This window comes from Lysobacter sp. P5_C4 (genome assembly GCF_054049695.1).
Genome location: NZ_JBFULX010000002.1, coordinates 56,741 through 169,999 on the forward strand (window position 1 = coordinate 56,741; position 113,259 = coordinate 169,999).

102 protein-coding genes, 1 tRNA gene and 1 pseudogene (2 of these 104 only partly in view) are annotated in these 113,259 nt (G+C 67.9%); 52 read left to right on the forward strand and 52 right to left on the reverse strand.

Features of this window, described 5'->3' with window-relative positions:
- Positions 1-526: the 5' portion of a BON domain-containing protein gene (locus ACXJJ8_RS04760; RefSeq protein ID WP_499027250.1), read on the reverse strand. Its footprint begins 29 nt before the window's first position; 526 of the gene's 555 nt are visible here — the first part of the coding sequence; it begins with the start codon at positions 524-526; its stop codon lies beyond the left edge, outside the window.
- 130 nt (positions 527-656) lie between these two features.
- On the opposite strand from ACXJJ8_RS04760, the gene ACXJJ8_RS04765 reads away from it, so the two are divergent.
- The 3 genes from ACXJJ8_RS04765 (at position 657) to ACXJJ8_RS04775 (ending at position 4,990) form a co-directional block, all read left to right on the forward strand.
- Positions 657-1,664 (forward strand): SDR family oxidoreductase, encoded by a 1,008-nt coding sequence (locus ACXJJ8_RS04765; RefSeq protein ID WP_499027251.1) that lies wholly within the window; start codon positions 657-659, stop codon positions 1,662-1,664.
- A 125-nt stretch (positions 1,665-1,789) separates the two neighbouring features.
- On the forward strand, positions 1,790-2,854 hold the full coding sequence (locus ACXJJ8_RS04770) for a glycosyltransferase family 4 protein (protein ID WP_499027252.1): 1,065 nt from the start codon (positions 1,790-1,792) through the stop codon (positions 2,852-2,854).
- A gap of 6 nt (positions 2,855-2,860) precedes the next feature.
- Positions 2,861-4,990, forward strand: a complete 2,130-nt coding sequence (locus ACXJJ8_RS04775) for an amylo-alpha-1,6-glucosidase (RefSeq protein ID WP_499027253.1) — start codon at positions 2,861-2,863, stop codon at positions 4,988-4,990.
- On the opposite strand, the gene ACXJJ8_RS04780 is transcribed toward ACXJJ8_RS04775, so the two are convergent.
- From ACXJJ8_RS04780 to glnA, 4 genes and pseudogenes are all read right to left on the reverse strand, one after another.
- Positions 4,979-5,686, reverse strand: a complete 708-nt coding sequence (locus ACXJJ8_RS04780) for a hypothetical protein (RefSeq protein ID WP_499027254.1) — start codon at positions 5,684-5,686, stop codon at positions 4,979-4,981. The genes ACXJJ8_RS04775 and ACXJJ8_RS04780 overlap by 12 nt on opposite strands.
- On the reverse strand, positions 5,683-6,381 hold the full coding sequence (locus tag ACXJJ8_RS04785; protein WP_499027255.1) for an RHS repeat-associated core domain-containing protein: 699 nt from the start codon (positions 6,379-6,381) through the stop codon (positions 5,683-5,685). Before ACXJJ8_RS04785 ends, ACXJJ8_RS04780 begins: the two co-directional genes overlap by 4 nt.
- An 89-nt stretch (positions 6,382-6,470) precedes the next feature.
- Positions 6,471-7,561 (reverse strand): annotated as a pseudogene (locus ACXJJ8_RS04790) (ammonium transporter).
- A 21-nt stretch (positions 7,562-7,582) separates the two neighbouring features.
- Positions 7,583-8,992 carry a type I glutamate--ammonia ligase gene (gene glnA, locus ACXJJ8_RS04795; RefSeq protein WP_499027256.1) on the reverse strand — a complete coding sequence of 470 codons (1,410 nt, stop codon included), beginning with the start codon at positions 8,990-8,992 and terminating at the stop codon, positions 7,583-7,585.
- A gap of 265 nt (positions 8,993-9,257) precedes the next feature.
- Here glnA and ACXJJ8_RS04800 point away from each other — a divergent pair, with 265 nt between their 5' ends.
- Positions 9,258-10,088, forward strand: coding sequence for an undecaprenyl-diphosphate phosphatase (locus ACXJJ8_RS04800; protein WP_499027257.1), 831 nt, complete (start codon positions 9,258-9,260; stop codon positions 10,086-10,088).
- A gap of 4 nt (positions 10,089-10,092) precedes the next feature.
- Here ACXJJ8_RS04800 and ACXJJ8_RS04805 read toward each other — a convergent pair whose 3' ends face one another.
- The 12 genes from ACXJJ8_RS04805 to ACXJJ8_RS04860 all read right to left on the reverse strand — a co-directional run bounded on the left by ACXJJ8_RS04805 (position 10,093) and on the right by ACXJJ8_RS04860 (position 22,339).
- Positions 10,093-10,854 carry an SDR family oxidoreductase gene (locus tag ACXJJ8_RS04805; RefSeq protein WP_499027258.1) on the reverse strand — a complete coding sequence of 254 codons (762 nt, stop codon included), beginning with the start codon at positions 10,852-10,854 and terminating at the stop codon, positions 10,093-10,095.
- The gene (locus ACXJJ8_RS04810) at positions 10,851-11,468 is read right to left on the reverse strand and encodes a YbhB/YbcL family Raf kinase inhibitor-like protein (protein ID WP_499027259.1); all 618 of its coding nucleotides are present in this window, start codon (positions 11,466-11,468) and stop codon (positions 10,851-10,853) included. Before ACXJJ8_RS04810 ends, ACXJJ8_RS04805 begins: the two co-directional genes overlap by 4 nt.
- 32 nt (positions 11,469-11,500) lie before the next feature.
- Positions 11,501-12,520: a YheT family hydrolase gene (locus tag ACXJJ8_RS04815; protein WP_499027260.1), complete on the reverse strand. Its 1,020-nt coding sequence runs from the start codon at positions 12,518-12,520 to the stop codon at positions 11,501-11,503.
- 59 nt (positions 12,521-12,579) lie between these two features.
- Entirely contained in the window at positions 12,580-13,344 is a 765-nt protein-coding gene (locus tag ACXJJ8_RS04820; RefSeq protein ID WP_499027261.1) for a lysophospholipid acyltransferase family protein, read from the reverse strand.
- Positions 13,341-13,805, reverse strand: a complete 465-nt coding sequence (locus tag ACXJJ8_RS04825) for a hotdog fold thioesterase (RefSeq protein WP_499027262.1) — start codon at positions 13,803-13,805, stop codon at positions 13,341-13,343. The genes ACXJJ8_RS04820 and ACXJJ8_RS04825 overlap by 4 nt, the downstream gene beginning before the upstream one ends.
- 13 nt (positions 13,806-13,818) lie before the next feature.
- Positions 13,819-14,433, reverse strand: coding sequence for a YkvA family protein (locus ACXJJ8_RS04830; RefSeq protein ID WP_499027263.1), 615 nt, complete (start codon positions 14,431-14,433; stop codon positions 13,819-13,821).
- Positions 14,434-14,518: 85 nt separating this feature from the next.
- Positions 14,519-16,441: a phospholipase D family protein gene (locus ACXJJ8_RS04835; RefSeq protein WP_499027264.1), complete on the reverse strand. Its 1,923-nt coding sequence runs from the start codon at positions 16,439-16,441 to the stop codon at positions 14,519-14,521.
- Entirely contained in the window at positions 16,438-17,016 is a 579-nt protein-coding gene (locus ACXJJ8_RS04840; RefSeq protein WP_499027265.1) for a YceI family protein, read from the reverse strand. Before ACXJJ8_RS04840 ends, ACXJJ8_RS04835 begins: the two co-directional genes overlap by 4 nt.
- A gap of 10 nt (positions 17,017-17,026) precedes the next feature.
- Positions 17,027-17,503 (reverse strand): SixA phosphatase family protein, encoded by a 477-nt coding sequence (locus ACXJJ8_RS04845; RefSeq protein ID WP_499027266.1) that lies wholly within the window; start codon positions 17,501-17,503, stop codon positions 17,027-17,029.
- 59 nt (positions 17,504-17,562) lie between these two features.
- Complete coding sequence (locus tag ACXJJ8_RS04850; protein WP_499027267.1) at positions 17,563-18,192, reverse strand: nucleotide-binding protein; 630 nt, start codon at positions 18,190-18,192, stop codon at positions 17,563-17,565.
- 33 nt (positions 18,193-18,225) lie between these two features.
- A complete protein-coding gene (locus ACXJJ8_RS04855) occupies positions 18,226-21,135 on the reverse strand; it encodes a hybrid sensor histidine kinase/response regulator (protein WP_499027268.1) in 2,910 nt (969 codons plus the stop codon).
- 10 nt (positions 21,136-21,145) lie between these two features.
- Entirely contained in the window at positions 21,146-22,339 is a 1,194-nt protein-coding gene (locus ACXJJ8_RS04860) for an EAL domain-containing response regulator (protein ID WP_499027269.1), read from the reverse strand.
- Between the two features lie 127 nt (positions 22,340-22,466).
- On the opposite strand from ACXJJ8_RS04860, the gene ACXJJ8_RS04865 reads away from it, so the two are divergent.
- On the forward strand, positions 22,467-26,135 hold the full coding sequence (locus tag ACXJJ8_RS04865; protein ID WP_499027270.1) for an indolepyruvate ferredoxin oxidoreductase family protein: 3,669 nt from the start codon (positions 22,467-22,469) through the stop codon (positions 26,133-26,135).
- Between the two features lie 57 nt (positions 26,136-26,192).
- On the opposite strand, the gene ACXJJ8_RS04870 is transcribed toward ACXJJ8_RS04865, so the two are convergent.
- Entirely contained in the window at positions 26,193-28,118 is a 1,926-nt protein-coding gene (locus tag ACXJJ8_RS04870; RefSeq protein WP_499027271.1) for a M61 family metallopeptidase, read from the reverse strand.
- 186 nt (positions 28,119-28,304) lie between these two features.
- Between ACXJJ8_RS04870 and ACXJJ8_RS04875 the strand changes: the two genes are divergently transcribed.
- Positions 28,305-28,667, forward strand: a complete 363-nt coding sequence (locus ACXJJ8_RS04875; protein ID WP_499027272.1) for an I78 family peptidase inhibitor — start codon at positions 28,305-28,307, stop codon at positions 28,665-28,667.
- A gap of 6 nt (positions 28,668-28,673) precedes the next feature.
- Here ACXJJ8_RS04875 and ACXJJ8_RS04880 read toward each other — a convergent pair whose 3' ends face one another.
- The 3 genes from ACXJJ8_RS04880 to ACXJJ8_RS04890 form a co-directional block, all read right to left on the reverse strand.
- A complete protein-coding gene (locus ACXJJ8_RS04880) occupies positions 28,674-28,838 on the reverse strand; it encodes a hypothetical protein (protein WP_499027273.1) in 165 nt (54 codons plus the stop codon).
- A 58-nt stretch (positions 28,839-28,896) separates the two neighbouring features.
- The gene (locus tag ACXJJ8_RS04885) at positions 28,897-31,293 is read right to left on the reverse strand and encodes a S9 family peptidase (RefSeq protein WP_499027274.1); all 2,397 of its coding nucleotides are present in this window, start codon (positions 31,291-31,293) and stop codon (positions 28,897-28,899) included.
- Positions 31,294-31,400: 107 nt separating this feature from the next.
- On the reverse strand, positions 31,401-32,930 hold the full coding sequence (locus tag ACXJJ8_RS04890; RefSeq protein WP_499027275.1) for an FAD-dependent oxidoreductase: 1,530 nt from the start codon (positions 32,928-32,930) through the stop codon (positions 31,401-31,403).
- Between the two features lie 182 nt (positions 32,931-33,112).
- Here ACXJJ8_RS04890 and ACXJJ8_RS04895 point away from each other — a divergent pair, with 182 nt between their 5' ends.
- The 4 genes from ACXJJ8_RS04895 to ACXJJ8_RS04910 all read left to right on the forward strand — a co-directional run bounded on the left by ACXJJ8_RS04895 (position 33,113) and on the right by ACXJJ8_RS04910 (position 39,158).
- Positions 33,113-34,504 (forward strand): cytochrome ubiquinol oxidase subunit I, encoded by a 1,392-nt coding sequence (locus ACXJJ8_RS04895; RefSeq protein ID WP_499027276.1) that lies wholly within the window; start codon positions 33,113-33,115, stop codon positions 34,502-34,504.
- Positions 34,504-35,511 carry a cytochrome d ubiquinol oxidase subunit II gene (cydB, locus tag ACXJJ8_RS04900; RefSeq protein ID WP_499027277.1) on the forward strand — a complete coding sequence of 336 codons (1,008 nt, stop codon included), beginning with the start codon at positions 34,504-34,506 and terminating at the stop codon, positions 35,509-35,511. The genes ACXJJ8_RS04895 and cydB overlap by 1 nt, the downstream gene beginning before the upstream one ends.
- Before the next feature lie 85 nt (positions 35,512-35,596).
- Positions 35,597-35,866 (forward strand): YcgL domain-containing protein, encoded by a 270-nt coding sequence (locus tag ACXJJ8_RS04905; protein WP_499027278.1) that lies wholly within the window; start codon positions 35,597-35,599, stop codon positions 35,864-35,866.
- Positions 35,859-39,158, forward strand: coding sequence for an ankyrin repeat domain-containing protein (locus tag ACXJJ8_RS04910; RefSeq protein ID WP_499027279.1), 3,300 nt, complete (start codon positions 35,859-35,861; stop codon positions 39,156-39,158). Before ACXJJ8_RS04905 ends, ACXJJ8_RS04910 begins: the two co-directional genes overlap by 8 nt.
- Here ACXJJ8_RS04910 and ACXJJ8_RS04915 read toward each other — a convergent pair.
- Positions 39,155-41,005 carry a monovalent cation:proton antiporter-2 (CPA2) family protein gene (locus ACXJJ8_RS04915; RefSeq protein ID WP_499027280.1) on the reverse strand — a complete coding sequence of 617 codons (1,851 nt, stop codon included), beginning with the start codon at positions 41,003-41,005 and terminating at the stop codon, positions 39,155-39,157. The genes ACXJJ8_RS04910 and ACXJJ8_RS04915 overlap by 4 nt on opposite strands.
- A gap of 106 nt (positions 41,006-41,111) precedes the next feature.
- Between ACXJJ8_RS04915 and ACXJJ8_RS04920 the strand changes: the two genes are divergently transcribed.
- The gene (locus ACXJJ8_RS04920) at positions 41,112-42,035 is read left to right on the forward strand and encodes an energy transducer TonB (RefSeq protein ID WP_499027281.1); all 924 of its coding nucleotides are present in this window, start codon (positions 41,112-41,114) and stop codon (positions 42,033-42,035) included.
- A 48-nt stretch (positions 42,036-42,083) separates the two neighbouring features.
- Here the strand turns inward: ACXJJ8_RS04920 and rho are convergent, their stop codons facing one another.
- Both rho and trxA read right to left on the reverse strand, forming a co-directional pair.
- Positions 42,084-43,754, reverse strand: a complete 1,671-nt coding sequence (gene rho, locus ACXJJ8_RS04925) for a transcription termination factor Rho (RefSeq protein ID WP_499027282.1) — start codon at positions 43,752-43,754, stop codon at positions 42,084-42,086.
- A 213-nt stretch (positions 43,755-43,967) separates the two neighbouring features.
- The gene (gene trxA / locus ACXJJ8_RS04930; RefSeq protein ID WP_498959269.1) at positions 43,968-44,294 is read right to left on the reverse strand and encodes a thioredoxin TrxA; all 327 of its coding nucleotides are present in this window, start codon (positions 44,292-44,294) and stop codon (positions 43,968-43,970) included.
- Positions 44,295-44,496: 202 nt separating this feature from the next.
- Between trxA and rhlB the strand changes: the two genes are divergently transcribed.
- The 5 genes from rhlB to ung all read left to right on the forward strand — a co-directional run bounded on the left by rhlB (position 44,497) and on the right by ung (position 49,502).
- Entirely contained in the window at positions 44,497-46,209 is a 1,713-nt protein-coding gene (gene rhlB, locus ACXJJ8_RS04935; RefSeq protein WP_499027283.1) for an ATP-dependent RNA helicase RhlB, read from the forward strand.
- A gap of 72 nt (positions 46,210-46,281) precedes the next feature.
- A complete protein-coding gene (gene ftsE, locus ACXJJ8_RS04940) occupies positions 46,282-46,971 on the forward strand; it encodes a cell division ATP-binding protein FtsE (protein ID WP_499027284.1) in 690 nt (229 codons plus the stop codon).
- Positions 46,964-47,953, forward strand: coding sequence for a permease-like cell division protein FtsX (ftsX, locus tag ACXJJ8_RS04945; protein ID WP_499027285.1), 990 nt, complete (start codon positions 46,964-46,966; stop codon positions 47,951-47,953). The genes ftsE and ftsX overlap by 8 nt, the downstream gene beginning before the upstream one ends.
- Positions 47,950-48,801 (forward strand): response regulator, encoded by an 852-nt coding sequence (locus ACXJJ8_RS04950; RefSeq protein WP_499027286.1) that lies wholly within the window; start codon positions 47,950-47,952, stop codon positions 48,799-48,801. Before ftsX ends, ACXJJ8_RS04950 begins: the two co-directional genes overlap by 4 nt.
- Entirely contained in the window at positions 48,798-49,502 is a 705-nt protein-coding gene (ung, locus tag ACXJJ8_RS04955) for a uracil-DNA glycosylase (protein ID WP_499027287.1), read from the forward strand. Before ACXJJ8_RS04950 ends, ung begins: the two co-directional genes overlap by 4 nt.
- Here ung and folE (ACXJJ8_RS04960) read toward each other — a convergent pair.
- Positions 49,499-50,113, reverse strand: coding sequence for a GTP cyclohydrolase I (folE, locus tag ACXJJ8_RS04960; RefSeq protein ID WP_499027288.1), 615 nt, complete (start codon positions 50,111-50,113; stop codon positions 49,499-49,501). The genes ung and folE (ACXJJ8_RS04960) overlap by 4 nt on opposite strands.
- Before the next feature lie 113 nt (positions 50,114-50,226).
- Between folE (ACXJJ8_RS04960) and ACXJJ8_RS04965 the strand changes: the two genes are divergently transcribed.
- From ACXJJ8_RS04965 to ACXJJ8_RS04985, 5 genes are read left to right on the forward strand one after another with little or no spacing between them, the layout of a single operon-like run.
- Entirely contained in the window at positions 50,227-51,735 is a 1,509-nt protein-coding gene (locus ACXJJ8_RS04965; protein WP_499027289.1) for an FAD-dependent oxidoreductase, read from the forward strand.
- A 31-nt stretch (positions 51,736-51,766) separates the two neighbouring features.
- Positions 51,767-52,816 carry a two-component system sensor histidine kinase NtrB gene (locus ACXJJ8_RS04970; RefSeq protein ID WP_499027290.1) on the forward strand — a complete coding sequence of 350 codons (1,050 nt, stop codon included), beginning with the start codon at positions 51,767-51,769 and terminating at the stop codon, positions 52,814-52,816.
- Positions 52,806-54,221 (forward strand): nitrogen regulation protein NR(I), encoded by a 1,416-nt coding sequence (gene ntrC / locus ACXJJ8_RS04975; RefSeq protein WP_499027291.1) that lies wholly within the window; start codon positions 52,806-52,808, stop codon positions 54,219-54,221. Before ACXJJ8_RS04970 ends, ntrC begins: the two co-directional genes overlap by 11 nt.
- 16 nt (positions 54,222-54,237) lie before the next feature.
- Positions 54,238-54,789, forward strand: coding sequence for a superoxide dismutase family protein (locus ACXJJ8_RS04980; protein WP_499027292.1), 552 nt, complete (start codon positions 54,238-54,240; stop codon positions 54,787-54,789).
- Positions 54,786-55,283 carry a GNAT family N-acetyltransferase gene (locus tag ACXJJ8_RS04985; protein WP_499027293.1) on the forward strand — a complete coding sequence of 166 codons (498 nt, stop codon included), beginning with the start codon at positions 54,786-54,788 and terminating at the stop codon, positions 55,281-55,283. The genes ACXJJ8_RS04980 and ACXJJ8_RS04985 overlap by 4 nt, the downstream gene beginning before the upstream one ends.
- Before the next feature lie 4 nt (positions 55,284-55,287).
- Here ACXJJ8_RS04985 and ACXJJ8_RS04990 read toward each other — a convergent pair whose 3' ends face one another.
- Positions 55,288-56,175 (reverse strand): hypothetical protein, encoded by an 888-nt coding sequence (locus ACXJJ8_RS04990; protein WP_499027294.1) that lies wholly within the window; start codon positions 56,173-56,175, stop codon positions 55,288-55,290.
- Positions 56,176-56,281: 106 nt separating this feature from the next.
- Between ACXJJ8_RS04990 and ACXJJ8_RS04995 the strand changes: the two genes are divergently transcribed.
- Complete coding sequence (locus ACXJJ8_RS04995) at positions 56,282-57,559, forward strand: acetyl-CoA C-acetyltransferase (protein ID WP_499027295.1); 1,278 nt, start codon at positions 56,282-56,284, stop codon at positions 57,557-57,559.
- Positions 57,560-57,578: 19 nt separating this feature from the next.
- On the opposite strand, the gene ACXJJ8_RS05000 is transcribed toward ACXJJ8_RS04995, so the two are convergent.
- Positions 57,579-58,853: a TCR/Tet family MFS transporter gene (locus ACXJJ8_RS05000; protein ID WP_499027296.1), complete on the reverse strand. Its 1,275-nt coding sequence runs from the start codon at positions 58,851-58,853 to the stop codon at positions 57,579-57,581.
- Positions 58,854-58,999: 146 nt separating this feature from the next.
- Here ACXJJ8_RS05000 and ACXJJ8_RS05005 point away from each other — a divergent pair, with 146 nt between their 5' ends.
- From ACXJJ8_RS05005 to ACXJJ8_RS05015, 3 genes are read left to right on the forward strand one after another with little or no spacing between them, the layout of a single operon-like run.
- On the forward strand, positions 59,000-60,703 hold the full coding sequence (locus ACXJJ8_RS05005) for a toll/interleukin-1 receptor domain-containing protein (protein WP_499027297.1): 1,704 nt from the start codon (positions 59,000-59,002) through the stop codon (positions 60,701-60,703).
- A complete protein-coding gene (locus ACXJJ8_RS05010) occupies positions 60,700-61,131 on the forward strand; it encodes a hypothetical protein (protein WP_499027298.1) in 432 nt (143 codons plus the stop codon). The genes ACXJJ8_RS05005 and ACXJJ8_RS05010 overlap by 4 nt, the downstream gene beginning before the upstream one ends.
- Positions 61,132-61,153: 22 nt before the next feature.
- Positions 61,154-61,573, forward strand: coding sequence for a hypothetical protein (locus tag ACXJJ8_RS05015; RefSeq protein ID WP_499027299.1), 420 nt, complete (start codon positions 61,154-61,156; stop codon positions 61,571-61,573).
- A 3-nt stretch (positions 61,574-61,576) separates the two neighbouring features.
- Here ACXJJ8_RS05015 and ACXJJ8_RS05020 read toward each other — a convergent pair whose 3' ends face one another.
- The 7 genes from ACXJJ8_RS05020 to recC all read right to left on the reverse strand — a co-directional run bounded on the left by ACXJJ8_RS05020 (position 61,577) and on the right by recC (position 73,032).
- Positions 61,577-62,587 (reverse strand): NAD(P)/FAD-dependent oxidoreductase, encoded by a 1,011-nt coding sequence (locus ACXJJ8_RS05020; protein ID WP_499027300.1) that lies wholly within the window; start codon positions 62,585-62,587, stop codon positions 61,577-61,579.
- Entirely contained in the window at positions 62,523-63,119 is a 597-nt protein-coding gene (gene folE, locus ACXJJ8_RS05025; protein ID WP_499027301.1) for a GTP cyclohydrolase I FolE, read from the reverse strand. The genes ACXJJ8_RS05020 and folE (ACXJJ8_RS05025) overlap by 65 nt, the downstream gene beginning before the upstream one ends.
- A 43-nt stretch (positions 63,120-63,162) precedes the next feature.
- Positions 63,163-63,633, reverse strand: coding sequence for a hypothetical protein (locus ACXJJ8_RS05030; RefSeq protein WP_499027302.1), 471 nt, complete (start codon positions 63,631-63,633; stop codon positions 63,163-63,165).
- 172 nt (positions 63,634-63,805) lie between these two features.
- Positions 63,806-64,267, reverse strand: coding sequence for a glycine zipper domain-containing protein (locus ACXJJ8_RS05035; RefSeq protein ID WP_499027303.1), 462 nt, complete (start codon positions 64,265-64,267; stop codon positions 63,806-63,808).
- A gap of 163 nt (positions 64,268-64,430) precedes the next feature.
- The gene (gene recD, locus ACXJJ8_RS05040) at positions 64,431-66,185 is read right to left on the reverse strand and encodes an exodeoxyribonuclease V subunit alpha (RefSeq protein ID WP_499027304.1); all 1,755 of its coding nucleotides are present in this window, start codon (positions 66,183-66,185) and stop codon (positions 64,431-64,433) included.
- Entirely contained in the window at positions 66,182-69,685 is a 3,504-nt protein-coding gene (locus tag ACXJJ8_RS05045; RefSeq protein WP_499027305.1) for a UvrD-helicase domain-containing protein, read from the reverse strand. Before ACXJJ8_RS05045 ends, recD begins: the two co-directional genes overlap by 4 nt.
- Positions 69,682-73,032: an exodeoxyribonuclease V subunit gamma gene (gene recC / locus ACXJJ8_RS05050; RefSeq protein WP_499027306.1), complete on the reverse strand. Its 3,351-nt coding sequence runs from the start codon at positions 73,030-73,032 to the stop codon at positions 69,682-69,684. Before recC ends, ACXJJ8_RS05045 begins: the two co-directional genes overlap by 4 nt.
- A gap of 8 nt (positions 73,033-73,040) precedes the next feature.
- Between recC and ACXJJ8_RS05055 the strand changes: the two genes are divergently transcribed.
- The 7 genes from ACXJJ8_RS05055 to ACXJJ8_RS05085 are packed head-to-tail and all read left to right on the forward strand — an operon-like array spanning position 73,041 to position 77,443.
- On the forward strand, positions 73,041-73,235 hold the full coding sequence (locus ACXJJ8_RS05055; protein ID WP_499027307.1) for a hypothetical protein: 195 nt from the start codon (positions 73,041-73,043) through the stop codon (positions 73,233-73,235).
- Between the two features lie 29 nt (positions 73,236-73,264).
- A complete protein-coding gene (locus tag ACXJJ8_RS05060; RefSeq protein ID WP_499028576.1) occupies positions 73,265-74,026 on the forward strand; it encodes an ABC transporter ATP-binding protein in 762 nt (253 codons plus the stop codon).
- A complete protein-coding gene (locus ACXJJ8_RS05065) occupies positions 74,026-74,778 on the forward strand; it encodes an MlaE family lipid ABC transporter permease subunit (RefSeq protein WP_499027308.1) in 753 nt (250 codons plus the stop codon). The genes ACXJJ8_RS05060 and ACXJJ8_RS05065 overlap by 1 nt, the downstream gene beginning before the upstream one ends.
- A complete protein-coding gene (gene mlaD / locus ACXJJ8_RS05070; RefSeq protein ID WP_499027309.1) occupies positions 74,778-75,302 on the forward strand; it encodes an outer membrane lipid asymmetry maintenance protein MlaD in 525 nt (174 codons plus the stop codon). Before ACXJJ8_RS05065 ends, mlaD begins: the two co-directional genes overlap by 1 nt.
- A complete protein-coding gene (locus ACXJJ8_RS05075) occupies positions 75,299-76,006 on the forward strand; it encodes an MlaC/ttg2D family ABC transporter substrate-binding protein (protein WP_499027310.1) in 708 nt (235 codons plus the stop codon). The genes mlaD and ACXJJ8_RS05075 overlap by 4 nt, the downstream gene beginning before the upstream one ends.
- 4 nt (positions 76,007-76,010) lie before the next feature.
- Positions 76,011-76,322: an STAS domain-containing protein gene (locus ACXJJ8_RS05080; protein WP_499027311.1), complete on the forward strand. Its 312-nt coding sequence runs from the start codon at positions 76,011-76,013 to the stop codon at positions 76,320-76,322.
- Between the two features lie 59 nt (positions 76,323-76,381).
- Positions 76,382-77,443, forward strand: a complete 1,062-nt coding sequence (locus ACXJJ8_RS05085) for an MlaA family lipoprotein (protein ID WP_499027313.1) — start codon at positions 76,382-76,384, stop codon at positions 77,441-77,443.
- Here ACXJJ8_RS05085 and ACXJJ8_RS05090 read toward each other — a convergent pair.
- Both ACXJJ8_RS05090 and ACXJJ8_RS05095 read right to left on the reverse strand, forming a co-directional pair.
- Entirely contained in the window at positions 77,421-78,686 is a 1,266-nt protein-coding gene (locus tag ACXJJ8_RS05090) for a DNA recombination protein RmuC (protein WP_499027315.1), read from the reverse strand. The genes ACXJJ8_RS05085 and ACXJJ8_RS05090 overlap by 23 nt on opposite strands.
- 63 nt (positions 78,687-78,749) lie before the next feature.
- Positions 78,750-79,922, reverse strand: a complete 1,173-nt coding sequence (locus tag ACXJJ8_RS05095; RefSeq protein WP_499027317.1) for a class I SAM-dependent rRNA methyltransferase — start codon at positions 79,920-79,922, stop codon at positions 78,750-78,752.
- 59 nt (positions 79,923-79,981) lie between these two features.
- Between ACXJJ8_RS05095 and ACXJJ8_RS05100 the strand changes: the two genes are divergently transcribed.
- Entirely contained in the window at positions 79,982-80,659 is a 678-nt protein-coding gene (locus ACXJJ8_RS05100; RefSeq protein ID WP_499027319.1) for a rhomboid family intramembrane serine protease, read from the forward strand.
- Here the strand turns inward: ACXJJ8_RS05100 and ACXJJ8_RS05105 are convergent.
- A complete protein-coding gene (locus ACXJJ8_RS05105; protein WP_499027322.1) occupies positions 80,599-81,822 on the reverse strand; it encodes a hypothetical protein in 1,224 nt (407 codons plus the stop codon). The genes ACXJJ8_RS05100 and ACXJJ8_RS05105 overlap by 61 nt on opposite strands.
- A 235-nt stretch (positions 81,823-82,057) precedes the next feature.
- Between ACXJJ8_RS05105 and phhA the strand changes: the two genes are divergently transcribed.
- Positions 82,058-82,969 (forward strand): phenylalanine 4-monooxygenase, encoded by a 912-nt coding sequence (phhA, locus tag ACXJJ8_RS05110; protein ID WP_499027323.1) that lies wholly within the window; start codon positions 82,058-82,060, stop codon positions 82,967-82,969.
- On the opposite strand, the gene ACXJJ8_RS05115 is transcribed toward phhA, so the two are convergent.
- From ACXJJ8_RS05115 to bioB, 8 genes are all read right to left on the reverse strand, one after another.
- A complete protein-coding gene (locus ACXJJ8_RS05115) occupies positions 82,966-83,646 on the reverse strand; it encodes a helix-turn-helix transcriptional regulator (protein WP_499027326.1) in 681 nt (226 codons plus the stop codon). The two genes, phhA and ACXJJ8_RS05115, sit on opposite strands and share 4 nt — an antisense overlap.
- A gap of 15 nt (positions 83,647-83,661) precedes the next feature.
- Positions 83,662-84,450: an NIPSNAP family protein gene (locus tag ACXJJ8_RS05120; protein ID WP_499027328.1), complete on the reverse strand. Its 789-nt coding sequence runs from the start codon at positions 84,448-84,450 to the stop codon at positions 83,662-83,664.
- An 81-nt stretch (positions 84,451-84,531) separates the two neighbouring features.
- Positions 84,532-85,395 (reverse strand): hypothetical protein, encoded by an 864-nt coding sequence (locus ACXJJ8_RS05125; protein ID WP_499027329.1) that lies wholly within the window; start codon positions 85,393-85,395, stop codon positions 84,532-84,534.
- A gap of 64 nt (positions 85,396-85,459) precedes the next feature.
- On the reverse strand, positions 85,460-86,359 hold the full coding sequence (gene bioC, locus ACXJJ8_RS05130) for a malonyl-ACP O-methyltransferase BioC (protein ID WP_499027331.1): 900 nt from the start codon (positions 86,357-86,359) through the stop codon (positions 85,460-85,462).
- On the reverse strand, positions 86,356-87,117 hold the full coding sequence (gene bioH, locus ACXJJ8_RS05135) for a pimeloyl-ACP methyl ester esterase BioH (RefSeq protein WP_499028578.1): 762 nt from the start codon (positions 87,115-87,117) through the stop codon (positions 86,356-86,358). Before bioH ends, bioC begins: the two co-directional genes overlap by 4 nt.
- A 2-nt stretch (positions 87,118-87,119) precedes the next feature.
- On the reverse strand, positions 87,120-88,112 hold the full coding sequence (locus ACXJJ8_RS05140) for a multidrug resistance efflux transporter family protein (RefSeq protein ID WP_499027333.1): 993 nt from the start codon (positions 88,110-88,112) through the stop codon (positions 87,120-87,122).
- Positions 88,109-89,326, reverse strand: coding sequence for an 8-amino-7-oxononanoate synthase (gene bioF / locus ACXJJ8_RS05145; protein WP_499027336.1), 1,218 nt, complete (start codon positions 89,324-89,326; stop codon positions 88,109-88,111). Before bioF ends, ACXJJ8_RS05140 begins: the two co-directional genes overlap by 4 nt.
- Positions 89,327-89,329: 3 nt before the next feature.
- Positions 89,330-90,355 (reverse strand): biotin synthase BioB, encoded by a 1,026-nt coding sequence (gene bioB / locus ACXJJ8_RS05150; RefSeq protein WP_499027339.1) that lies wholly within the window; start codon positions 90,353-90,355, stop codon positions 89,330-89,332.
- A 49-nt stretch (positions 90,356-90,404) separates the two neighbouring features.
- On the opposite strand from bioB, the gene ACXJJ8_RS05155 reads away from it, so the two are divergent.
- Complete coding sequence (locus tag ACXJJ8_RS05155; protein ID WP_499027340.1) at positions 90,405-91,154, forward strand: ComF family protein; 750 nt, start codon at positions 90,405-90,407, stop codon at positions 91,152-91,154.
- A 5-nt stretch (positions 91,155-91,159) separates the two neighbouring features.
- Here ACXJJ8_RS05155 and ubiA read toward each other — a convergent pair whose 3' ends face one another.
- Positions 91,160-92,074, reverse strand: a complete 915-nt coding sequence (gene ubiA / locus ACXJJ8_RS05160; protein WP_499027342.1) for a 4-hydroxybenzoate octaprenyltransferase — start codon at positions 92,072-92,074, stop codon at positions 91,160-91,162.
- Between the two features lie 63 nt (positions 92,075-92,137).
- Here ubiA and ACXJJ8_RS05165 point away from each other — a divergent pair.
- The 4 genes from ACXJJ8_RS05165 to zapE all read left to right on the forward strand — a co-directional run bounded on the left by ACXJJ8_RS05165 (position 92,138) and on the right by zapE (position 94,731).
- Positions 92,138-92,214, forward strand: a tRNA-Arg gene (locus ACXJJ8_RS05165).
- A 114-nt stretch (positions 92,215-92,328) separates the two neighbouring features.
- Positions 92,329-92,844 (forward strand): c-type cytochrome, encoded by a 516-nt coding sequence (locus tag ACXJJ8_RS05170; protein WP_499027344.1) that lies wholly within the window; start codon positions 92,329-92,331, stop codon positions 92,842-92,844.
- Between the two features lie 109 nt (positions 92,845-92,953).
- Positions 92,954-93,637, forward strand: a complete 684-nt coding sequence (locus ACXJJ8_RS05175) for an alpha/beta hydrolase (RefSeq protein ID WP_499027346.1) — start codon at positions 92,954-92,956, stop codon at positions 93,635-93,637.
- Complete coding sequence (gene zapE, locus ACXJJ8_RS05180) at positions 93,634-94,731, forward strand: cell division protein ZapE (protein WP_499027348.1); 1,098 nt, start codon at positions 93,634-93,636, stop codon at positions 94,729-94,731. Before ACXJJ8_RS05175 ends, zapE begins: the two co-directional genes overlap by 4 nt.
- Here the strand turns inward: zapE and ACXJJ8_RS05185 are convergent.
- The gene (locus tag ACXJJ8_RS05185) at positions 94,728-96,068 is read right to left on the reverse strand and encodes an APC family permease (RefSeq protein WP_499027350.1); all 1,341 of its coding nucleotides are present in this window, start codon (positions 96,066-96,068) and stop codon (positions 94,728-94,730) included. The genes zapE and ACXJJ8_RS05185 overlap by 4 nt on opposite strands.
- 76 nt (positions 96,069-96,144) lie before the next feature.
- On the opposite strand from ACXJJ8_RS05185, the gene queF reads away from it, so the two are divergent.
- From queF to ACXJJ8_RS05205, 4 genes are all read left to right on the forward strand, one after another.
- On the forward strand, positions 96,145-96,960 hold the full coding sequence (gene queF / locus ACXJJ8_RS05190; protein WP_499027352.1) for an NADPH-dependent 7-cyano-7-deazaguanine reductase QueF: 816 nt from the start codon (positions 96,145-96,147) through the stop codon (positions 96,958-96,960).
- A 96-nt stretch (positions 96,961-97,056) separates the two neighbouring features.
- Positions 97,057-97,389: a LysM peptidoglycan-binding domain-containing protein gene (locus ACXJJ8_RS05195; protein ID WP_499027354.1), complete on the forward strand. Its 333-nt coding sequence runs from the start codon at positions 97,057-97,059 to the stop codon at positions 97,387-97,389.
- A 41-nt stretch (positions 97,390-97,430) separates the two neighbouring features.
- Positions 97,431-97,937 carry a hypothetical protein gene (locus tag ACXJJ8_RS05200; RefSeq protein WP_499027356.1) on the forward strand — a complete coding sequence of 169 codons (507 nt, stop codon included), beginning with the start codon at positions 97,431-97,433 and terminating at the stop codon, positions 97,935-97,937.
- Positions 97,938-98,084: 147 nt separating this feature from the next.
- On the forward strand, positions 98,085-100,313 hold the full coding sequence (locus ACXJJ8_RS05205; RefSeq protein ID WP_499027358.1) for an NADP-dependent isocitrate dehydrogenase: 2,229 nt from the start codon (positions 98,085-98,087) through the stop codon (positions 100,311-100,313).
- A 40-nt stretch (positions 100,314-100,353) separates the two neighbouring features.
- Here the strand turns inward: ACXJJ8_RS05205 and ACXJJ8_RS05210 are convergent, their stop codons facing one another.
- Positions 100,354-100,590 carry a hypothetical protein gene (locus ACXJJ8_RS05210; protein ID WP_499027360.1) on the reverse strand — a complete coding sequence of 79 codons (237 nt, stop codon included), beginning with the start codon at positions 100,588-100,590 and terminating at the stop codon, positions 100,354-100,356.
- A 106-nt stretch (positions 100,591-100,696) separates the two neighbouring features.
- Between ACXJJ8_RS05210 and ACXJJ8_RS05215 the strand changes: the two genes are divergently transcribed.
- The 4 genes from ACXJJ8_RS05215 to ACXJJ8_RS05230 all read left to right on the forward strand — a co-directional run bounded on the left by ACXJJ8_RS05215 (position 100,697) and on the right by ACXJJ8_RS05230 (position 104,382).
- Positions 100,697-101,596, forward strand: coding sequence for a LysR substrate-binding domain-containing protein (locus tag ACXJJ8_RS05215; RefSeq protein ID WP_499027362.1), 900 nt, complete (start codon positions 100,697-100,699; stop codon positions 101,594-101,596).
- 46 nt (positions 101,597-101,642) lie between these two features.
- Positions 101,643-102,578: a class I SAM-dependent methyltransferase gene (locus ACXJJ8_RS05220; RefSeq protein WP_499027364.1), complete on the forward strand. Its 936-nt coding sequence runs from the start codon at positions 101,643-101,645 to the stop codon at positions 102,576-102,578.
- Positions 102,579-102,603: 25 nt separating this feature from the next.
- Entirely contained in the window at positions 102,604-103,143 is a 540-nt protein-coding gene (locus ACXJJ8_RS05225) for a pseudouridine synthase (protein WP_499027366.1), read from the forward strand.
- A gap of 123 nt (positions 103,144-103,266) precedes the next feature.
- Positions 103,267-104,382 (forward strand): hybrid sensor histidine kinase/response regulator, encoded by a 1,116-nt coding sequence (locus ACXJJ8_RS05230; protein ID WP_499027368.1) that lies wholly within the window; start codon positions 103,267-103,269, stop codon positions 104,380-104,382.
- A gap of 20 nt (positions 104,383-104,402) precedes the next feature.
- Here ACXJJ8_RS05230 and ACXJJ8_RS05235 read toward each other — a convergent pair whose 3' ends face one another.
- Positions 104,403-104,765, reverse strand: a complete 363-nt coding sequence (locus ACXJJ8_RS05235) for a hypothetical protein (protein ID WP_499027370.1) — start codon at positions 104,763-104,765, stop codon at positions 104,403-104,405.
- A gap of 85 nt (positions 104,766-104,850) precedes the next feature.
- The gene (gene hrpB, locus ACXJJ8_RS05240; protein ID WP_499027372.1) at positions 104,851-107,343 is read right to left on the reverse strand and encodes an ATP-dependent helicase HrpB; all 2,493 of its coding nucleotides are present in this window, start codon (positions 107,341-107,343) and stop codon (positions 104,851-104,853) included.
- A gap of 37 nt (positions 107,344-107,380) precedes the next feature.
- Between hrpB and ACXJJ8_RS05245 the strand changes: the two genes are divergently transcribed.
- The gene (locus tag ACXJJ8_RS05245; RefSeq protein ID WP_499027374.1) at positions 107,381-108,172 is read left to right on the forward strand and encodes a TatD family hydrolase; all 792 of its coding nucleotides are present in this window, start codon (positions 107,381-107,383) and stop codon (positions 108,170-108,172) included.
- Here ACXJJ8_RS05245 and ACXJJ8_RS05250 read toward each other — a convergent pair.
- Together ACXJJ8_RS05250 and ACXJJ8_RS05255 are read right to left on the reverse strand one after the other, a co-directional pair.
- Entirely contained in the window at positions 108,169-108,975 is an 807-nt protein-coding gene (locus ACXJJ8_RS05250; RefSeq protein WP_499027376.1) for an ABC transporter permease, read from the reverse strand. The two genes, ACXJJ8_RS05245 and ACXJJ8_RS05250, sit on opposite strands and share 4 nt — an antisense overlap.
- A complete protein-coding gene (locus ACXJJ8_RS05255) occupies positions 108,972-109,937 on the reverse strand; it encodes an ABC transporter ATP-binding protein (protein ID WP_499027378.1) in 966 nt (321 codons plus the stop codon). Before ACXJJ8_RS05255 ends, ACXJJ8_RS05250 begins: the two co-directional genes overlap by 4 nt.
- 124 nt (positions 109,938-110,061) lie before the next feature.
- On the opposite strand from ACXJJ8_RS05255, the gene ACXJJ8_RS05260 reads away from it, so the two are divergent.
- From ACXJJ8_RS05260 to ACXJJ8_RS05275, 4 genes are all read left to right on the forward strand, one after another.
- Positions 110,062-110,829 (forward strand): ferredoxin--NADP reductase, encoded by a 768-nt coding sequence (locus tag ACXJJ8_RS05260; RefSeq protein WP_499027380.1) that lies wholly within the window; start codon positions 110,062-110,064, stop codon positions 110,827-110,829.
- Positions 110,830-110,903: 74 nt separating this feature from the next.
- Positions 110,904-112,472, forward strand: a complete 1,569-nt coding sequence (locus ACXJJ8_RS05265) for an alpha/beta hydrolase (protein WP_499027382.1) — start codon at positions 110,904-110,906, stop codon at positions 112,470-112,472.
- Positions 112,472-113,227: an ABC transporter ATP-binding protein gene (locus ACXJJ8_RS05270; protein ID WP_499027384.1), complete on the forward strand. Its 756-nt coding sequence runs from the start codon at positions 112,472-112,474 to the stop codon at positions 113,225-113,227. Before ACXJJ8_RS05265 ends, ACXJJ8_RS05270 begins: the two co-directional genes overlap by 1 nt.
- Positions 113,224-113,259, forward strand: the 5' portion of a protein-coding gene (locus ACXJJ8_RS05275; RefSeq protein WP_499027386.1) for an ABC transporter permease. The gene runs 1,143 nt beyond the window's last position; 36 of the gene's 1,179 nt are visible here — the first part of the coding sequence; its start codon is at positions 113,224-113,226; its stop codon lies off the right edge, out of view. Before ACXJJ8_RS05270 ends, ACXJJ8_RS05275 begins: the two co-directional genes overlap by 4 nt.

Genomic DNA, 113,259 nt, shown 5'->3' on the forward strand with positions numbered 1-113,259 from the left:
CGATGTCGCTTTCGGAGATGTCGACGCGATCGGAACTGGAAAAACCACTGCCTTGTTGATCGTGGCCCGAACGCATCGCTTGTCCCGGCTTGCCCAGCGCATCGGTCGACTCGCCGATCGTGATGCGATTCTGGACGTCCTTGACCCCGGCGATGTTCCAGGCGATCTCTTCGGCATCATGTTTCATCCCGCGCGCGGGAACCCAGCCGTTGAGCGTGACGACCCCGTCGGTCACCGCGGCGATGACCGCGGTCGCGTTGATCGTGTCGGCGCCGGTGAGATTCTCGTGCAGGATTTCGCCGATGCGTTCGTCCGTGCGCCAGTTGTGGCTCGGCCCGACGCCGCGATGGCCGCCGTCGGCCGGCGCGAAGTCGCGATTGGTCACGGAGGGCAGGCCGTCGTGGATGTCGCGATCGCGACGGTCGATGCGCACGTCGGCATCCTGCGGCCGGTGGGCCATGCGCGGATCGCGATGTTCGACGGAACGGTGCTGCGGGTGTTGATCGCCCTGATGATCGCGCGGCATGACTGACTCCTGGGGCTTCATGAACGCGGTGAAGCTAGCGCGGCAGTCGGCTGGGCGGCGTGACGGACGATCATGCCGGTTCGACGCCCGCATCGATAACGTCGTGGCATTCCACGACACGAGGTGCGACATGGCGAAGCAGCAGTCCGGCAAGGCCGCCGGCGAAGACACCGCACGCAAGCATCGTGCCGTCCAGGCCGAACAAGATTCGAAGGACGCGCAGAAGTCGACGGCGAAGAAGTCTACGGCAAAGAAGTCCGCGAAGCAGGCCACGCAGGCAGGTCTGCGCAAGGAGCCGACCGAACTTCCGGCGCAGCACATCGCCAAGCCCGGCAACGAGCACGAGCTGGAACTCCAGCCGCGTTTCCTCGCGCCGGATTACGTCGGCAGCCACAAGTTGGAGGGGATGTCGGCGATCGTGACCGGCGGCGACTCCGGCATCGGTCGCTCGGTTGCGGTGTTGTTCGCACGCGAAGGGGCGGACGTCGCGATCGTCTATCTGTCCGAACACGCCGATGCGCGCCTCACGCAGGAACACGTCGAAGCCGAAGGCCGCAAATGCGTGCTGATTCCCGGGGACGTGAAATCCGTGAAGTTCTGCGAGCAGGCCGTCGAAAAGACCCTCAAGGCTTTCGGCAGACTCGACATCCTCGTGAACAACGCCGCCTTCCAGTTGCATAGCGAACGCATCGAAGACATCACCGAGGAACGCTTGCAGGAAACGCTGCAAACCAACATCGGCGGCTATTTCCACATGGCGCGCGCCGCGCTGCCGCACATGGCCGAAGGGGGGTCGATCATCAACTGCGGCTCCGAAACCGCGTTGTTCGGCAGCAAGCAATTGCTCGACTACTCGGCGACCAAGGGCGCGATCCATGCCTTCACCAAGTCGCTCGCTTCCAACCTGCTGGAACGCGGCATTCGCGTGAACGCAGTCGCGCCCGGCCCGGTGTGGACGCCGTTGAATCCTGCGGACAGCCCAGCGGAAAAGGTGGCCGAGTTCGGCAAGGACAGCGATATGAAGCGACCCGCGCAACCGGAGGAGATCTCGCCCGCGTTCGTGTTCCTGGCATCGCCCGTGACCGCCTCCTATGTCAACGGCGTGATCCTGCCGGTGATGGGCGGGCCACGCGGTTAAGCGGCTGTTGCGCGTTGCCTGAATGGGCGCGGCGTCCGGGAAACCGTTTGCACGCACGCCTCGTTTACGGCTGCGTCGCTACCTTTGCGCAACGGCCGCCACCACGCGGCCATCGGGAATGCAATTTGAAAATCGCGCAGATCGCCCCGCTCTATGAAGCAGTTCCGCCGAAACTCTACGGCGGCACGGAACGCGTGGTGGCCTGGCTCACCGATGCCCTGGTGGACGCCGGCCACGAGGTCACCTTGTTCGCATCGGCCGAAGCGCAGACCCGTGCCGAGCTGGTGTCGGTGCGCGACCAGGCGATCCGGCTGGATCCGGCCGAACACAAATCCGACCTTGCCGCGCATATGGGCATGCTGCAGGAAGTGCGGCGGCGCATGGATGAGTTCGACGTGCTGCATTTCCACGTCGACATGATCCACTTCCCGTTTTTCGAAGATTGCGCATCCCATACCCTGACGACCTTGCATGGCCGCCTGGATCTCAAGGATCTGCCGGTGGTCTATCGCCGCTGGCCGCAATTCCCGCTGGCCTCGATCTCCAACGACCAGCGGCGTCCGCTGCGCAACGCGAGCTGGATGGGCACCGTGCATCACGGCTTGCCGGCGTCGCTGCTGCCGTTCAACGCGAATCCGCGCGGCAAGTATCTCGCCTTCCTCGGCCGCATTTCGCCTGAGAAGCGCGTGGATCGTGCGATCGCCATCGCGCGTCGCGTCGGGATGCCGCTCAAGATCGCGGCGAAGGTGGACGGCCAGGACAAGGCGTATTACGAGCGCGAGATCGCGCCGCTGTTGCACGGCGCGTCGGATGTCACGTTCGTCGGCGAGATCGGCGATGCGCAGAAGCCGGAGTTCCTCGGCAATGCGGCGGCGCTGTTGTTCCCGATCGATTGGCCCGAGCCCTTCGGCATCGTGATGATCGAAGCGATGGCGTGCGGTACGCCCGTCGTTGCGTGGCGATGCGGATCGGTGCCGGAGGTGATCGATGAAGGGCAGACCGGTCGCATCGTCGACAACGAGGACGACGCGGTCGCTGCCACGCGCGAAGTGATGGGCTACGACCGCGCTGCGGTGCGCGCGGTCTTCGAGCGGCGCTTCACCTCGGAAGTCATGGCGGAGCGCTACGTGCGGCTCTATGCGCAACTCGCACGCGGCCGGTCGCAGGACCTCGGCTTGCGCCTGGCCTGACCGCACATGGATCCGGCGGCGACCGCCGCGCTGTATTCGACCCATGTGCTGAAGGACGGCGACAGCTTCCTCGTCGCCAACGGCTACGGGGATGTCGAGGAAGGCAGCACGGGGTTGTTTCGCGACGACACGCGGCTGCTTTCGATGTTCCGCCTGCGTTTGGGGGACACGCAACCTGCGTTGTTGAGCGCCGCGGTCACCGCGGACAACGTGTTCTTCCTCGCGCACATGACCAATCGCCAGTTGCCGCCGCTGGGGGAAACCGCGGCGGCGGCGCATGGCCTGATCCATCTGCTGCGCGCGCGTTTCCTGTACGAGGAACGGCTGTTCGAACGCATCACGCTGATGAACTACGGCACGAGTGCGTTCGTCGCGCCGCTGCGCATCGAGGTCGCCGCGGATTTCCGCGACATGTTCGAAGTGCGCGGGCAGGTGCGGCCGGCGCGCGGCAAGTTGCTGGATCCCGAAGCCTCGCTCGGGCCGCGCGGGGTCATGTTCAGCTACGAGGGGCTCGACAAGGTCTTGCGCAAGTCGGCGATCGCGTTCTCGCAGCCGGCGACGAGCGTGGCCGGCACGACCTTCGAATTTCTCCTCCAGTTGGTCCCCGGCGTCGAGCAATCGCTGTTCGTCGAAGTGGGCAGCGAACCGGGCGGTCCCCTGCCCTCGCGCGAACGCCATCGCGATGCAGCGGCGAAAGCGCGCAAGCGCATGCGGAAGCGTGGACGCCGCGGCGCGCACGTGCGTAGCAGCGGGCCGTTGTTCGATGCGTGGATGCAACGCTCGCGCGCTGATCTGGCGCTGCTCACGAGCGAGCTGGAAACCGGGCCCTATCCGTACGCCGGCATCCCGTGGTTCTCGACGCCGTTCGGCCGCGATGCAGTCATTACCGCGCTGCAAACCTTGTGGCTCGATCCGGGCATCGCACGTGGCGTGCTCGGCTTCCTTGCCGCGCACCAGGCGCAGGAAGAGTCCTCGTTCCTGGATTCGGCGCCGGGCAAGATCATGCACGAGACGCGGCGTGGCGAGATGTCGGCGCTGCGCGAGCTGCCCTTCGGGCGCTATTACGGCGGGGTGGATACGACGCCGCTGTTCGTGATGCTCGCGGGTGCTTACGCGCGACGCACGGGCGATGCGAGTTTCGTCGATACCCTGTGGCCGGCGTTGCTCGCGGCGACCGGTTGGATCGAACGCGTGTGCGATGCCAACCCCGATGGCTTCCTGGACTATGCGCGCGGCGAATCCACGGGCTTGTCCAACCAGGGTTGGAAGGACAGCGAAGACTCGGTGTTCCATGCGGACGGGCGCTTCCCGAAGGGTCCCGTCGCGCTCGTCGAGGTGCAGGGTTACGCGTACGCGGCGTTTCGCGCGATGGCCGAGCTCGCGGAATTGCGGCGCGACGAAGCCGGCATGCAAGTTTGGGCCGGGCGGGCGGCGCGCATGAAGGCGTCCGTCGAAGCGAAATTCTGGATGGAAGACGAGCGCTTCTACGGCATCGCGGTGGATGGCGAAGGCGCGTTGTGCGCCGTTCGTTCGAGCAATCCGGGCCACTTGTTGTATTGCGGGCTGCCGAATGCATCGCGCGCGGCGGCAGTTGCGCAACGATTGATGGAACAGGACTTCCACACCGGCTGGGGTTTGCGCACGCTCGCCTCGGGCCAGGCGCGCTACAACCCGATGAGCTACCACAACGGTTCGATCTGGCCGCACGACACCGCGTTGTGCGCCGCAGGCATCGCGCGCTACGGCCATCGCGACGCGGCGGTGCAATTGCTGCGCAGTGCATTCGAAGCCGCGGTGAACTTCGACATGCGCCTGCCGGAATTGTTCTGCGGCTTCCGCCGCGTGCAAGGCGCGCCGCCGATCGCTTATCCCGTCGCGTGCATGCCGCAAGCGTGGGCCGCCGGCGCGCCCTTCATGCTTGTGCAGGCGTGCCTGGGCGTGGAGATCGATGGGTTGCGCGGCGAGATCCACGTCGATCGGCCCCGCTTGCCCGATGGCATCGACGAGGTGCGGTTGCACGAAGTCGCGCTCGGCGGCGATCGCGTGGACTTGTTGTTCCGACGCGTGGGCGAGCGCGTGGGGATGTTCGTGGAAGGGAAGAGTGCGGGAACGCCGCCGGTGCGGTTACGGAGTTGAGGCCCAAGACTTTTGGAACTCCGAAAAGCGCGTGCGCACGCTGTACCAATCGATCCATCGCTTCGTGGGAATGTCGAACCACGTTTCAATGTCATCCGGCGTGCCCTGCTCGAGGACGTTCCGCACGCGCTCGGCGAACGGACCGACGTCGGCATATCGAACTGGGAAGCCTTCGAGAGTGGTGGTGAAGGCAAGGCTCGCTTTCGGTATTGAAAGGTTTCGACGAAGAGTGGCCAACTCTTGCTGAATCACTGGATCCCCCAGCGCGCCCCGGCGAAATGCACGCTCGTACCGCTTGTAGGCGCGTCGCTCGACGTGCGTGGCGGCGTACAGGTTTCGTCGACAAGCCATGTCAGTTGCAACGAGCGCGAAGAGGCAAGGTTCTGTATGCCACATGAGGCCGGAGGACAACCCGACAATCATCCCATTCGCATCATCGAGAACGAACGCATTTGATTTTAGTGGTCGCCGAACCTCGTACGGTCCATCGATCAATTCGCCTCGCCAAAGATCCGCGTCTCCAGTGGCATGCACCAGGATCGTTCCACGCAGGTCCCCGTCGCTGACACGCAGGATCATTCCTTCTTGCAGGACCAGTCCAAGCGCCGCGATATCTCGGATCGAGCCGTAGGCGTTGAATCTGAACCCATCGGTATCGAGACTGTTGAAGTCGACGTAGATGCGCGGGGGAATCATGGCGGCTTTGCCGGGTTTCGCTGGATCTCGAACAGCCTGGAAGCCGTTTCCGGCGCCAGGCCCGTGACGGTTGCGTGGTTGGGCGACTTGCCCGACGTGCTGATCACGTCTCCGCCAGATTGGCGCACGTCGCCGACCGTTGTCACGCCAACTTGATTATTGCCAAGACTCGCGCAAAGTTCGCACACAGTCTTGCCTGCTGCACTTTCGGTCGAGAAGCCCCGGACCCCGTCAGGGTGGTTACCCGTCCCCTTTGCGATGCCGTCTGCACTGTTGGCGCCGTTCTTGGTGTTCGTACCACCGCGCACGACCAGGGCCCCATCCGGCAACCGCCCCGCCGCACGACTCGCCTGGATCCCGAGCCCCACCCCACCGGGAACTCCCGGCGTAACGATCGCCGCGACATCCGCGCCGATGCCCAGGCCATCGACGAGCGCGGCGCCGTAGTTTCCGACGCGGACGTTGTCGTAAAGGCTCTTCGCACCGAACGCCACGCTCGGTACGCCGAGAAAGAGGTCTTCGGCCCAACGCCCGTCGGGGTCGCGGTGGCGATACGGGTTGACGTTCGCGTACGCGTAACGGTTGAAGCCCGCGCCTGAGTCGGCGTGGGCCTCGACTGGATCGGTGGAAAGGAAGCGCGCATCGGCCGGCCACGCGGCGATGAGCAGCAGGAACAACGCAAGCAGGCGCGCCATGCACGGCATCCAGTCGGGGATGCCGCGATGGTCGTCAGCCGCGGGGATTCATCGAAGCAGAACCGGCTGCGTGCCGTATGCGATTGCGATCAGATTTCGTACGCCGATTCGCCGTGGGCACTGATGTCGAGGCCTTCGCGCTCGCTGTCGTGGTCCACGCGCAGGCCGCGCAGGCGTTTCGCGACGTGGAATGCCAGGAAAGCGACGAACCCGGACCACGCGAGCGTGATGCCGACACCCGCGCATTGCACGGCGACTTGATGCGCGATATCGAAGTCCGCCGCGCCAGTGCCGCCGAGCATCGGCGCAGTGAACACGCCCGTCAACACCGCGCCGACGATGCCGCACACGCCGTGGATGCCGAAGACGTCGAGCGAATCATCCGCACGCAGAGACCGTTTGAGCGCGTTGACGCCCCAGAACCCCTTGCGAAGGCGAGTGCGGCCACGCCGTTGGCTTCCAGCGCCGAGCCCGCGTTGAATCCGAACCAGCCCACCCAGAGCAACGACGCGCCGACATACGTCAGTGGGAGATTGTGCGGCGACAGGCGTTCGCGACCGAACCCGATGCGCGGCCCGAGCATGTACGCACCGACCAGGCCCGCCACGCCGGCATTGATGTGCACGACGGTGCCACCCGCGAAATCCAGCGCACCGAGCTTGAAGAGCCATCCATTGCCGGCCCACACCATGTGCGCGAGCGGAAGGTAGGCGAAGGTGAACCACAACGCGGCGAACAACAGCACCGCCGCGAACTTCGCGCGTTCGGCGATCGCACCGACCACCAGCGCGCAACTGATCGCCGCGAATGCGCCCTGGAACGCGACGTACGCGAGTTCGGGAAGGACGACGCCTTGCGTGAACGTGGCGACGGTCGACGAAGGCCCGACACCCGCGAGCATCGCCTTCCCGAATCCGCCGATCCACGCGTTGCCGCCGTCGAAGGCGAGCGAGTAGCCGTACGCGACCCATAACACCAATGCGAGCGAGGCGACGACGAGGACCTGCATCAACACCGAAAGGATGTTCTTCGCGCGGACCAGGCCACCGTAGAACAGCGCGAGGCCGGGGACGATCATCAGCATCACGAGCGCGGTGGAGACGAGCATCCACGCGACGTCGCCCTTCTCGATCATGCGCCTGCTCCGAAGCGAGCCCACCCCGGTGCCCGGCCGGCGCAATGCCGGCCGGGGATACGACGGTTACAGCGTGTAGTACATCTGATACTCGAGCGGATGCGTCGCACCGCGGAAGCGGGTGACTTCCTGCATCTTCAGCGTGATGTAGCCGTCGATGAAGTCGTCGGTGAACACGCCGCCGGCCTTGAGGAAGTCGCGGTCCTTGTCGAGCGCATCGAGCGCCTGGTCCAGCGAATGGCAGACGGTGGGGATGTTCTTCTCTTCTTCCGGCGGCAGGTCGTACAGGTCCTTGTCGCTCGGCGCGCCCGGATCGATCTGGTTCTTGATGCCGTCCAGGCCCGCCATCATCAGCGCGGCGAAGATCAGGTAACCGGAGTTCATCGGATCGGGGAAGCGGATCTCGATGCGGCGCGCCTTCGGGTTCGCCACGTACGGGATGCGGCACGAGGCCGAACGATTGCGCGCCGAGTAGGCGAGCATCACCGGCGCTTCGTAACCCGGCACCAGGCGCTTGTAGGAGTTGGTCGTCGAGTTGGCGAACGCATTGATCGCGCGCGCGTGCTTGAAGATGCCGCCGATGTACCACAGCGCCATCTGCGACAGGCCGCCGTAACCGTCGCCCGAGAACAGGTTCACGCCGCCCTTGGCGAGTGACTGGTGCACGTGCATGCCGCTGCCGTTGTCGCCGACGATCGGCTTGGGCATGAAGGTGACGGTCTTGCCGTTGCGGTGCGCGACGTTCTTGATGACGTACTTCATCGTCAGCAGTTCGTCGGCCTTCTTCACCAGCGAGTTGAACTTGGTGCCGATCTCGCACTGGCCCGCGTTCGCCACTTCGTGGTGGTGCACTTCCACTTCCATGCCGACCTGTTCGAGCGTCTTGCACATCTCGGCGCGCAGGTCATGCAGCGAGTCGAGCGGCGCGACGGGGAAGTAGCCGCCCTTCACCATCGGGCGGTAACCGGTGTTGCCGCCTTCGTATTCGCGTCCCGAGTTCCAGGCGGCTTCTTCCGAGTCGATGTGGAAGAAGGTGTGGCCCATGTCGTTCGCGTAACGGACGCTGTCGAAGATGAAGAATTCCGGCTCGGGGCCGAAGAAGGCCTGGTCGGCGATGCCGCTGGACTTGAGGAAGGCTTCGGCGCGCTTGGCGACGCCGCGCGGATCGCGGCCGTAGGCCTGCATCGTCGCCGGGTCGAGGATGTCGCACGTCAGCACGAGCGTCGGGTCGGCGGTGAAGGGGTCGAGGAATGCGGTGGTCGAATCGGGCAGCAGCACCATGTCCGATTCGTTGATGCCCTTCCAGCCGGAGATCGACGAGCCGTCGAACATCTTGCCGTCCTCGAACAGCGAGGCGTCGACGATCGACTTCGGGAACGTCACGTGGTGTTGCACACCGCGCATGTCGCAGAAGCGCAGGTCGACGAATTCGACCTTGTGGTCCTTGATGAGCTTTTCGACGTGTTCGAGGGACATGGCGGTTTCCTGGGGACGGGGTGCATGGCCGGCGCGCTGCCGGGACCTCCTAGGGAGAGCAAGGGGCGTGCCAAGGTCTGTGGATCTGCAACCTGTTGAATTTGCGCAGGTTCCTGCTGATCGCACGGAATGCGTGCCCTCGAATGGTGCAGCTTCGTCCACCTCTTGCACCAAGACCACGCGAAAGCGGCCGTGACGCCGCGCCGCACGCACGATGCCCTACGATGCGCCCTCCCGCCCCCGCCGACCCGACGACGCCTTCCCCATGACCGACTTCCTCGCCGCGCTGCTGCTCGGCATCATCGAAGGCATCACCGAGTTCCTCCCGATTTCCTCGACCGGCCACCTGCTCATCGCCGAGCGCTGGCTGGGCCACCGCAGCGACCTGTTCAACATCGCGATCCAGGCCGGCGCGATCCTCGCCGTGGTGCTGATCTATCGCGAGCGGCTGTGGCAACTCGCCGACAGCTTCCTGCATCCGGGCAAGGCGCAACTCGTGCACGGGCAGCCACCGCGCGATTACGCGATCAAGCTCGCCGTGGCATTCCTGGTGACGGCCGTGCTCGGCATCGTGGTCAAGAAGCTCGGATTCGAATTGCCGGAAGAGGTCGCGCCGGTCGCGTGGGCGCTGGTCATCGGCGCGGTGTGGATGGTCGTCGCCGAACAGTTGGCAGCCAGGCGCGCGCAGAAGCTCGGCGAAATCGCCACGATTACCTGGACGGTGGCGATCCTCGTCGGTGTCGCGCAGGTCGTCGCCGGCGTGTTCCCGGGCACGTCGCGTTCGGCTGCAACCATTTTCGTCGCGCTGCTCTTCGGCACGACGAATCGCAAGGCGGCGACCGAGTTCGCCTTCCTGGTCGGCATCCCGACGATGTTCGCGGCCACGGGCTACGAATTGCTCGACGTCGCGAAGTCCGGCGGCCTGGCCGGCGAAGACTGGGGTTCGCTCGCGGTGGCGTTCGTCGCCTCCGCGCTGACTGCCTTCGCCGCAGTGAAGTGGTTGCTGCGCTACATCCAGACGCACACGTTCACGGTGTTCGCGGTCTATCGCTTCATCGTCGGTGTCGCGTTGCTGTTGCTGGTGCCCGCACGCTGATCGCTCAGAGCGTGCGCGTCTGCCCGCCGTCGACGTCGACGATCGCGCCCTGCATGTAACTGGCGGCATCCGAGGCGAGGAACGCGACGACCGCCGCGATTTCCTGCGGTGTACCGAAGCGCGCGACGCGCAGCTCACGCGCGAGTTCCTTCGACGCCGCCTCGGGTGCGATGCCGCGTTCTGCCGCGAGGCGATCGATGCGCACCTGCGTGCGCTCGGTGGCGATGCTGCTCGGGTTGATCGCGTTGACACGCACGCCATCGCGCACGCCGCGGTCGGCCAGCGCCTTGGTCAGGTTGAGCAGGGCCGCGTTGACGCTGCCGCCGATCGTGAATTCCGCGTTGCCCGTGCGCCCGCCGATGCCGGCGATGTTCACGATGCAGCCGCGCGATGCGACCAGATGCGGCCACGCCGCGCGACACAGGCGCACCGCGCCGAAGAACTTCAGCGCGAAGCCGTCGGCCCACGCCGCGTCGTCGAATGCGAGGAAGTCGCCGCGTGGCGTCGCGCCTGCGTTGTTGACGATCAGGTCGATGCGGCCGAAGCGCGCGAGGGCCGCGTCGACCAGTGCCGTTGCCGCGTCCGGTTGCGAAAGATCGCAAGCATGCGGGAGCCCGGGCACGGGCAGCGCGTCGACAAGGGCCGCCAGCGCTTCGTGCGAACGCGCGGCAGCGACGATGCCGTATCCGGCTTCGGCCAGCGCCAGCGCAATGGCCGCACCGATGCCGCGGCTCGCGCCGGTGACCACCGCGACGCGCGCACTCACCCGGCGTCGACCTTCGGGTTCAACGAATACGTGCCGTAGATCGCCGCTTCGGTGATCTCGTGCGGTTGCAGCGCATGGAAGACATCGGCTGCGGTGAACTTCGCCGGCAAATCGAGCTTCGGCACGCGCAAGGCGAAGAGGCGAAAGAAATAGCGATGCGTGCGCAGGTCGTTGAAAGGCGGATACGGGCCGTCGTAGCCGGCGTAATCCCCCTGCATGTCGGCATTGCCCGCGAACCAGCCGGTGTAATCGTTCAACCCCTGGCGCGCACCCGCGGGGCCCGCGGGCGCCTGCTTGCCGTGCGCGGTGATGCCGTCGCTGCAACTGCCCGCCTCGATGGCGCTGACGCTCGCGGGGATGTCGACCATCACCCAATGCACGAAATCGGTGCGCGGTTGATCGACGGGGATTTCCATGTCGTCCCGGCCGACGGTGTTCGGATCGGTCGGCGCATCGGTGTCGATGCACATCAGCACGAAGGATTGCGTGTCGGCCGGCGCCTCCGACCAGGCCAGGTGCGGGTTGCGATTGCCACCGAATCCCTCGGGCGTGCCCATCGCGAATTGCGCGGGAATGCGGCCGCGGTGCGCGAAACTCTCGCTGCTCAGGCGCATGTCGACGGACTCCTTCTTGTCAGGCGGTGCGATTATGCCAAGGCAGGCGATGGTGCTACGGCGGGTTCGATCGCGTTGTCGAGCCGTTCGGCCACCCAGCGCTCGGCGAAACCATCGCCACGCCAGTTCTCCAGGAAGCCGCAATGGCCGCCGTGTTGCGCGATCTCGAGGGTCGCGGTGTGCGGCAGGTGCAAAGCATGGAAGGCGGCAACCGGAATGACCGGGTCGTCGGCCGCCATCAGGATGCTTGCGGGCACGCGCAGGTTCGCGAGCCGCTCGCCGGCGATGGAATAGCCTTCGAAGTAGTTGTCGAGCGAACCGAACTGCGTGTGGCGCTCGACCATCCACTGCGTCAGCGGGCGCATGCGCAGGCCGAGCACCTTGTCGTCGAAGTCGTGTTGCTGCGGGAACAACTTGCGCTTGCGCGCCAGCGACCCGCGCCACTTGCGTTCGAAGTACCACATGTACAGCGGCAGGCCGTGCTCCATCGCCTCCATCGTGCTCGCCGGATCCAGCACGGGGCACACGGCCGCCACGTGCGCGAGGGGGATGCCGGACTCCGCCGCGCGCAACGCGACGCGCAAGGCGAAGTTGCCGCCAAGCGAATACCCCGCGATGACCATCGGGCGCGTCGCGTAGCGTCGCGACACCTCGGCGGCCGCGGCGACGACTTCGTCGATGCGGTTGGAATGGAACAGGCCTTCGTTGAGGTGGTGCGTGTCGCCGTGGTCGCGGAAGTTCAGGCGGAAGATTTCGAAACCACGCGCGAGCAGGCGCGCCGCGGTGAGTTGCATGTAGCTCGAATCGGCGCTGCCTTCCCACCCGTGCAGCAGCAGCGCCAGGCCACGCGCTGCATGCCCGGGGATCGCCGAATGCAGGCCCTGGAGCCGAACGCCGTCGCCTGCATCGATGATGTGCGCGTTGGTGACCGCGCCCATCGCGGCCAGCGCGAGGCGCCCGCGACGGCGGCGCACGGCGCTCGACCCCAACACCGACTGGAGGTGCGGGCTGCGCAGCATGGCGGGCGGCGCGTAGTCGCTGGCGTGCGGCATGGGGCGCAGGCTAGCGCGATGCGTGTGGAGGTCGCGCTCTATTACGTGGGACACCCGGTTCAGGGCGCCTCCATCGCGTTCACGATGCGCTCGCGCGCCAGTTCGGCGATGCGGCGGCGGCCGCCGACATCGTTGGCGTCGATCGGATCCAGGAACCAGATTTCCGCCACGCGCGCCGGCTCGCCGAGCAGGCGCAGGAAGTTGGCGGCGAAGCTTTCGCCGGGACCGAACGCGACCACCGCTTGCGCACTCGCCCCGCGCCCGTAACGCAGCGCGACCGGTTGCACGCGTACGCCGGCTTCCACCGCGGCCAGGAAGATGCGCGCGTGGAACGGGCCAATGGCATGGCCATCGCGCGTGCGCCCTTCGGGAAACACGCCCACCGAGCGCCCCGCGCGCAGGCGCGCGAGCATCTCGTGCAACACGCCACCCATCGATTCGCTGTTGCCGCGCTCGTGGTAGATCGTCTCCCCGCGTGTTGCCAGGAAACCCACCACCGGCCAGCGGCTGATCTCGCGCTTGGCCACAAAGCCCATCATGCGCTGGCTGTGCAACGCGGTGATGTCGATCCAGCTGACGTGGTTGGCCACGAACAGCGTGGCGCCCGCCAGGGGCACGCCGCGACGCTCCAGGCGGAAACCGAACACACGCATCAGGCCGCTTTGCCACATGCGGATCAGGCGATGGTCCAGCGGTTCGCCGCGCACGCGGAGCTTCCGCAAGGGCGTTGCGATCAGCAGCATGGTCAGTGGCAGATCCACCAGCACGTGCCACAGCAACAGGGGGGTGCGCAGCGCGAAGCGCAGAGTGTGCGAAGCGTTCACTGCGTGGGTTTCGCCCCGGGCAACGGGATCACCGCGAGCGTGAGGCGCGAGATGCACACCAACTTGCCACGATCGTCCTCGATGCGGATTTCCCACACCTGCGTCTGCCGGCCGACATGCACGGGGCGCGCGGTGCCCGTGACCAGGCCCTCGCGCACGCCGCGCAAGTGGTTGGCGTTGATTTCGATGCCGACGCAGCCCTCGCCTTCGCGCACGCTGAGCATGCCGGCCGAGCTGCCGATGGTTTCGGCGAGCAACACCGACGCACCACCATGCAGCAGGCCGTAGGGCTGCTTCGTGCGTGCGTCCACCGGCATGGTGGCCCGTAGGAAATCGGGACCGATTTCGGTGAACACGATGCCGAGCGGCTCCATCGCGGTGCCGCGGGACATCGCATTCAGGGCGGACAGGTGGTCGCCCGGCCGGAAAACCGAATCCCGCGACGGCGCGACATCGGCCATGCGGGCGCGACGATCAGCCGAACTTGAAGACGCCCGGACGCCAGCCGCGCGTGTACGACTGGCGCGTGGACGCGTAGCCGCTGCTGCTGCCGTAACCGGTGCCGAAATCGCGGTCGCGCCGCACGTGCATGCGGTCGACGAGTTCGTCGCGGCGCGATTCCAGCCAATCGGTACGGCCGAGCTGGGCCGGTTCCAGGCCGCGTCGCTTGGCTTCGTGCTCGCGGTAGTCGCAGAAATCGTCGTAGGCCTCGAGCTCGTGCTTGAGCTCGCGCACGCACAGTTCGATCATCACCGCATCGTCGAGGAAACCCAGCACTTCGACGTTGTCGGGGATGATGTCCTTCGGATCGCAGAAGTACACCAGGGCCGACAGCACGCGGTCGCGGTCTTCTTCCGGCAGGTGCCAGCCTTCGTCGCGCACCATGGCGATCATGTCGTCCAGGCGCAGCAGGCGTTCCTTGATGAAATCGGGGATGTGGACCTTCGCAGCGTCCGCGAGCAGCGTGCCGGAGCAGGCGATGATGTCGTCGGCCGTGCGGTCCTTGGCAGCTTCCTTCGCCTGCACCATCGCCTTCTGGAAGTGTTCGAGGTCGCGGTCGTTGAGTTCGAAGTTCAGCGAAATCGACATGGCGGCAATCCAGTCCGTAACGATGGGGGGTGAAGACGGGCAGACTAGCAGAGTCCTGCCCCGTACCGGAACAATCGCCCGCTGCCTACAGGATCGGTGCCAGGCCCGCGCCGAAGGCCGTGAAGATGCGGGTCGTCAGGCCTTTCAGGCCCAGGCTGACCTCGGGGAAATCGCCGACGGGCGTATAGCAACGTCGGAAATTCGGATCGTCGCGCGGCAGGGGCGCCGGGCATTCGGGGCCGGGCGCGAAGTCGTAGCTCGTCGCGTAGCGCCACGGCCACAGGTCGAAGATCGGTAGCTCCTCGGTGACCTTGGCCATGGAGTAATCGATGCCGGGGAGCACCGGCGATTTGTCGCGCGGTGCGATGACCCAGGCGTTCTCCGGCCGCATGTCGCCGCGGATGCTGTCGGCCAGCGCGCGTGCGAACGCCGGATCCTCGATCACCACCATGCTCTCGGTGTTGTACGTATCGCCGCGCGGGTCGAAGTTGTGCGTGCCGACCACGGCGATCCGCTCGTCGACGACGATCGACTTCGCATGCAGGCCGATGCGAACGCCGGCCCGCTGCAGCGGCACCGGCCCATTGGCGCCGCCGCCGCCGCTGCCGAAATAGCGCGTGGCCACGCCTTCGCCCTGCTGTTGCGGCGGTTGTTTCTTCCGCCGCTTCTCTTCCTCCGCGCCGGCGAGCAGCTCCGCGCGCTTGGCGGCTTCCTCCGCGCCTGCGGCGATCGCCTCCAGGTCGATGGGCGAGGTGCCGGGAAACGGCTTGTACTCGTGGATGTGGAAGCCGAACTCGCGCAGATAGCGCCGTTTGTACTTGTAGGACAGCGCGTAGACGATGAATGCGTCGGTGGACGCCAGGCTGTTCGTCGAGATCGTCACCCGCGGCGCGGACGCACGCGCATGCATGCCGCGGAACATCTCCTGCGCTTCCTTCGACAACACCAGGTACGGGGTCTGCAGCAGCACTTCGGACTGCGCCGATTCGACGATGCCGCGCAGGCGCTGGCCGGCGTTCTCGGCCGTGTCGTCGTCGCCCYGGTGCTTCTCCGGCACGTCGGCGATGAAGTGCACGACGCCGACCGACATCGCGGCACCGGCCAGCGTCCCGATGCGCGTCGCGTCGGCGGCGTCGTTGGACAGCTGCGTCACCCGTTCGGGTGCGTTGAAGGCCGCGTGTTCCAGCGGCGGCGCGCCCTCGCGCAGGAGCAGGTGGCCGACATCGTCGAGTCGCTCCGCCGGCACGCTCACCGGCGAGGTCCAGAAGGCTTCGAAGTTCGCATGCATCTGCCCCGCCACCGGGCCTGCGACGAGTACGTCGCGATCGCGGAAGTCGTAATCGGCGTTCCAGTCGTAGTAGTCGTCCTGGTAATTGCGCCCGCCGGTGATGCCCACCGCATCGTCGATCAGCAGCAGCTTGCTGTGCATGCGCTGGTTGAGCCGGTCCCAGCAGCACAGCGAGGCCATCAGGTATTTCGGATAGCTCATGCGCGAATCGTTGAACATCGGGTTGTAGACGCGCAGGTCGAAGTTCGCGTGCACCGAGGACAACGCGGCGAGCGTCGAGGCCTTCTTCAACGCGGACAGCTGGTCGACGAGCACGCGCACGCGCACGCCGCGGCGCGCGGCGGCCACCAACTCGTCGAGCACCAGGTGGCCGGCGTCGTCCTCGTCGAAGATGTAGGTCTGCAGGGCGATCGAACGGCGCGCGGCGCGGATGAGGTTCACGCGGGCCAAGAGCGCCTGCGGTCCGCTGTCGAGCAGCAGCGCGTAGTGGCGCGGCGCTTCGGGGGTCGATTCGGCGAGCGCGCGATCGCCGAGTTCGCGCAACGCCGAGGGCGATGCGCAGGCATCGGCGGGGCGCGGGCAGACGACGACGCGGTCCCGCGCATCGAACGCGATGCCCTGCGCGCGATCGGCCTTGCCGGTGGGCATCGTCGTGCAACCGCTCGCCAGCGCGAGCGCGCCGACGAGGGCCAGCAGGCGCGCCAGGCGTGCGGACGTCATTGTGCCCCGAGGTCGCGCAGCCGGACACGCAACGAGAAGCGCACTTCATCGCGCATCGCCATGTTCCAGCCGTCGAGGTCGTAGTCGCTGCGGCGCACCGCGCCCTGCGCGACGATGGCGCAGCCGCGCCCCGGGTCGTGGCACCCCTGCGGTGCGAGGACGAAACGCTCGCGCCGCTCGACGCCATGCATGCGCAAGCGCCCGCGCAGTTCGCCACCGGTCTGCAGCAACCCCAGAGGATAGGGATCGGACAGGAACGTCACGTCGGGGAAGCGTTCGGCGTCGAAGAAGCGCGGGCCGCGCGCGAAACGCCCGTAACGCGGGTGGTCGAGGATTTCGAGCGTGCGCGTGGACAGCTTCAGCCGCACCTGGCGCCGGCCATCGGGCAATTGCACGACGTCGCCTTCGCTGTCGGGAAAGGTGCCGAACAGGGTCTGCCCCCAGCGGGTCTGCAGCGTGAATTCGAACTTCGATGCCGCGGGCTCGACCACCGAAATCACGCCCACGGGCGCAGCCGCGGCCGCCATGCCGATGCCGACTCCCGCCAGCAACAGCGTGGCGATCCAGGCGCGCATCTTCAGCCCGTCACGGCCACCAGAACGCGGACAGGCGCGCCGCACCCGGTTCGAGGGCGGCGTCCTTCGGCAGGGTGAGCACGGCGATGCCCGCCGGCGGCATGCCGCGATAGTCGCCGGACTGGCCGCTGTGCATCAGCGCGGCGAGTTGTTCGAAGCCCGGGTTGTGGCCGACGAGCAGGAGGCGGTCGACGTCCTTGTGGCCGTCGGCGAGTTCCATCAACGCGCCGGGCGTGGCTTCGTAGATCGACGGTTCGAGGCGTTGGTCGACATAGCCGACCGCGGCGAGGACCGCTTCGAGGGTTTCGCGCGTGCGCCGCGACGGCGAACACAACACGCGATCCGGCACGAGGCCGTTCTCACCCAGCCAGCGGCCGGCGGCCTCGGCTTCGGCGAGGCCTTCGGGCGACAACGGACGATCGAGGTCGGCCTGGCCCGTGCTGGCGGGTTCGGCGTGGGCGTGGCGCAGCAGGATGAGTTCTCGCATAGGGCGTCGAGCTTAGCCGACGGCCGGGGCGAGTTGGGGTGAAGTTTTCGTCCGATGCATCACGAACGCTTGATCCACTTCAACAAGGGGTCCCAATCCGCCTGGTGTTCGCGCACTTGCTGGGAGTGGTAATCGAAGAGGCTGCGGCCGAGCCCGGCCATCAGTACGTAGGCCTGCGTGTCGCGCAGTTCCGCCACCAGTGGGTACGGCCACTGGCGCAATGCGTCCATGAACTGCTGGCTCGCGTTGGTCCACGGGCGCAGGCGGTTGCCGACCAGGCCGACCGGCAGCTTGCCCTTGCGGATGCGCGGGTGCTTGGCCAGCGTGTCGAGGAAGGGCACGGTGGCTTCGATGTCGATCATCGAAGGCAGTACCGGCACCACGACGGCGTCGGCGACATCGAGGAAGTGCGCGAGTTCGGCGCCGTGCGCGCCGGCCGCGGCATCCACCACGACGCGCTGCGCATCGCCCGGCAGGTGCTTGTCCCAATCGCGTCGCGTGCCGTCGAGCGGCAACACCGCGTGTTCCATCTGCGCGCGTTTTTCCGCCCAGTGGCGCGACGAACCCTGGCGATCGGCGTCGACCAGCACCGTGCGTTTCCCGTCGACCGCGAAATGCGCGGCGAGGTTGGTCGACAGCGTGGTCTTGCCCACGCCGCCCTTCGAACTGGCCACGAGCACCGTCTTCATCCCGACCCCCGGCTGCAACTGGAATGGCTGAGCCTACACGGCGCGGGGCCAGCGTGCTTCGGTCCACAGGGCCAGGCGGTGGACGGCGGTGGCCACGTCGGCCGCCAACGCGGGGACGTCGGCGGCGGCCTGCGCCCGGCCCGCGGTTTCCAGCGCCTCCGCGGCGTGCCCGAGTTCGCCGGCGCCGATGCTGCGCGCGGCGCCCTTGATCTTGTGCGCCTCGCGGGTCACGCCAGGAAGATCGCCGGCCACGCGCGCGGCCTGCAGCGTGGCCAGGTCGGCGTGGGTGCTGGCGAGGAAGTCGTCGAGCAGCGCGCGCGTTTCCACGGCATCGCCGTGGACCAGGCCGGCGAGTACCTGGGCGTCGATCGGCGGCGGCCGCTCGGCCTGCGGGAGCATCGCGGCGAGGTCGACGGCCGGGGCGGGCGCCGCACGCGTGTGCGGCAACCAGCGCGCGAGCATCGTGACCAGCGACGGGATGCCGACCGGCTTGGCGAGGTAATCGTCCATGCCGGCCGCCAGGCAACGCTCGGCCTCGCCCTTCAGTGCCGATGCGGTGAGCGCGATGACCGGCGTGCGCGCGCGATGTTCGCGCGCTTCCTCGTCGCGGATCGCACGCGCCAGTTGATAGCCGTCGAGCTTCGGCATGTGCACGTCGGTCAGCACGAGCGCATAACGCCCCGTTCGCCATCGCGCCAGACCGTGCTCGCCGTCGTCGGCCGATTCGCTCGCATACCCGGCGAGTGCGAGCTGGCGGGCGATGACCGCGCGATTGGTCGGATGATCGTCGACCAGCAGCACCAGGCTGTGTTCGGCCTGCGCCTGCGCAAGCGTCGGCAGCTTGCGGGGCGCGAGCGTCGTCGCCACCGGCTGCGCCGCTTCGCTCGGCACCTCCGCCTCGGGTGCATGCGGCAGCACCAGATCGAATTGCATCGTGGTGCCCTGCCCCGGCGCGCTGTCCATCACGACCTTGCCGCCCATCAACTCGGCGAGGCGGCGGGAGATGGCCAGCCCCAGTCCGGTGCCGCCGAAGCGGCGCGTCGTGTCCGCATCGACCTGCGAAAAGGGCTGGAACAGACGCGCCTGCTGTTCCGACGAAACACCGATGCCCGTGTCGGTGACGCGGATGCGCAGTCGATCGCCGCCCAGCACGCCCGCGCCCGGTGCGGACTCGCGCCACTCCAGTGCGGCGTCCACGCGCCCGTGGTCGGTGAACTTGATCGCGTTGGACAGGAAGTTGCCAAGGATCTGCCGCACGCGCAACGCGTCGGCGCGATAAGCGGGCGCGACGCGATCGTCGATCGCGCACGACAGGGCGAGCCCCTTGCTGGACGCCGATCCGGTGAAATTCGCGACCGTCATCCGGACCACGCGCCGCAGGTCGACGGGCGAGGGTGACAGTTCCAGCCGCCCCGCTTCGATCTTCGAGAAATCCAGGATGTCGCCGATGATCTGCAACAGCGATTCGGCCGAGGACTGGATGACGTTGAGCGCACGGCGCTGGTCGGCATCCAGCGTCGTGTGCGCAAGGATCTCGACCATGCCCGTGACGCCCACCATCGGCGTGCGGATTTCATGGCTCATCGCGGCAAGGAACGCACTCTTGGCAAGATTCGCCTCCTGCGCGCGCGCTTCGCTTTCGCGCAGCGCTTCTTCCAGGCGCTTGCGTTCGGTGAGGTCGGTCGCCACCGCGATCAACCCGCCGGGGCGGCCCACCTCATCCTTGAAGGAGGCCAGTGCGAGCACGACCGGCACCAGACGACCGTCGCGATGCACCAGCACGGCCTCGTGCGGCGGGCGATCGAGTTCGGCGAGCAGGTACATCGCGCGCCAATCCGCGGGCACGTCGGTGCCGCGCTGGCGGCCGAGCGCGGCGACGATGCGTTCGACTTCCGAAGGCGGCACCAACATCGGCGAGTCGTCGGGCTGCGGCGCGGTGCCGTAGCGCGGCACGCGGCCGATGATTTCGCCCGCCTCCCAGCCGAGCAGGCGTTCGGCGAAGGGATTGAACATGATCCAGCGGCCATGCCCGTCCATCGCGAGGATCGCGACCTGCGCGGCGTTGAGCAGCGAACGCTGGAATTCGCCGCGGCGTTCCAGCTCCGCGCGCACGCCTTCGTTCACGGCGAGCTGGCCGGTGAGATCGGATTCGTAGCGCATGACATCGCGGCGCATGTCGACGAAGGCATCCATCACGTCGCCGAGTTCGCCGCGCGGCCGGAACGCGGGCGCCGTCTCGTCGGGCTGATGTTTGCGCATGTCGCGCGCCAGCGCGGTCAGCGACTCCACGCCTTTGTACACGTTGCGCAGGATGTGGCGCGCCAGCAACCCGGCCAGCAGCAGCGCGACCAGCGACAGCCCGATGCGCAACCGGCTCGCGCGCCGCCCGCGCTCGATTTCGGCGCGCACCATGCGCTCGGAATTCAACATCGCCAGGTTCGACAAGGCTTCCATGCGCGTGGTCACCGGATCGATGGCCGGATACAACTCGGTGTCGGCGAATCGGGCCAGCGCCTGCATGTCCCGCCGCACGAGAATGGCCCGCAAGGTATCCATCGCCGCGCGCGCGCGCGTGCGGGCGTGGCGGACCTGATCGAACAGGACCTGCTGCTCCCCGCTGCGCGGCATGCCCTGCAACGCGACCCAGCTGCGATCGATCTTGTCCTGTGCCGCATCGAGCGTCGCGACGCCCTTCTCCCAGGTCATCAGGTTGTTGCGCACGCGGAAGGTCGTGTCGACCACGTCGAGCCCGTAGCCATCCGACACGGCCTTGAGTGCGCGCAAGCGTTGCAGCGAGTTGTCGCGCATCTGCTCCAGCGACGCGCGCGTGTCCGACTGCAGCATCTCGTCGATGATGAGCACCGTTGCGCCCGCGAGCAGCAGCAGGCCGAACAGGCCCCACAACTGGTGGCGCATCCCCAGCGAGAACGAGCGCAAACGCATGGGCGCGCCCTCAGTCGGGGGCGCGCCAGCGCGACACGCAATCGATCAGCTCGTCGGCCACCACCGGCGCGCCAACCAGATAGCCCTGCGCGATGCCGCACCCGAGTTCGGCGAGCATCTGCCAGTCTTCGACCGTCTCGACGCCTTCGGCCACCGTTTCCAGTTGCAGTTTGCGCGCCAGGTCCAGGCTCGCTTCGACGACCGCGCGCTTGCGCGGTTGCGAATGCGCGCCGAACACGAAGCCCTGGTCGATCTTCAATTCGGTGAACGGCACCTGCGAGAGTTGCGAGAGCGAGGAATAGCCGGTGCCGAAGTCGTCGATCGACAGCCCGAAGCCTTTCAGCCGCAGGCGCGCGAGCACGCCCAGGCCGCGTGCGGCATCGGCCATCAACAGGCTTTCGGTGATTTCCAGGATCACCTCGCTCGGCGACAGGCCGTGGTCTTCGACGATCTGCTGGTAGCGGTCGGCGGCCGATTGATCGTGCAGCGTCGCCGGCGAGACGTTGACGGATAGATTCAGGCGCAGGCCGTCGTCCTGCCAGCGCCGTTTCCAGCGGCAGGCCTGGTCGAGGATCGCGTCGGTGAGGTCGGCGGCCAGTCCGTCGGATTCGAGCAGGCCGACGAAATGATGTGGGCGGATCACTTGCCCGTCGCCGCGCTCCCATCGCGCGAGCGCTTCGACACCGACGATCTTGCCGTTCGCGAATTCCGCCTGCGGCTGGAACCACGGCACGATCTCGCCCTGGTTGAGTCCGCGGCGCAGGTCGGCCAGGTCGATGAAGACCGATTCGTCGGCCGGGTTGGATTGCAGGCGCTCTTCGTAACGCGTGAGCACCGCTTCGAGTTTCTCGACGCTCAGCGGCTTCTCGATGCTCCCGAGCACGTGCAGCCCGTAGGCGCGCGCCATCATCTGCACGGTGTTCAGCAGCGCCGGATCCAGCGCGCTCACCAGCGCGACGCCGCGCGCCAGCCGCCGCTGCGCGACGTGGCCGATGAATTCGATGCCGTCCATGCCGGGCATGTCCAGGTCGACGAGCACGACGTCGGGCGGCGGGTTTCCATCTTCGAGCAGGGCAAGCGCGGCGCTGCCGTCGGCCGCTTCCTCGACGTGGCCGATGCCCAGTTCAGCCAGCAACCGCAGCGCCAGCCGCCGCTGGAACCCGTGGTCTTCCACCACCATGACCCGCAGCGCGGCCAAGCTCATCGGGACGTCCCCCGGAAGGTGCACGCATCCTGCGTGCGCCCCCGTATCGAACGCGGCGGAGGGGCGTGGGCGGCCGCAGGAACCGCCGCTGCTACAATCCCGCGTCTTTTTCCCCGGCTTTTCCGCGATGACCAGCACCGCCGAGCTCTCGTCCCCCGCGTCGGCCAACACCGCGCTGACCAACAGCGTCCTCGATGGCGATTACACGCTCGAGGACAAATACACGCGCGAATCGGGGCGCATCTATCTGTCCGGCGTGCAGGCGCTGGTGCGCCTGCCGTTGATGCAGAAACTGCGCGACGCCGCAGCCGGTTTGAACACCGCCGGTTTCGTGAGCGGCTATCGCGGTTCGCCGCTCGGCGGCTTCGACCTGGAACTGTGGCGCGCGCGCAAACACCTGGAAGCCAAGCAGGTGAAGTTCATCCCGGGCCTCAACGAGGACCTCGGCGCGACGATGGTGTGGGGCACGCAGCAAACGAATCTGTTCCCCGGCGCGAAGGTCGAGGGCGTGTTCGGCATGTGGTACGGCAAGGGCCCGGGCGTCGACCGCACGGGCGACGTGTTCAAGCACGCCAACGCCGCGGGCACCGCGCCGAAGGGTGGCGTGCTCGCGCTCGCGGCGGACGATCACGCGTGCCGTTCCTCGACGTTGCCGCATGGCTCGGAACAGGAGTTCGTCAGCGCGATGATGCCGGTGCTCAATCCGGCGGGCGTGCAGGACATCCTCGACCTCGGCCTGATCGGCTGGGCGATGTCGCGTTACACGGGCCGCTGGGTCGGCTTCAAGACGATCGCCGAAACGGTGGAGTCCTCGGCGTCGGTCGACGTCGATCCCCTCGCGTTGCAGATCCTGATGCCCGAGGATTTCGACATCCCGCGCGGCGGCCTGAACATCCGTTGGCCCGATCCGCCGATGGACCAGGAGATGCGCCTGCACCAGTACGCGGTGAAGGCCGCGCAGGCCTTCGCGCGCGCGAACCGGATCGATCGCATCGTGATCGATTCGCCGAACGCGCGCCTGGGCATCATCACCACCGGCAAGTCCTATCTCGACGTGCTGCAGGCGCTGGAATACCTCGACCTCGACGCGCGCGCCTGCGCCGACCTCGGCATCCGCGTCTACAAGGTCGCGATGACCTGGCCGCTGGAACCCGTGGGCCTGCGCACGTTCGCGCGCGGTTTGCAGGACATCCTCGTCGTCGAGGAAAAGCACGCCTTCATCGAAAGCCAGATGAAGGAGTCGATGTACAACTGGACGGGCGAGCGCCCGTCGGTCGTCGGCAAGTACGACGAAGCCGGCGAATGGATCCTGCCCTCGACGGGCGAACTCACGCCGGCGCGCATCGCGCGCGTGATCGCCAGCCGCATCCGGAAATTCCACGACAGCGAACACATCCGCGACGTCATGCGCTGGATGGAGGACAAGGAATCCGAACTCGCATTGCCGCGCGCTGCGTTCCCGCGCGTGCCGCACTACTGCTCGGGTTGCCCGCACAACACGTCCACCGTGGTGCCCGAAGGCTCGCGCGCGCTCGGCGGCATCGGCTGCCATTACATGGTGACTTGGATGGACCGTCGCACCGACACCTTCACGCACATGGGCGGCGAAGGCGTGACGTGGGCAGGCCAGGCGGCGTTCACAGAAACGCCGCACGTGTTCCAGAACCTCGGCGACGGGACGTATTTCCACTCGGGCTCGCTCGCAATCCGCCAATCGATCGCGGCGAAGGTCAACATCACCTACAAGATTCTCTACAACGATGCGGTCGCGATGACCGGCGGCCAGCCCGTCGACGGCTCGCTGAGCGTGCCGCAGATCGCGCACCAGGTGCGCAGCGAAGGCGTGCAGGCGATCGTCGTGCTCTCCGACGACATCGCCAAGTGGAGCGATCCGGCGATCTTCCCGGTCGGTGTCGAGTTCTTCGATCGCACCGAGTTGGACAACGTGCAGAAGCGCCTGCGCGAAGTGCCCGGCACCACGGTGCTGATCTACGACCAGACCTGCGCGACGGAAAAGCGCCGCCGCCGCAAGCGCGGCAAGATGGTCGACCCGGCCAAGCGCGTGATGATCAACTCGCTGGTGTGCGAAGGCTGCGGCGATTGCGGCAAGAAATCGTTCTGCGTGTCGGTGCTGCCGAAGGAAACCGAATTCGGCCGCAAGCGCGACATCGACCAGAGCAATTGCAACAAGGATTTCTCCTGCGTCAACGGCTTCTGCCCGAGCTTCGTCACGGTGCATGGGGGGACGTTGAAGAAGAAGAAAGGTTCCGGCAACGCTGATCGTCTGTCGTCGTTGCCCATGCCCACGCTGCCCGCGCTCGACCAGCCCTGGAACATCCTGATCACCGGCGTCGGCGGCACGGGCGTGGTGACCATCGGCGCGTTGCTCGGCATGGCCGGCCATCTCGAAGGCAAGGGCGCGAGCGTGCTCGACCAGACGGGACTTGCGCAGAAGGGTGGCGCGGTGACCACCCACATCCGCATTGCGCGTTCGCCGGCGGACATCCACGCCGTGCGCATCGCCGCGGGCGAGGCCGACCTCGTGCTCGGCTGCGACATGGTGGTCGTCAACGATTATTGGCCGCTGTCGAAGATCCGCAGCGGCCGCACGCAGGTCGTGCTCAACAGTTACGAAGCGATGCCGGGCACGTTCACCACGCGTCCGGACATGCAGTTCCCCGCGCAGGACATCGTTGCGGCGATCAAGCTCGCGCTCGGCGGCGACGAAGGCATGCACGTCGTCGATGCAACGCAGCTCGCCACCGCGCTGATGGGCGATGCGATCGCGACGAACCTCTTCATCCTCGGCTATGCGTGGCAACGCGCGCTGGTGCCGGTGTCGTTCGATGCGCTGATGCGCGCGGTCGAGCTCAACGGCGCGGCGATCGAAATGAACAAGACCGCGTTCGCGTGGGGCCGCCTGGCGGCGATCGATCCGGCTGCGGTGATGGAGGCTGCGGGCATCGGCCGTTCGATTCCTTCGCAGGAGACCTTGCACGAACTGCCGATCCTCTCCCCCGGCGAATGGGAAGGACACGAGTGGGGCGCGAATGTCGCGCCCAAGCCGGTCGCGATCGAAGACGAATCGCGCCACCTGCCCGCGCACGGCAGCGATGCCGCATTCCTGCCGCTCGACGATGCGCGCCTGTCGCGTTCGCTCGATGAAGTCGTCGCGCGCCGCGTGGCCTTCCTCACGCAATACCAGAGCGCCGCTTACGCGAAGCAGTATGCCGATCTCGTCGCGAAGGTCCGCGCCGCCGAACAACAGCGCGCGCCGGGCAGCTCCGACCTCGGCGAGGCGGTCGCGCGCTATGCGTTCAAGCTGATGGCCTACAAGGACGAATACGAAGTCGCGCGCCTGTACACGAGCGGCGATTTCAGGGCGCGCGTGGCGCAACAGTTCGAAGGCGATTACAAGCTGCGCTTCCACCTTGCGCCGCCGCTGCTCGCGAAGAAGGATGCCGAAGGCCGCTTGCTCAAGCGCGAATATGGCGCGTGGATGTACACCGCGTTCCAGCTCACGGCGAAATTGCGCTTCCTGCGCGGGACGATGTTCGACGTGTTCGGTTACACGGCCGAGCGCAAGATGGAACGTCGCCTGATCGCCGAGTATTTCTCGACCGTTGGGATGCTGGTCGATGGCTTGAACGACGGCAACGTGGCGCTGGCGACGGAGATCGCATCGGTGCCCGAACACATCCGCGGCTACGGCCACGTCAAGGATGCGCACCTGCACGATGCGAAGGCGCGCGAGGCCGGGTTGCTGGCGAAGTGGAACCACCCGGCGGCCGCCTGATTCCAGGCACGAAAAAAGCCGCCCTGCGAAGGGCGGCTTTTTTGTTGGGCGCGCCGCTTACTTCTTCGGCGCGTAGATCGCGGACAACCGGTCCGGCTTGCCCTCGATGCGCTCCAGGTGCGGGTAGCGCAGGCCGCCGTAATACGGCAGCTGGATCGTGCGGTACAGGTCGAATTCCTTCACCAGCAATTCGATCGGCTTGTTGTCCTTCTTCGCCGCCGTGACCGCGTCTTCCAGCACGTCGCTGCTGTATTGCTTGCCGTTGACCGCCACCGCCGTCATGCCGGGGCCGACGCCCGCGTTGAACGCAGGGCTGTCCCAACGCACGCTGGAAATCGCGCCGTCGCCGCCGATCGACAGGCCGAGCGAATACACGAAATCGGCGCTGCCCCGACCGTATTCGGCCGCCGCCGCCTTCGCGTAGGCATTGGGCTTGTCCTTGAACACCAGGCGCCAGCCGGACGCCTCGATGCCGCCGGTGAGCGGCACCTTGCCGTCGAGGCGATCGTGCAGGAACTTGCCCCAGTCATCCGCCACCAGGCTGTTGAGCGTGGCCGCGACGTCGTCGAACGTGTAGGTGTTGACGCCGAAGTCGCCGTCCTGCATGCCGAAGAACTTCTTCGCGAAGTCGTCCAGCGAGAGCTTGTTGTTCGACTTCTCGCGCAGGCGGGAATCCACTTCGAGCCAGATCATCTGGCCGCCGGAGTAGTAGTCCTCGCTCAGCTGCCAGCTGCTGTAAGCCTTGGACGTGCGCTTGGCGATGATCGGGTCGTTGGTCGTGTCCTGCAGCGCGCGCCACGCCAGGCCGGGGCGGTTCTCGGCGTAGTTGGCCGCAACCAGCGCCAACGCATCCTTCGCGGTATCGAACGTGCGCAGGCCCGCGCGCGCCGTGATCACGTTGCCCCAATACTGCGTCTGCCCTTCGTACACCCACAGCAGGCTGCCCTGCATCGGCGTGTTGAACGTCGGCGTGGTGAGGTCGGCGCCGCGGCGATACTTGCCGTCCCACGAATGGTTGTATTCGTGCGCCAGCAGGTCGGTGCTTCCGGTTTTCGGATCCCACGAATTGAAATACTTCACGCCCACGCCGTTCTCGCTGGAACGATGGTGTTCCAGGCCGATGCCCGACATCTGGCCGCTGAGCGCGAACAGGAAGTCGTAATGGTCGTAGTGCTCGGCGCCGTACAGCTTGCGCATCTGTTGCACGAGGCGGCGGTGCGCTTCCAGGTGATCGGGCTTGGCTTCGAGGTACTTCGCATCGTCGGCGACGACATTCAGGCGCACCGGCCTCCCGACGCCCTGCGACAGATCGAACGTCTTGAAGTAACGCCCCGCGTACATCGGCGAGTCGACGAGCGTGTCGAAGTCGACCGGCTTGTAGGTGACGACATCGCCCGCGCGGCCCTGCAATTCCAGCGCGGTCGCGGCCTGCCAGCCGGCGGGGAGCTTGACGCTCGGCGCGAAGGTGATCGCGCTCGCCGCATAACCGGCCGGATACAGCGCGACGGTATTCCACTGCAGGTTGAGCATGTTCGGCGTCATGACGACGCGGCCCTGCTCGGTGTTCGTCGGCGAGATGAACTGGAACGCGACATCCAGTTGGGTCGCGCCCTGTGGCACGTTGACCTTGAACGCGTACACGTCCAGCGGGTCGCGCATCCACGTGAGCTTTTGACCGTTGGCGGTGATCTCCAGGCCCGCGACCTTGTCGACGCGGCCGTAGTCGGCGTGATTGCCCGGCAGCCACTTCGGGAACAGCAGCGTCGTTTCGCCGGCCTGCACCGGGATGCGCTGCTTCACGTTGAAAACGCGCTGCGAAAGATTGGTGGCGTCGACTTCGAGCGTGATCGTGCCCGGGTACGGGGTCGTGCTGGTGGCGTAGACCGGTGCCTGCGGCGAGGTCTGCGCATCGGACGTGGAGGAAACGGCGAGCGCAGGCAGCGCAAGCGCCAAGGCGAGGGCGAGCAACGAGTGACGGGGCATGCGGTGTCCTGGAAGCGCAACGGATGGAAGGATTGCAAACATCCCATCGTGCAAATTAGAAGCGCCTGCGCCCCCTGCCATTCGGCATGGTTGAACGGAAAGATCCCGCAATTCCCGCGGTGTCTTGTCGCTCGAGGCGGCCGGGCGTAGGGTTCGGCGCCATCCCCCGTGGACAGGAGTCCGCCCGTGAAGACCACGTTCGTCAACGTCCGCTTCGCCCTCGCCGCCTGCGCGGTGCTTGCTGTGTCCGGGTGCACATCATCGCCACCCACGGAGTCGTCCAGTTCGACCGACAGCCCGATGCCGCCCGCCGCTGCCGCGACGACGACACCGCCGATGCGCACCGAGTCGTGCAAGGCCGATGGGGCACAGCAGTTCGTCGGGAGAACCGCGACGCCGGAGATCGTCGAACAGGCGCGCATGGCCTCGGGCGCGAAGACCGCGCGCGTGCTGACACCCGATCAGATGATCACGATGGAATATCGCGGCGACCGTCTGAACGTGCGCGTCGGCACCGACAACGTGATCGGCAGCGTGGGCTGCGGTTAGACCAAGTCAGTCTTCCTCGGGCTCCGGCGCCGCCAGGCTCGGCGGTTCCCAATCCTCGAGTTCGAGGTCCTTCGGCGTGCCGAACTCTTTCCGGTCGTCCAGCCGGGGCTGGTTCTGCCAGTAGCGGTTGTCGGCGATCTTCTCGATGCTGCGGTGCGGTTGCTTGTGCATGGCAACCTCCGGCGGTGGAACAGGCGCGCAGCCTGTCACCGCCGGTGTTGCAAAACCGTCAACGCTGCGGCTGCAGCGTGCGGTCGAACAATTCCAGGATCCGGCGGTACTCGTCGTACCAGCTGTCCGGATGGGTGAAGCCGTGGCGCTCCATCGGGTACGGCGCGAGTTCCCACTTGTCCTTGCGCAACTCGATGAGCTTCTGCGTCATCACCACCGAATCGCGGAAGAACACGTTGTCGTCGATCATCCCGTGCGCGATCAGCAGATTGTCCTGCAAGCCGGCGGCGTATTCGATCGGCGAGGACACCTTGTAGGCCTCGGGATCGAGCTCCGGCGTGTTGAGGATGTTCGACGTGTATTCGTGGTTGTACTGCGACCAATCGGTCACCGGGCGCAGCGCAGCGCCGGCCTTGAACGTCCCCGGCTTCTTGAACAACGCCATGAACGTCATGAAGCCGCCGTAGCTGCCGCCGTAGATGCCCACGCGCGCGCGGTCGCCCTGTTTGTTGGCGACCAGCCAGTCCAGGCCGTCGAGGTAATCCTCCAGTTCCGGCGTGCCCATGCGGCGATAGATGTCGGTGCGCCACTTGCGGCCGTAGCCTTCGGACGCGCGGTAATCCAGGTCCAGCACGAGGTAGCCGCGGTCGACCAGCAGGTCATGGAACATCTGTTCGCGGAAGTAGTTCGGATAGCGCGCGCTGACGTTCTGCAGATAACCGGCGCCGTGCACGAACAGGACGATCGGGTACTGCTTGCCGGGTTCCAGTTGCTTCGGCCCGTAATACTTGCCCCAGATCGTGCCCGCGCCGTGCTTCGACGGCACCTGCACGTATTCGGGCATGGCCCACGTGCGCGCCTTGAATTCGGGCGTGCGCGTGTCGGTGAGTTCGCCGAGGCCATCGCCGCTGCGGTTCACCACCGCCAGTTGCGGCGGCACGTAGCTTTGCGAATGGCGCACGAGCAACTTCGTTTCATCCGGCGAGACCACGAAATCCTCGACGCCATCCAGCGCCGTCACCTCGCGCACCGCGCCGCCCTTGCGGCCGACTTCGCACACTTCGTAGTCGCCGGGCCATTTGCGGTTGCACAGGAACACGAAGCGGTTGCCGTCGTTCGACAGTTGCGGCTGCGAGGCTTCCCAATCGCCGGACGTGATCGCACGCGGCGCGCCACCGTTCTCGCTCACGTACAGATGCGAGTAACCACTTTCTTCCGACAGGAACCACAGCGCACCGTCCGGCGCGAAACCGAAGTCGTTGAAGCCCCAGTTGATCCAGGCAGGATCGGTGAGGCGATGGCGCGGCTGCAGCTTCGCATTCACCGGGTCGATCGATGCGAGCCAACGGTCCTTGTTGTCGATCGCGCGCACCATCACCGCGGCCTGCCGGCCGTCGGGGGTCCAGTGGATCGCGGGAGCGCCGCTGTTGTCGCCGGAGGTCAGCACCTGCACATCGCGATTGCCCTTCAACGCGTCCTTGCCAGCGGCCTTGCGCAGCGCTGCCAGCGGATCCACCGCGATGCCGGGAAGCGCGTCGAACTTCACTTCGCGCACCGAGCCATCGCCGACCTTCACCAGCCACAGGTGCTGCGGCACCGGCGCATTGCGGCCCACGCGCGTGCGCACGTCTTCGAATTCCTCGTACCCCGATTCGGTCACGTACTTCGGCATCTTGCCTTCGGTGCCGATGTCCGCGCCCTTCGCCGTGGTGATGACGAGCAACCAGTTGCCGTCGGGCGACAGCGCGCTGTCGGCGATTTCGACGTCGGCGCCGAGATACGCGGGCACCGGCGCACGCGTGGGATCGGCCATGCGCCAGGCCTTGTCCTGCGCACGCGCGGCGTCGCGTTGCGCGCGGTCGTTGCGGAGCGTGTCGATCAGGCGCAACTGGCGCTCGCGCAAATCGTCGGCACCGGGCTTGGTGTCGGGCGACTTCTCGGCCAGCGCCGTCGCGGCCTGGCGCACGCCGCCCGCATTCGTCCAGCGATACCAGTCGTTGCCGACGCGCCACGACAAACCGCCGTCGCTGCCCCACTGCGGTTGCGCTTCCTCGTCGTTGCTGCGCGTGAGCTGCTGCAATGCACCGCTGCGCAGGTCGCGTACGAAGACATCGCCGTTGCGCACGTAAGCCATGCGCGTGCGCTGCGTGTCATACACGGGTTGTTCGGCATCGGCGTCGGCGCGCGCGGCGCCGTCGAGCATCGCGGCCGCGCCGCCCGTGATCGGCTGCACCCACGTGTCGCGGATCGTCGCGCCCGTACGCTTGCGCTGCGTGTATGCGCGCTGGCCATCCCACGACCACCAGGCCGCTTCGATCGGCGCGCCGATCCAGTCCGGATCGGCCATCGCCTGCGCCAGGGTGATCGGTGCGTTCGCATTCGGCGCGGACGCGGCCGTGTCCTGTGCAAAAGCGGAAGGTGCGAGGAAGAGCAACAGCGCGAGAGACGCGGGCATGGGGCGCATGGGTTCACGGGCGAAGCGGAAGCGCGCAGGTTAGCAGCCCCGCACTGGCCGACCGGGGGGTCATTGGTCATGCGGAAACGCCTGCCTCCGGGGAAAGCTCACATCCGGACGGCGGGGCGATCGGTGGCCACCGTCTCCGGGGCGGGCGCGGCGACCGGCGCAAGGCCATGCGCAGCCGGGCCGTTGAGGCAACTGCCGTCGCGTGCGTCGAAGCGCGACCCGTGGCACGGGCAATCCCAACTGCGCTCCGCGTCGTTCCAATGCACCACGCAGCCCAGGTGCGGGCATTTCGCCGAATGCAGGTGCAACGCGTTGGCGTCGTCGCGGAAGGCGGCGACCCTGTGCAGCCCGTACCGCAACACCGCACCCTCGCCCGCCGGCAATTGTTCGAGTCCTTCGATCTCGCCCGCGCTGACCCAATCGCTGTAATACGGAACGAAGTTGAGCGTCTCGCGCACGAACGCATCGGCTGCGCGCAGCGTGCGGCGATTCGGGTCGTACAACGCGCGCCATGGCGAATCGCCGTCCACGATCAGATCGGCGACGATCAGGCCCGCGAGCGTCCCGTGCGTGAGTCCGTTCCCCGAATCGCCCGTCGCCACGTACACGTTGTCCGCACGCCCCGGGTTGTGGCCGAGGAAGCCCAGGCCGTCGATCGGTTCGATCACCTGCCCCGACCAGCGATAGCCGACGTCGAGCGCCATCGGGAAATGGCTGCGCGCCCAGGATTCGAGCACTTCGTAATGCACCTGCGTCGCATCGTCCTGTCCGGTCTTGCGATCTTCGCCACCGACGAGGAGCCACGTGCCGTTGCGCGCCGGCGCGATGCGCACGTAGTGATACGGATCCAGCGTGTCCCACAACAATGCATCGGGCACGGTGCCCGGATCCAGCCGCAATGCGACGACGTAGGTGCGATACGCGGCCTGCTTGGCGTGGATCGCGACGCGATCGTTGAACGGAACGTTCGCGGCGACGACGACGTGTTCGCATTGCACGCGCGCGCCGTCGTCGGTGGTCGCGCCGGCGTTGCCGCCGCCATCGACCTGCACGACGCGCGAATGGGTATGGATGCGGCCGCCCATGCGCGCGATCGCGCGCGCCAGGCCTGTCGTGTAGGCCAGCGCATCGAAACGTGCCTGGCGCGGGAAGCGCAGCGCCTGGCCGAAACCTTCGTAGCCGCCGGGTGCCATGTCGAGGCGTTCGACATCGAGCCCTGCGCGGCGCGCGGCGTCGTATTCGCGATCCAGTACGTCGGCATCGGGGTCGTCCGCACCGCGCACCAGGTACCCGTCGACGCGCGTGAAGCCGCAATCGATGCCCTCTTCCGCGCAGATGTGTTCGATCGTGTCGATCGCCACGCCGTGACTGTGCGCCGCCAGTCGCGCGCCTTGTTCGCCGTGCAGGTGTTCGAGTTCGAAGTAACGGTCGTCGAGCGCGTCGCACAGATGGCCGGTGGTGCGCGCGGTCTGGCCGCCGTGCAGGTCGTGTTCTTCGAGGACGACGACGTCCTGTCCCGCGCGCGCCAGGCGCCATGCGGTGGTCAGGCCTGCGATGCCGGCCCCGACGATGCACACCCGCGCGTGCGCGTCGGCGGTCAATGGCGCGAAGACGGGTGCGTCGTTCATCGCCATCCACAGCGATCGACTGGGTCCGTGTTCCTGCAACGCTCCGTTTCGCATCGGCGCACCCTGCCTTCCGTCGTTGCGATCTTGGAACCGGCGTGGTGACCGGCCGGTGATGCAAACGCCGCTCGACAGGTTCAGACTATGCAGCGCGGCGCCGCCCCCGCGTGCCGCGGAGGCACTGCGTGGATGCCCTGCTGCTCTCGCGGATCCAGTTCGGGTTCGTCATTTCGTTCCACATCCTCTTTCCGTCTTTCACCATCGGCCTCGCCAGCTGGCTCGCCTTCCTGGAATGGCGCTGGCTGCGCACGCGCGACGGGATGTGGCTGGAGCTGTACAAGTTCTGGCTGAAGATCTTCGCCGTCAGCTTCGGCATGGGCGTGGTGAGCGGCATCGTGATGAGTTTCCAGTTCGGAACGAACTGGGCGGTCCTGAGCGAACGCGCCGGCAACATCCTCGGGCCGCTGCTGTCCTACGAAGTGCTCACCGCGTTCTTCCTGGAGGCCACGTTCCTCGGCGTGATGCTCTTCGGCATCAAGCGCGTCAAGCCGTCGATGCATTTCTTCGCGACCTGCATGGTCGCGCTGGGCACGCTGATCTCGACATTCTGGATCATCGCCGCCAACAGCTGGATGCAGACGCCGCAGGGTTACGTGATCGATACGCAGGGCGTGTTCCAGCCCGCCGACTGGTGGGCGATCATCTTCAACCCCTCGTTCCCCTATCGCCTGCCGCACATGGTGCTCGCGGCGTTCATCACGACGTGCTTCGTGATCGGTGGCGTGTCGGCGTGGTACCTGCGGCGCGGCGCGCACGTGGAAGAAGCCAAACGCATGCTCAAACTTGCGATCGCCTTCGCGGCCATCGCGGTGCCGCTGCAGATCCTCGCCGGCGACCAGCACGGGTTGAACGTGCTCGAGCACCAGCCCGTCAAGCTCGCGGCGATGGAAGCGCACTGGGAAACGCACCCGGGCGGCGTGCCCCTGGTGTTGTTCGCGGTGCCCAATGAAAAAGCCGAGCGCAACGATTACGAAATCGCGATTCCCAAGCTCGGCAGCCTGATCCTCACCCACTCGATGGACGGGGAGGTCCAGCCGCTGAAGGCCGTTCCGCCGGAAGATCGGCCACCGGTGAAGCCGGTGTTCTACGCATTCCGCGTGATGGTCGGGCTCGGCACGCTGATGTTGCTGCTGACGTTCGCCTCGTTGTGGCAATGGCGGCGCGGGCGCCTGTTCGATTCGCCGTTGTTGCTGCGCGGGTGGAATTACATGTTGCCCGCGGGTTTCGTCGCGATGCTCGCCGGTTGGTATGTCGTGGAAATCGGCCGCCAGCCCTACGTGGTCTACGGTGTGCTGCGGACTGCGGATGCCGTGTCGCCCACCCTGGCGGCGGCCGCCGTATGGACGTCGCTGATCACCTTCGCGGTGGTGTACGCGATCGTATTCGGCTCCGGCATCTGGTACCTCGCGCGCCTCGTGCGCGTCGGACCTGCGAAGCACCAGCCCGCGCCCGACACCGAAGCCGGCGACAAGACGCCCGCGCGCCCACTGTCGGTCGGCAACAAGGAGGCCGTGTGATGGATTACTGGCTGCCCGTGGCGTGGTTCGGCGTGATCGGTTTCGGCGTGCTGATGTACGTGCTGCTCGATGGGTTCGTGCTCGGCCTGGGCATCCTGGCGCCCTTCGCCGAGGACGAGCACCAGCTCGACCACATGATGAACACGGCCGCGCCCATCTGGGACGGCAACGAAACCTGGCTGGTGCTCGGCGGGGTGGGCTTGCTCGCGGCGTTTCCGAAGGCCTATGCGACAGTGCTCTCCGCGCTGTACCTGCCGGTCCTGTTGATGCTCATCGCGCTGGTGTTCCGCGGCGTCGCCTTCGAATTCCGCTTCAAGGCCGTGCGCGGCAAGCCCTGGTGGGGCGCGGCGTTCGCGCTCGGTTCGATGTTCACGGCCTTTGCGCAGGGCCTGATCCTCGGCGCGCTGGTCGAAGGCATGCCGTTGCAGGAAGGCAAGTACGTCGGCGGCGCATTCGGGTGGTTCAGTCCGTTCTCGATGCTGACGGGCGTGTCGGTGGTCTTCGGCTATGCGCTGCTCGGTTCGACGTGGCTGATCCTCAAGACCGAGGGGCGGCTCCAGCAGATCGCGCGCACGCTCACGCGGCCGCTGGTGCTGGTGGTGATCGCGTTCATGGGCCTGGTCAGCGCGTGGCTGCCGTTCCTGGACTCGCGAATCATGGCCCGCTGGTTCGAAGGCGGGAATTTCTGGTGGCTCTCGCCGGTGCCGTTGCTCGCGCTGCTCAACGCGTGGTGGCTGTGGCGCGCGGCGACGCGTGAAGGGCGGGATGCGGCGCCATTCATCCTGGCGTTGTGCTTCTTCGCGCTCGGGTTCGCGGGGCTGGTGCTGGGCCTGTGGCCGAACATCGTGCCGCCCTCGATGACGATCTGGGAGGCTGCATCGGCGCCTTCGTCGCAGATTTTCGTCGGCGTCGGGCTCGTGTTCCTGCTGCCGGCGATCCTCGGTTACACGTACTGGTCGTACTCGGTGTTCCGCGGCAAGGTGGCGGCCGACGCGGGCTATCACTGAAATCCGCCTCTTCACAACGCGAATTGCGGGTTCCGTCACAACGTTTATTCCGACACAATCATCGCGTCCCCCGTCCAAGGCCGCGATGCACGCTTTCGTCTACAAGAGCCTCCTGCAAGCCGACACCTACGTCTACCTGGCCAGGCGCGATGATTTCGCGTCGCTGCCGCCGCCGCTCGCGACCCAGCTCGGGGCGCTGCAGTTCGTCCTCGAAGTCGCGTTGACGCCCGAGCGCAAGCTTGCGCTCGCCGATCCGGAAGTCGTGCGCGGCAACCTTGCGGCGCGTGGCTTCCACGTGCAGTTCCCGAAGACCATGCTGGATCCGATGACCGAGGACTGGGGCACCGATGCCTGAGTCCACGCGCTCCATCGGGCGGATCGCAGGCTTGGCGCTCGCCGGCATCGCGCTCACGCTGTTGCTCGCCATCGATGCCTGGCCGCTCGCGCTGGCCGGTGCGCTCGCACAGCCTGCGTACGCGCTCGCGGTGTCGTGGTGGCGCGGCACGCGCGGTGCGTCGAAGTGGCGGCGCGATGCGCTGGCGCTCGCCGGTACGTGGGTCGCGGGCATCGCGGTCGTGGCGGTCCTGGTCATCTGGCCGCTCGCGGCGCTGCGCGAAACCGGAAGTCTGTCCGCGGCGATCGGCCTGAGCGTCGTCGCGGGCGTCGCCTTGCTGCTGCTCTGGCGCACCTGGCCGATGTGGCATGCGCTGGAACGGGAAGGCGGCGCGCTCGCGCCGTTGTGGCGCAGCCTGTCGGAAGTCGAAATCGGCGCGTGGCGCGGGCTGGGCGTGGCGGCGATCGTCGCGGCGATCGCAGGCGCGGTGATTGCGCTGGCTTGGCCGGGGCTCGTCGCGATTTCGGTTCGCTGGCCGATGGCGATCGTGCTTGCGCTCTTCGCACCCGTGCTCCACTTCGTGCTGCAAAGCCTGCCGGCGCCCTCGCCGTTGCCGATCGAAACGCTGCTCGCGGCGATGGAACCGGACAGCGATGGGGATGTCGCCGAGCCGATTGCGATGGAGGACGACCTCGAGACCGCGCTCTACGCCGCCGCCCGCGGCGGCCGCGTCGATCGCGCGCTCGCGCTGCTGGAATCGGGCGCGAATCCGCATGCGTTGCCCGCCGCCGACGAACGCGACCAGCGCACGTTGCCGATGCTCGCGGCCATCCTTCCGGACCTGCGCCTGCTGCGCACGCTGATCCAGCACGGCGTCGACGTGAACGCCGCGCACGGCGGCATGGCACCGCTGCTCGCCGCCACGCGGGACAGTTGGCACGGCCGCCCCGAAGCGGTGATGACGCTGCTCGCCAACGGCGCCGACCCGCGCGTGGCCGACAGCGATGGGAACACGCCGCTGCATCACGCCGCCCGCAGTTCCGATCCCGGCGTCGCCGCGCTCCTGCGCGATGCGGCGGCGGACATCGACGCGATCAACCGCGACGGCATCACGCCGCTCGGCATCGCCTGCGCATCAGGCAACTGGCGCCTGGCGCGTTTCCTGCTCGAACGTGGCGCGAAGCCCGAAGTGCCCGGCGCCTCGCCCGTGTTGCTTGCCGCCGCCGGCACCGAGGAAGACGACGTCGCCGGCGTGCAATTGCTGCTGCGCCACAAGGCGAAGCCCGACGCGCGCGACGCACGCGGCCGCAGTGCGTTGCACGAAGCCGCGCGCCGTGGACACGTGGAAATCGTCGAAGCCTTGCTCGCCACCGGCGCCGATGCGCATGCGCGCGACGGCGAGGGGCGCACGCCGTGGCTCGACGCCGCACGCGGCGGTCATCTCGAGGTGCTCGAACGCTTGCTGCCGCATCGCCCCGATGTCGCGATCACGAATGCCGACGGTCGCGATGCATTGATGCTGGCCGCCACCGCCGACAACGCGTCGGCCGCGCTCGTTCGCCGGCTGCTCGGACTCGGCCTGGATCCCGGTCGCCGCGACAACGAGGGCCGCCGCGCCGCCGAACACGCCGCCGCCGCCGGGCGCTGGACGATCGTCGCGGTGCTCGATCCCGCCTACCCCCTGCCCGCGGCGGTCGCCGATGCGGGCGGTTCGTCGACGGCGATCGACCGCGCGCCGGTGACGTTGCTGCGCGATGCGATCCGCGACGGACGCCTGGACGACATGCACAGCGTCGTCGGCTTGCTCTCGCCGCGCGAACTCGGTGCGCAATTGCGCGAGATGCCGATCACCGGCCCGGGCGCGCCGGCGAACGTCGCTTCGCGCATCGATTGGTTGTTGTCGCAAGGCGCCGATGCGGACCAACGCGAGGGCCTGGACGACAACACGATGTTCGCCTTGCTCGCGCAGGGCCCCGTCGCCGCTTCGGCCTTGCAGACCCTGTTGCGTCGCGCGGTGTCGCCGGCCGGTAGCGGCGGCCTGGCGCGCTTCCTCGCCGCGTGCGTGCAGAGCGATCACGCGGGGCGTGGTCTCGAACAGCTCGCGATGGACTTGCTCGAACGCGGCGCCGATGCCTGGGCGCCTTCGCCCGCCGGCGATCCGCCGCTCGCACTCGCGGTGCGCCTGGGTTGGTTGCGTGTCGTCGAACGCCTCGTCGCGCAGGGCGTGGATCTGAACGCGCGCGATTCGCACGGCATGACCGCGTTGCACCTGGCCGCGGCGCTTGGTCGCGAAGCGGCGTTGAAGGCGTTGATCGCACACGGCGCCGATCCGGACATGCGCGCGGCCGACGGACAGACGCCGCTCGGCGTCGCGCTGTCGTCGGGCCGTCGCGATCTCGCCGACTGGCTCGACTGGCGGGGTTGGCCCTTGCCGGGTCGCCCGTTGCAGGCGTCGGATCTGCCATCGGCGGCGATCGTCGGTGAAGCCGATGCGGTGCGGCGCCTGCTCGACCTGGGCTTGTCGGTCGATGCGACGGATACGCAAGGTTGCACGGCGTTGCTGCGCGCGGCCGGGGGCGGACATCGCGCGGTCGTCGACCTGCTGCTCGCGCGTGGCGCCGATCCGCGCCTTGCCGCGCGCTCCGGTGCGACGCCACTCTCGGCTGCGGTGAGCATGCGGCAAGTCGACATCGTCGAACGCCTGCTCACCGCGGGCGCGCCGCTCGAACAACGCCTTCCGGGCGACGTGACCGTCCTGATGCTGGCGGCCGCGCTGGGTTTGCCGGATCTCGTCGCACGCCTGATCACCGCCGGCGCCGACGTGCACGCCGGCGACGCGCAAGGCCTCGCGCCGCTGCATTGCGCCGCCCTTTACGGATTCACCGCGCGCGAACGCCCGCGCCTGGTCGCGTTGCTCGACACGTTGTTGCTCGCCGGCGCGGAAGCCGACCAGCCCGCAGCCGGTGGCGTCACGCCGCTGTTGTTGCTGCTCGGTGCGCGCGCCGAACCCGGCACGGCCTGCGACGAAGAAGTCGTGCTCGCCGGCCTGGAACGGCTGCTGGATGAAACCGTCTCGCTGGACGCACGCGACCCGCGCGGCTTCGGCCCGCTGCACCTGGCGTCGCTGCATGGCCTGTTGCAGATCGTGCAACGCCTCCTGCGCGCCGGCGCCGACCCCGACCTGCGCGATGGGTTGAATCGCAGCGCGCGCGAGATCGCGGTGATGCGCGGCTTCATCGATGTCGCGGCGGAATTCGTGCCGGCGACGCCGGGCGGTGTTTCGATGGCGCGGTTCCTGCGCGAGCCGCGTTAGGCATCCCCCGGCCGCACGGAGGCCGGGTCGGCGACAGACCGCTCTTCTTTCGCGCGCGGCTGCCCCAGGCCGCCGAGCACGCCTTCGCCGCGGTCCGCGCCGAAGAGCTGTTCGAGTTCGACGCGCGCCTGTTCGACCGTCTGCAGGATCGCCTGCTCGTCGTCCTGCACGAGATATTGCGTGCGCAGCAGCGCTTCATCGTGTTCGCGGAAGCGACGCGCGCGCTCGGCGGCCGCGGCGGGCGACAGGCCCATCTCGACGAGCACGCGTTCGCCCATGACCAGGCTCGAATGGAAGGTCTCGCGCACGACCTGCGCGCCATGGTCCATCAACTGCCACGCATGGCGGCGGTTGCGGGCACGCGCGAAGACGGTCGCTGCCGGGTACTGGCGCCGGATGGTGTCCACCGTGCGCAGGTTCGCTTCGACATCGTCGATCGCGATCACGAACACTTTCACCTGCGCCGCACCGGCCGAGCGCAGCAGTTCGGAATTGGCCGGATCGCCGTAATAGATCGTGCTGCCGAAGCGGCGCATGAACTCGACTTGTTCCTGGCTGTGCTCGATTGCGATGAAGGGGATGCGCTGCGCCGCGAGCAAGCGCGCGACCACCTGCCCGAAGCGGCCCATGCCCGCGATGAGGACCTGGGGCTCCTGCTCCTGCACGCCGATCTTGTCGAACTTGCGCGGCTTGGACTTCGGGGCGACCAGCCAGCGCGACAGGAAGATGTAAAGCGGCGGCGTCAGCGCCATCGACACGCCGACTATGGCCACCAGGTGTCCCTGCAGATCGCGCCCAATCAGCCCGACGCGCGCCGCATCGCCAAACACCACGAAGGCGAACTCGCCGCCCAGTGCGAGCACGCTCGCCAACAGCAGCGAATCGCGATTCGGCAGGCCACCCGAAATTCGGCCGATGCCGTACAGCAGCACGAACTTCGTCGTCATCAGCAAGGTCACGCCGACCCCGACGAACCACGGATCGGCGATCACCGCCGTCACGTTGATCGACATGCCCACCGCGATGAAGAACAAGCCGAGCAGCAGGCCTTCGAACGGTTTGATCTGCGCTTCCAATTCGTGGCGGAACTCCGAGTCGGCAAGCAACACGCCGGCGAGGAACGCGCCCAGGCCCATCGTCAGCCCCGCCAGTTGCATGATCCACGCCGCACCCAGCACGGTGAGCAACGCACTGGCGGTGAAGACTTCGGGCATGTCGATGCGCGCGACAATCCGGAACATCTGCCGCAGCAACAACCGGCCGCCGACCACGACGATCGCGATCGCGCCGATCGCCTTGCCGACCGCCATCCACGACACGCCCTGTCCCTGCGCGCCGCCGAGCAGCGGAATTGCCGCAAGCAGCGGAATCGCCGCCAGATCCTGGAAGAGCAGGATCGCGAAGGCGAGCCGCCCGTGCGCGGTGGTCAATGCCTTGCGTTCGGCCAACAACTGCAGGCCGACGGCCGTCGAGGAAAACGCCAGGCCCAGGCCCACGACGATCGATGCGGGAAACGTCACGCCGCGCAATTGCGTGAGCAGCGCGAGCGCGACGCCGCAGGCGAGCATCTGCAAACCGCCCGAGCCGAACACCGGCTTGCGCATCACCGACAGGCGCGAAGGCGAGAGCTCCAGGCCGATGACGAACAGCAGCATGACCACGCCGATCTCGCTCGCGCCGAGCACCGGCGCGACGTCGCGGATCACGCGGAACCCGTAAGGCCCCAACGCAACGCCTGCCACCAGGTAGCCCAGCACCGCGCCCAGCCCGAAGCGCCGGAACACCGGCACCGCGACCACCGCGGCCAGCAGGAAGACCAGGGCCAGTTCGAGTCCGCCGCCGTGCATGACCACCTCCTCGGGCGATTATGTAGGATGCACCCGCGAGCCACATGACGGTTGCCGCTGGTACATGGGGACGGTCATCTCCTCAACCACGGATCGGACCACGGCCATGCAAAGGACTGCCCTCATTGCTGCGATCGCCTGCGCCTTCGCGCTCCCCGCCCTCGCCGCGAAACCCACGCCGACGCCAGAGATCGAAGACGTCCTCACCATGCGCGTCGACGGCACGATCGCCGTCGATGAGACAGGCAAGGTCATCGGGCACACGGTCGACACCCGGCTGGATCCGAAGCTGCGCGATCTGATCGACAGCGCGGTCGCGCAATGGCGTTTCGCGCCGCCGACCGCCAACGGAAAACCGGCGCGCGTGAAGAGCGCCATGCGCGTCACCCTCGCCGGCCGCACGGTCGACGAAGGAACGAGTGTCTCGATCGACAACGTGTATTTCTTCGACGCCGGCAAGGCGCAGGCGCCCTCGCACCTCGAGACCCAGGCGCCGACGTACCCGGAAACCGCGAAGCGCCAGCGCGCCACGATCACGATCGAGAAGATGGTGCGCCCGATCACCTACCCCGGCGACTATCACGTCAACGCCATGATCACGCTTGCGATCCGCGCGAACCCCGACGGCACCGTCGCCGACGTGTTTCCAACGCAATGCAGCCTGTATTTCGCGGGCGGCCCGCGCCTGGTGCTGGCGCGCGCGTGCAAGCGCATTTCCGAGGCGGCCGCGGAATCGGTGAAGACCTGGAAGGTCGGCGTGCAACTCAATGGCGATCTCCCGACGCCGGAAACGCTCACCGGCACGCTGCCGATCGAATACAGGATGGACACCGACGCCAGGCGCATCGGTGCGACCGGAGAACCGGGCCGCTGGCGCGCGGAGTCGCGGACGGCGTACACCCGCGCACCGTGGCTGGGCGAAGGTCGCTTCGCGCAACGCGTCGGCACGTCCGACGTCGTCGACGCGCAGATGGTGCCGCAGCAGTCGCCGCTGCAACGGCTGGACGACGAAGTGCCGCGCGCGCTTTGACGCATTCCGACACGCAAAAAAAAGCCCCGCATCGCGGGGCTTTTTTCTTCAGCGCTTCATCGAACCGAAGAACTCGTCGTTGGACTTGGTGTTCTTCATCTTGTCGAGCAGGAATTCCATCGCGGCGATCTCGTCCATCGGGTGGAGGAGCTTGCGCAGGATCCAGATCTTCTGGAGCATCTCCGGATCGATGAGCAGGTCTTCGCGGCGCGTGCCCGAGCGGTTGATGTCGATCGCCGGGTAAACGCGCTTTTCGGTGATGCGGCGGCTCAGGAGCACTTCGGAGTTGCCGGTGCCCTTGAACTCTTCGTAGATCACCTCGTCCATCTTGCTGCCGGTTTCGACCAGCGCGGTGGCGATGATCGTCAGCGAACCGCCTTCCTCGACGTTACGCGCCGCGCCGAAGAAACGCTTCGGACGGTGCAGCGCGTTGGCATCGACGCCGCCGGTGAGCACCTTGCCGGAGCTCGGGACGACGTTGTTGTAGGCGCGGGCCAGGCGGGTGATGGAGTCGAGCAGGATGACGACATCCTTCTTGTGCTCGACCAGGCGCTTGGCGCGCTCGATCACCATTTCGGCGACCTGCACGTGGCGCGCGGCCGGCTCGTCGAACGTGGAGGAGATGACCTCGCCGCGCACGGTGCGCTGCATTTCGGTCACTTCTTCCGGGCGCTCGTCGATGAGCAGCACGATCAGGTGCACGTCCGGGTGGTTGGTCGTGATGGCCGTGGCGACCGACTGCAGCATCATCGTCTTGCCCGCCTTCGGGGGCGAAACGATCAGGGCGCGCTGGCCCTTGCCCTGCGGGGCCATCAGATCGAGGATGCGGCCCGAGATGTCCTCGGTACTGCCGTTGCCGCGCTCCAGCGTGAAGCGGCGGCGCGGGAACAGCGGGGTGAGGTTCTCGAACAGGACCTTGTTCTTCGACGCTTCCAGCGGCTCGCCGTTGATCGTGTCGACCACCGACAGCGCGAAGTAGCGCTCGCCGTCCTTCGGGAAGCGGATGCGGCCGGAGAGATGGTCGCCGGTGCGCAGGTTGAAGCGGCGGATCTGGCTCGGCGAGATGTAGGTGTCGTCCGGGCCGGCGAGGTAACTGGCCTCGGCCGCGCGGAGGAAACCGAAACCGTCGGGCAGGATTTCGAGCACGCCGTCGGCGGCGACGCCTTCGCCGTGGCGGGTCAGCACCTTGAGCAGCGCGAAGATCACGTCCTGCTTGCGGGCACGCGCCACGCCTTCGGAGATGTTCAGCTGCTCGGCCACCTCCAGCAACTTCGCCGCAGGCATGCGCTTGAGGTCGCTGAGGGAATACTGCGGGAAGCCTTCCGGCACGCTCGGCGGCGGCATGCGCGGCTGCTGTTGCTGGAAGTTCTGTTCACCGCCGCCGTTGTCCTGCGGCATGCCATCGTCGCGGTAGCGCTCGCGCTGGCGGTCGCGGCGGTTGCGGAAGCGGTCGCGGCGGTTGTTGTTGTTGAAACGCTGCTGGTCGCCGCCCTGGCCTTCCTGGCCGCCGCCCTGGTCGCCGGCATCGCCCTGCGATTGCGGGGCTTGCGATTGCGGAGCCTGGTGCTGCGGAGGAGCAGGTGCGGGGGGCGGCGGAGGCGCGGCTTCGGCGGCCGGCGGGGGCGGAGTGGCTACGGCGGTGTCGCCCGCTGCAGTGGTGCGCGGTTTGCGCACGCGCTTCGCGGCGACGTCGCCGGAGTCGGTGGTGTTGTCGGACAAGCTGTGATCCTCGCTAAGCGGCGAGCGCTCGCGGTGCGCGAGCGGGGTTCTGGAAAGAGGGTTTCAGTAGGGTGCGGCGCACGCGTCGCGCGCCGGGTGAGTCGAAAACTAGCACTGCCCCGGCGCGGCGGCAAGCCTGCCGACGTCACCGGGAAGTGTGGGTGGTCGGAAGTCGCGGCCATGCGAAGGCCGGCCGCGGCGGCAAACGGTGCCTCAGAGCGCCTTGTCGAGCATCTGCGCGAGCTGGGCCTTGCCCACCGCGCCGATCTGGGTGGCCTGGACCTGGCCGTCCTTGAACAGGAGCAGCGTGGGGATGGAGCGCACGTGGTACTTCATCGCCGTGTTGCGGTTGGCGTCGATGTCGACCTTCACGATCTTGGCGCGGCCGGCATATCCGGCGGCCAGCTCGTCGAGGGCGGGGGCGATCATCTTGCACGGGCCGCACCAGGTCGCCCAGAAATCCACCAGCACCGGCCCGGATGCGTTGAGCACCTGGTTGTCGAAATCGGAATCGGTGGCGTGGATGACGGAGTCGTTCATTGCGTCCTCGGGGTGGTTCTGCGTCGGGCTGGCCGCGCGTGAAGTAAGGAACCCACGGGCATCCGCGGGCTGCTGCTAGACTTGGGCGCTGACCGCGGCGGCTTCAAGCCCCGCCCACACCCGGATTCAGCGCCCCGGCAGTCTGCTTCGCAGGCGCCCCCCGGCGCAAGGGCGACCCGGCGCCACAAACCATACCGAGCGCATGAGCGACAAGCCCCTAACCGATATCGCCTTTTCCGAATTCGACCTCCATCCCGCGCTGCTGGCCGGGCTCGAGGCCGCCGGGTTCAACCGTTGCACGCCCATCCAGGCGCTGACGCTGCCGATCGCCCTCGCCGGGCGTGACGTCGCCGGCCAGGCCCAGACCGGCACGGGCAAGACCCTCGCCTTCCTGATCACGACGCTGAACCGTTTGCTGACGCGTCCCGCGCTGGCCGACCGCAAGCCGGAAGATCCGCGCGCGCTGATCCTGGCGCCGACGCGCGAACTCGCCATCCAGATCCACAAGGATGCGGTGAAGTTCGGCAGCGACCTCGGGCTCAAGTTCGCCCTGGTCTACGGCGGCGTGGACTACGACAAGCAGCGCCAACTGCTCCAGGCCGGTGCCGACGTGATCATCGCGACCCCGGGCCGCCTGATCGACTACGTCAAGCAGCACAAGGTGGTTTCGCTGCACGCCTGCGAAATGTGCGTGCTGGACGAAGCCGACCGCATGTTCGACCTGGGCTTCATCAAGGACATCCGCTTCCTGCTGCGCCGCATGCCCGAACGCACGACGCGCCAGACCATGCTGTTCTCCGCCACCCTCTCGCACCGCGTGCTGGAGCTGGCGTACGAACACATGAACGAGCCGGAAAAGATCGTCGTCGAAAGCGAGTTCGTGACCGCCGCGCGCGTGCGCCAGAAGATCTATTACCCGGCCGACGAAGAGAAGATCCCGCTCCTGCTGGGCCTGCTCTCGCGCAGCGAAGGCGCCCGCACGATGGTGTTCGTGAACACCAAGGCCTTCGTCGAACGCGTGGCCCGCTCGCTGGAGAAGGCCGGCTACCGCGTCGGCGTGCTCTCCGGCGACGTGCCGCAGAAGAAGCGCGAGTCGCTGTTGAAGAAATTCCAGGCCGGCCAGCTCGAAATCCTCGTGGCGACCGACGTCGCCGCCCGCGGCCTGCACATCGACGGCGTCTCGCACGTCTACAACTACGACCTGCCCTTCGACGCCGAGGACTACGTCCACCGCATCGGCCGCACCGCGCGCCTCGGCGCCGAAGGCGACGCGATCAGCTTCGCGTGCGAGCGCTACGGCATGTCCTTGCCGGACATCGAGGCCTACATCGACCAGAAGATCCCCGGCGAGCACGTGACGCCGGACATGATGATCGCGCTGCCGCGCGCGCCGCGCCCGGTGGTCGAGGGCGAAGTGGGTGGCGAGGACGACAGCATCCACACGATTTTCCGGGAAGCGCGCGAGCAGAAGGCCGCCGACGAGCAACGTCGCGGTGGTGGCCGCGGCAAGCCGGGCGCCCCGCGTGCTGGCGGTTCGCGCACGGGCGGACGATCGGAAGGCGGGAGCGGCGAACGTCGCGAGCGCACCCCGCGTCCGCCGCGCAAGCGCGAAGGCGACGTGGCGGCGGCCGATGCCGCACCGAAGACGGAAACCGCGCCGAAGCCCGTCGTCGCCCAGGCCCCCAAGCCGCAGGGCAACGGCGAGTCCGCGCACCCCGAAGGCGAGCGCGCACCGCGCAAGCGCCGTCGGCGTCGTGGCGGCCGTCGCATCGAAGGCGCCGACACGCTGCAGGCCAAGCCCGCCCCCGTCGCCGCGCCTGCCGATACGTCGCCGGACGCGCGTCCTTCGCTGCTGGCGCGCATCGGCAAGGGCCTGAAGTCGCTGGTCACGCGCGCCCCGCGTTCGCAACACTGACGCCACGAGGCGGGGTCGCACAAACGTGAACCCCGCCTTCGCTGGAATGGCGAATCGCGCCATACTCCGCCCATGTCGGTCCTGCGCTTCGACAATGTCAGCAAGCAATACCCCGGCGGCCACGTTGCACTGACGGATGTCAGCTTCGCGGTCGCGCCGGGCGAAATGCTGTTCGTCACCGGCCACTCCGGCGCGGGCAAGAGCACGTTGCTCAAACTGATCCAACTCGCCGAGCGGCCCTCGCGCGGCACGGTGCTCTTCGACGAGAAGAACCTGGCGAAAGTGCGCGGCGGCAAGATCGCGCTGCATCGCCGCTCGGTCGGCGTGGTTTACCAGAACCATCAATTGCTCATGGATCGCACGGTCGGCGAGAACGTTTCGCTGCCGTTGATCCTGCGCGGCATGAAGCGCGGGGAGATCGGCAAGCGCGTGCGTTCGATGCTCGATCGCCTGGGCCTGGGCCCGCGCGAGAAAGCCCTGCCCTCGCAACTCTCGGCCGGCGAACAGCAACGCGTCGGCATCGCGCGCGCGCTCGTCGCCGAACCGATGCTGCTGGTCGCCGACGAACCGACCGGCAATCTCGACCCCACGCTGTCCGCCGAAATCCTTGCACTGTTCGCCGCCCTGCCCGAACGCGGCACGAGCGTGCTCGTCGCCAGCCACGACCTCGGCCTGATCAAGCGCATGCGCAAGCGCGTGCTCGTGCTCGACCAGGGCAAGCTCGCCGACGACATCGCGCCGGAGGAACTCGCCGATGCCTGAGCAACAGGTGGGCGCCGCGCCGAACGAACGCGCGCCCAACATCCGCGATCGTCGCGTGCATTCCAGCGGGCTCGGCGCGTGGTTCGACCATCATCTGTACAGCTTCATCGCCAGCCTGGGCCGCGTGTTCCGCAAGCCGTGGGCGACGCTGCTCACGATCGGCGTGATGGCGGTGGCGCTGGCGTTGCCGCTCGGGCTGTGGATCGTGCTGGCGAACGTGGAGCGCTTCGCCGGCGAAGTGCAGTCCTCGCGCCAGATCGCCGTCTACCTCAAGGTCGGCACCGGCGCGGCGCGCGCGAACGCGATCGCCAACGACCTGCGCACGCGCGCGGAAGTCGCATCGGTCGACGTGCGTTCGCCCGACCAGGGCCTGCAGACCTTGCGTGAGCGCGACGGCCTCGGTGAAGCGGTCGATGCGCTCGCCGCCACCGGCGATGCAAATCCACTGCCGTGGCTGCTTGTCGTGGCGCCGCGCGGCAATGAATCGGTTCTCGCCGAATCGCTCCGCACCTTGCCCGAAGCCGATCTCGTGCAACACGACGCGAAGTGGCGCACGCGCCTGGACAACTGGTTGCGCTTCGGCGGCCGCGTCGCACTCGTGCTTGCGGGCTTGCTCGGCCTCGGCGCCCTGCTCGTCGTCGGCAACACGGTGCGCCTGGACATCCAGTCGCGTCGCGAAGAAATCGGCGTGCTGCAGTTGCTCGGCGCGACCGACGGTTTCATCCGCCGCCCGTTCCTGTATCTGGGCGTGTGGTACGGGCTCGGCGCCGGTGCCTTCGCGCTCGCATTGCTCACCGCCGCGTGGATGGCGCTGCGCGCGCCGCTCGCGCAACTGGCGGACAGCTACGGCAGCGGGTTCACGTTGCAGGGCGTGGATGCGATGCAAGCCGCGATCGTCCTGGGCGTCGCGACGTTGCTCGGTTGGCTCGGTGCCGGCATCGTCACCGGCCACTTCCTCCGCCAGACGCGGCCGACGCGATGAGCAAGGCGCCCGCCGACCTTCGACATCTGATCAGCGACGCACCGCGCGTGATGGTCGTCGACGGCTCGAAACTCGTGCGCAAGTTGATCGGCGATGTGTTGGTGAAGGAATTGCCGAACGTCGAAGTCATCGGCTGCGCGGGCCTGGAAGAAGCGAAGGCCGCACTCCAAACCGGTCCGTTCCACCTGGTCACCACCGCGCTCATCCTCGCCGACGGCGACGGCCTCACGGTCGCCAAGGCGGTGCGCACTGCTTCGGGCCAGGCTTACGTGCCGGTGATCGTCGTGTCCGGCGAAGCCCAGGCGCGCCTGGAAAGCCGCAGCCTGAGCGAAGACGTCACCGACTATTTCGACAAGGGCCTCGGCCACACGGCGCTCGCCGCGTTCATCCGCGGCTACGTGCAGCCCGAACCGGTCGCCGGCGCGCGCGTGTTGTACGTCGAAGACAGCCGCGTCGTCGCGCTCGCCACCAAGCGCATGCTCGAACGCCAGGGCCTGAGCGTCGTGCACACCATCAGCGCCGAAGACGCGTTGAAGTATCTCGAGGCGAACCGCGAAGGCGATGATGCGCCGGGCGCCGACCTCGTACTCAGCGACGTCTACCTCAAGGGCGAGCTCAGCGGCCGGGATCTTCTCGCACGCATTCGCAACGACTTCGGTTACAACAAGCGGCAGTTGCCTGTGTTGGTGATGACCGGCGACGAGAACAAGGACAACCAGTCCGGTCTGCTGCGCGAAGGCGCGAACGATCTGGTGCTCAAGCCGATCGAAGAACGCCTGCTGGTGACCAAGACGCTGTTCCAGCTGCGCGTGGCGAAGCTGCCGGAGCAGCGCAGCATCGACGCATGAGCGCGCCCGCGCCCACGGGCGAGGGCGATCGCATTCGCCTGGATCCGAGCTGGAAGGAACGCCTCGGCGATTACCTCGCGCGCGAAGACATGCAAACCTTGCGTGGGTTCCTGCGCGAACGCATGCAAAAGGGCGTACGCGTGTTTCCGCCCGCGCCGCAGATGTTTGCCGCGCTCGACGCCACGCCGTTCGACAAGGTGAAGGTCGTGATCCTGGGCCAGGATCCGTATCACGGCTTCGGCCAGGCGCACGGGCTTTGCTTCTCCGTGCAGCACGGGACTGCCACGCCGCCGTCGCTGGTGAACATCTTCAAGGAACTGCAGCGCGACCTCGGCATCCCGCCACCCGCGCACGGCTGCCTCGATCACTGGGCCGAGCAAGGCGTGTTGCTGTTGAACGCGGTGCTGACGGTGGAAGAAGGCCGCGCGGGCGCGCATCAAGGCAAAGGTTGGGAAGGCTTTACCGACCACATCGTGGAAACGCTGAACCGCGAACGCGAACACCTCGTCTTCCTGCTGTGGGGCAGTTACGCGCAGGCGAAGGGCAAGATGATCGATACGGCGAAACATCGCGTGCTGAAAGCGCCCCACCCGTCCCCGCTGAGCGCGCATCGCGGGTTCATCGGATGCGGGCATTTTTCGAAGACGAACGAATATCTGGTTCGCCATGGGATGACGCCGATCGATTGGCGCTTGCCTTAGGCCAGCGACGCCAGCAACTCGCTGCGCCACGGCTCGCGTTCGAAATCGCCCAGCAGGCGCTTGGTCACCATGCCCACGCCATGCATCGCGATGCCGCGCGAACCGATGCATTCGTGCGAGGCCTTGATGACCACTGCGACGCCACGCGGTTGCAACACGCGGTCGAGCGTGTCGGCGATCTCGCACGTCAGGCGTTCCTGGATCTGCAGGCGGCGCGCGTACGCGTCGACCAGGCGCGCGAGCTTCGAAATCCCGACCACGCGCTCGCCCGGCAGATAGGCGACGTGTGCGACGCCGCGGATCGCCGCCATGTGGTGTTCGCACATCGAGCGCACGGGGATGTCGCGCAGCAGCACGATGTCGTCGTAGCCCGCGCTTTCGAAATCGCGCGCGAGCAGCGCGTCCGGATCGATCGCGTAGCCGCCGAACCATTCTTCGTAGGCGCGTGCGACGCGGGCCGGGGTGTCGACGAGGCCGGCGCGCGCGGGTGAATCGCCGGCCCAGCGGATCAGCGTGCGGATCGCGGCTTCGGCTTCGTGGCGCGAGGGGCGCGCTTCGTCGGCCGCGGGCGCGGTTTGCGGGTCGATCAGCTGCAAGCGAGCGTCGAGCATGGGTTTTCTCCTGGGTTTCCCATCGGATGCGCGGGTGCGCGCGAGGTTCCCGGGAACGTCGCTCGCGCTGCCGCATCCATCGGAGGAAGATCGCGCGTTCGGAGGAACCGCCCATGTCGCATACCGATGAGTTGCCCCCGGGCCCCGATTTCGCGCAGGGCGTGCCGCTTGCAAGCGTGCCCGCGGAGGGCGTCCTGGGGGGACGCGTCGGCAAGGAAGCGGTGCTGATCGCACGCCTGGAAGAGGGCTTGCATGCGGTGGGCGCGACCTGCACGCATTACAGCGGCCCGCTCGCCGAAGGCCTGCGGGTCGGCGACGAGATCCGTTGTCCCTGGCATCACGCATGTTTCAGCCTGCGCGATGGTTTCGCCCGCAGGGCACCGGCCTTCGGCCGGCTGGCGACGTGGCGCGTGGACATCGAAGGCGACACGGTCTTCGTGCGCGAGCAGATCCATGCGAAACCCACGACGCCACAGCCGCGCACGCCCCGCGAACGCATCGTCATCATCGGCGGTGGCGCCGCGGGGTTCGCAGCAGCCGAACGCTTGCGCGACCTCGGGCACGCGGGGACGCTGACGATGCTGAGCGCGGATGCGGATGCGCCCTACGACCGCCCCAACCTGTCGAAGGATTATCTCGCGGGGATTGCGCCCGAGGATTGGATCCCGCTGTCGCCGGATGCGCACTACGCGAAACGCAGGATCGACTTGCGCGTCGGCAGCAAGGTGGTCGCGATCGATCCCGCGGCGCGCGAAGTCGTGCTGCGCGAAGGCGATCGGCTCGGTTACGACGCGCTGTTGATCGCAACCGGCGCTGCGCCCAGGCCGCTGCGCCTGCCCGGATTCGACCGCCCGAACGTGTTGGCGCTGCGCTCGCTCACGGATGCCCGGGCGATCATCGCGGCCTGCGCCAACGCGCGGTCCGTCGCCTTCGTCGGCGCCGGTTTCATCGGCATGGAAGCCGCCGGCGCGCTGCGGGAACGCGGGCTCGACGTGCACGTGGTCGCGCCCGATGCCGTGCCGATGGAACACGCGCTCGGCGCGGACATCGGCGCGTGGATCCAGTCCCTGCATGCCGCCAGAGGCGTGCAGTTCCACTTGCGCGAGAAGCCCGCGCGCTTCGATGGCAAGGCGCTCGTGCTCGAAAGCGGAGCGCGCGTGGAATGCGACGTGTTGATCGTCGGCGTCGGTGTCGCGCCCCGCACGTCGCTCGCCGAAGCAGCGGGCCTGCAGGTCGAAGACGGCATCGTGGTCGATGCGTACCTGCAAACTTCACTGCCGGATCATTTCGCCGCGGGCGATGTCGCCCGGTTCCCGCTCGGCGATCAACAAGCGCGCGTGGAGCACTGGGTGCACGCACAGCGCATGGGCCAGGCGGCCGCCGCGAATCTCCTCGGCGCACGCCAGGCTTTCGACGACGTGCCGTTCTTCTGGACCTTCCACCAGGGAATCGATGTGCGCTACTGCGGTTACGCGGGCAAATGGGACCGCGTGGAGATCGACGGCGATCTGCAGGCGCAGGACTTCACCGCGCGCTACTTCCGGGGCGGGGCGCTGGTGGCCGCGGCGTCGGTCGGTCGCGACAAGGAAAACCTGGAGATCGAAGCCGCGCTGCGTCGTTGAGCGCAATGTCCTTTCGCACTACATTGGTGCAATGTTGGCGCCCTCTTCCGACCTGGATCTGCTCAGCACGCCCGTCGCCTGGACCGGCGCCGATGGCCGCATCGCGGGCGCCAACGCGGCTTGCGCGCGGTGGCTCGGGGTCAGCGCCAAGCGCCTGGCGGGCGTGCCGCTGGCTGCTCTGGAGTTCGAGGGGGACGCCTTCGTTCGCGCCATTTCGGGGCAAGGCGAGGGCGCGCGATTGCGCCGGATTCCGTTGGCCTTCCCCGGCACCGAGGCGCCGCGCTTCGCGGACGTCACGCTGACCGCGCGAGAGGGCGGCGGCTGGTGGCTCGAAGCGCACCCGGTCGACGAGTTTCCCGGCGATGACCCCGCGCAACTGTTGCCGAGCGCGCTGTCCGCCGCGTTGAAAGGGCTCGCGCACGAACTGCGCAATCCGCTCGCCGGCTTGAAGGGCGCCGCGCAGTTGTTGTCACGTCGCGTCGCGAACGACGACACGGGTCGCGAGTTGGTCTCGCTCATCGAATCCGAGGTCGATCGCCTCACCGGCCTGCTTGATCGCCTGCTCTCGCCCGCGCCACCGCGCCCCTTCGAACCGGTGAACATCCACGCCGTGCTCGAACGCGTGCTGCGCCTTGCGGAAAGCGACGCGGGTTGGGCCCTGCGCCTGGTGCGCGATTACGACCCGTCGCTGCCCGACGTCCTCGGCGACGGCGACCGCCTCACGCAGGCGGTGTGGAATCTGGTGCGCAACGCGATCGATGCGGGCGCAGCCAACATCACGTTGCGCACGCGCGCCGAACACGGCGTGCGCATCGGCGACGTGCCGCATCCGCTCGCGCTGCGCCTGGAAATCGTCGACGACGGCCGTGGCGTGCCGGAAGAACTCGCCGAACGTATTTTCCTGCCGCTGGTGAGCGGGCACGCCGCCGGCAGCGGCCTGGGGCTCGCCCTTGCGCAGCAGGTTGCGCGCGAACATCGCGGTTCGCTCGCCTATCGTTCGCGACCGGGGCATACGGTGTTCACGCTGTTGTTGCCGTTGTGGCTCGAAGACGAAACAGGGGAGGGCCGTGATGCCGAGTGACGTGCGCAACGCCGCACGCGTGTGGATCGTCGACGACGATCGCGCCGTGCGCTTCGTCCTGGCCACCGCGTTGCGCGAAGCTGGCTACGCGGTCGACGGATTCGAGAACGCGCGCGATGCGCTCGACGCCTTGCGTTCGCGTGGTGCGCCCGATCTGTTGTTCACCGACGTGCGCATGCCGGGCGAAGACGGCCTGGCCTTGCTCGAAAAGTTGAAGACCGCCGCGCCGCAATTGCCGGTCATCGTGATGAGCGCCTACACCGACATCGCGAGTACCGCCGGTGCGTTCCGCGGCGGCGCGTACGAATTCCTGTCGAAGCCCTTCGACCTGGACGCCGCGGTGGAAATCGCAGGCCGGGCGCTCCCCGCGACGAACGCCCACGCCGCGACCGTCGCGCCGACGAGCGCACCCAACCAGGAACTGATCGGCGAGACACCGGCGATGCGCGCGCTGTTCCGGAGCATCGGGCGCCTCGCACAGGCGCCGCTGTCCGTGCTGATCACGGGCGAGACGGGCACGGGCAAGGAACTGGTCGCGCGCGCGCTGCATCGCGAATCGCCGCGCGCGCACCGGCCGTTCGTTGCCTTGAACACCGCGGCGATTCCGTCGGAATTGCTCGAGAGCGAACTGTTCGGCCATGAAGCCGGCGCCTTCACCGGTGCGCAGAAACGCCATGTCGGGCGTTTCGAACAAGCCGACGGCGGCACGCTGTTCCTCGATGAGATCGGCGACATGCCCCTCCCGTTGCAGACGCGCCTGCTGCGCGTGCTCGCCGAAGGGGAGTTCTTCCGCGTGGGCGGGCGTGAATTGATCCGCGTCGACGTGCGCGTGATCGCCGCCACGCACCAGCAACTCGAACGCCTCGTCGCCGAGGGCAAGTTCCGCGCCGACCTGTTGCATCGCCTCGATGTCGTGCGCCTGCATCTGCCGCCCTTGCGCGATCGCCGCGACGACGTGCCCGCACTCGCCGAACGATTCCTCGCCGCGGCGGCGCGAAAACTCGGTGCACCGGCGAAACGCTTCGCGAAGCCGGCGCTCGACCGCCTGCGCAAGTACGATTGGCCCGGCAACGTGCGTGAACTCGAAAACGTGTGTTGGCGCCTGGCGGCGCTCGCGCCGGGCGATACGATCGGCACGGCCGAGCTCGACGTGGCCTTCGCGCATGCCGTACCGGACGCGACGCGCGACGAAGATTGGGAAGCGTCGCTCGCGCGATGGGCCCGCGAACGGCTCGCGGCGGGCGCCGCCGATCTTCACGCCGAGGCGCGCGATCGCTTCGACCGCATCCTGCTCGACGCGGCACTCGAACATACGCAAGGCCATCGCGGCGAAGCAGCGCAGCGGCTTGGACTCGGACGTAACACGCTCACCCGCAAGCTCGGCCCCGGCCGCAAGCGGCACTGACCACGGAGGATTTCGAATGCGCCACGCCATCGCCATCGTTGCCACGCTCACGCTTGCCGCCTGCGCGAGCGCGCCGAAGCCCGCGCCGGCACCGCCGCCCTCGTTGAGCACGGCGAAGGAAGGTCGTGCGAACCTCGCGCCCGCCTCCGGCAGCCTCGTCAGTGGCCGCGTCACCCTTCGTCCGATGACCGACGGCGTCCATCTCACCGGCACGGTCGGCGGCTTCCTGCCCAACAGCGTGCACGCCATCCACGTGCACGAGAAGGGCGATTGCACCGCGGCCGATGCCAGTTCGGCAGGCGGGCATTTCAATCCGATGGGCCAGCCGCATGGCCGCGCGAATACCCCCGCGCACCACGCAGGCGACATGGACAACATCGCCGCCAATGCGCAGGGCCAGGTCAATCTGGACATCCACCTGGCGGGCGTGACGCTCGGCGGCGGCGCGGCGAACGACATCGCCGATCGCGCGCTCGTCGTGCACGCGGCGGCGGACGATTACACCTCGCAACCGGCGGGCAATGCCGGCGCGCGCGTCGCGTGCGCGGTCATCAAGATCGTGCAATGACGCACGCCTTCCGCATTCGTCCCGCGCATCCGGCGGACGCCGGGTTCATCGCCGACTGGAATGCGGCGATGGCCCTGGAAACCGAAGGCAAACAGCTCGATGCCTCGACGGTGCGTGCGGGCGTCGCTGCAGGCATCGCCGATCCGCGGAAGTCGCGGTATTTCGTCGCGATGGAAGATGCGACGTTCGCGGGCGCGGAGACCATCGGCGTGCCGGTCGGAACACTGATGCTCACGACCGAATGGAGCGACTGGCGCAACGGCGACTGGTGGTGGATCCAGAGCGTCTACGTCCCACCCGGACATCGGCGCAAAGGCGTGTTTTCGGCCTTGTATCGCCACGTCGAAGCCTTGGCGAAACAGACCGACGGCGTCGTCGGCCTGCGCTTGTTCGTCGAGCGCGAGAATGAAAATGCCCAGCGCACGTACGAAGCGCTGGGCATGCAGGACGAAGGCTACCGCTTGTATTTTGCGCGGACCGACGGCGGCGGTTGACGCGCTAGAGTTCTTCGTGCGCGTCGTGGCCCGCGTCGCAATGCACGAACGTCACCGGGATCCCGTGCGCCTGGAGCACCGCGGCGAACTGGCGCTGCCGCGCCTGGAAGAATTCGAATGCGCGCTCGAGCTTGTCGCACTGGCCTTCGGTCGTGTGCGCCGCTTCCGGCGCGTAACGTTCGCGCCACGCCTGCGGCGTGAACATCGCGATGCGTGCTTCGCGATCGGTGTAATGCACGACGGGTTCGGGGCGGGTTTCCAGCCATTCTTCGGCATCGGGGGCGAGCAGCGCGGCTTCCAGGATCGGCCAGAGCGAGGCAAGGCCCGCGTGTTCGTACTGCATCGCCATCATCGCGGCCAGGTCGTGCAGCGTGAGGTAACGCGCGTGCTCGACCTTCAGGCCGAAGGCCTCCTGCGCGAGCAACGCAGTCGCGGCGCCGGCCATGCCGCGTTCCATCAGGTCGCGTTCCAACAGATCGCCGACGCGCGTCGCGATATCGGCGTCCCCACCCAATACGAAAGGGATCAGGCGCAGCGGCCCGCCCGCGTATTCGCCTTGCGGCGTGAGCGCGCCCGGCAGCGTGTCGGCATGTGCGCCGAACGCGACGACGCGGCCGGCGGCATCGCCGGGTGCGCGCGCCGCGAGCTGGTCCAGTTCGCGATGCAGAGGCCAACCCGGCCGCAGCAATTCGACCACGTCGTAATGCGCACCGACGGTCACCAATTGCAGGGCATCGGCCCCGTCGGCGAAGCTCGACAGATCCTGCGCCATCTTCTGCGCAAGGGCTCCGGCGTCGGCCTGGGCGAGCGCGGTGCGCTGTGCATCGGAGCCTGGCGCGAGTTCCAGCGCGAGGGCGCCGAGCAATTGGAGGTCGGGCGTTGCGTTGTTCATCTGAGGGCCGGGAACGTGGATTGGCCCCGCTGGTGGCGGGGTTTACACTGCATCGCATTATGCCCGGGCGGTTCTCGCGGCGGGCTGTGATCGACGAGGTCATCCGATGCTGCACGGCCGTCCCGTCGCCATCCTCGGCGGCGTCCGCATCCCCTTCTGCAAGCAGAACACGGCGTATGCCGATGTCGGCAACCTCGGCATGTCGGTGCGCACGCTCGGCGCGCTGGTCGAGAAGTTCGGCCTTCACGGACAACACCTGGGCGAAGTTGCGCTCGGCGCGGTGATCAAGCATTCCAGCGACTGGAACCTCGGCCGCGAGGCCGCGCTGTCCTCGGGCCTCTCGCCGCTGACGCCCGGCATCACGCTGCAGCGCGCGTGCGGCACCTCGCTCGACACGATCGTGCACATCGCCAACAAGATATCGACGGGCCAGATCGAAGTGGGCATTGGCGGCGGCTCGGACACCACTTCCGACGTGCCGATCGTCTACGGCCAGCGGCTGCGTCGCCGCCTGCTCGCCGCCGCGATGATGAAGACGCCGAAGGAAAAGCTCGCCGCGTTCAAGGGCTTCCACTTCCGCGAGCTCAAGCCCGATTTCCCCGGCGTCGCCGAACCGCGCACGGGCAAGTCGATGGGCGAGCACACCGAGGACATGGCGAAGCAGTGGAATATCTCGCGCGACTCGCAGGACGAGCTCGCCGTCGCTTCGCACCACAAGCTCGCCGCCGCGTACGAGCGCGGATTTTTCGACGACCTCGTCGTGAGTTTCCGCGGCGTGTCGCGCGACAACATCCTGCGGGCCGATACCTCGATCGAAAAACTCGCGACGCTGAAGCCCGCCTTCGACAAGACCTCGGGCCGCGGCACGCTGACCGCCGGCAATTCCACGCCGCTGACCGACGGCGCCGCGGCATGCCTGGTGGCCAGCGACGAATGGGCCGCCGCGCACAATCTCGAAGTCCTGTGCCACCTGCGCGATGCGCACGTGGCGGCGGTCGACTTCGTGCATGGCGAAGGCCTGCTGATGGCGCCGACGATCGCCGTCCCCGAGATGCTCAGGCGCAACGGCCTGACGTTGCAGGACTTCGACTTCTACGAAATCCACGAAGCCTTCGCCGCGCAGGTGTTGTGCACGCTGCGCGCGTGGGAGAGCGAGGAGTACTGCCGCACGCGGCTGGGCCTGGAAGCACCGCTGGGCCGGATCGATCCGGCGAAGATCAATCCGAACGGTTCTTCGCTCGCGGCGGGGCATCCCTTCGCGGCGACCGGTGCGCGCATCGTCGCCACGGCCGCGAAGGAATTGAAGGAACGCGGCGGCGGGCGGTGCCTGGTGTCGATCTGCACCGCCGGCGGGATGGGCGTCGTCGCAATTCTCGAACGCTGACCTCGAACGCTGGCGGCGCTCAGGTCGCCGCTTCGGTTTTCGCTTCGTCGCGCGCGGTGCGCGATGCGGCGTGCGTCTTCGAGAAGCGCCACGCCACCAAACCGGCACACGCGAGCAACGCACCCGCCAACAGGAACGGCGCGCCCGGCAGTTTGCCCGGCGCATGCGGACCGATGAACAACGCGAAGACCGACGTGTAGATCACCGGTGCGACGATGCCGGCGAGACTCGCCAGGCTCGTCAATGCACCTTGCACGCGCCCCTGCACTTCGGGCCCCACCTCACGCGTCACCATTGCCTGCGTCGAGGGCATCGCCAATGCCCACAGCGACATGATCGGCAGGCCCATCAGGAACACCGCACCGGTCGGCGCGAAACCGTAAATGGTGAACCCCACCACGCCGCACGACAGGCCGAGCAACAACGCGCGCCGCTCACCGATCGCGCCGACGATGCGCTTCACGAGCACCGCGTTGACGATCACGCTCAACACGCCGACCGCACCGAGCACCCAACCCACGTCGCCCGAGCCCCAGCCGTAGGCGAAATCGGCGAACAGCACGAACACGCTCGGATACACGTAGTGCGCGAAGTTCACCAGGAACACCACGACGGCCAGGCCCCAGATCGCACGGTATTGGCCGAGCAACCTGAGCGAGCCGATGGGGTTGGCGTGCGCCCAGTCGATCCGCTTCGTGCGGCGCTCCACCGGCAGGGATTCGGGCAGCACGAACATCCCGTAGACGAAGTTCACCAGCGCCAGGCCTGCAGCGAACCAGAAGGGCAGGCGCACGTTCACTTCACCCAGGTGTCCACCGATCGCCGGGCCGATGATGAAGCCCAGGCCGAACGCCGCGCCGATCATGCCGTAGGCCTGCGCGCGCTTCGACGGTTCGGTGACGTCGGCGATGTAGGCGTTCGCGGTGGTGAAACTCGCCGAGAACATCGCCGAAACAACGCGACCGACGAGCAACCAGGGCAAGGTTTGCGCCACCGCCATGAAGATGAAATCCACGCCGAGCCCGAGGCACGAGAGCAGGATCACCGGCCGCCGGCCGAAGCGATCGGACATCGCGCCCTGCACGGGGGCCGAAATGAACTGGATCGCAGCGAACAGGAAACCGAACACGCCGACCCAATACGCCGCATGCACGGTGTCGCCGCCGACGAAGTCCATCAACAAGTGCGGCAGCACCGGGATGATGAGTCCGAAGGCGAGGATGTCGATCAGGACGGTGACGAAGATGAAGGCGAGCGCGGCCTTGCGCGCGCCCGGTGCGGCGGTGTCAGTCACTGTGGGATTCGCTGGCGGAACGACGGCGTGCAGTCTAGCCCGGCGCCCGCCCACCTGATCAGTGACCGTCTGTCGCATGGGTGTCCGGGATTCACGGGTCCGGGCGTTCCCACAACGTCCCCCATGCGCCCTGCGGGGCCCTACTCGTGCGCTATCGCGCGTTCCTCAGCTACAGCCACAACGACGCTCACTGGGCGCGCTGGTTGTTGCGTCGGCTGGAGTCGTATCGCGTGCCTGGCCGGCTGGTCGGCACGCATGGTCGCGCCGGTGCGATTCCCGCGAAATTGGGTGCGGTGTTCCGCGATCGCGATGAGTTGCCGACCGCGGGCGATCTCAGCAGTACGATCCGCGAAGCCCTCTCCGAGTCCGACGCGCTCGTCGTGATCTGCTCGCCGGCGGCGGCTCGCTCGCAATGGGTGGATGCGGAAGTGCGTGCATTCCTGGCCCAGGAGCGGAGCGATCGCATCTTCTGTTTCATCGTCGAAGGCGATCCTGCCGTCGACAACTGCTTTCCGCCCGCGACGATCGAGGAGGGGCGCATTCCGCTCGCGGCCGATGCGCGGCCCGAAGGCGACGGCAAGGACCGCGCCTTCCTCAAACTCGTCGCGGGCATCCTGGGCGTGGGCTACGACGCGCTCGTCCAGCGCGAAGCACAGCGTCGCAACCGCCGCCTCGTCTTCGTCACGGCTGCCGCACTCGCGGGGATGACGATCACCTCGGGGCTCGCGATCACCGCGCACGTCGCGCGCAACGATGCGCAACGTCGGCAGGCGCAGGCCGAAGACCTGCTCGGCTTCATGCTCGGCGACCTGCGCAAGAAACTGACGACCGTCGGCCGGCTCGACCTGATGCGCAAGGTCGACGACAAGGCGACGACGTATTTCGCCGAACTCAACCCGCGCGACCTCAACGACCGCGCGCTCGGGGAACAGGCGCGCTCCCTCACCGGCATCGGCCAGGTGCGGCTGGAAGAGGGCAACCACGTCGAAGCGATGCGCGCCTTCCGCCAGGCGTATGCGCGCACGACGGCACTCGCCGCGCGCGACCCGGCCAACGGGCAACGCTTGTTCGATCGCGCGCAGGCCGAATACTGGATCGGCAACGTGGCCTACGTGCAGGGGAATCTGGACGAAGCGCAGCGCTGGCTCACGCAGTATCGCGACAGCGCGCTGCAATTGGCGGCGATGGATCGCAAGAACTTCGACTGGCAGAAGGAAGCCGCCTACGGCTACCACAACCTCGCCGTGCTCCTGGAGCAGCGCAAGCAACACGAAGCGGCCGAGAACGCGATGAAGCGCGAGCTCGAATTGTTCCGCGGCTGGGTGAAGCAACGCCCCAACGACACGCAGACGCGCTCGGAGGAAGGCATCGTCGTGTCCTGGCTGGGCACCAATGCCGAGCAGCAAAGGCGCTTCGATGAAGCCGAGACGTGGTTCGCCACGTTGTTGTCGAATGTCGAGGCCCTGCGCAAGCTCGAGCCCGACAACGCCACGTGGCGCAAGGACTGGGTGGACGCGCAGTTGCTGCTCGCCCAGGTGCGCTTCAAGCGCGGCGACTTCGCCGGCGCGCGCATGGCCACCGAAGCGGCCAATCGCGAAGCGGATGCACTGGTCAAACACGACCCCACGAATCGGACCTGGCTCAGCCAACAGGGCATCGGACGCTATTGGCGCGCGCAGCTGGTCGGCGTGACGAAGCCGAGCGACGCAATGCCCATCGCCGGCGAAGCCGAACGCATGTTCGCGGCAATCGTCGCGGTGGAACCCAAGAACGAGCGCGTCGTCGATTGGCTGGGCAAGACGCGCACCTTGCAGACCCAACTCTCCAAACCGACGGTGGCAGTGCGATGAAAAACGACAGACAGGAAGCAAAACTGGAAGTGATGCGCGGCAATCCCCCTGACGGCGATTGGCGTGCGACGACGGCGATCAGGAACAGCGAGAAGGAGCCGTACGCCTATCGCTTCGATGGGGGCAGGAAGGGCCGCGGACACCTCAACGCGCAAGTGGGCGACGGGGAGCAGCTGTACGCGGTGAAGCTCAAGACCACCGACCGCTCCCAATCCAAATCGAAGTACGACATCCACGACGTCAGCTTTTCCGGCGACGACAACCACCAGTTGGAATGGGTGCGAAAGGACAGCAGCGGCGACCACGCGAGCATCTCCAACACCAACGAATACGCGATGCAGGCCTATTACCTCGTCGTCGTGAAACGCGACGACGGTTTCCTGATCGATTGCGACCCGATGATTTCCAACGATCCTCGCCACGTTTGACCCCCACCGACGGAGCATCGCAATGCCAAACGAAAGCGTGAACCTCAACGTGCAGCCCGGCAGCAACAACGGCAATGGCTGGGTCACGGTCACCGCGCCGAACACCCAGATGCAATACAGCTTCAAATACACCGGCGGCAACCAGAACAACGGCGGATTGAAGACGAAGGTCGGCGAGGGAGCGGCGACCATCAGTGTCAGCCTCAACGGCAACAATCGCTACAGCGTCAACGGCGTGGGCTTCACCAACGACATCACGCCCCCGCAGTTGAGCGGGTCGTACACGACGGACAACGCGGCGGTGACCGATCTCAACACCGCGCCATTGAACGCCGACTATTGCGTTTCCGTGCTCGACAGCACCAACGGCTCGATCATTCCCTGCGATCCGATGATCTCCAACGATCCCAGGAAAACGGTGCCACGCATCCAGCACTCCTGAGCGTCACGGCGATGGCAGGTCCGCTGCCGTCGCCGGCTGTGCGTCGGGGTCTTCGCGGAAGTTGCGCGGCAAGCGGTTGTGGATCGCCGTGGCCGCGATGGCGGCATGGCCCACGGCCACGCTGATCTGGTTCAACACACTGACGATGTCGCCGATCGCGTAGAGACCGTCGACGTTGGTCTCCTGTCGCTCGTCCACGTGGAGCTCGCCGTTTTCGTCGACCGACGCGCCCAGCGCGGTCGCCAGGTGCGATTGCGCCCTGGCGCCAAGGATCGGGTACACCGTGTCGAATCGGTGCACGCTGTCGTCCTCGAGTCGGAAGACGCAGCAGCGGCCATCGTGTTCCAGCGATTTCGCCACCGGCAACACCGACACGCGCGCCTCGCGCGCCAGCGCCGCGTTCGCTTCGCTCGGGTCGCCGGGCTCGGAGCGCACCGCAACGACGTTGCGCGAGAACGTGCGCAGGAACACCGCATGCGCGATCGCCACGTCGACGGGCGCGTACACCGCGATGCGATCGTCGCTGGCTTCGTACGCGTCGCAGACCGCGCACATGCGGACGACGTTGCGCGCGATCGCGTCCTCCAGCCCCGGCATCGATGGCATCGCATCGACGATGCCGGTGGCGATGAGCACGAACGTGGCGCGCCAACGCGTTCCGTCCTGCGCGGTGGCGAGGAAGGCATCGCCGTCGCGCTCGAGCTTGGCGATGCACCCTTCGACGATGTCGGCGCCGTAGCCGGTCGCTTGCGCGCGGAGCTTGGCGAGGAGCTCGGTGCCCGATACACCGAAGGGGAACCCCGGGCAGTTGTGACTCCTGGGGATCCAGCGTGCGCGGCTCTTGCCGGCATCCACCACGACTGCGCGCCGATGGAAGCGCGCGAAATACGTCGCCGCGGTCAGGCCGGCGGGGCCGGCACCGACGATCAGGCAGTCGAGTGTCGGCAGCTCAGCGGTGGCCGCTGCCGACGGAGATGAACTGGAGGAATTCGCCGCGGGTACGTGCGTCTTCACGGAAGGTCCCGAGCATGGTCGATGTGACCATGCTGACACCGCGCTTGTGGACGCCGCGCGTGGTCATGCATTCGTGCGCGGCCTCGATGACCACGCCCACGCCCAGCGGATGCAGCGCGCGCTGGATGCAGCCGGCGATCTGCGCCGTCATCTTTTCCTGCACCTGGAAGCGGCGCGCGTACGCATCGACCACGCGTGCCAGCTTGCTGATGCCCACCACCTTGCCGGCCGGCAGGTAACCCACGTGCGCGCGGCCGATGATCGGCGCCATGTGATGCTCGCAGTGGCTCTCGAACTGGATGTCGCGCAGCACGACGAGTTCGTCGTAGCCCTCGACTTCCTCGAAGGTGCGACCGAGATAGTCTTCGGGATCCAGCGCGTAGCCGCTGAACCAATCCTCGTAGGCCTTGACCACGCGCTTGGGCGTGTCGAGCAGGCCCTCACGCGCCGGGTCGTCGCCGGACCAGCGCAGCAGGGTACGCACGGCGTCTTCGGCCTGCGCGCGGGAAACGGAATTGCGGTCGTCGCTCATCGGGGGCGGCCCTGCGTGCCGGCGGGGGCCGCCATGGTACCGGCTAGCGCGGCGGTGGCATGTGCTCGGCCTTGCCGAGCGCTTCCTGCATCGAGCGCCATGCGTGTTCGACCGCCGGGCGCGCCTCCAGCCAGGCCATGCGCGAACCGAAATGCGCGTTGGACTCCCAGGCGCCCTGCAGGATCGACTCGGCTTCCGGGAACGACTCCTCCCCGTACCGTTCGTATGTTTCCAGCCCGTAGCGATAGGCCGGGGCGTAGTCGTGCCAGGTGTATCCGGCGCGGTAATACGGCATCGACTGGTAGATCTGTTCGAAGTGGCCGAGGTTCTCGCGCCGGTCGCGCGCCTCGGCGATGCGATCCCCGGCCGTCGCGCCCAGCGCCACGCCGACGATACCGCCGACCGCCATGCCCGGCGGCCCTGCGACGACGGCGCCCAACGCCGCGCCCGCCGCACCGCCCGCGAGGGCTGCGCCCGAGGTTCCGACCACGTGGTCTTTCTTGAGGATGCTCATCGGCGCGGCTCCCGTGTCGAGCTTCGAAGCTAGGCGGGGTCGCGTTCAATGACGGTGAAACTGCGGCTTCGGCGAGGCGGCAAAGCAAAGGCCGCACGAGGCGGCCCTTGCGTCCGGGTTCCCCCGGCTCGTCTTGCGGCGCGTTCGCACCGCGAGTCCTTTTGCGATGCGATCAGCGACCGTCGTGGTCGGCGTCGCCAGGCATCGCGCGCTCGACGTAATGCCAACCGTCGCGCACCGCGCCCTTCGCTTCACCCCAAGCCAGGCGCGAGTTCGCCTTGCCCGCTTCCCATCCGCGCTGCAGATCCGGTTCGACGTCGTCGAACTTCTGCCCGCGGTACTGGCCGTAGGTGTCGTAGCCGTACTTGTAGGCCGGCTCGTAATCCGACCAGTCGCCGCTCTTGTTGTAGTAGGCGGTGTCGCGGTAGCTGTTCTTCCAGTGGTCGTTGTATTCGGTCGGGTTCACGGCCTCGGCGATCTTGCCGCCAGCCTTCGCACCGAGCACGCCACCAGCGATCGCGCCGACCACGGTGCCGACCGGGCCTGCCGCCGTACCCACGGCCGCACCCGTGACGGCGCCAGTCACTGCGCCCGTACCTTCACCGATGCTGTGGTCCTTCTTGATATCGCTCATCGTTCTTTTGCTCCTGTCGTGGGGGACGCTCGCGCTGTTGGACGCGAGGTCCGCAACTTAGTAACTGCGCGGTGCAGCGACAGTGAAGGCAATGCCTGTTTTGTTGAACCAACGGCAACACATGCGCGCTTGCGTGTTCAGAAAATCCCGCGCAACGAAATCGTCACGCTTTGCGCAAACGCCGCGCCAACCCGGACACGCGTTGCGCGCGAACCGACAACGCTTGTCGCAGCGCGGTTTCCGACGCGCACAGGTGCAAGGCATTGCGCGCGCGCGTGATCGCGGTGTAGACGAGTTCGCGCGAAAGCGTGCGCGCGAACTGCCGGGGCAACTGCAACCAAACGGTGTCGAATTCCGAGCCCTGCGCCTTGTGCACGGTCATCGCGAACGCACCGGCGTGCGCCGGCAGCGCCGCCGGGTGGAACGGCCGCAGGCCTGCTGCAGTGCGGAACCAAACCACGCTCCCGTCTTCGCCGCGCAAGCACAGGCCCAGGTCGCCGTTGAACAGGCCATGGCGATAGCTGTTCTCGGTGATCGCCACCAGCCGCCCGTGGAAATACGGATCGCGCTGCGCGCCGGCGAGCGCTTCCTCGATGCGCGCATTCAATGCCACCGCGCCTTGCGCGCCGTTGCGCAAGGCCGTGAGCAGGCGCGCGCGCTGGGCGAGCGCGAGCGCGTGTTCGATCTCGACCGGCGACGCTGCGTCGACGGCGCCCAGTGCGCGCCACGGCGCCAGCAGGGTGTCGCGCAACTGCGGCGCGAGCGGATCGCTCACCGCTTCGTGGAAGTGGACATCGCGCAGCGCGCCGCCGCGCAGCAACGCCAGGGCGCCGTCCGCATCGCCATCGCGCACCGCGGCGGCGAGCGGCGCCAGGTCGAACGCGTCAGCCTGCCGATACGTATGCGCCAGCGCGACGCGCAAACCCTTGAAGCGGTGCGGCGCGGCGAGCGGGGCGGCCAGCGTTTCGAGCGTGGCGTCGCTCGCGATCCCGACCGTGGCCGCGGCATCGGCGATCGCGGCGAGCACGTCGCCGGCTTCGACCGACGGCAACTGATCGCGATCGCCGAGCAACACCAGGCGCGCGCCATCGGGCACGGCTTCGACGAGCTTGCACATCAGCGGCAGATCGACCATCGAGGCCTCGTCGACGACGATGATGTCGTGCGGCAGCGGCAAGTCGACGCCGTGGCGGAAATGCGGGCGGTCGTGGATCGCGCCGAGCAGGCGATGCAATGTCGAGGCATCGGCAGGCAAGGCATCGCACAGCGCGGCGTCGAGACCGGCTTGGCGCAGGTGCTCGACCGCAAAGCGCAGGCTTTGCGCCATGCGGTCGGCGGCGCGGCCTGTCGGCGCGGCGAGGGCGATGCGCAGCGTGCGGCCAGCGGCTTGCGCCTGCGCGACGGCGAGCAGGAGCATGCGCGCGATCGTGGTCGTCTTGCCCGTGCCCGGGCCGCCGGTGACCAGGAGCAGGGGGTGGCGCAACGCGAGTGCGGCCGCGCGCGCCTGGTGCGCGTCGCGTGCCTGCGCGGGGAAGAGGCGTTCGAAGACCGGCGCGAGCGCGGCGAGTCCATCGGCGTGCAGTTCGGCCGCGGCGATGCGCCGCAATCCTTCCGCAAGCCGCCGTTCGTACTCGCGATAACGGCGCAGGTAAAGCAGGTCGCCTTCGAGCACGAGCGGCGCGGCCGGATCGGCCACTGCATCGGCATCGGGACGTGCGACCCAGCGCGAAGCGACAAGCGCATCGCGCAGGCCCGCATCGCCGTCGAGGTCGAGTGCGGCGTGCCCCTGCGCGATGGCGAACGCGGCGCGCGCGGCGGCATCGATCACGCGCGGGTCGGCGTCGGGCTCGCGCCGCGCGAGAGTCTGCGCGAAGGCATGGTCGAAGGCGCGCGGCAGGTCGTCGCGTTGCGCGTTCATGCGGTCCCTCCGAGCAAGTCGTCGACGGCGTGGATCAGGGCGGCAGGCAAATCCGGCACCACGACGCCACGCTGCGGATCGGTGGCCTCCAGGCCGCGACAGAAGAGATAACGCACGCCACCGAAGGCATCCGTCGCCGCCGCGCGATTCCCCAGGCGCATGCGCAACCACCGATGCACGGCGACGGCGTACAACAGCGCCTGCAGATCGTATTCGCTCGACGCCATCGCCTGCGCCACCGTCGCGGCATCCCATCCCGGCAGGCGATTGGACTTGTAGTCGATGACGTACACGCGACCATCGACGCGATAAGTCAGGTCGATCTTGCCGGTCATCAGGCCGCTGAGTTTCGGCCACGCGCCGAAATCGCGGCGACCCACGGCGATGCCGTGTTGCTGCAACAAGGACAGCAAGGCGGGCGCGTCGGCATCGGCGAGCGTGAAATGGAATTCGAGTTCGGCGATGCGCGCGGACGCAGGCACGTCGCAGAGCCGCACGCCTTCGGGGAGCGGCGCGGTCAGCGTGCGCGCGACCAGCGGTGCGAGTTCGCGCACGCCGGCGTCGAAATCGCTTTCCGGATAATCCTGCGACCGCAATGCCTCCCGCAGGAATGCATGTTGGTCGGCAGGCAGGGCGTCGGGGTCGCGCCAGGCGGCGAAGTCCACGTGTTCCAGCGCGTGATGCAGCGCGTTGCCGAAGCGCGTGCCGGAGAACCGCAGCAATGCCGGATCGATGGTGTCGAACACGGCGAGCGGGCGTTCGTCGTCGGCCGGCGCTTCTTCCGCGAGCGCCTGCGCACCGTGCGCATGTTGGCGATGCAACTGCGAGAAGCTGTGGATCCACCAGTCGCGGCGCAGGCGGCGATGCGGCGTGCGCGGCGCGGGAATCGCGTCGGGGACGGCGGGTGCCAGGCGCGCGTCGTCGCTCGTATTTTCCGGCGCGCGCACGACGATGTTTCCGCCGATCAACTCCGCGCGCGGCAGCGCGCCGCCGAACAAACGCTGCAGGGACGATTGGGCATTCGACGCGAGCGGCCCGGTCGCGAGCCACATCGCATCGCGGGCGCGCGTCAGGCCGACGTACAGCAGCCGCATGTCTTCGGCCGCGTCCTCGCGCTTCGCGGCCTGGCAGGCATCGTCCCACGAGGGCGCGCCCGCATGGCGCTCACGCGTTTTCCACTGGCGCACGCGCTGGCCGGCCTCGTCGTGATATTGCACGACGCGTGCCTTGCCGCCGTTCGCACGACCGATGCCGGCGAAGGGCAGGAAGACCAGCGGGAATTCCAGGCCCTTGCTCTTGTGCAGGGTGAGGATCTGCACGCGGCTGGCGTCGGATTCCAGGTTCGGCCATTGCGTTTCGTCTTCGCGGTCGGCGTGCGCGATGGCGGCGCGCAACCAATCGACCTGGCCCTGCGGGCCGAGGCGGTGCGCTCGCGCCTCCTGCAATTGCTCGCCCAACTGCAACAAGTGCGTGATGCGCCGTTCGCCGTCGGCGAAGGCGAGCATGCGCGCCGCTTCGCGCGCGAGGACATCGGCCAGCATCGGCTGGGGACCGTGCGATTCCCAACGCAGGCGCCAGTCGGCGAGATCCTGCTGCCAGCGGCGGCGCTGGTCGCCGTCGCTTTCGCGCGCCTGCAGTGCGGCGGCGTCGTAACCGAACAACGGCGTCGCGAGCACCGCACGCAGGCGCCGCTCGTCGCCGGGCGTGGACAGCGCGAGCAGCAAGGCGAGCAACTGCTGCGCTTCGTCGGTTTCGTACAGGCTGCCGCGGCCCGCGCTGACGGCCGGGACGCCGAGATGCGTGAGCGCGTCGCGGATCGCGATGCCCTCGCGATGGCTGCGCACGAGGACGGCGCAATCGCGTGCTTCGATCGGCCGCTGCACGGCGCCGTCGTGGCGCATGGCATTGCCGTCGCGCGAGCGCACGAGCAGATCGCGGATCGCACGCGCGCAACTGCCCGCGGCGAGATCGATGGATTCCTGCGCGGTCCATTTGCCGCTCGACTTGGCGGGGAGTTCCTGCACCACGATGGCCGGCGCAGGCGCGCCGTCGATCAACAAGTCCGGATCGCACGCGCGGCCGCCCGGCCGGGTCGGCGCGAATGCAATGCCATCGCCGAGCAGGTCCGCTGGCGCGGCGCCGAACACCGCGTTCACCGCTTCGAGCAAGCAGGGACGCGAACGGAAGTTGCGGTCGAGCGGCGCGGCGAGGGTCGCGGTCGAGCGCGCGTCCAGGTACGTCTGCACGTCGCCGCCGCGGAAACGGTAGATCGCCTGCTTCGGGTCGCCGACGAGCAGCAGGCCGCCTTCGCCGAACAGGCGCGAGAAGATCGCCCATTGGCGCGCGTCGGTGTCCTGGAATTCGTCGACGAGCACGAGGGGGAATTGTTCGTGCAAGGCCTCGACCAGGGTCGTCGCCACGTCCGGCGCCTCCAGCGCGGCGAACACGGCATCGACGAGGTCGTCGAAATCGCGCACGTTCGCATTGCGCTTGATCGCCTGGTCTTCGCGGCGCGCATCGCCGCGCAGGGCGTGCAGCAGGAACAGGTCGACGCCTTCGCTCGCGCACACGAAGGCTTGCACCGCATCGCCGATGGACAGCTGCGGCGCGAGCGCCTGTTTGGTCGGCGGGCAGCACTTCACCAGCCCGGCGGGCGTGAGCGATGCGAGGTCTTCGTGCGGTTGCGGCGCGGCGTCGGATTGCGCGGCGAACCACTGCCAGAGTGCTTCGTATTGCAGGGCTTCCTTGCCCGACTTGAGGATGCGCCTGGTCGAAGCCATCCGCAGGGATTCGAGATCCTGTTCGCCGTGCACGCGAAACTGTTCGCGCAGCGCCCGCCACGCGGCGTCGCGCCGCGCGATCGCGTCCCCCGGCGGCGGTGGCGGGAGTAGCGGTTCGAGCGGCAGCAGGTCGCGCAATGCGTCGGCGAGCCCGTCGACTTCGCGGAATGTGCGCTGCAGGAAGTCCGCGCCCTCGGCGGTGCGTGCATGCGTGCGCCACAGCACGACGGCCAGGCGATCGCGTTGCGCGGCGTTGCCCGGTTCGATGTCGGCGCGCACCAGCGGTTGCCCCGCGAGCAAGGCGTGTTCGGCGAGCAGGCGTTGGCAGAAGCCGTGGATGGTGGTGATCGCGGCGAGGTCGAGATCGCGCACGGCGCGTTGGAGGCGCAGGCGCAGGGAAGGCAGCGGTTCGTCGCGCAGGGCCTCGCGCAACAGGCGCCGCAGGAGCGTCGCCTCCGTATCGTCGCCTTCGTCGTGCGCGTCCTCGCGCCATTCGACCGCGAGTTGCGCGGCGCGCTGCAGGCGCAGCCGCACGCGCTCGTGCAACTCCTGCGTCGCGGCGACGGTGTAGGTCACCGCGAGGATCTGCGGCACTTGCAGGCGCTGCGCGATCACCGCGCGCGCGAACAAGCCTGCGAGCGCGTACGTTTTGCCGGTGCCCGCGCTGGCTTCGACCAGGCTGCGTGCATCGAGCGGCGTGTCGAACACGGTGGCGCTCACGCGTACACCTCCGGGTCGAGCGGCGTGGCGTCGCCGAGCGCACCGAAGAGCGAGACCGACAGCAACTTGAAACGGGTCAGCGACTGCACGTCGTCGTCGAAGAAGGGATCTCGCCCGCGCAGGGCCACGCGCGTCGCCGGAGAGGCTTCCGCGCGGCCGGCACCGTCGAACTGCGTGCCGGTCCAGGTCTCGCGCGCGGACTTGGTCGCCGCATTGATCGCCGCCTCGTCGTACCGGCCATCGAGCTTGCGGACGAAGCAGTGCCCGCTTTTCGGCAGGAAAACCTGCGGTGCCCGCACGGCGGCGTCGTGCCAGCCGAACAGCGAATCGAGCGTCGCAGCGGCGCGTTTCGGCGTCGGCGGCTTGCGCTCGATCCAGGCCGGCGGCGATTCCTTGTTTTCGCGCGCCAGCTCGAAGAACTTGATGCCGGCGACCGCGGCGCACAGGCGCTCCAGCCCGTGTCGCACGGCGTGTCCACCGTGCAGGCCATCGGGCCGCAACACCACGCGCAACATGCCGGGCCGATGCACGCCATCGAGCGTGCCGCGCAGCGCACCGGACGCCGACTCGTGCGCGAACGGCACGCGCGTCGCGCGATCGCCGAAACCCTTGTCGAGCGCCATCTGCGCGAAGGGCGCGATCTCTTCGAGCAGATCGGCCACTTGACCGCGACCGTCCGCACCGGGCGCGATCAGCGCGCGGGCAAGCAAACGCGCGTGCAACGCGTGCGCGTCGGGCCGACCGCTCGCACGCAGCCACGCATCGAACACCGCGTGCCGCAGTGCGTATTGGCCCAGCGCATCGGGCGCGCCGAGCGGTTCGTGCTCCGCCAGCGGCGCTTCGTCCTCGGGCAAGCGCAACAGCAGGCCTTCCTGCAGATACACCGCGTGCGGCCGCATCATCGAACGGCGCAGGCGATCGAGCGACAGCGCGCCGCGCTCGGCGTCCGACGGCGGCAACCACAGCGTGGGCGGCGCGAAGACCGGCGCGTCGTCGACGCCCGCGGTTTCTTCGGAGGCGGCGCGCCAGCGTGCGTCGTAGCTGAAGCGGCGCGGCTCGGCCTGCCCACCGGCGTGCGCGGCACCGAAGGCCGCGGGCGCGAAGGGTTGCAATGCGTGTCGCACGACGAGGGATTCGCGCGCGTGGTCGGCGTCGCCTGCGTGGTACGCGGCCGCGGCATCGAGCAATTCGGCGACCAACGTCGAAGGTTCGCGCCGGCTGTTGTCGCGCGGATCCATGCCGCACCAACTGAGCGACAACACGCGGCCGGCGGACGCGAACAGCTGCAGGAACAGATAGCGGTCGGCATCGCGCCGCGAGGGATCGCCCTTGCGGCGATCGGCCGTGCCGAGCGCGTTGGCGATGCGGTTGATGGGGTCGCGGCCTTCGCGGGCGGGGAATGCGTCTGCGTCCATGCCGAGCAGGCAAGTGACGCGGAAGGGGATCAGGCGCATCGGCACCATGCGGCCGAAGCAGATGCCGCCGGAGAGGAAGGGTGCGCGCGCATCGGCCTGGCCGAGTTCGCCGCGCAATTGCTCGAGAACGACGGCGTGCTCCACCGGCGTGTCGTATTGCGCGCGCGCCGCGCCGTCGGCGAAGCGGCCGATGGCATCGCGCAGGCGGCGCAGGATGGCCGCATCGCTGCTGTCGCGCGCCGGCGCGAAGGCGTCGTCGAGCAGGCGCTGCAACAGCGTCGCCCAAACCGCGGGCGGGTGCGGGCCGGCGAGGCGCGAACGCAGCTCGCGCAGCATCGCGACGAACTGCAGCAAGGCGTCGAGCGCTTCGGCGGCCTGGCCTTCGAGCTCGGGCCAGGGCGCGACACCGGCGATGTCTTCATCGTCGCCGCTCGCATATCCCAACAACAAGCGGTCGATCGCGAACTCGATGGTGAACGCGTCGCCGTCGGCGCCGTGGCGCGCGCGATCGACGGCGTCCAGGCCCCAGCGCGCGCCGGCGTTTTCGAGCCAATCCTGCACGCGCATGCGGTCGGCATCCTCCAAGCAGAAGCGCGCGGCGATCGCGGGCACGGCGAGCAGGTCGAGCAGGTCGGCGAGCGATGGCGCGTGCAGCGGCAATTCGAGCAAGCGCAGGAATGCCTCCGCGACCGGCGCGCTCGCCAGCGGGCTCGTATCGGCGATCGTGTACGGCAACTCGCGCGACGTGCCGAGCGCACCGCCGAAGACCGCCTCGATGTGCGGCGCGTACGCATCGATGTCCGGTGCGAGCACGGCGATGTCGCGCGGTTGCAGGTCCGGTTGCGTTTCGAGCAGCGCGCGCAGTTGGTCGTGCAGCACCTGCACTTCGCGCAGGCGCGTGTGGCAGGCATGGAATTGCAGGCTCGCGTCGCGCACGTCGACTTGCGCGCGTGGCCATTGGGCGTCGTTGTTCGCGTGCAGCGGCGCGCGGTTGTCGAGCAGGTCGGCCTGCATGCGGCCGAGCAGCGTGTCGCGCGCGGGTTGGACGAACGGCGCGACATCGAACGACGGCGATGCGATTTCGCCACCGACGAGCATCGCGACGAAATCGCGGCCGGCCTGGCCCCAGGCGGCGAGCAGTGGATTGGGGGGCGTGTCGTTCGCGGCGAGGTAGGCCTCGTCGGTGGTCGGCGTATACGCGGACCAGCGGGCGAGGTCGCCCCAGAATCCGCGCGCGGGCGAATGGAGGAAGAAATGCTGCGTGCCGGCGCGCGACTGGCTGGCGATCACTTGCAGGACGTCGGGCGAAACGTTCTGGCACGCGAACACGAACAGGCGCGGCGGCAGGCCCTGCGGCGCTTCATCGCTCTCGGGACCGAAGCGGGCGAGGAAGTCGCCGATGCGCCGCGCGCGGTGCGCCTTGTCGCGGGCGATCGCGCGCCACAGCGTCGCTTCCCAATCGTCCTTCGGCGCGCGGCGCTCCCAGGACAGCAGCCAGTCGCGGCGCCAGGCCTGGTACTTCTCGTAGGTGTCGGACAGGGCGTTGGCGAGCGACCAGGTCTTGCGCGGATCGGCGTCGGCGAGGAAGCGTTCCAGCGCAGGCGGCGGGTGGCGTTGCAGTTCGCGCAGGGCGTGCCAGCGCAGGGTGTCGGGTTCCAGGCGGTCGGCCGCGGGTGCGGGGCCGAGGTTGGCATCCAGCGCGAGGTCGACGTATTCGCCCGGCGTGAGGAAGCGCAGGTTCGCGCAGATGCCGGCCTGTTCGGCCAGCGCCTGCTGCAACCACCGGCGCATGGAGAACTGGGGGACGAGGACGATGTCGGGGCGTAGCCAGTCACCGTCGGCGGGCAGGCGCGCGACTTCGGCGGCGAGCACCCCGGCGAGCACGTCGAGGGCGTTGCCGTGGTAGAGGCGGAAGTCGGGGCGTCCTTGCATGTCGCGACATGATGCCGGAGGGCGTCGCAATCTCCGAGATTGCCGCGCCGATGCTGTCGATCGTCGCCGGCGGTGCGACAATTCGCGGCTCTCCCATTCAGCAAGCGCAAGCCCGCTACGCTGCCATTCAGTGCCAAATGGCGAAGCTGCGCCGCTTTCGCCCCCGGCTTTGGCCATTTCAGGCAGCGATCCCGACCGCGTGAACACGACCCCCGACCAATCCGCCGTACGCATGTCCGGCCTCCGCCTCGAACGCGGCGGGCGGGTGGTGCTGCGCGATGTCGACCTCGCGGTCCCGCGCGGCAGCGTGACGGCCGTGCTCGGCCCGTCGGGCAGTGGCAAGTCCACGCTGCTGGCCGCGCTCACGGGCGAACTGCTGCCGGCCGCCGGGCGCGTCGAAGTGTTCGGCGAAGAAGTCCCGCGTGCGCAGAAGGCCTTGCTGACGATGCGCAAGCGCGTCGGCGTGCTGTTGCAGGGCAACGGGTTGCTCACCGACCTCACGGCCGCCGAGAACGTCGCGCTGCCGCTGCGCACGCACACCGACCTGCCCGACGCGGTGATCCGCCGCCTGGTCGAAATGAAGCTGCACGCCGTGGGGCTGCGCGCGGCGGTCGACCTGTTCCCGCGCGAACTGTCCGGGGGCATGGCACGGCGCGTTGCGCTGGCCCGTGCGCTGGCGCTGGATCCGCCGCTGATGATCTACGACGAACCGCTGACGGGCCTGGATCCCATCGCGAGCGGCGTGGTCATGAGCCTGGTGCGTCGCCTGAACGACACGCTCGGCCTGACCAGCATCGTCGTCACGCACCACGTGCACGAGACGATGCCGGTCGCCGACCACGCGATCGTAATCGCCAACGGCGGCATCGTGTTCTCCGGCACGCCGGCGGAACTGGATGCGTCGCGCGATCCGCTGGTGCGCCAGTTCCTCGAAGGCCAGCCGGACGGTCCGATCCCATTCGACACCACGGCGCGCGCGCCGGAGGCCGCCTGATGCCCTTCGTCGCCGCCACGCGCGCCCTCGGCGCCGCGGGCCTGTTCTCGTTGTCGGTGTTGCGCGCTTCGAAGCCGACGCGGGATTTCTTCGCCGAACTCACGCGCGAGATCTACAAGATCGGCGCGCGCTCGTTGCCGATCATTGCGGCGGGCGGTGCGTTCGTGGGCCTGTCGGTGACCTTGCTCGGTTATCGCGCGCTGGAAACCTACGGTGCGACCGGCCAGGTGAGTGCGCTGCTCGGCCTGGGCCTGTATCGCGAGCTCGGGCCGGTGCTGACGGCGCTGCTGTTCGTCGGGCGCGCGGGATCGTCGATCGCCGCCGAACTGGGGCTGATGCGCGCGACCGACCAGATCACCGCGCTCGGCCTGATGGCGATCGACCCGGTCGCCAAGACCGTCGCGCCGCGCTTCTGGGCCGCGGTGCTGTGCGTGCCGCTGCTCACGGGCTTCTTCATCAGCCTGGCGATCGCGGCCGGTTACTTCGAAGCCGTGCACGTGATCGGCATCGACGGCGGCACGTTCTGGCAGACGATGAAGGACAGCGTCGATTTCCATGACGACTTCCTCGTCGCCTTCATCAAGGCCGCGATCTTCGGCGGCGTGTCGGCGCTGGTGGCCTCGTACGTGGGCTTCCACGCCGAGCCGACCATCGAAGGCACGTCGGTGGCCACCACGCGCGCGGTCGTCAACGCATCGCTGCTGGTGCTGATGTTCAATTTCGTCCTTTCCGCCCTGCTGTTCAGGAGTTGATGGCCATGCGTGGTCCCCGTCTCGAATTCGCGGTCGGCGCGTTCCTGCTGCTTGCCCTCGCGAGCCTGCTGGTCCTCGCGATCGCCTCCACCAACAACAAGTGGGGCTTCGGAGGCGATACATATCCGCTGAAGGCGCGCTTCTCCACGATCGGGCAGTTGCGGGTCGCCGCACCCGTGAAGATCGGCGGCGTGGTCGTCGGTTCGGTATCCGACATCGGGCTGGATCCGCAGCGCTTCGATTCGGTCGTCACCCTCTCGATCGACGGCCGCTACAAGGATCTGCCGGCGGATACGTCTGCGGGCATCTTCACCAGCGGCCTGCTGGGCGAGGCCTACGTGGGCCTGGCGCCGGGCGGAGATGTCGAAACCCTGAAGCCCGGCGACGAGATCGCCTTGACGCAGTCGGCCGTCGACCTCATGCAGTTGGTCGGCAAGTACATGTTCTCCGGTGGCGACAAGCCCGCCGGTTCGGCGCCTGCCGCGCCCACCACGTCCGCTACCCCCACGGAAACCACCCCATGAAGCGAAACCAGACCGCCGTCCGCGTGTCACAGCGCGGCCTGCTCCGCCAGGCGCTTGCCGCCTCCGCCCTCGCTGTCGCGCTTGCCGCGGCCGCGCCGTCGATCGTGCACGCGCAGGCCGCCGCGAAGCCGGCCGCTGCGCCTGCCGCACAGGGCGGCCAGCCGAGCCAGCTGGTGCTCACCAATGCCACGCGGATCGTCGCCACGCTCGAAAAGCGCCGCGACGAGTTCATGAAAAACCGCCCGGCGCTCGACAAGTTCGTCGCCACCGAATTCACCCAGATGTTCGACCGCGACTACGCCGGGCGCCTGGTGCTCGGCCGCCACGGCCGCGGCGCGTCGGATGCCGACGTCAAGCTGTTCGCCGACGCGCTGTCGGACAGCCTGATGTCGCGCTACGGCTCGGCGCTGCTGGCCTTCGACAAGGGCCTGAAGATCCGCGTCAAGAGCGAGACGCCGCTGCGTGGCGGCGCGATGGTGCGCGTGTCCAGCGAGTTCGTCCGCGCCAACGGGCAGGGCACGCCGGTCGATTACCTGATGCACAAGGTCGGCGCGGACTGGAAAGTGTTCGACGTGATGGTCGAAGGCGTGTCGTTCGTGCAGACCTTCCGCACGCAGTTCGACGGGCCGCTGCAAGCCAAGGGCATCAAGCAGGTCGCCGCCGACCTGCGCGCCGGCAAGATGCAGGCGCAGGCCTCGCAGTAGTCCGATGAACGACGCCCGCCGCAACTCCGCCTCCCCGCTCGCCGTCGCCCGCGACGGCGACACGCTGGTCTTCTCCGGCGCACTGGTGCGTGCGTCGGTGGCGGCGGCGTGGTTGCAGGTGAACAAGACGCTTGCAGGCGTGCGTCGCCTCGATCTGCGCGGCGTGACCATCGTCGACAGCGCCGGCGTGGCGCTTCTCGCCGAACTCGCGGGCCGCGCGGGACATGGTGTCGCCATCGAAGGCCGCCCGCCGGGCCTGGACGAGCTCCAGGCCGCTTACCGGCTGGATGGATCGCTGGCCTTTGCCAACGCCTGACCCGTATTCAGGACACTTCGTCCCGAACGGCCCGCACTTTCCCCATTTACAATTTCGGCATGGATCGCCCCCTCGCTTCGATTTCAGCGCTGCTCGCCGGCGCCCTGCTCGCGCTCGGCGCGCCGATCGCGTTCGCCCAGGAAGCGGCCATGCCGGGGCCGACGCTTGAGGCACCCGTGGAGGTCGCAGCGCCCGCAACATCGGCGGCGCCCGCCGAGGTTGCGGTTCCGACCACGACCGCCCCGCCGGTTGCGATCGACGTCCCCGCCGCATCGACTTCCGTGGCGCCCGCCGCGATCGACGTTCCATCCGCATCGACGAGCGCTGAACCGCAAACCGCCGAAGCCCCGACCGCCGCCGAAGAAGACTTCGTGTCCATCTACGGCGACGGCGCGTTGCCCACGGCTGCGGAGCTCCCGCAGGCCTACGACCCGTGGGAACCCTTCAATCGCAAGATGCACACCTTCAACAACGCGATCGATCGCATCATCGCCAAGCCGTTGGCGAAGACGTACGTCAAGGTGGTGCCGCGCCCCGTGCGCTTGGGCGTCAGCAATTTCTTCTCGAATCTCTACCAGCCCCTGAGTGCGCTCAACAGCCTGCTGCAGGGCAAGCCGAAACAGGCGGGCCAGGCGATGGGCCGCTTCGCGCTGAACGTCACGCTCGGCGTCGGTGGCATCTTCGACCCCGCCTCGGACGCGAAGCTCCCGCGCATCAGCGAGGATTTCGGCCAGACGCTAGGCGTATGGGGTTGGAAGCAATCGCGCTATGTCGAGCTGCCGTTGTTCGGGCCGCGCACGGTGCGCGACATCTTCGGCATGGCCGGCGATGCGCCGTTCGGGCTGCTGCGTGGCGTGGAAGAAGACAAGATCCGCATCTTCGTGCAGGGGCTGCAGCTGGTCGACGTGCGAACGCAACTGCTGGCGGTCGATGCGATGCGCGAAGGCGCCGCGGACGACTACGCGCTCGTGCGCGATGCGTGGTTGCAGCGCCGCGATTACCAGATCTTCGGCGACCGCAACCTGGACGAAGACCGGTCGTTGCCCGACTACCTGCGGGAAGAAAACAACCCGACCGTGCCGATGGACGCGATCCCGGTCACGCCGATGGATGGCGGCTGAGGGCTGCGTCCTCGAGGTCTTCCGGTTCCAGGTCCGCCGGTAGTTTCTTCTTTCCCTTGACGCCCATTTCCGCGAGCCGGCGCGCGCGCGGAATCACGGCCTGCGGCGATTCCTCCAGGCGATTGCGCGCTGCGCGATAAGCCTTCTGCGCGTTTTCCAGCTCGGCGCCCACCGACGTGAAGTCGGCCAGGAAGGCGATCACCGAATCGAGCAGGTGGCCGCCGGTCTCGCTGATCTTCATCGCCTGCTTCTGCAGCTTGTCGCGCGTCCACAGGCGATCGGCGACGCGGAGCATCGCCATCAGCGTGTTCGGCGAGGCGAACACGACGCCCTTTTCGAACGCATCGGTCTGCAGGCGGTCGTCGAACCCGAGCGCCGCGGAGAGCGCGCCTTCGATCGGCACGAATGCGATGGTCACGGCGAGCGCGGTTTCTCCGACCGCCGCCGGATAGTTGCGATCGGCCAGGTCGCGCACGTGCTGGCGCAGCGCGGTGGCATGCCGCCGCATCGCTTCGGCCTGCACCTCCGGCGCATCGGCGTTGACCGCTTCCTGCCACGCGATGAGGTTGACCTTGCTGTCGACGACGATGCGGCGATCGTCCGGCAAGCGCACGATCACGTCGGGGCGCAGGCGGCGGCCGTCGGCGTCGGTGCTCGATTGCTGGCGGTCGAAGTGCACGCCCTCTTCCAGGCCCGAGGAACGCAGCACGCTTTCGAGCATGAGTTCGCCCCAGTCGCCACGGACCTTCGCGTTGCCCTTCAGCGCGCGCGTGAGCGAATCGGCCTTCGCGGCCATGTCCTGGTTGAGCGTCTTGAGTTCCTGCACGGCGCCGAGCAGCGAGGCGCGTTCCTTCGCTTCGTCGCCGTAGACGGTGTCCACGCGCTTGCGGAATTCGCCGAGTTGGTCGGCGAAGGGCTTGAGCAGCAATTCGATGTCCGACTTCGATTGGCCGGTGGCCTGCCGCACGTTGTGTTCGAACTGCTGGCCGCGTTCCTGGAAGGCCTTGCCGGCCAGTTCGGTGAAGCGCGCGGAGAGTTGTTCCTGTGCGGCGCGCACGAAGCCTTCGGTTTCGGCGCGGGCGCGACGTGCTTCGTCGGCTTCGGCGCGGGCACGTTCGACGGCGATCGCGTCGTCGCGGCTGCGTTCGCGAAAGGCGTCGATTTCCTTGCGACGCAGTGCGAATCCGACCGCGAGCCCCACCGCCAGCGCCAGGACGCAGCTCAGGATCAGGGTGGCGGTCATTGGCGATCTCCGGTCGGGCGTGTGCAGTGTATGCGCTGCGTGGTTCTCAGCGCCTGCGACGACTCAATCCAGCACGCGGCAAAAGACGGCCTTCAGATAGCGCGATTCCTGCGCCTGCGCAAGGAACGGATGGTCGGGGCCCGCGCCGGAGATCTTCAACACCTGCACGGTGCGGCCGGCATAGAACGCGGCGCGGCGCAGCATGTCGAGAAATTGTTCCTCGCTTACAAGGCCCGTACAGGAGAAGGTGGCGAACAACCCGCCCGGCTTCACCACGCCCAGCGCGAGCTTGTTCATGTCGAGGTATTTCTTGAGCGCCGGGATCACCTGCTCGCGGTCGCGCGTCATCTTCGCCGGGTCGAGGATCACCACGTCGAAGCGTTCGCCGTTGTTTCCCGCATCGCGCAGCCACGGGAAGATGTCGGCCTGCACGAAGCGCGGGCGCACGTTGTTCAGTTTCGCGTTGCCCTTCGCGATTTCGATGACGTCGTTGTCGATGTCGATGCCGACGACTTCGGCCGCACCGCGCGCCGCCGCGTACACCGCGAAGCCGCCGGTGTTGCAGCACAGGTCGAGGACGCGCTGGCCTTCGCACAGGTGCGAGAGCCATTCGCGGTTGTCGCGCTGGTCGGCGAAGAAACCGGTCTTGTGCGCGCCCGCGGGATCGGCGCGGAACCTGATGCCGTGTTCGGTGATGATCGCCGGCTTGGCCGGTTCCGAGCCGCGGAAGTCGAAGGACTCCTGTTTCTGCACGTGTTCGTCGGCGGAGGCGTGGAAACGACAACCGGGGAAATGTTCGCGCAGCGCCTCGTAGATCCACTCCCGATGGCGAAACATGCCGGCGCTGAAGAATTCGACGACGAGCAGGTCGGCGTAACGGTCGACCACCAGCCCGCTCAGGCCGTCGCCTTCGGAATGCACGACGCGCCAGGCGTCGCTCACCTTGTCGAGCTGCAGGACCTCGCGGCGCAGGCGCACCGCTTCGCCGATCTTGCGCGTGAACCAGCCCGCGTCGACTTCGATCGCCGGATCGGATTCGAGGATCCGCACCGCGATGCGCGAGTGGCCGTTGTAGAAGCCCCGGCCGATCCACTCGCCTTCCACGCCGACCACGTCGACGATGCTGCCCGGCTTGGGCCGCACGGCGGGCTTTTCGACGAGTTTCTGGAAGATCCAGGGATGCGAGGACCGCCAGGCATTGCGCAGGCGGACGGTAGTGGGGGCGAGAGCGTCCATCCGCCGCATTTTACGCGCCGCGCCCTTGTGCCAACGCAATCCGGCGCCATTCCTCGTTCATGCACCTGCCCACCGACGCGCTTCCCGACGACCTTCACGCCCAACGGCTGCGCGACAAGCGACGCCTGCAGCGCGCGGTGACGTGGACCCTGGCCTCCGCATTCGCGCTCTCGGTCGTGTACGCCTGCCAGGGCTTCCTGCCCGTCGATGCACTCGCGGTGACGCCGGGCACGGCGGCCGGCTGGCTCGGCGTTCTCACCGCGCCCTTGTTGCATGGTTCGCCCGATCACCTGCTCTCGAACATCGCCGCGCTGCTGCTCCTCGGCGCGCTGGCCGGCAGCGTGTATCCGCGTGCGACGGTGCGCGCGGTGCCCATCGCGTGGATCGGTTCCGGCGTGGCGGCCTGGTTTCTCGGCGAAACCGGGTCGCACCACCTCGGCGCGAGCGGCGTGTTGCAGGGGCTGGCCTACCTGGTTGCGACGCTCGGCCTGCTGCGGCGCGATCGTGCGTCCGTCGCCGCGGCGATGATCGCGTTCGTGTTCTCCGGCGGCATGCTCGTGACGGTGTTGCCGCACGATCCGACGATTTCCTGGCAATCGCACCTGGGCGGCGCGCTCGGCGGGATCGCGGCGGCGATCGCGTTCCGCCACGCGGATCCGCCGGCGCCGCGGCAGCGTTACAGCTGGGAAGACGAATCCGAAGAGCCCGTGGAGCCCGACTCCCCGAGCTCGATGTAGCCCGTCGGCACTAGCGCGGTGGCGAGCATCACCGCGTTGATGTCCTCGTGCGTGCGCCACTGCGGATCGCGGCTGTGTTCCACTTCGCACCAGGTCTGCGTGAGCGTGCGCGCGAGCGGGACCTGCGCGATGAGCTGATCTAGCGCGTTGCGCAAATTCGGTTGCGCATCCAGCGACGCGGCGTCGCGTTCGAGCACGCACCACAGGCGCGTGACTGCCTGCAGTCCGATCGCCAGGCCCAGTTCGCGGAAGGCCAGGCGATGCGCGAGCGGCCGCGCGAAGGGTTGCGTCGCCAGATAGCGCGCCAAACCATTCGCCGCCGCGCCCGCCACCAGGCCCAGCAGCGGGTTGTCGCCGGGCCGCACGCGCAGCAATTGCGCGAGGCGATAGGCATCGACGAGCAAGCCGCCGATGCCGAGCGGATCGTCGGTGAGCAGGTTGGTGCCCGCGACGATCGCCGCCATCTCGCGCAGTTCGACGTCGAGGTCGGGCCCGTGTCCCACGCGCGCCGCGGGACGATGCGCGCGCAGTTGCAAGTCGGTGATCAGGCCGTCGAGTGGATCGTGCTGGCCCATCGTGGCCACCAGCGGCGCCGATAGATCGATGCGCATCTTCCAGTACATGCGCATCGGCGCGCCGGGCGCTGGCGTGTAGGTGAAAGCGCGGTGCGCGGTTTGCGCAAGCTCGCGCGCCCAGCGGCCCGCGTCGGCTTGCCCGGTCTGGCGCGCGAATTGGTCGAGCGCATGCATCCAGCGGGTTAGGTAATGGAAGTATTGGCCGTCGCGCTCCCATTCCAGCTCGGCGTCGAACGGTGCATCGGCTGCGCGCTCGCCCAGCGGTTTGCCGATGCGCAGCCCGCCGCGCGTGGGATGCACGCGCGCGGTTTCCGCATCCATGCCGCCGATCCATCCGGTGCGCGCGTCGTCGGGGCGATGGCGGGCGAGGATCGAATGGACCTGTTCGATAAGGCGCTCGGCGCAATCGGGCTCATCGAGCGCGAGGAAATTGCAGACGGCAAACGCATCGGTCCACAGGTAGCGCTGCGGTGGCGCGTGGCCGATCACGCCGGTCCGTTGCGCGAATGCGCGCATGAGCGCAGCGGCCGTCCGATGCGCCTCGCCGGTGCCGGGGTCGACGGATTTTCGAGCCGAAAACGGGGCCATGTGCGGATGATCGGGCCGCGTTCGCTGCCGTTTCGTGAAAAGTGGCGTTCAGTTTCCCGAACGCGCCAGTGCCTGCCGGGTCGTTTGAGACCGTGATGACCCGGACCCCGCCCGGGCGACCGGTTGGCGCCAGAATCGCCCTTTCACCCGATTTTCGCGCCGGGATCATGGTTCCGGCCCGAGCATCGGCCCAAGATCGCAAACGCCTTGCGCCACGCAGGGCTAGCATGGGCCCATGAATACGACTGCTTCCCCGACGGCTGCCAGCCCGAACCGCATCGAACACCAGCTCACCGACAAGGGCTACGTGCCGGTTTATACGACGGCCGTGGTTGAGCAACCGTGGTCGAGCTACACGGCGAGCGACCACGAGGTGTGGTCGACCTTGTTCGCGCGCCAGCAACAAGTGCTGGTCGGCCGCGCGAGCGACGAGTTCCTGCGCAACCAACGCGCGATGGGCATGACGCCCGACCGCATCCCGAAGTTCGACGATCTCAACGCAGTGCTGCGCAAGACGACCGGTTGGGAGCTGATCGGGGTCGAAGGCCTGCTGCCGGAACTGACCTTCTTCGAGCATCTGGCCAACCGCCGCTTTCCGGTGACCTGGTGGATCCGCAAACCCGAGCAGCTCGATTACCTCAGCGAACCCGACCTGTTCCATGACCTGTTCGGCCACGTGCCGCTGCTCATGAACCCGGTGTTCGCCGATTACATGGAAGCCTACGGGCGGGGCGGCGTGAAAGCGCATGGCATCGGGCCCGAAGCGCTGGTCAACCTCACGCGCCTGTACTGGTACACGGTGGAATTCGGGCTGATCAAGCAGGACGACGGGCTGCGCATCTACGGCAGCGGGATCGTCAGTTCGAAGGGCGAGTCGATCCACTGCCTCGAAAGCGCGGCGCCGAACCGCATCGGCTTCGATCTCGAACGCATCATGCGCACGCGCTATCGCATCGACACCTACCAGAAGACGTACTTCGTCATCGACAGCTACGAGCAGTTGATGGAAGCCACGCGCCCGGACTTCACGCCGATCTACGAGCGGCTGGCGAAGGAAGACTCGTACCCGGCGGGCGACGTGCAGCGCAGCGACGTCGTTTTCAACAAGGGCACCGGCGAAGGCTGGCTCAACGACGGCGACGTCTAGGCGCCGCCCACGCGGCGCAGATACGCTTCCAATCCGCGCGCGGCATCGTCTTCGAACACCTCGCCCGTTTCCCCGATCGCGTGGATGCGATCGGGACGGAAGCTGCGGAAGTCCGCGCGCAAGCGGCACCACGCGCCGATCGTCCAACTGCCGCCCCAGAAGGCCAGGCACAAGGGTTCGATCTCGCGCGCGCTGGTTTGGTTGTCCTGGTCGCGATAGTCCAGTCGCAAGACGTGCCGCGCTTCGATCGCCGCGTGCAGGCGATCGATCAGGCCGCTGGATTCCAGGCGCGCGACTTCCGGCGCGAAGATGCGGCTGCGTTCGCTGCGCGCGTGCAGCTCCGGCGGCAGCACCGCTTCGATCTTGAGCAACGCCGCCTTCGCCGACGCACCGAGCCGCGTGCCGCCGAATGCGCGAACGAAACGCGTGCCGACGACGAGGGCTTCGAGTTCGTCCGCGGTGAACATCAGCGGCGGAATGTCCGCGCCCTTGCGCAGCACGTATCCCACGCCGGCCTCGCCTTCGATCGGTACGCCGGAGCGCTGGAGATCGGCGACGTCGCGATACACCGTGCGCAGCGACACGCCGAGCGATTCGGCGAGCGCGTGCGCCGCCACCGCGGCGCGACGGCCGCGCAGGGCGTTGACCAGGAGGAAGAGGCGATCGGCGCGGCGCATGCGCGCATGATCGCCTCAGCGGAGGCGGGAACGCGAGGTCGGCGCCAGGCGCAGCACCTGCGGCGGTCCCAGCAGGCGTCGTGCGAGCGAGACGGCGATCGCGCGCCAACCCGCTGCGGCGACCAGGGCCTCGCGATAACGCGCATACCCCGCCTGATCCTCGAAGCGTGCGAACCACACGAAGACATGCTCGCCTTCGCGCACGGGCAGGCGCGGCCAGGTGTTGGGGGCCGATTCGGTCGCGAAGCTCGCGATCACGCGCGCACCCGCAGCCGAAACGGCGGGATGCAGGTCGGCGGCGAAGAATTCGAGGAAATCCATGTCGACCGGCGCGTCGAATGCGTAGATCGTCGCGACGATCAGCCCGCCGTGGTCCGGTGCATGCAGCACGTGCGGCATCGACACATCGAGCGCGAAACCGGACGCGGGTGCGACAGGCTTGAGCAGCAGCACGTCGTCAGAATCGATCATCGTCGCGTTGGCCGCGTCGCGATGCGCGTGCCATGCCTGGCCGGTGTAGAAATGTTCGAGGCTGGCGCGGCGCTGCACCATGTCGGAAAAACCGCGCAACCACACGAAGCGATCGGGGGCATCCAGGTCGCGGAATTGCCCGAGCACCCGGATGCCGGTGGCTTCCTGCGTATCGAGGAACTCCCGTTCGAACAGGGCGATCAGGGCATCGCGCCGGCCGGGGTGGAGCGTGTACTGGCGCAGTTCGACGATGGGCGAGCAGGTGGTCTCGATGCGCTGCGGCGCAGTCGACTCGACAACGCGTTGTTCAACGGCGGGCAGTTCGACGATCACGGCGGCGCTCCTTGCGGGAAGACCGACAGCGTGCGCCGGGGCTGCTGACAGCCTGCTGTCAGCAGGCTTTGCGCGAGCGCCTCATTCGGCCGGCGGCGGTTGCGGCCAGTCGCCCGCTTCCCCGAGCTCGCGCAGGTCGGCGGGGTCGACGCCCGTCGTGGTTTCGCCCGCACGCACGGTGACGACTTTCAACTCGTGCGAACACGGTGTGGCGTCGGTCTTTCGCGGGTCCCGGCTCTCACCGACGAACGGCGCATCGCATTCGCTGTAACCCACGCGTGTGTCGTGTTGGTCGGCCGGGATGGCGAGCACGAGGTAATCACCGCGCTGCAGGTCGAGCTTGAAGGTCCGCTGGCCACGCGCCGTCTGCGTGCAGATCGGCATGCCTTCGGCGAGTTCGAATGCACACACGCGCATCGCGCTGCCTTCGTCGCCGCCGCGCAGGACGGTGCCGCTGATCGCGCCCTTGGCGAGCGCGCCGTCGCGCATCGCGCACTCCACCGTCGTATCGCCGAGGTCCGTGCCCGGCGACAACGCGCCGCTGCCGGCGGGCATCGCATTGCGCAACGCTTCGGGTGGCGCGGGCAGGACGATGGGCGTGAGGTCTTCGTTCGGCGTTCCGATGACGAACCAGGCGATGTCGGCGCCGCCGACCTTCAGCGCGGGGAGGATCGCGCAACGGTTCGGTGCGCCGGGCGAGGATGCATCGCACGCGACGCCTTCGATCGACACCAGGGCCGCGCGCTGTTCTTCGGGAGAGCGCGCCAGGAACGCCCGATCACGGCAGGTGAGGATGTCCGCGAGCGCGGCGCGACGCGGGTCCGGCGTTTCTGCGGGCGCGCTGCGCGAAGCCTGCGGCGCGGCCGCGACCGGCGCCGGGGTCGATTCGCCCCCGCATCCTGTCAGCACCAGCGCAAGGCCCGTGATCGCCAACGTCTTCCGCATGATGTGCCTGCTCCTGAACCGCGCAACAGTAACGGCAGCTCCGTGAACGGCGCCACCGCGCGGCTCAGCGGGGGCGGCGCCGCACGGGAATCGCGGAGACGGGGACGCTGGTGACTTCGAACCCGCCTTCGCGGATCGGCGCGCCGGGCGGCGGTGCCCAGGCCATCGCCGTGATGACCTCCCACGTGGCGGGAAGGCTGCCGTCTTCCAGGCGGAAGGCGTCGTACGCCCGCGCGGCCGCGGCGAAACGCGCCCGGCCCGTCAGGGTGTGGCGCCGCGTCTGCAAGGCGTTGGTCGCGCCGATCGCACGTTGCTCGCGCATCAGCGCGGCCAGGTCTGCGTAGCGCGTGGTGTAGGCATCGCGGTCGAGCACGGGGTTCTTGAAGCCGGCATGCACCAGTGCATCGCCGAACTGCGCGATGGTGGCGAACGGCGAGACATGCGGCGTGGCGTCGGCGTGCGAGAACGCATCGCGCAATTCCTGCAGCGTCCCCGGCCCGAAGGTGGAAACGAGCAACAGGCCGCCGGGCTTCAACACGCGACGGAATCCGGCGAATGCCGCCGGCAGGTCCTCGACCCATTGCACGCACAGATTCGAGAACAGCACATCGACGCTGCCTTCGGCGAAGGGCAGTGCCCGCACGTCGGCGTTCACGCGATCGAACGGTCGCCACCATCCGCTGCGCTTGCCTGCTTCACGCAACATCGGCAAGGCCAGATCGACCGCGACGATGCGCGCCTTCGGCCAGCGCTTGCGCATCGCGGCGCTCCCGCGACCGGGGCCGGCGCCGAGATCGAGCACGACGTTCGGCTTCGGAAGGTCGAGCTTGGGGTCGTCGAGGTAATCCAGCGATTCGAGCAGGCGCGCTTCCACTTCGTGTTGCAAGCCGGCGGCGGCGTCGTAACTGCCGGCCGAACGCGAGAACGCGCGGCGGACGTGTCGCTTGTCGAACAGACTGCTCATGCGGCCAGGAAGTCCGTGAGATGCGCGGCGACCACGTCCGCGTGCGTGAGAAAAGGCGCGTGCCCCGCGTGGTCGACGACATGGACCTGCGTCGCGCCGCCCGCGAGCGCGGCGCTGTCGCGCATGGCGCGCGCATCGACGAGCCGATCGCGACGGCCGGCGAGCCAGAGGCTGGGCGAGGACAAGCGCGGCATCGCTGCGCGCAGGTCGGCGGTCTTCAGCAGCTCCAGGCCATCGGCGAGGACGTTTGCGGCGGGCTCGCCGCGCGAGAACAAGTCGTCGCGCAGCGCGCGCACTTCCTCTTTCGCATGGTCCGAACCGAATGCTTCCAGTGCGACGAAGCGATCGAGCGTGCCGCGGTAATCACTGCGCAGCCCGGTGGCGAAATCGCGGAAGATTTCGGGCGACACGCCGTAACGCCAGTCGTCGCTGCGCACGAAATGCGCGCTGGCGCAGATCAGCGCGGCGGCGGTCGCGTCGTTCGGGCGCTCGATCGCGGCATGCAACGCGAACAGGCCGCCGAGCGACCAACCGCACCACGGCGCGGCCGGGACGTGCGCTGCGATCGCATCCACGCAGGCATCCAGTGCCAACGGGACGTCGCAATCCCGCGAACGCCCGTGGCCCGGCAAGTCGACGACGTGCAACGTGAAGCGGTCACGCAGACGCGCGACCAGCGGCGCGAACACGCCGCCATGCATCGCCCAGCCGTGCAGCAGCACCAGCGGCGGACCCTTGCCGACGACATCGACATGCAGGCTCATGCGTGCGGCTCCTCGGCCAGCACCATGGGCACCGCCCTCGGGCGCGAGACCAGCCACGCGAACAAGCCGATGCCGGCGACGACCAGGCAGGCGCCCCACAGTGCGATGCCGCGCGGCCATCGTTCGCCGAGGAACAAGGCACCAAGCACCATCGCGAACAACAATTCCGCGGCCTGCATCGCTTCGGCGGCGCCGAGCGCGGCGGGCTGGTCGCGCACCATGCCGGTCGCCTGGAAGAACAGGATCGTCGCGATGATGCCCGCGCCCAGCGCCACGCCGGCGGCGAGCCAGGCCTGCGAAAGCATCGGCGCGCCGACGTGCTGGAACGCGAATGCGGCCACCAGGATCCAGGCCGGCTGGCTCGCGAGCGTCATGCCGAAGACGCGTTGCGTGGCATTGAGGTGTTCGCCGGTGCGTTCCAGGTGCAACAGCAACAAGCGATTGCCGATCGGGTACAGCGTCGCGGAAACCAGCACGCAGGCCAGTGCGATCCACGCCGCGCGATCCAGGTGACCTTGCGCATAGCCCAATTGCAGCAGCACGACGCCCGCGAGGATGACGCCGCCGACACCGAGCGCTGCCTTCGGCACCTTGCGCCGTGCATCGCGATACAGCAGCGGCGCACACAACATCCCGGCGACCACCGTGAACTGGAAGCTGCCAGCGATCAGCCACGACGGCCCGCTCGACGCGGCATACGACAGGAACAGATAGAAGGCGACGAAGCCGACCGTGCTGCATGTCAGCCAGGCCATCGGATGCGCGCGCATCGCGCGCCACACGGGTGCGATACCGCCCTGCCACGGCATGAGCGGCAACAGCAGCGGCAGCGTGATGAGGTAACGCAGGCACGCGATCCACAGCCAATGCCCGCCGGCGCTTGCGGCCGCGCGGTTCAGCACGTAGGTCAGGGTGAAGAACAGCGCCGACAGCAACGCGACGCCGATGGCCGCGAGTGCGCGGCGCCCGTCGTGCGCGCCGTGGGTCATGCGTGGGCGGCGAGTGGTTGCGCGTCGGTTCCGAAGCCGTGGCCGATGGCATCGCGCGACCATGCGAGCGCATCGAGCAGCGCGTCGATTTCCTGCGGGGAATGCAACGTCGACAGCGTGACGCGCAAGCGCGACTTGCCGTCGGGCACCGTCGGCGGGCGGATCGCGGAGACCCAGAAACCCTGCGCTTCCAGCGCCTGCGCGAAGGCGAGCGCATGCGTTTCGTCGCCGCACAGCAAGGGCTGGATCGGCGAATGCGAGGGCAGGACTTCGAAGCCATGCTTCGCCGCGCCCGCGCGGAAGCGCGAGATCGAGGTCGCCAGTTTTTCGCGGCGCCATTGTTCGCGACGCGCGATCTTCACCGCGGCGAGCGACGCAGCGGCCTGCGCGGGCGGAAGCGCCGTGGTGTAGATGTACGGGCGCGCGGTTTCTTCCAGGTGCGCGATCAGGTCGGCGTCGCCGACCACTGCCGCGCCGTAACTGCCGAGCGCCTTGCCGAGCGTGACCAATTGCAGCGGCGCGGCATCCACGCCCAGCCGCGCGGCGGCCACCGTGCCCCGGCCTTCGGGGCCGAGCACGCCGACGCCATGCGCATCGTCGACATAGAACAGGGCGTTCTGCACGCGCGCGATGACGGCGAGGTCGCGAATCGGCGCGACATCGCCATCCATGCTGAAGACGCCGTCGGTGGCGAGCATCGCCGCGCCATCGGGCACGCTGCGCAACTGGCGCAACGCGCCTTCGGGATCCAGGTGCGGGTAGCGGCGGAGCTTGCAGCCCGAGACGCGCGCGGCGTCGATCAGGCTCGCGTGGTTGAGGCGATCCTGCACGCACAGGTCGTCGTCGCCGAGGAAGGCCTGGACGACGGCGAGGTTCGCCAGATATCCGCTGCCGAACAGCAGCGCACGGGGCATGCCCAACCAGTCGGCGAGTTCGCGTTCCAGTGCGTCGTGGGTGGCGTGGTGGCCGCAGACCAGGTGCGAGGCGACGCCGCCTGCACCGTCGCGGGCGGCCGCGTCCTGCATCGCGTTGACGACCGCGAATTGCTGCGCGAGGCCGAGATAGTCGTTGCTGCAGAAGCCGGTGAGCCAATGGCCGTCGACTTCGAAGCGGACGCCGTCGCGCCGCGTGACGCTGCGGCGAACGCGCGTACGCGCCTGCGCCTCGCGCTGGGCGCGAGCGGCGGCGACGCGTTCATGCAAGCGCGGGCGCATGGGTCAGGCGGCCTCGCCGGTAATGGCGGCATGGACGGTGGTGCTGCAGTCTGACGCCACCTCGGCCGACGCAACGTGCATGGGTCGCAGTCCGAGGCGTTCGAACAACCGCTGGTCGTGCGCGGTATCCGGGTTGCCGGTCGTCAGCAGCTTCTCGCCGTGGAAGATCGAGTTGGCGCCGGCCGCGAAGCACAGGGCCTGCAGCTCGTCGCTCATCGTCTCGCGACCGGCCGAGAGGCGGACCATCGAGCGCGGCATGAGCAGGCGGGCAACGGCGATCGTGCGGACGAATTCGAACGGATCGAGCAACGCGGTGCCGGCGAGCGGCGTGCCGGCGACTTGCACGAGGCGATTGATCGGCACCGAATCCGGGTGCGCCGGCAACGTGGCGAGCGTGTGCAGCAGGCCGGCGCGCTGTTCGCGCGACTCGCCCATGCCGACGATGCCGCCGCAACAAGTCTTCATGCCCGCGTCGCGCACGTGCGACAGCGTGTCCAGGCGATCCTGGAGTTCGCGCGTGTGGATGATCTCGCCATAGAAATCCGGCGCGGTGTCGATGTTGTGGTTGTAGTAATCCAGGCCGGCGTCGCGCAGGGCGTTGGCCTGGTCGCCGGTGAGCATGCCGAGCGTGGCGCAGGTTTCCAGGCCGAGCGCCTTCACCTCGCGGATCATCGCGGCGACCTTCGGGATGTCGCGGTCCTTCGGCGAACGCCACGCGGCGCCCATGCAGAAGCGCGATGCGCCGGCGTCGCGCGCCTGGCGGGCCTTGGCCACGACATCTTCGGTGCGCATCAGCTTCGTGGCTTCCACGCCCGTGTGGTAGCGCGCGGCCTGCGGGCAATAGCCGCAGTCTTCCGGGCAGCCGCCGGTTTTCACGGACAACAGCGTCGAGACCTGGACTTCGCTCGGATCGAAATGTTCGCGATGGACCGTGGCGGCGCGATGCAGCAATTCGGTGAAGGGCAGCGCGAAAAGCGCCAGCACCTCATCGCGGGACCAATCGTTGCGCACTTGGCTGACAGCAGGCATGGGAGTTTCCCGACAGCAATGGCGATACAGGCCGGGCAGTCTGGAAACCATGTCAGTCGCTGTCAACCAACGCCCGCTGCCCCAGGTTGACGGGCTCCGCGCCCGCCTCGGGTTCTGGCTGCGCAACGATGCCAGCCGCCTGCTCTGGCCCAGCCGATGCCTGGCCTGCCGCGCGCCCGGCATCGCGGGAATGGACCTGTGCGCCGCCTGCGAGCGCGCCTTGCCCCGGATGCCCGCCGCTTGCGTGCGGTGCGCACTGCCGCTTCCGCATGCCGGGACTTGCGGGACGTGCCGGCGGCGCATGCCGCCGCTGCAGGAGGTCCATGCGGCCTGCCTCTATGCGGCGCCCGTGGATCGGCTGCTGCCGCGCTTCAAGTTCCATGACGACCTGGCTGCGGGCCGGCTGCTCTCGCAACTGATGGCGGAGGCGTTCGCCGGGTTGCCGCCGCCCGATGCGTTGCTTGCGGTTCCGCTGCATACCGGGCGCCTGCGCTCGCGCGGCTACGACCAGGCCCTGGAGCTCGCACGGCCGCTGTCGCGTGCGTTGCGGATCCCGTTGCTCACCCACGTATTGGAGCGCACGCGTGCGACGGCACCGCAATCGGAACGCGCGGCGGCGACGCGGCGGCGCAACGTGCGGCGCGCCTTCGCGGTGCGGTCCGATGCCGCGGTTCCCGCGCATGTCGTCCTGGTCGACGACGTCATGACCACCGGCGCCACCTTGCATGCGGCCGCCGAGGCGTTGTTGCGCGCGGGTGCGCATCGCGTCGATGCGTGGGTGTGTGCGCGCGTGCCATGACGGCCTTACTGGTGCGCGGCCTGCCAATACGCGACCGCGATCCCGGCAAATACGCTCATGCCCACCCACTGGTTGTGCAGGAAGGCGCGGAAGCACGCGTCGCGTTCGCGGTGGCGCGCGATCGCGAATTCATACGCGACCAACGCGCCGGCGATGCCGAGGCCGATCCAATACGCCATGCCCAGGCCAGCCTGCCGGCCGACCAGCCACAGCGCGAACAATGTCGCTGCATACAGCACGCCTTGCGCGGCCAGGTCCATGTCGCCGAACAGGATCGCGGTCGACTTCGCACCGGCGCGCAGGTCATCGTCGCGGTCGACCATCGCGTACCAGGTGTCGTAGGCCGTGGCCCACAGGATGTTTGCGCCGTAGAGCACCCAGGCGATCGGCGGCACTTCGCCGCGGACCGCCGCGAAGGCCATCGGGATGCCCCATCCGAAGGCGAGGCCCAGGTAGACCTGCGGCAGGTAGGTATAGCGCTTGAGGTACGGATAGCTGGCGGCGAGCACGACGCCGACGGCGCTCATCCACACCGTGAGCCGATTCATCGTCAGCACGAGGGCGAAGGCGGCCAACATCAGCGCGGCGAACACGATGAGCGCTTCGCGGCCCCGCACCCGGCCCGAGGCGAGCGGTCGGTCGCGCGTGCGCTCGACCTGCGGGTCGAGCCAACGGTCGGCGTAGTCGTTGATCACGCAGCCGCCCGAGCGCGTCAACCACACGCCCAGCGTGAAGACGATCAGGGTCCACAGCGGCGGCATGCCTTCGGCGGCGACCCACAGGCCCCACCATGTCGGCCACAGCAACAACAGCCAGCCGATCGGCCGGTCGCCGCGCACCAGTTTCCAGTACTGGCGCAAGCGATCGCGCCACAGCGGCAGGGGCGGCGGGATCGGCGCGTAGTCGCGTTCGTAGCTCATGGTCCTGTCGCCTGTGTGCGAGAATGCGCGCCCCCGCGGCCCCGTGGGGTGTTCCATCGCGATGCGCCCGTAGCTCAGCCGGATAGAGTAGTGGCTTCCGAAGCCATTGGTCGGGGGTTCGAATCCCTCCGGGCGCGCCAATTTTTCGGATCGCGGAGTGCCCGGCGGCCGTGCGGCTCGCGCCCGTCGTGCCCTTCTGGAATAATCCCCCGCTCTTTGTTGGCTTTGCGCGGCAACGCGCCCCTGGACGGATCGTGCGCAACTACGACCTCGACTTCCTCAAGAAATTCTCGATGGTGCTCGGCTTCCTGGCCGCGCTCACCCTTTCCCTGATCGTGTTCGCGCATCACCTGCAGGGCACGCTGGTGCCGGAGCAGGATCCGGCGGTGGCCAAGCGCACGCTCGCCCGCATCGCGCCCGCCGGCGCGGTCTACGCCGGCCAGACCGGCGCCGCGGCACAGGCCGCGGCGGTGGCCTCCGCTGCCGCGAAGGCCGCCTCGCAGGTCGCCTACGGCGGCACGAAGGACGGCGGCACGATCTTCGGCAACCTCTGCACCGGCTGCCACACCTCCGGCGCGGGCGGCGCCCCGACGATGACGGCCGCCGGCATCGGCGCGCGCGCAGGCAAGGGCAGGGACACGCTGTACAAGCATGCGATCGAAGGCTTCACCGGCGACGCCGGCCACATGCCCCCCAAGGGCGGCAACCCGGCGCTGAGCGACGAGCAGGTCAAGGCCACGGTCGATTGGATGCTTGCGAACGTGAAATGACGCGCGCCCGGCGACCCCGGGCCAGCGCTACGAACAACGCCGCCTCCGGGCGGCGTTTTTCCTTTCCGGCTTCCCACGGCGCCAACCCACCCTGCGGCATCATTCGCGCATGAACACGCCCACGCCCCCCGGCATCGCCCCAGCCGACCACGCCTTCATGATCGACGGCCCCGCCGGCCCGATCGAAGCCGCCTGCGACGATCCCGAAGCAGGCGCGCTGCAGGTCCCCGTCATCGCCGTGCTCTGCCATCCGCTGCCCACCGAAGGCGGCACGATGCACAACAAGGTGGTGACGATGGCTGCGCGCGCGCTACGCGAATGCGGCGCGCGGACCATCCGTTTCAATTTCCGCGGCACCGGCCAGTCAGCGGGCACGTTCGACGAAGGCCAGGGCGAAGCCGACGACCTGCGCACGGTCGTTGCGTATGCGCGCGAAAAATTCCCGTCGCACGCGCTGTGGCTCGGCGGCTTCAGTTTCGGCGCGTACGTCTCGTACAAGTGCGCGCAAGAAATGCAACCGGGCCTGCTGTTGTCGATCGCACCGCCCGTGGGCCGCAGCTGGCGCTTCGACGACATCGCGCATCCCCAATGCCCGTGGATCGTGATCCAGGGCGAAGACGACGAAATCGTCGATGCGGAGGCGGTGAAGGCGTGGGTCGCGACCCTGCAACCGCAGCCCGAATTCGTCTTGATGCCAGACACCAGCCACTTCTTCCACCGCAAGCTCATGGACTTGCGCGGCGCGATCAAGTCCGCCGTGCGTCCATGGTTGCCGGATTCGACGAACGGATGAGCGCCCATCCGAATCCGTCGGCGGCTTACGCTGCCGGCGTCGCGCGCGGCGACTGGCAGGACGACGCGGCGCAACATCCTGCCTTGCACGAACTCGACCGCCTGCACGATGCGTTGCGCGCACCGGTCGGCAACGGCGGCCTGCTCTCGCGCCTGTTCGGGAACGACACGCCGGCGGCGCCGCGCGGCCTTTATCTCTGGGGCGGCGTGGGCCGCGGCAAGACGTTCCTGATCGACCTGTTCTACGACGGCCTGCCGATTCCCGACAAGCGCCGCACGCATTTCCATCGCTTCATGCGCGAAGTGCACGAAGGCCTGCGCGCGCATGCGGGCGAACGCGATCCGTTGACCGCGATCGCGAAGCAATGGCGCGAAAGCCTGCGCGTGATCGTGCTCGATGAGTTCTTCGTCAGCGACATCGGCGATGCGATGTTGCTCGCGCGCCTGCTCGAACGCCTGTTCGCCGAGGGCGTGGTGCTGGTGACCAGTTCGAACGCCGCGCCGGTCGACCTGTACAAGGATGGCCTGCAGCGTGCGCGTTTCCTGCCCGCGATCCAGTTGATCCAGGACCATTGCGTCGTCGCGTTCCTGGACAGCCCGCAGGATTACCGCCTGCGCGCGCTGACGCGTTCACCGGTCTACCGCGCGCCGCTGGATGCGCAGTCCGATGCGTGGTTGCACGAACGCTGGGAGACGCTGAGTCATGGTTGCCCACGCGAGGACGACCCCTTTATCGTCGATGGCCGCACGATCGCCGCGCGTGCGCGGGCCGAGGGCATGGGGTGGTTCGATTTCGCGGCGCTCTGCGAAGGCCCGCGCGGCACGTCGGACTACATCGAACTCGCACGCGAATGCCACACGGTGTTGCTGGGCGGCATCCCGGGATTTTCAGGGTCGAACGACGATGCCGCGCGCCGCTTCGTCAACCTGGTCGACGAGTTGTACGACCGGCACGTCAACCTGGTGTGCACCGCCGATGCATCGCCCATGGCCCTGTACTCGGGCGATCGCCTGATCGCGGCGTTCGAACGCACGGCCTCACGCCTGGTGGAGATGCAGTCGTCCGAGTACCTGGCGCAGGAACATCGCTCCTAAGCGGCGCGGCGACGGTTGAAGTGCAACCCCGCGTAGATCGCAACCAGCACGGCGAGCGCGACGCCGATCGCGGTGAGTTCCTTCGACGTCAGCGTGAACACCACCAGCACCATCGATGCGATCGCGACCAGCGGGATCACCGGCCCGCCCGGCAACACGAACGGGGTGTCGCCGCGTTCGCGCAGATCCTTGCGCTGCGCCCACCATGCCGCGACGCTCACCAGCCCGTACACCAGGCAGATCGCGCCGCCGGAAATCAGCGCGAGCGTGTCGAAACTCCCGGCGATCGCCAGGATCCATGCGGGCGTGGCGTGCGCGATCAACGCATTCATCGGCACGCGGTGGGTCGCGGTCACGCGGCCGAAGGTGCGCGGCAGGTAACCGTCGCGGCCCAGCGCATACACCAGGCGCGAGGTGCCGAGCAGGTTGCCCATCATGAAGCCGGTCATCGAGATGCAGGCGGTGATGAGCAGCGCTATGCGCGCCGGGCCCCACAGCGCGCCCGCTGTATCGGCCACCGGCACCTTGCTCGCGCCCAGCGCCGTCGTACCGAGCACGCCCTGGCCGACGATCTGCAAGCCGAGGTACAGCAGGACGACCAGCAGGATCGCGGCGACCGTCGCGCGCGGCACGTTGCGCGAGGGGTCGCGCAATTCGCCCGACGGGACGAGCGCGGTTTCCATGCCGGAGTAGGCAAACATCACCAGCGCCATCGATGCCCCGAGCGCGGTCCACGACGGCACGGCGCCGACGGAGAAACTCACCTGGCTCCAGTCGACGAACCAGATGCCGATCGCGGCGAGCAGGAACAGCGGCGTGAGCTTCAACGTCGCCAGCGCGACGATCGCGCGCGCGCCGAGCTTCACGCCGAAGGCATTGAGTGCGAACAGCGCCGCGTACACACCCGTGATCAGCAGCGCGCGCGGCACCGGGCCGGCAAGCGCGGGCACGAGGTTGGCGACTTGTTCGGACAAGGCTGCGGCGACGCCCGCGCTCGAGGTGATGTTGCTGATCCACATCAGCGCGCCTGCGATGAAACCGGCGAACTGGCCGAACGCGGCGGTGAGATAGGTATACGGCCCACCCGTCGCGGAAACGCGGCTGCCGACGGCCGCGAAACACAATGCGATCGGGATGATGGCCAGCGCGCCGGCGATCAGCGCGATGGGCGCTGCCACGCCGACCTGTGTCGAGAGTGCGGCCGGCATGCGGAAGATGCCGCCACCGATGATGACGTTGATGACCGCCGCGGTGAGCGCGAAGGTGCCGACGGCGCGGATCAGTGCGGCTTCGCCGTGGACGGCGCCGAGCGCGGGTTGCTGCGAACGCTGGTCCATCGTGGGACTCCCCGGGTGACACCCGAGCGTCGCACAGGACACGCGCCGAGCGCGAGCCCCCTCGTAGAATGGCCGCATGACGTCCCATGAATTGCCGCTCGGCCGCCCGGTCGACTATCCGCGCCACTACGATCCCGGCCTGCTGTTCCCGATTGCGCGCGCCCTGGGCCGCACCGCGTTGTCGCTGCCGTCCGAAGGCGAGCTGCCCTTCGCCGGGCAGGACCGCTGGCATGCCTACGAGCTTTCGTGGCTCGATGCACGGGGCAAGCCGATGGTACGGACCGCGACCTTCACCGTACCCGCCGATTCGCCGAACCTCGTCGAATCCAAGTCGCTGAAGCTCTACTTGAACTCCTTCAATGCAACGCGCTTCGACGGCGAGGCCGAAGTGCGCGCGCGCATCGCCGCCGACCTGGCGCAAGTGGCCGGCGCGGCGGTCGACGTGCGCTTCGGTTTGCCGCCCATGGTCGGCGACGAAGACGACGTGCTGGACCTCGACGCGCTGCAAGTCGACATCGACGATTACGGTCCGCCGAACGCGGCGTACCTGGCTTGCATGGGCGATGTCGTCGAAGCGCGCGTGCGTTCGGCGTTGCTGAAATCCAACTGCCCGGTCACGGGCCAGCCCGACTGGGCCGAAGTGCGCATCGACTATCGCGGCCCGCGCATCGAAGCCGAAGGCCTGCTGCGCTATCTCGTCAGCTTCCGCGACCACGCCGAATTCCACGAGCAGTGCGTCGAACGCATCTTCACCGACCTGGTGAAGCACTGTCGCCCGGAACAGCTCTCGGTCGAAGCGCTCTACACGCGCCGCGGCGGCCTGGACATCAATCCCTGGCGCGGCACGCCGGGCCTGTCGCCTCCCGCGGCCGTGCGCGCGCTGCGCCAGTGAGGCCGTGCGCACCGAAGTCATGAAGCGCGCTTAACGAGGGCCGTGCTTCCCTGCCTTGGTCCCCGGCCGCCCCCGTCGCCGGGGGGAGCACTGTCCATGACCAACGAAAAGAAGCCCGACTTCAGCGGCGTGCAGGGCACCGTCCGCGGGACCGAAGGCGTGGTGCCGGAAAAGCCCGACTTCAGTGGCGTCCAGGGCACCGTGCGTGGCGAAGGCCTGACGCCGCAGAACACGACCTACACCGTCCAGAAGGGCGACACGCTTTCGCACATCGCGAAGCAACACTACGGCCGCGCGAGCAAGTGGAAGGCGATCTTCGATGCCAACCGCGACCAGCTCGACGACCCCGACCGCATCCAGCCCGGCCAGATCCTCCAGATTCCGGCGATCGATGCCGACGGCGACGGCCAGCCCGACGCGCCGCGTTGAACCCCGAAAAAATCCAGCACGTCCCTGCAAGGAGCTCCCCCATGAACCGCAATCGCGTCCTGCTTCCGCTCGCCGCCGCCCTGCTCGCCACCCTCGCCCTCGCCGGCTGCAAGAAGAAAGAAGCCTACGAAACGCCGAGCACCAACGCGCCGGCGCCGGCCGCCACGCTGCCGGCGCCCGCTCCGGCGCCGACGGCGTCCGCCGCCACCGCGAGCGTCACGTCCGTCGATCTCGGCAAGGCCGCCGGCGCCGACATGAAGATCGCTGCGCCGATGACCACCTTCGCGACGAAGGACAAGATCATTGCCGCCGTCGGCACGCACGTCGCCGATGCGACCGCCACCGTGCCGGCGAAGGTCGGCGCGAAATGGACGCATGTCGACAGCAGCCAGACCGTCAACGAAGAAGCCCGCGACGTCCAGCTCAAGGGCGACCAGACCTGGGACTTCGAGATCACCAACAGCAATCCCTGGCCGACCGGGAAGTACCGCGTCGAAATCATGCTCGACGGTAAGGTCGTGCAGTCGCGCGACTTTGAAGTGAAGTAAGCGGCCGCAACCGGAAACCCGAAGGGCGCGGCCTCGCGGTCGCGCCCTTCTTTTTTGCCCGCAGTAGCCCCCGCGCGCCGGAACCGCGAAAATGGCGGACCCCGGCGCCGTCCGATCGCGCCGCCTCCTCCTTTCCCGAGCGCGCGCATGTCGACTCCGCCGAAGATCCTCTACACCCTCACCGACGAAGCGCCGTTCCTGGCGACGCAGTCGTTCCTGCCCATCGTCTCGGCGTTTACGAAGCCCGCAGGCATCGCCGTGGAAACGCGCGACATCTCGCTGGCCGCGCGCATCGTTTCGCAATTCGGCGACATGCTCGACGCTGCGCACCAGATGCCCGACGACCTGTCCGAGCTCGGCCAGCTCGCCACGACGCCCGAAGCGAACATCATCAAGCTGCCGAACATCAGCGCGTCGGTGCCGCAGCTCAAAGCCGCGATCCGGGAACTGCGGCAACAGGGTTACAAGCTGCCGAACTATCCCGACGAACCGAAGGACGATCGCGAAGCCGACATCAAGTCGCGCTACGACCGCGCCAAGGGCAGCGCCGTGAACCCCGTGTTGCGCGAAGGCAATTCCGATCGCCGCGCGCCGTTGTCGGTGAAGCAGTACGCGCGCAAGCATCCGCATCGCATGGGCGCGTGGTCGAAGGACTCGAAGACGCACGTCGCGCAGATGGAGGCCGGCGATTTCTACGGCAGCGAACGCTCGGCGACGATGGGCGCGGCCACGACGCTCAAGATCGAATTCATCGGCACGGACGGCACGACGCAAGTCCTCAAGCCGTCGGTCAAGGTGCTGGCCGGCGAGATCGTCGATGCCGCGGTGATGAACGTGAAGTCGCTGTCGCGCTTCGTCGACGCGCAAATCGAGGACGCCAAGGCGCAGGGCGTGCTGTTCTCGCTGCACCTGAAGGCCACGATGATGAAGGTGTCCGACCCCATCATGTTCGGCGTGGTGGTCGAACGGTTCTATCGCGACGTGCTGGCGCGCCATGAAGACGCGCTACTCCAGGTGGGCTTCGAGGCGAACAACGGCATCGGCGATCTGTACGCGCACCTGTCGGCGTTGCCGGAAGACCTGCGCGCGACCATCGAAGCCGACATCGCGGCCGAATACGCGCTGCGCCCGGGCGTGGCGATGGTGAACTCCGACAAGGGCATCACCAACCTGCACGTGCCGAGCGACGTCATCGTCGATGCATCGATGCCTGCGATGATCCGCGACTCCGGCCGCATGTGGAACGCGAAGGGCGAACTGCAGGACACCAAGGCGCTGATTCCCGACCGTTGCTATGCGGGCATCTACCAGGTCGTCATCGACGACTGCAAGGCCAATGGGGCCTTCGATCCGGCAACGATGGGCAGCGTGCCCAACGTCGGCCTGATGGCGCAGAAGGCCGAGGAATACGGTTCGCACGACAAGACTTTCCATCTCGAACACGACGGCGTGGTGCGCGTGACCGATGGCGACGGCAATGTCGTGCTCGAGCACAACGTCGAAGCCGGCGACATCTGGCGCATGTGCCAGACCAAGGACGCGCCGATCCGCGATTGGGTGAAGCTCGCCGTTTCGCGGGCGCGCCTGTCGCACACGCCGGCGGTGTTCTGGCTGGATGCGCAGCGCGCGCACGACGCGCAGGTGCTGAAAAAGGTTTCGACGTACCTGAAGGATCACGACACCGATGGCCTGGACATCCAGGTGCTCGCACCGGTCGAGGCGATGGGCCATGCGCTCGCGCGCATCCGCCGCGGCGAGGACACGATCTCCGTCACCGGCAACGTGCTGCGCGATTATCTGACCGACCTGTTCCCCATCATGGAACTGGGCACGTCGGCGAAGATGCTTTCGATCGTGCCGCTGATGGCGGGCGGTGGGTTGTTCGAAACCGGCGCGGGCGGGTCTGCGCCGAAGCACGTGCAGCAGTTCGTCGGCGAGGATTACCTGCGATGGGATTCGCTGGGCGAATTCCTCGCGCTGGCCGCGTCCCTCGAACATCTCGCCGAGCGATACGGCAATCCGCAGGCGCAGGTGCTGGCCGATGCGCTGGATGCGGCGAACGCGAAATTCCTGGATGAAAACAAGTCGCCGGGCCGCAAGCTCGGCACGCTCGACAACCGCGGCAGCCACTTCTACCTGGCGATGTATTGGGCGCAGGCGCTCGCCGCGCAGGACATCGACCCAGGCCTGAAGGCGAAATTCGCCCCGCTGGCGAAGGCACTGACGGAGAACGAATCGAAGATCGTCGAAGAACTCAACGCCGTGCAGGGCAAGCCCGTCGACATCGGCGGGTATTACCACCCGGACCTTGCCAAGCTCGCGAAGGCCATGCGGCCGAGCGCGACGTTGAACGCCGCGCTCGAGACCTTGCACTGACCGGGCGGCCCTCCCCTGGTGGACAGGGGAGGGCATCCACTCAGCAGTGCGCGATGCCGATCTTTTCGGGGGAGACGATCGCGTCGTTCGGCTGGTGCGGGTCGATCGGGTCCTGGCCGCCCAGCAGCAGGAACGAGTCGAACCAGCGGGAGCGGTGGTCGTCGGCCTTGTGCGGGACCGGCGTCTGGCCGGTGATTTCGTCCTCGATGCCACCGTCGACCAGGTGGCCCTGCAGCGACAGCAGATCCTTGTAAAGCCGGGTGGTTGCGGTACGCATGACCGTGCTCCGTGATTGAGTGGAATGAAAGATAGGCGCATGCTTGGGCGCTGAAAATCGCAAGTTTCGACACCTTGCCTTCGATTCCATTCAAGTCGGAGCCGCCGTGAGCAAGCCCCCGCTGCATGCCCTCCAGGGCTTCGTCGCCACCGCGCGCCAGGGCAATCTGTCCCGCGCGGCCGAGTCGATGCACCTGACCATCAGCGCGCTGAGCCATCAGATCCGCGGGCTCGAGGAGCGGCTGGGGCAACGGTTGTTCGTGCGCAATCCGCGCGGGGTCACCCTGACCGCCGACGGGCAGCGGCTCTTCGATCGCGTGGCCGATCACCTGGATGCGATCGAACACGCGCTGCGCCCGTTCGGCATGCGACGCGACGACGTGCTGACGCTCACGCTGATGCCCTCGTTCGCGACAAGTTGGCTGGTGCCGCGCCTGCCGCGCTTCGTCGCCGCGCATCCGCAACTGGAAATCCACCTGCAGTCGACGATCAACGTCGTCGACTTCGAACGCGACACCGACCTCGACGCCGGCCTGCGCTACGGCCCCGGGCATTGGCCCGGGCTGGAAGCGGTCCATCTGTTCGACGACTGGCTCACGCCGATGGCGAGCCCGGCGCTGCTCGAACGACTCGGGCGCCCGACGCTCGGAAACCTCGGCGACTTCCCCTTGCTCGGTGCGCCGGGCGGGCGATGGACCGAATGGTTCAAGCGTTTCGGCGGACAGGTGCCGAAGCGTTACGTCGCGAACTTCGACGACTCCGAAACCCTGCACCGCGCCGCCGTCGAAGGCATGGGCATCGTGCTCGGCCGGCTCACGCTGGCCTGGCCGCTGATCGATGCGGGCCGCCTCACCCAGTTGTTCGACCAGCGGCTCAAGGCGGATTTCAGCCATTACCTGGTGTTCCCGCCGCGGTCCGGATCGCATGGCGGGCTCTCGCAATTCCGCGAATGGGTGCTCGACGAAGCCGCGCGTTACACCGCCGCCCAGGGCCGCGCGCAATCCTGAGGCAAGCGGCGTTACCCTGACGCCCCCTTCCGACGGAGTCGCCACGATGGATCGCAAGCTCGCCGTTCGCCCCCTGGTCGCCTGCCTGATGCTGACCGTGCTCGCCGCCTGTGCGTCGACGAACAGCGGCGACGACGCCGCCTCGCAGGCAGACGCCGCCGCAACGTCCAGTGCATCGGCCGACAACGGCGCGGCCTCCGCCAGCGCTTCGTCCTCGATGGTGAGCAACGGCACGGGCGCCGCGCTCGACACCGTGCTCGCCGGCGATTGGCGCACGCCCAAGTGGGTCGCGCGCGACCCGTACCGCCATCCGAAGGAAACGCTGTCCTTCTTCCTGCTCAAGCCCGACCAGACGGTCATCGAGATCACGCCCGGCGGCGGTTGGTGGACCGAAATCCTGGCGCCCTACCTGCGCGAGAACGGCAAGTACATCGCCGCCACGTGGGACGACAACATCAAGGGCCAGCCCGGCTATCGCTACAACCTCAACAAGCAACTGCGCGCGAAGATCGCGAGCAACGCCGCGCTTTACGACAAGGCCGAAGTGCGCATCTTCGACGCGAAGAAGCCGGACTTCGGCCCGCCGGCTTCGGCCGACGTCGTGCTGACCTTCCGCAACGCCCACAACTGGGTGGAAGACGGCAATGCGGCGGATTACTTCCGCGCCTTCTACGCCGTGCTCAAGCCGGGCGGCACGCTCGGCTTCGAAGACCATCGCGCCAAGCCGGGCACCGACCTGCAGAAGCAGATCAAGACCGGCTACCTCACCGAGGAACTGGTGAAGAAGTACGCGCAGGATGCCGGCTTCGTGGTCGATGGGCAGAGCGAGGTCAACGCGAACGCGAAGGACACGACCGACCACCCGAACGGCGTGTGGACGCTGCCGCCGACCAACCAGCACGACAAGGCGGACGACGCGAAGTACCAGGCGATCGGCGAAAGCGATCGCATGACGCTGCGCTTCAAGAAGCCCGCCGGTTGATCTCGCCGGGCCGCGCCGCCGCACGATGTTGATCGCGTTCAACAAGCCCTTCGGGGTCTTGTCGCAGTTCACCGATCGCAGCGTGCCGCCGCGGCCCACGCTCGCCGCGTTCGGCCTGCCGCCCGATGTCTATGCGGCGGGCCGGCTCGACGCCGATTCCGAAGGCCTGCTGTTGCTGACCGACGACGGCCCGCTCGCGCATCGGCTCAGCGACCCGCGGCACAAACAGGCCAAGACGTATTGGGTGCAGGTCGAAGGCCTGCCGGGTGAAGCCGCGCTCGCGGGGTTGCGTGCGGGTGTCGACTTGAACGACGGCATGACCTTGCCCGCCGACGTCCGCGTGATCGCGCCGCCCGCGCTCTGGCCCCGCGATCCGCCGGTGCGCTTCCGCAAGACGGTGCCCGATGCCTGGATCGAACTGGCCATCACCGAAGGCCGCAATCGCCAGGTGCGCCGGATGACCGCGGCCGTGGGCCTTCCGACGTTACGCCTGGTCAGGGTGGGGATCGGGCAGCACCGGGTCGACGGGCTGGCACCGGGTGCGTGGAAACACATCGGGGACTGAATCATTCAGTCCATGTGGCTATTCTGGAAGCGACCGCACGGACTTTCTGATAACTTCCCTGTCCCGTTCAGGTTTCGCAACGAGACGGATCTCTGTTGCAAAAACCTGGCTGAAGGAAGCTGCATGCCAGAGACGCCCACCCCAACCGCTGGCCGGATCCTGGTCGTCGACGACCAGCCCGCCAACCTGCGCGTCGTCAGCACGCTGCTGTCGCGCAACGGTTACGAGGTGGTGCCGGCCGGTACCGGCCCGGAGGCGCTCGATTACGCGCTGGCGGCCACCCCGGACCTGTTGCTCCTCGACATGCTCATGCCGGGGATGGACGGGTTCCAGTTGCTCGCGCAGATGCGGCACCACCCGTCGCTGCAGGACATGCCGGTGATCTTCCTCACCGCCGCGCAGGATCGCGAATTGTTGCTGCGCGCCTTCGACAGCGGCGCGGTCGACTACGTCACCAAGCCGTTCATTCCCGAGGAACTGCTGGCGCGCGTCAGTGCGCACGTGGCGTTGAAGCAGGCGCGCGACCGCCTCGAACGCGTCGCGCGCGAACGCCAGGAGCTGGTGAACCTCGTCGCGCACGATCTCAAGAATCCGCTGAGCAGCGTGTTGTTCGCGAGCGACATCCTCATGCAGGACGGTTGCCGCCCCGAGCGCATTCCGCGTTACCTGCAGATGATCCACGAAAGCGCGCACGACGCGATCGGTTACATCCGGCGTTACCTCGAAGGCCAGGAACGCATCGCGGCCGCCAGCGGTGGCGAAGCGCACACGCATCCGGCCGCGTTGCAGGAAACGATCGAATGGCTGGCGCAGCGCTACGAGCTGCAGCTGGAAAGCCGTGGCATGCACTTGCAAGTGTTCGTGCCCGAGCCGTGCGGCATCGTCGCGATCGATCGGCGCGTGCTGCGCCAGGTCGCGGAAAACCTGATCACCAACGCGATGAAATACGCCGCCGAGGGCAATGAACTCGCGTTGGAAGTCGCGAAGTCGACCAACGCCGGTTACTGGCAGTTGCGCGTGCTGGATCGCGGCGGCGGCGTGCCGCCGGAAAAGCGTCGGGATCTGTTCAAACCCTTCATGCGCCTGAGTGGGCGCGAAGACGGGCTGTCGAGCGGCCTGGGGCTTTCGCTCGCGCGGCAGATCATCGTCAACGCCGGCGGCGATCTCTGGTACGAAGATCGCGATGGCGGCGGGGCGGTGTTCGTGATCGAACTGCCCGCCGCGCTCGTGATCGACTGACGCGCTGCTCCAATCGAGCGTTATTCGGACGCGGCCTGCGTCGCGCGCGTGCTCTTGCGCGCAGTGCGCTTGGTCGCCCGCTTGGCCGGCACGCGACGCGCGCTGCCTTCGATGGGTTCGCGGCCATCGCCGTCCTGCGCCTGCTTCGCTTTCTTGCGGGCGAGATACCACAGGGCGCCCGCACCGACGACGGTCGCAACGGCCACCACCGGGTAGCGGCGAACAAATTTCATCGCGACGCGCCCGCCCGTCTTGACCGCGCCGATCTTGACGCCTGCATCGAGCCATTGACCCGCGCGCGGCACGAATTCCATCACTTCGCCGCCCAGTTTGCCGGCAAGGTCCATCGCGCGTTCGGGCAAAGCGATCAGCTTGGTGTTCATCGTTGCAGGCTCCCGTGGGGCGAATCGTTGGCTCGGCAGTCTCGGCGGGCCTGCGTTGAGCGTGCGTGATCGCGGGCGGACGCGTTCAGGTGCCGCGCGGTTTGGCCCGATGCGTCGCCGTCGCCGACCACGGATCGTCGGGCCAGGGGTGGCGCGGGTACCGACCCTTCATTTCCTTGCGCACGTCGGGGTAGGTGCGTTCCCAGAAACCCTTGAGGTCCTGGGTGACCTGCAACGCCCGGCCGCCGGGCGAGAGCAGGTGCAAGGTGAGCGGTACGCGGCCCTCGACGATGCGTGGCGTGTCCGACATGCCGAACAGTTCCTGCAACTTCACCGCGAGCACCGGTGGGCGCACGCCATCGTGGTCGTCGACGGCGTACTCGATGCGTCGCTCCATCCCCGAGGGAACGACGATCCGCGTCGGCGCGAGGGCGTCGATGCGGCGCCGGAGATTCCAGTCGACGGTCTGGTGCAGCGCGTTCGAAAGCTCGGCGGCATCGAGGGCCTCCAGCCGCGTCTTGCCTTCGAAGGCGGGACGCAACCAGGTGTCGAGCGTGTCGATGAGCGCGGCGTCGGACAGATCCGGGAAGCCCTCGTCCGGCGCCCATTCGCGCAAGGCCCGAACGCGCGCACGCCACTGTTGCAGCGTTTCGCTCCACGGGAGTGCATCGAGCCCGAGCGCGCGCACGGCGTCGGTGAGGGCGCGGGCGGCTTGCGCGGGATCGACGCGGCCCGCGGGTTTCGATTCGAGCACGATGCCGTCGAAACGCCGTTCGCGTTGCGCGACGAGCGCACGGCGCGCATCGTCCCATCGCACCGTGTCTTCCTCGATGAAGCGCTTCGGGAACTCCCGTCGCAGCGCGGCTTCGTCGACGGGCGCGCCGCGCAGGAGCAAGGCGTCCTTCGCTTCGTGGCGCAATTCGCTCGCGACGATCCAGGGCTCGCCGAACAAGGCGCTGTCGTCGAACAACGTGGCCATGCGGCCGTTCGCGAGTTGGTAACGGCGCGGTTGCGTCGGATGCTGGTGCGCGATGCGATCGGGGAATGCATGCGCGAGCAGATCCCCGATGCGATGCGCGTCGATCGAGCGCGGCGGTTGCGCATCGACCTTCAATCGCCGACGCCATTGTTTCGCGGCGGCATCGAGTGCGGCGAAGCCCGCGCGGCTTCCGCCCGGGTCGTGGCCGGCGCGAAACGCCGCCAGCGCACGCCAACGTTCGGCGAGCGCGTCGCTGCGGGAACGCAGGGGGTCGCGCGCTTCGATCAACGCTGCCAGATCGCAGGCGAGTGCGCGGTCTTCGTCGCGTGTCGGCGCGAGGAGCATCGCCGCCAGGCGTGGATGCGTGCCGAGTGCAAGCATGCGCCGGCCGAGCGGGGTGATCGCATCGATGTCGAGCGCGCCCAGGCGACGCAACAAATCGCGTGCGGCACCGAGCGCGCCGGCGGGCGGTGCGTCGACGAACGCGAGGGCATCGCTGCCCCACGCGGCGAGTTCGAGGGCAAGTGATGCGAGCTCGACTTGTGCGATCTCGGGGCGACGCTGCGGTTCGAGGCGCTGCGATTGCGGCCAGAGCCTGTACGCCCAACCTTCGGCGACGCGGCCCGCGCGCCCCGCGCGCTGGTCCGCCGAGGCTTGCGCGATCGACACGACGTCAAGGCGCGCGAAACCGGAGTTGGGGTCGTAGCGCGGTTCGCGGGCCAGGCCGCTGTCGATGACGATGCGCACGCCGGGCAGCGTGACGCTGGATTCGGCGACGTTGGTGGAGAGCACAATGCGCCGCCGATCGCCGGGCGCCAGCACGCGCGCCTGTTGTTCGACAGGCAACTCGCCGTGCAGGGCGAGCACGTCGATGTCGCGCAATGCATCGCTTCCCGCGATGGCCGCATCGACCTGCGCGATTTCGCGCTGGCCGGGGAGGAACACCAGGACATCACCCGGATGTTGCGCAATGGCTTGTTCGATCGCACGGCGCGTTTGCGGAACGAGCGCTTCATCGCGACGCGCGGGGAAGTGCGCGATGTCGACGGCGTAGGCACGTCCTGCGCTCGAAAGCCGCGGCGCGTCGAGGAAACGTGCGAGGCGTTCACCGTCGAGCGTCGCCGACATCACGACGATGCGCAGGTCTTCGCGAAGCCCCGACTGCACGTCGAGCGCGAGTGCGAGCCCGAGATCGCCGGCGAGGTGGCGTTCGTGGAATTCGTCGAACAGCAACGCACCGACGCCTTCGAGCATCGGATCGTCCTGCAGCATGCGGGTGAGGATGCCTTCGGTGACGACCTCCACGCGCGTGCGCGCCGAGACTTTGCTTTCGAAGCGGATCCGGTAGCCGACGGTCTCGCCCGGCGCTTCGCCGAGTTGCTTCGCCATGAAGCCGGCTGCGGCGCGCGCGGCCACGCGGCGGGGTTCGAGCATCACGATCCTGCGGCCGCCGAGCCAGGGTGCATCGAGCAGCGCGAGCGGCACCTGCGTGGTCTTGCCCGCGCCTGGCGGCGCTTCGAGCACGAGCCGCGGATGCGCGGCGAGGCTCGCGCGGATCTGCGGGAGCAACGGGGCGATGGGGAAGTCGATGGCGCGCACGCGGGAAGTCTACGGTGCCGGCCGGTAAACTGCGGCCATGCTCATCGACATCGGCGCCAATCTCACCCACGACAGCTTCGACCACGACCGTGACGCCGTGCTGCAACGCGCGCGCGATGCGGGCGTGGGCCGCATGATCGTCACCGGCGCGAGCCGCGCGCATTCGCCCATGGCCGCGGAACTCGCGCGTGCGCATCCGGGCGAACTGTTCGCCACCGCGGGCGTGCACCCGCATCACGCCATCGAATACACCGCAGAGTGCGACGCAGAAATGCGTGCGTTGCAGGCGCTGCCGGAAGTGGTGGCCGTCGGCGAGTGCGGGCTGGATTACTTCCGCGATTTCTCGCCGCGACCGGCGCAACGGCGCGCGTTCGAGATGCAGCTGCAGATCGCCGCCGATACGGGCAAACCTGTGTTCCTGCACCAGCGCGAGGCGCATGCGGACTTCATGGCGATCATGCAGCAGTTCGACGGCAAGCTCGGTCCGTCGGTCGTCCATTGCTTCACGGGGACGCGCGAGGAATTGTTCGATTACCTCGACCAGGACTGGTCCGTCGGCATCACCGGCTGGCTGTGCGACGAGCGCCGCGGCCTGCACCTGCGCGAACTCGTGAAGAACATCCCCGGCAACCGGCTGATGATCGAAACCGACGCCCCGTACCTGCTGCCGCGCACGGTGAAACCGCAGCCTTCGCACCGGCGCAACGAGCCGATGTATCTCGCGCACATCGTGGAAGAACTCGCGCGCGATCGCGGCGAAGCCGTGGCCGATGTCGCGGCCGCCACGACGGCGGCCGCGATCGCGTTCTTCCGGTTACCGCCGGGCTAGCTGCGCAATCCCACGCCGCGCTTGAGCAGGAACAGGCCGAGCGCCGTCAGCACGGCCACGAAGCCGAGCATCAGCGAATACGCCACCCACAACGGCACGTCGCTCACGCCCAGCAGGCCGTAGCGGAACGCGTTGACCATGTAGAAGATCGGGTTGAGGTGCGTGGCGGTTTCGGCCCAGCCCGGCAGCAGCTTGGTCGAATAGAACACGCCGCCCAGGTAGGTCAGCGGCGTGAGGATGAAGGTGGGGACGATCGCGATGTCGTCGAATTTCTTGGCGTATACCGCGTTGACGAAACCGGCGAGCGAGAAGATCGTCGCGCCGAGCAGCACGGTCGTCAGCGTGACAAGCGGGTGGTGCATGCGCACGGGCGTGAAGAACATCGAGATGCACAGGACGATGACGCCGACCAGCAGGCCGCGCAGCACCGCGCCGGCGACGTAGCCGCCGAGGATCACGTAGTTCGGCATCGGGCTGACCAGCAACTCTTCGACGTGGCGGCCGAATTTCGCGCCGAAGAACGACGAGGAGATGTTGCCGTAGCTGTTCTGGATCACGCTCATCATGACCAGGCCGGGCACGATGAAGTCCATGTATTTCAGGCCATCCATCATGCCGACGCGCGAACCGATCAGCCCACCGAAGATCAGGAAGTAGAGCGTCATCGTGATCGCCGGCGGTACCAGCGTCTGCGCCCAGATGCGCAGGATGCGCGTCACTTCGCGGCGCACGATGGTGCCGAGCGCGACCCAGTTGCGGCGCGCGTTGGACGTGGTGGGCTGCGTTGCGGCGATGGTGTTCACTGGGTTTCCTTCGACTGCGCGTCTTTTGAAGTCAGTCGCACGAACAATTCTTCGAGGCGGTTGGACTTGGTGCGCATCGAACGCACGCGGATGCCGCCATCGTTGAGTGCGGCGAACACACGGTTGAGGTCCATCGCGCGCGGCATTTCCAGGTCGATGGTGTGATCGTCGACCGGCGCAAGCGTCGTGCCCTCGATCTCGGGGAGCGCCGCCGGAATGCTGCCCTCGATATCCAGCAGGAAACCTTCGACGTCGAGCTTGGCGAGCAGCGCCTTCATCGGGCCCTGCTGGACGATGACGCCCTTGTCGATGATGGCCAGGTGCTTGCAGAGATTCTCGGCTTCCTCGAGGTAATGCGTGGTGAGGATGATCGTCGTGCCCGACGCGTTGATTTCGCGCAGCGTCTTCCACATGCCGCGGCGGATCTCGATGTCGACGCCCGCGGTGGGCTCGTCGAGGATCAGCAGGCGCGGGCGCACCATCATCGCGCGCGAGATCATCAGGCGGCGCTTCATGCCGCCCGACAGCGTGCGCGACATCACTTGCGCCTTGTCCCACAACTGCGCGCGCTTGAGTTCTTCCTCCGCGCGCACCATCGCCTCGTCGCGCGGGATCCCGTAGAACCCGGCGTAGTTGCACAGGATGTCGAAGGGTTTTTCGAAGAGGTTGAAGTTGATTTCCTGCGGCACCAGGCCGACTAGGCGCATCGCATCGCTTCGGTTGCGCGCGATGTCGACGCCGAAGACCTCCACCTCGCCCGCGGTCTTGTTCACCAGCGAGCTGACGATGCCGATCAGCGTGGACTTGCCCGCGCCGTTGGGGCCGAGCAGGGCGAAGAAATCCCCCGGGCGCACGTCCAGCGAGACGCCCTTGAGCGCCTGCACACCGGTGTCGTAAGTCTTGCGGAGGTCGCGGACGCTGAGCGCGGGCGCGAGGGCTTGGGGCATGGCGTCGGGGGACATCAAGAAGGCCGCCGGAGCGTGAAGGAAGGAGGGCCACGCGGCAGGCGCCGCGGCGAAGCCGTTAGTATAGGCGGCCCCGTGTCGCGCCCGGCGCCACGGTCTGTTGCACAAAGAATCCCACGCCTTGGCCATCATCCATTTCCCGCTCAAGCTCACCGCGCGCCGCATGCTGGCGCCGACGGTCGCGCACCTGTCCTTCGTCCGCGACGACGGCCAACCCCTGGATTTCATCCCGGGCCAGTTCGTCCAGGTGCACTTCCATTACGCCGACGGCACGGGGACCAAGCGCAGCTATTCGCTCGCCACCATCCACGACCACGCGATGGGTGCGGGCGAAGCGGTGGAGATCGCGGTCAGCTACGTGGCGGGCGGCGCGGCGACGGCCTTGTTCGAAGGCCTGGACATCGGTGGCACGGTCGACGCCAGCGGCCCCTATGGCCGCTTCTGCCTGATGCCGGCCGATGCGAACCAGCGCTACCTGCTGATCGGGACGGGCACGGGCGTGACGCCGTATCGCGCCATGCTGCCGCAGCTCGAACAGCTCATCGCGCAGCGCGGGATCAAGGTGGTGCTGCTGTTCGGCGCACGCACGCCGGTGGAGCTGTTGTACGGCGAGGAGTTCCGCGCCTTCGCCAGCAAGCATCCTGAACATTTCCGCTTCGTGCCGTGCTTCTCGCGCGAACTGCCCGCGGCCGATTCGCCGCAGGCCCACGCCGACGTGCGCCATGGCTACGTGCAGCAATTCCTGCAGGAATTCGCGCCCGACGCAGGCAACGACATCGCCTACCTGTGCGGCAACCCGAACATGGTCGATGCCTGCTTCGAGACGCTGAAGGGGGCCGGCCTGCCTGTACCGCAGATCCGCCGCGAGAAGTACGTCAGCAGCAAGTAACGCCATCGGTCACGTTCCGCCCCGGCCGGCGTCCTGTCACCATGGATGCTCATCGAGGGGAGGGAATCGCACCGATGTCACGCAAGACCCGATTCATCATCGTCGCTGTCGCCGTCGCCGGTTTCTTCGGATACCGCGCATGGCAACAACACGCGCCGGACAAGTCCGCCGGTCCGCGAAAGCCGATCGCCGCCGAGCCCGCACCCGAGCGCAAGCTGGGCCGCGTCGCCTTCAAACCCTGCACGCTCTCTCCGCCGATGGGCGGGCAGAGCGTGGAGGCGCAGTGCGGCACGTTGTCGGTGGCGGAGAATCCCGCGTTGCCGAACGGCCGCCGCATCGCACTCAACATCGCGTGGATTCCCGCGGACGAATCGGGAAACCACGATCCCGATCCGGTGTTCCTCATCGCCGGTGGCCCTGGCCAATCGGCGACGGAGAGCTTCCCGGGGATGATCCCGGCGTTCCATGACGTGTCGAAGAATCGCGACCTGCTCATGGTCGACCAGCGCGGCACCGGCAAATCGAATCCATTGCAGTGCAAGTTGGACGACGAAGACAAGCCGGCGCCCGATGCGGTCGACACGCGCGCGGCCGATGCCGACGAATCGCCCGAAGCCTCGCGCGCGATGGCGGTGAAATGCCGCGACCAGCTCGCGCGCAAGGCCGACCTGCGCTTCTATACGACGACCGACGGCATTCGCGACCTGGATGCGGTGCGCGAAGCGATCGGCGCGCAAAAGATCAACCTGATGGGCGTGTCGTACGGGACGCGCGTCGCGCAGCAGTACGCGATGCGTTACCCGCAGCACACGCGCACGATCGTGCTCGATTCGGTCGCGCCCAATGCGATCTATCTCGGCAACGACTTCGCGCGCAATCTCGAATCGGCGCTCGACCTGCAATTCGGCCAATGCGCGAAGACACCCGGCTGCACGAAGGCGCTCGGCGATCCACGCGAGCGCCTCAATGCCCTGATCACGAAGCTGCGTGCCGAGTCGCCGCTGGTGAAGTACCGCGATGCGGCCACGGGCCAGATGAAGGAAGAGCGCCTGCGCCCCGGCGACGTGGCGGGTCTCGCACGCATGTATGCGTACGTGCCGATCGCTTCTTCGATCCTGCCGCTGTTGTTGCATGAAGCCGACCAGGGCCGGTACGAGAACCTGATGTCGCTTTCGAAAATGCTCGGCGGCTCGATGTCCGACGCGATGGCCTACGGCATGCAGGTGTCGGTCGTGTGTTCGGAAGACGCGGCCGGGTTGCGCGTGGATGCTGCGATGGCCTCCTCGCTGCTCGGCAATTCGCTGGTCGACCTGATGCAGGCGCAGTGTTCGGTCTGGCCGCGCGGCGCGGTGCCGAAGGATTTCCACGCACCGTTGGCCACCGACGTGCCCGCGCTGCTGTTGTCGGGCGAGCTGGATCCGGTCACGCCGCCGGCGTATGCGGCGCAGGTGGTGAAGACCTTGCCGAAGGGGCGCGCGCTCGTGTTGCGGGGCCAGGGGCACAACGTCATCGCGGTCGGTTGCATGCCGAAGTTGTGGGCGCAGTTCCTCGAAACGGCGGATGCGAAGAAGCTCGACGCCACGTGCCTGGACAGCCTCGCGTACACGCCGCCGTTCACTTCGTTCAATGGATGGGAGCCGTAATGATCGTCGCCGAACATCTCCGCAAGACCTTCCCCGGAAAGGGCAAGGACAAGGCGCCGGTCGTCGCCGTCGACGACGTGGGCTTCGAAGCGCGCGACGGCGAAATCACCGGCCTGCTCGGCCCCAATGGCGCCGGCAAGACCACGACGCTGCGCATGCTCTACACGTTGATGCGTCCGGAGAGCGGGCGCGTGCTGGTCGATGGCAAGGATGTCGCCGCCGATGCGGAAGCCGCGCGTCGCGCGCTCGGCGTGCTGCCCGATGCGCGCGGCGTCTACAAACGCCTGACCGCGCGGGAGAACATCCGTTACTTCGGCGAGTTGCACGGGCTGGATGCGGCGACGATCGAAGCGCGCACGCGCGCGTTGTCGGCCGCGTTGCAGATGGACGATTTCCTCGACCGGCAGACCGAAGGTTTCTCGCAAGGCCAGCGCACGAAGACCGCGATCGCGCGGGCGCTCGTGCACGACCCGCGCAACGTCATCCTGGATGAACCGACCAACGGGCTCGACGTCATGACCACGCGCGGTTTGCGCGAGTTCCTGCGGCAACTGCGCGGTGAAGGACGCTGCGTGATTTTTTCCAGCCACATCATGCAGGAGGTCGCCGCGCTGTGCGATCGCATCGTCGTGATCGCGCACGGTCGCGTCGTGGCGCAAGGCACGGCGGACGAATTGCGCGCGCAGACCAACGAATCCAACCTCGAGGATGCCTTCGTGCGACTGATCGGATCGGAAGAGGGCCTGCACGCATGAAATCGATGCATTCCATCCGCACCATCCTGGTG

Bases quoted from the DNA above. Each gene is read 5' to 3' on its own strand.
- ACXJJ8_RS05115 (WP_499027326.1), bottom strand. From the start codon at position 83,646: ATGCGCCGCGCCGATCGCCTCTTCCTCCTGGTCAACGCCCTGCGCGGC.
- ntrC (WP_499027291.1), top strand. From the start codon at position 52,806: ATGCCGAGTGACGTGCGCAACGCCGCACGCGTGTGGATCGTCGACGAC.
- ACXJJ8_RS05075 (WP_499027310.1), top strand. From the start codon at position 75,299: ATGAAGCGAAACCAGACCGCCGTCCGCGTGTCACAGCGCGGCCTGCTC.
- ACXJJ8_RS05080 (WP_499027311.1), top strand. From the start codon at position 76,011: ATGAACGACGCCCGCCGCAACTCCGCCTCCCCGCTCGCCGTCGCCCGC.
- ACXJJ8_RS05205 (WP_499027358.1), top strand. From the start codon at position 98,085: ATGTCGACTCCGCCGAAGATCCTCTACACCCTCACCGACGAAGCGCCG.
- ACXJJ8_RS05055 (WP_499027307.1), top strand. From the start codon at position 73,041: ATGATGCCGGAGGGCGTCGCAATCTCCGAGATTGCCGCGCCGATGCTG.
- ung (WP_499027287.1), top strand. From the start codon at position 48,798: ATGAGCGCGCCCGCGCCCACGGGCGAGGGCGATCGCATTCGCCTGGAT.
- ACXJJ8_RS04980 (WP_499027292.1), top strand. From the start codon at position 54,238: ATGCGCCACGCCATCGCCATCGTTGCCACGCTCACGCTTGCCGCCTGC.
- queF (WP_499027352.1), top strand. From the start codon at position 96,145: ATGACGTCCCATGAATTGCCGCTCGGCCGCCCGGTCGACTATCCGCGC.
- ACXJJ8_RS04970 (WP_499027290.1), top strand. From the start codon at position 51,767: ATGTTGGCGCCCTCTTCCGACCTGGATCTGCTCAGCACGCCCGTCGCC.
- ACXJJ8_RS04950 (WP_499027286.1), top strand. From the start codon at position 47,950: ATGAGCAAGGCGCCCGCCGACCTTCGACATCTGATCAGCGACGCACCG.
- cydB (WP_499027277.1), top strand. From the start codon at position 34,504: ATGGATTACTGGCTGCCCGTGGCGTGGTTCGGCGTGATCGGTTTCGGC.
- ACXJJ8_RS05265 (WP_499027382.1), top strand. From the start codon at position 110,904: ATGTCACGCAAGACCCGATTCATCATCGTCGCTGTCGCCGTCGCCGGT.
- ACXJJ8_RS04800 (WP_499027257.1), top strand. From the start codon at position 9,258: ATGACCGACTTCCTCGCCGCGCTGCTGCTCGGCATCATCGAAGGCATC.
- ACXJJ8_RS04860 (WP_499027269.1), bottom strand. From the start codon at position 22,339: ATGAGCTTGGCCGCGCTGCGGGTCATGGTGGTGGAAGACCACGGGTTC.
- ACXJJ8_RS04990 (WP_499027294.1), bottom strand. From the start codon at position 56,175: ATGAACAACGCAACGCCCGACCTCCAATTGCTCGGCGCCCTCGCGCTG.
- ACXJJ8_RS04855 (WP_499027268.1), bottom strand. From the start codon at position 21,135: ATGCGTTTGCGCTCGTTCTCGCTGGGGATGCGCCACCAGTTGTGGGGC.
- ACXJJ8_RS05065 (WP_499027308.1), top strand. From the start codon at position 74,026: ATGCCCTTCGTCGCCGCCACGCGCGCCCTCGGCGCCGCGGGCCTGTTC.
- bioC (WP_499027331.1), bottom strand. From the start codon at position 86,359: ATGAGCAGTCTGTTCGACAAGCGACACGTCCGCCGCGCGTTCTCGCGT.
- ACXJJ8_RS04850 (WP_499027267.1), bottom strand. From the start codon at position 18,192: ATGAAGACGGTGCTCGTGGCCAGTTCGAAGGGCGGCGTGGGCAAGACC.
- ACXJJ8_RS04885 (WP_499027274.1), bottom strand. From the start codon at position 31,293: ATGCCCGCGTCTCTCGCGCTGTTGCTCTTCCTCGCACCTTCCGCTTTT.
- ACXJJ8_RS04870 (WP_499027271.1), bottom strand. From the start codon at position 28,118: ATGCCCCGTCACTCGTTGCTCGCCCTCGCCTTGGCGCTTGCGCTGCCT.
- mlaD (WP_499027309.1), top strand. From the start codon at position 74,778: ATGGCCATGCGTGGTCCCCGTCTCGAATTCGCGGTCGGCGCGTTCCTG.
- ACXJJ8_RS05220 (WP_499027364.1), top strand. From the start codon at position 101,643: ATGGATCGCAAGCTCGCCGTTCGCCCCCTGGTCGCCTGCCTGATGCTG.
- trxA (WP_498959269.1), bottom strand. From the start codon at position 44,294: ATGAACGACTCCGTCATCCACGCCACCGATTCCGATTTCGACAACCAG.
- ACXJJ8_RS05035 (WP_499027303.1), bottom strand. From the start codon at position 64,267: ATGAGCGATATCAAGAAGGACCACAGCATCGGTGAAGGTACGGGCGCA.
- ACXJJ8_RS04915 (WP_499027280.1), bottom strand. From the start codon at position 41,005: ATGCACGGCGGCGGACTCGAACTGGCCCTGGTCTTCCTGCTGGCCGCG.
- ACXJJ8_RS04785 (WP_499027255.1), bottom strand. From the start codon at position 6,381: ATGGCGCGCCTGCTTGCGTTGTTCCTGCTGCTCATCGCCGCGTGGCCG.
- ACXJJ8_RS04780 (WP_499027254.1), bottom strand. From the start codon at position 5,686: ATGATTCCCCCGCGCATCTACGTCGACTTCAACAGTCTCGATACCGAT.
- ACXJJ8_RS04825 (WP_499027262.1), bottom strand. From the start codon at position 13,805: ATGGCCGATGTCGCGCCGTCGCGGGATTCGGTTTTCCGGCCGGGCGAC.
- ACXJJ8_RS05085 (WP_499027313.1), top strand. From the start codon at position 76,382: ATGGATCGCCCCCTCGCTTCGATTTCAGCGCTGCTCGCCGGCGCCCTG.
- ACXJJ8_RS05235 (WP_499027370.1), bottom strand. From the start codon at position 104,765: ATGAACACCAAGCTGATCGCTTTGCCCGAACGCGCGATGGACCTTGCC.
- ACXJJ8_RS04890 (WP_499027275.1), bottom strand. From the start codon at position 32,930: ATGAACGACGCACCCGTCTTCGCGCCATTGACCGCCGACGCGCACGCG.
- ACXJJ8_RS05200 (WP_499027356.1), top strand. From the start codon at position 97,431: ATGAACCGCAATCGCGTCCTGCTTCCGCTCGCCGCCGCCCTGCTCGCC.
- ACXJJ8_RS05155 (WP_499027340.1), top strand. From the start codon at position 90,405: ATGTCAGTCGCTGTCAACCAACGCCCGCTGCCCCAGGTTGACGGGCTC.
- ACXJJ8_RS04880 (WP_499027273.1), bottom strand. From the start codon at position 28,838: ATGCACAAGCAACCGCACCGCAGCATCGAGAAGATCGCCGACAACCGC.
- ACXJJ8_RS04765 (WP_499027251.1), top strand. From the start codon at position 657: ATGGCGAAGCAGCAGTCCGGCAAGGCCGCCGGCGAAGACACCGCACGC.
- ACXJJ8_RS04920 (WP_499027281.1), top strand. From the start codon at position 41,112: ATGCAAAGGACTGCCCTCATTGCTGCGATCGCCTGCGCCTTCGCGCTC.
- ACXJJ8_RS05105 (WP_499027322.1), bottom strand. From the start codon at position 81,822: ATGGCCCCGTTTTCGGCTCGAAAATCCGTCGACCCCGGCACCGGCGAG.
- ACXJJ8_RS05100 (WP_499027319.1), top strand. From the start codon at position 79,982: ATGCACCTGCCCACCGACGCGCTTCCCGACGACCTTCACGCCCAACGG.
- ACXJJ8_RS05010 (WP_499027298.1), top strand. From the start codon at position 60,700: ATGAAAAACGACAGACAGGAAGCAAAACTGGAAGTGATGCGCGGCAAT.
- ACXJJ8_RS05060 (WP_499028576.1), top strand. From the start codon at position 73,265: ATGTCCGGCCTCCGCCTCGAACGCGGCGGGCGGGTGGTGCTGCGCGAT.
- ACXJJ8_RS04845 (WP_499027266.1), bottom strand. From the start codon at position 17,503: ATGCGAGAACTCATCCTGCTGCGCCACGCCCACGCCGAACCCGCCAGC.
- ACXJJ8_RS05255 (WP_499027378.1), bottom strand. From the start codon at position 109,937: ATGTCCCCCGACGCCATGCCCCAAGCCCTCGCGCCCGCGCTCAGCGTC.
- zapE (WP_499027348.1), top strand. From the start codon at position 93,634: ATGAGCGCCCATCCGAATCCGTCGGCGGCTTACGCTGCCGGCGTCGCG.
- folE (WP_499027288.1), bottom strand. From the start codon at position 50,113: ATGCTCGACGCTCGCTTGCAGCTGATCGACCCGCAAACCGCGCCCGCG.
- ACXJJ8_RS05185 (WP_499027350.1), bottom strand. From the start codon at position 96,068: ATGGACCAGCGTTCGCAGCAACCCGCGCTCGGCGCCGTCCACGGCGAA.
- phhA (WP_499027323.1), top strand. From the start codon at position 82,058: ATGAATACGACTGCTTCCCCGACGGCTGCCAGCCCGAACCGCATCGAA.
- ACXJJ8_RS04840 (WP_499027265.1), bottom strand. From the start codon at position 17,016: ATGCGCGCCTGGATCGCCACGCTGTTGCTGGCGGGAGTCGGCATCGGC.
- recD (WP_499027304.1), bottom strand. From the start codon at position 66,185: ATGAACGCGCAACGCGACGACCTGCCGCGCGCCTTCGACCATGCCTTC.
- ACXJJ8_RS05095 (WP_499027317.1), bottom strand. From the start codon at position 79,922: ATGGACGCTCTCGCCCCCACTACCGTCCGCCTGCGCAATGCCTGGCGG.
- ubiA (WP_499027342.1), bottom strand. From the start codon at position 92,074: ATGAGCTACGAACGCGACTACGCGCCGATCCCGCCGCCCCTGCCGCTG.
- ACXJJ8_RS05225 (WP_499027366.1), top strand. From the start codon at position 102,604: ATGTTGATCGCGTTCAACAAGCCCTTCGGGGTCTTGTCGCAGTTCACC.
- ACXJJ8_RS05090 (WP_499027315.1), bottom strand. From the start codon at position 78,686: ATGACCGCCACCCTGATCCTGAGCTGCGTCCTGGCGCTGGCGGTGGGG.
- bioF (WP_499027336.1), bottom strand. From the start codon at position 89,326: ATGCGCCCGCGCTTGCATGAACGCGTCGCCGCCGCTCGCGCCCAGCGC.
- rhlB (WP_499027283.1), top strand. From the start codon at position 44,497: ATGAGCGACAAGCCCCTAACCGATATCGCCTTTTCCGAATTCGACCTC.
- ACXJJ8_RS04865 (WP_499027270.1), top strand. From the start codon at position 22,467: ATGACCAGCACCGCCGAGCTCTCGTCCCCCGCGTCGGCCAACACCGCG.
- ftsX (WP_499027285.1), top strand. From the start codon at position 46,964: ATGCCTGAGCAACAGGTGGGCGCCGCGCCGAACGAACGCGCGCCCAAC.
- ACXJJ8_RS05270 (WP_499027384.1), top strand. From the start codon at position 112,472: ATGATCGTCGCCGAACATCTCCGCAAGACCTTCCCCGGAAAGGGCAAG.
- ACXJJ8_RS05015 (WP_499027299.1), top strand. From the start codon at position 61,154: ATGCCAAACGAAAGCGTGAACCTCAACGTGCAGCCCGGCAGCAACAAC.
- ACXJJ8_RS04775 (WP_499027253.1), top strand. From the start codon at position 2,861: ATGGATCCGGCGGCGACCGCCGCGCTGTATTCGACCCATGTGCTGAAG.
- ACXJJ8_RS05140 (WP_499027333.1), bottom strand. From the start codon at position 88,112: ATGACCCACGGCGCGCACGACGGGCGCCGCGCACTCGCGGCCATCGGC.
- ACXJJ8_RS05245 (WP_499027374.1), top strand. From the start codon at position 107,381: ATGCTCATCGACATCGGCGCCAATCTCACCCACGACAGCTTCGACCAC.
- ACXJJ8_RS04815 (WP_499027260.1), bottom strand. From the start codon at position 12,520: ATGCCGCACGCCAGCGACTACGCGCCGCCCGCCATGCTGCGCAGCCCG.
- folE (WP_499027301.1), bottom strand. From the start codon at position 63,119: ATGAGCGACGACCGCAATTCCGTTTCCCGCGCGCAGGCCGAAGACGCC.
- glnA (WP_499027256.1), bottom strand. From the start codon at position 8,992: ATGTCCCTCGAACACGTCGAAAAGCTCATCAAGGACCACAAGGTCGAA.
- ACXJJ8_RS05125 (WP_499027329.1), bottom strand. From the start codon at position 85,395: ATGCGGAAGACGTTGGCGATCACGGGCCTTGCGCTGGTGCTGACAGGA.
- ACXJJ8_RS05195 (WP_499027354.1), top strand. From the start codon at position 97,057: ATGACCAACGAAAAGAAGCCCGACTTCAGCGGCGTGCAGGGCACCGTC.
- ACXJJ8_RS05030 (WP_499027302.1), bottom strand. From the start codon at position 63,633: ATGAGCATCCTCAAGAAAGACCACGTGGTCGGAACCTCGGGCGCAGCC.
- ACXJJ8_RS04830 (WP_499027263.1), bottom strand. From the start codon at position 14,433: ATGTCGATTTCGCTGAACTTCGAACTCAACGACCGCGACCTCGAACAC.
- recC (WP_499027306.1), bottom strand. From the start codon at position 73,032: ATGCAAGGACGCCCCGACTTCCGCCTCTACCACGGCAACGCCCTCGAC.
- ACXJJ8_RS04810 (WP_499027259.1), bottom strand. From the start codon at position 11,468: ATGCGCCTGAGCAGCGAGAGTTTCGCGCACCGCGGCCGCATTCCCGCG.
- ACXJJ8_RS04995 (WP_499027295.1), top strand. From the start codon at position 56,282: ATGCTGCACGGCCGTCCCGTCGCCATCCTCGGCGGCGTCCGCATCCCC.
- ACXJJ8_RS04910 (WP_499027279.1), top strand. From the start codon at position 35,859: ATGCCTGAGTCCACGCGCTCCATCGGGCGGATCGCAGGCTTGGCGCTC.
- ACXJJ8_RS04965 (WP_499027289.1), top strand. From the start codon at position 50,227: ATGTCGCATACCGATGAGTTGCCCCCGGGCCCCGATTTCGCGCAGGGC.
- bioB (WP_499027339.1), bottom strand. From the start codon at position 90,355: ATGCCTGCTGTCAGCCAAGTGCGCAACGATTGGTCCCGCGATGAGGTG.
- ACXJJ8_RS05210 (WP_499027360.1), bottom strand. From the start codon at position 100,590: ATGCGTACCGCAACCACCCGGCTTTACAAGGATCTGCTGTCGCTGCAG.
- ACXJJ8_RS05175 (WP_499027346.1), top strand. From the start codon at position 92,954: ATGAACACGCCCACGCCCCCCGGCATCGCCCCAGCCGACCACGCCTTC.
- ftsE (WP_499027284.1), top strand. From the start codon at position 46,282: ATGTCGGTCCTGCGCTTCGACAATGTCAGCAAGCAATACCCCGGCGGC.
- ACXJJ8_RS04985 (WP_499027293.1), top strand. From the start codon at position 54,786: ATGACGCACGCCTTCCGCATTCGTCCCGCGCATCCGGCGGACGCCGGG.
- ACXJJ8_RS05230 (WP_499027368.1), top strand. From the start codon at position 103,267: ATGCCAGAGACGCCCACCCCAACCGCTGGCCGGATCCTGGTCGTCGAC.
- ACXJJ8_RS04905 (WP_499027278.1), top strand. From the start codon at position 35,597: ATGCACGCTTTCGTCTACAAGAGCCTCCTGCAAGCCGACACCTACGTC.